The sequence below is a fragment of the Ensifer sp. Root142 genome, from assembly GCF_001426785.1.
Taxonomy (GTDB): Bacteria; Pseudomonadota; Alphaproteobacteria; order Rhizobiales; family Rhizobiaceae; genus Ensifer; species Ensifer canadensis.
Window position 1 is genome coordinate 110547 of record NZ_LMFK01000003.1, and the last position, 85593, is coordinate 196139.

Genomic DNA, 85593 nt, shown 5'->3' on the forward strand with positions numbered 1-85593 from the left:
GGCGAGCGCCGTTTCAGGATCCGTCAGAATGTTGGCTGCACCAGCCTTGCCGCGGCCGAGAATACGTCCATCCCCCGCAGCCACAGCCGCCCGGCAGCTTGTTCCGCCGCCATCGATTCCTATTAGGTAGTTTGGCATGAGCACCTCCGCCCATAGAGGATACCAAAAAAATACCAATAACCAAGTCCGAATTGGTCTCGATATCCAATTTTGAAATAATGCATTGAATAACAACGGATAATTTCAGAGATTGGTTTTTTTTGACGCCAAAATGTAATTTCTCCTAGACAATTGGTATTTTTTTGGCATTAATTCACCCAGAGGAGACACAACCTATGCCTTCAGTGAAGACCGAAGAGCGTCACGACAACGCCAAAGGCCTGGATGTCATGCATCCGGCGCTGGCGCTTCGGCTGCTCGCATCCGGACAACAGGCGGCAGCAAAGGTCGTGGACGCCGCGATTGAGCAGATTTCCGCTGCTGCGTCCCTGGCTGCAGAAACGCTCGCCTCCGGCAAGCGTCTCGCCTATGCCGGCGCCGGCAGCTCAGGCCTGATGGCCATGGCCGATGCGCTGGAACTTCCCGGCACCTACGGCATCCCCCAGGACCAGATCGTCATTCTGCTTGCAGGCGGCGCCGCCAGTCTCAATGACCTCGCCGGCGGCTACGAAGACGACATGGATCTGGCGCGCGAAGACGTCCGCAAGGCCGGCATCACCGCGGGCGACTGTCTGGTTTCAGTGTCGGCCAGCGGCTCGACACCCTATGCGCTGGCCGCAGCCGACGAGGCGCGCAAGCTCGGCGCAAAAGTCATCGCCGTTGCCAACAATCCGGGCGCAGCTCTTTTCAACGACGCGGATGTCGCCATTCTGCTGCAGACGCCGCCGGAAGTCGTTTCCGGCTCGACGCGCATGGGTGCCGGCACGGCACAGAAGATCGCCTTCAACATGTTCTCGACGCTGGTCGGCATCCATCTCGGCCACGTGCTCGACGGCCACATGGTCAATCTGCGCGCCGACAACATCAAGCTGCACGGCCGCGCCGTTCGCATCGTCACCGACATTACCGGTGTTGGCGCATCCGAGGCCGGCCGGCTGATCAATGCCGCATCCGGCTCGGTCAAGATCGCCATCCTGCTGGCATCGGGCGCGAAGGACGTGGCGGCAGCCGAAGCGGCGCTCAACCAGACCAAGCAGAACCTGCGCCGGGCGATCGATATCGTTTCGGCCTGAGATAAACCTGGGATTCAAACCGCGCCAAAACGGCGCATATAAGAGGGAGAAGCTAAATGACCCGTACGACACTCAAGGGCCTGCTGCTTGCGTCGAGCATTCTCGGCTCGGCCGGCCTGGCCCACGCGGAGGACGTCACGCTGACGATCGAAAGCTGGCGCAACGACGACCTGGCGATCTGGCAGGAAAAGCTGATCCCGGCTTTCGAAGCCAAGAACCCCGGCATCAAGGTCAAGTTCGCCCCGATGGCGCCGACCGAGTACAACGCGGCGCTGAACGCCAAACTCGACGCCGGCTCCGCGGGCGACCTCATCACCTGCCGTCCGTTCGATGTCTCGCTCGAACTCTACAACAAGAAGCACCTTGCCGACCTGACGGCGCTGCCGGGTATGGAAAATTTCTCCCCGGTCGCCAAGTCCGCCTGGACGACAGACGATGGCTCGGCCACCTTCTGCGTGCCGATGGCTTCGGTCATCCACGGCTTCATCTACAACAAGGACGCCTTCGACCAGCTCGGCATCCAGATCCCGACGACGGAAGCCGAATTCTTCGCAGCTCTCGACAAGATCAAGGCCGACGGCAACTACATCCCGATGGCGATGGGCACCAAGGATCTCTGGGAAGCCGCGACCATGGGCTACCAGAACATCGGCCCGACCTACTGGAAGGGTGAAGAAGGCCGCGCTGCGCTGATCAAGGGCGAGCAGAAGCTGACCGATGAACCGTGGGTCGAGCCCTATCGCGTTCTCGCCAAGTGGAAGGACTATCTCGGCGACGGCTTCGAGGCCCAGACCTATCCGGACAGCCAGAACCTGTTCACGCTCGGCCGCGCCGCGATCTATCCGGCCGGCTCGTGGGAAATCGGCCTGTTCAACACCCAGGCCCAGTTCAAGATGGGCGCCTTCCCGCCTCCGGTTAAGAACGCCGGCGACGCTTGCTACATCTCCGACCACAACGACATCGGCGTCGGTCTGAACGCCAAGAGTGCGCACGCCGAGCAAGCCAAGACCTTCCTTACCTGGGTCGCTTCGCCGGAATTCGCCGAGATTTACGCCAATTCGCTGCCGGGCTTCTTCAGCCTCAATTCGACCCCGGTGAAGATGACCGATCCGCTCGCTCAGGAATTCGTTTCCTGGCGCGAAAAGTGCAAGCCGACGATCCGCTCGACCTACCAGATCCTGGCGCGCGGTACGCCGAGCCTCGAGAACGAAACCTGGGTTGAATCGGCCAACGTCATCAACGGCACGGATACGCCTGAGGTTGCGGCCGAAAAGCTGCAGAAGGGTCTCGACGGCTGGTACAAGCCGGCGAAGTAAGCGCAACTGGTTCCCTCCCCTTCGGGGGAGGGTCGGCCCTACAGCGCCGCGCGTCTTGTCGGACGCACAAAGGTCGCTGTAGCACTTTGAATTGCTGAATGTTTTTGTCCTCAAATCGGATAGGATTGAGGAAACATGCAGCAAGGGCCGGGCGGGAGGACATTGCCCAAGGAGGCACTCCCCCAGCCGCAGCGTCCTCGACCTCCCCTTGATGGGGAGGTCCCCGACGCAGTCGTTTGCAAAAGAACGCGATAGCCTTAACCTTCGTCATGAGCCCGGATCGGGGCAGGCGTTATGCGGCAAGACCGGCCGTGTGGCGTCGACGTGCATCATGACGCCCTGGGGAACCGGTCGAACAAGCGGGTACGATCAATGAGCAACGTCACTTCACTGCAAGAGGGACAGCCGACCGTGAGACGGCCGAAACGCTGGCACATCCTCATCTTTCTGCTGCCGGCCCTTCTGGTCTACACGGCGGTGATGATCCTGCCGTTGATCGAGACGCTGCGTCTCTCGCTATACAACACGGTCGACGGCCAGCCGACCTTCGTTGGTCTCGCAAACTTCCAGGTCCTGTTCGGCGAGGAGCGCTGGGCGCACGACTTCTGGAACGCGCTGAAGAACAACGTCATCTTCTTCATCATTCACATGTGCGTGCAGAATCCGATCGGCGTTGCGCTGGCGGCCATGCTGTCCATTCCGAAGCTGCGTTTCGTCACGTTCTACCGCACGGCGATCTTCCTGCCGACGCTGCTTTCCTTCGTTATCGTCGGCTTCATCTGGAAGCTGATCCTGTCGCCGATCTGGGGTGTCGCGCCCTGGATGCTCGATCTCGTCGGCCTCAAGTCGATGTTTGCGCCCTGGCTCGGCAGGCCAGGCTCGGCCCTGATCGCCGTGTCGTTGATCTCGGTCTGGCAATATGTCGGCATCCCGATGATGCTGATCTACGCCGCCCTGCTCAACATTCCCGATGAAGTGATCGAAGCCGCCGAATGCGACGGCGTCACCGGCTGGAGCCAGTTCTGGAAGATCAAGCTGCCGCTGATCCTGCCCGCGATCGGCATCATCTCGATCCTGACCTTCGTCGGCAACTTCAACGCCTTCGACCTGGTCTACACCGTGCAGGGCGCGCTTGCCGGTCCTGATGGCTCGACCGACATTCTCGGCACGCTGCTCTACCGCACCTTCTTCGGCTTCCAGCTGCAGCTGGGCGACCGCTCGATGGGCGCGACGATCGCAACGGTGATGTTCCTGATCATCCTCGCCGGCGTCTCGCTCTACCTCTTCGTCATCCAGCGCCGCATGCGCCGCTATCAGTTCTAAGGGAGGCCGAGATGTCGCAAGCACGCCACTCCATTTTCCGCACCGGCTTCGTCCACATCGCGCTGATCGCCTATACGCTCATCTCGCTGTTTCCGGTGTTCCTGACGATCATCAACTCGTTCAAGGATCGCAACGCGATCTTCCGGGCGCCGTTGACGGTCCCGACGCCCGAGACCTTCAGCCTGATCGGCTACCAGACGGTGCTCGGCCAGGGCGATTTCGCGACCTACTTCCAGAACAGCTTCATCGTCACGGTCGTCGCGATCGCGCTGGTGCTGTTGTTCGGCGCCATGGCCGCGTTCGCGCTGTCGGAATACCGCTTCCGCGGCAATACGCTGATGGGGCTCTATCTCGCGATCGGCATCATGATCCCGATCCGGCTCGGCACCGTCGCCATCCTTCAGGGCATGGTCGCTGCCAACCTCGTCAACACGCTGACGGCGCTGATCCTCGTCTATACCGCACAGGGGCTACCGCTCGCGGTGTTCATCCTGTCGGAGTTCATGCGCACGGTTTCGGATGACCTGAAGAATGCCGGCCGCATCGACGGGCTGTCGGAATACTCGATCTTCTTCCGCCTCGTGCTGCCGCTGATCCGGCCGGCGATGGCAACGGTTGCCGTGTTCACGATGATCCCGATCTGGAACGATCTGTGGTTCCCATTGATCCTGGCGCCGGCAGAAGCAACCAAGACGGTCACGCTCGGCTCGCAGATCTTCATCGGCCAGTTCGTCACCAACTGGAACGCCGTGCTTGCGGCCCTGTCGCTCGCCATCCTTCCGGTTCTCGTCCTCTATGTCATTTTCTCGCGGCAGCTGATCCGCGGCATCACCGCAGGAGCAGTCAAGTGAGTTCAAACAGCAAACCGGTCCGGGTCCTCGTCGCGGGTCTCGGCAATATGGGCCGCAGCCATGCGCTGGCCTATCACAACAATCCCGGCTTCGAGATCGTCGGGCTGGTCAACCGCTCCAAGGTGGAGCTTCCGGAGGAACTGCGCGGCTACGAGATCCATCCTGACTTCAAGACGGCGCTTGAGGAACTGAAACCCGAACTCTGCTCGGTCTGTACCTATTCCGACAGCCATGCCGACTATGCGGTTGCCGCCTTCGAAGCCGGCTGCGACGTGTTCGTGGAGAAGCCGCTGGCAACGACGGTCGCAGACGCCGAACGGGTCGTTGCTGCCGCCAGGAAGCATGGCCGCAAGCTGATCATCGGCTACATCCTGCGCCACCACCCCTCGTGGATCCGGCTGATCGCCGAAGCCCGCAAACTCGGCGGTCCTTACGTCTTCCGCATGAACTTGAACCAGCAGTCGAGCGGTCCGACCTGGGAGACCCACAAGTCGCTGATGCAGACGACCCCGCCGATCGTCGACTGCGGCGTGCATTATGTCGACGTCATGTGCCAGATCACCGACGCCAAGCCGGTGGAGGTGCGCGGCATGGGCCTGCGTCTTTCCGACGAAATCGCTTCGGACATGTACAATTACGGCCACCTGCAGGTGATCTTCGAAGACGGGTCGGCCGGCTGGTACGAGGCCGGCTGGGGTCCGATGATTTCGGAGACCGCCTTCTTCGTGAAGGACGTCATGTCGCCAAAGGGCTCCGTGTCGATCGTCATGGATCCGAATGCCAAGTCGGACGATATCGACACACACACCAAGACCTCGGTCATTCGCGTGCACAATGCGGAAACTGGTCCCAATGGTCGCTTTCTCAAGCCGGACGAGGACCTGACAATGGACGGAGAGCCCGGCCATCAGGAACTCTGCGATCGTGAGCAGGCCTATGTGCTGAAGGCCATTCGCGAAGATATCAATCTCGACCGCCACATGAACGACGCCGTCCAGTCGCTGCGCATCTGCCTTGCGGCTGATGAAAGCGTCCGCACCGGTCAGCCGGTCAAACTTTAAGAGGGGCAATTAGGTGGGATCACTTCAACTCAAATCCATCCGCAAGGCCTACGGAAACCATGAGGTTCTCAAGGGCATCGACCTGGAAGTGAAGGACGGCGAGTTCGTCATCTTCGTGGGTCCTTCCGGCTGCGGCAAGTCGACATTGCTGCGCACCATTGCCGGCCTTGAGGACGCGACCTCCGGCAGCGTCCAGATCGACGGCGTCGAAGTCGGACACGTGGCCCCCGCCAAGCGCGGCATCGCCATGGTATTCCAGTCCTATGCGCTCTATCCGCACCTGACGGTGAAGGACAATATGGGCCTGGGCCTGAAGCAGGCCGGCAAGCCGAAAGCTGAAATCGAGGACAAGGTCGGCAAGGCCGCCAGCATGCTGTCGCTCGACCCCTATCTCGCCCGGCGCCCGGCGGAACTTTCCGGCGGCCAGCGCCAGCGTGTCGCCATCGGCCGCGCCATCGTGCGCGAACCGAAGCTGTTCCTGTTCGACGAGCCCTTGTCGAACCTCGATGCGGCCTTGCGCGTCAACACCCGGCTCGAGATCGCCCGGCTGCATCGCAGCCTGAAGGCCACGATGATCTACGTGACCCATGATCAGGTCGAAGCGATGACGCTGGCCGACAAGATCGTGGTGCTGAACGCCGGCCAGATCGAGCAGATCGGCTCGCCGATGGATCTCTACAACCGGCCGGCCAATGTCTTCGTCGGTGGCTTCATCGGCTCGCCGCAGATGAACTTCGTCGACGGCGCCCGCCTCGGCGATCCCGGCGCCAAGACGATCGGCATCCGGCCGGAACATATCGGTCTGTCGCGCGAGAGTGGCGACTGGAAGGGCAAGGTCATCCACGTCGAGCATCTGGGCGCCGACACGATTGTCTATATCGAGTCCGACCAGGTCGGTCTGATCACCGTTCGGCTGTTTGGCGAACACCGCTACGCGCCTGATGACATTGTCTTTGCGACGCCGATGGTCGGCAGCATGCACCGCTTCGGTGCCGACGACCGCGTCCTCGCCTGAGACGATAATCCGGCGACAAACCCGGATCACACCTTAGTGATATCAAGCCGCCGTGGTGCCGAAAGCACTGCGGCGGCTGATTTTTTTGATCGATTCAACGCGCTGCATCACGGTGTTGCACTGCGGCGCAAATTAACATACATTTGTGTTTGTATATTAGCGTTCCGGTATTTTCCCATCCCGATACTGGTAATTGCTTCCCTTCACTTCCGGACCGCGCAGCCCTGCGATACGCACTGGCTGCGCACGGTCACCGAATATGGACATCGCTATGCGCATGAACCGACCGACACTGGCCGCCGCCTTGGCAACCGTGATTCTCCTTTCCGGCTGCCAGAAAGACGAAGAACAGGCCGCTCCCGCCTTCCCGCCATCGGCCGTCGCTGTCTTCACGACCGCATCCGAGACGCTGCCGATCACCAATGAACTGCCGGGCCGCATCACCGCGACGCGCGTCGCCGAAGTTCGTCCGCGCGTTTCCGGCATCGTCGTCGAACGCGTCTTCCAGCAGGGCTCGAAGGTCAAGGAAGGTGACGTGCTCTACCGCATCGACCCTGCTCCCTTCCAGGTCCAGGTCGAAAAGGCCGAAGCGACCCTGCGCCGCGCCCAGGCCGTGCATCTCCAGGCCGAACAGAAGGCTGCCCGACAGGAAGCTCTGAAGAAGGCAAACGTCGTCGCCGCCCAGCAGTTCGACGATGCAAACGGCCTGCTGGCTGCAGCAAACGCCGACGTCGCCATCGCCCAGGCGGGCTTGGCCGCTGCCAAGCTCGACCTGCAATACGCCAACGTGACCGCCCCGATCAGCGGCCAGATCGGACGCGCTCTCATCACCGAGGGTGCGCTCGTCAGCGCCAACAGCTCGGAAAACCTCGCCACGATCCAGCAACTCGATCCGCTCTATGCCGACTTTACCCAGTCGGCGACCGATCTCATCCGCCTGCGCAAGGCGCTTGAAGCCGGCCAGATGATGAGCGGTGACCAGGAGGCCGAGGTTCAACTGATCCTCGACGACGGCACGCCTTATGAACACAAGGGCAAGCTCCTGTTCTCGGAAGCGGCCGTTGACGCGACGACCGGCCAGGTAACGCTGCGCGGCGAGTTCCCCAATCCCGACGGCGACCTATTGCCGGGCATGTATGTCCGCGTGCTGGTCCAGCAGGGTGTCGAGAAGGACGCGATCACCGTGCCGCAGCAGGCTGTCCAGCGCAACAATGCCGGCCAGTCGCAGGTCTATGTCGTGGCCGCCGACAAGAAGGTCGAGTTCCGCAACGTCACACTTGGACGCACGGTCGGAACCCGCTGGCAGGTGGCCTCGGGGCTGAAGCCCGGCGAAAAGGTCATCGTCGAAGGCTTCCAGAAGATCGGCCCCGGCGCGCCGGTGGAGCCGACCGACTGGGATCCGAATGCAAAGCCGGCGGCCGAAGCAGCCCAGACGACCGCGGCGACCGACGCAAAGCCCGCTGAAGCCACAGAGTGAGTGCTGATTAATGCCTAGTTTTTTCATCGACAGGCCTATTTTTGCCTGGGTGGTGGCGATCTTCATCATGCTCGCCGGCATCATCGCGATACCGCTGTTGCCGGTATCGCAATATCCTGATGTTGCGCCGCCGCAGATCTCCATCAACACGAGCTACCCCGGCGCTTCGTCGCAGGACACCTATCAGAGCGTCACCCGGCTGATCGAAAACGAGCTGAACGGCGTCGAAGGCCTGCTCTATTTCGAATCGACCTCCAGCGCTGCCGGCTCGGTCGACATCAGCGCCACCTTTGCACCCGGTACAGATCCGGGACAGGCGGCCGTCGACATTCAGAACCGCGTTCGCCGCGTCGAACCGCGCCTGCCCGATTCGGTCAAGCGCCAGGGCGTACAGGTCGACGAAGCCGGTTCCGGCTTCCTGATGATCGTCGCGCTCACCTCGACCGACGGCTCTATGGACGCCATCGGTCTCGGCGACTATCTCAGCCGCAACGTGCTGAACGAAGTCCAGCGCGTGCCCGGCGTCGGCCGTGCGCAGCTGTTTGCGACCGAACGCTCGATGCGCATCTGGCTCGATCCGGACAAGATGCTCGGCCTCAACCTGACCGCCGGCGACGTGACGAATGCCATCCAGGCCCAGAACGCCCAGATCGCATCCGGCTCGATCGGCGCACAGCCGAACCCGATCACGCAGCAGATCAGTGCTCCTGTTGTCGTCAAGGGTCAGCTGTCGAGCGCCGAGGAATTCGGAGCGATCGTGCTTCGCGCCAATCCGGACGGCTCCTCCGTTCGTCTGCGCGACGTTGCCCGCGTCGAGATCGGCGGCGAAAGCTACGCGTTTTCGACCCGCCTGAACGGCAAGCCGTCCGCGGCTATCGCCATACAGCTGTCGCCAAGCGGCAACGCGATGTCGACCTCGACGGCGATCAAGGAGCGCATGGACGAACTGTCGAAGTTCTTCCCGGAGGGCCTGGAATATTCGGTTCCCTACGACACCTCGCCGTTCGTTGCCGTTTCCATCGAGAAGGTGCTTTCGACGCTGGTCGAAGCGGTCGCGCTCGTCTTCATCGTGATGTTCCTGTTCCTGCAGAACATCCGCTACACCATCATCCCGACACTCGTCGTGCCGGTCGCTCTTCTGGGCACCTGCGCGGTGATGCTGGCGATGGGCTTCTCGATCAACGTTCTGACCATGTTCGGCATGGTGCTGGCGATCGGCATCCTGGTCGACGATGCGATCATCGTCGTCGAGAACGTCGAACGCATCATGTCCGAAGAGGGGCTGACACCGAAGGACGCCACCCGCAAGGCAATGAAGCAGATCACCGGCGCCGTCATCGGCATCACGCTGGTGCTGGCTTCGGTGTTCATTCCGATGGCCTTCTTCCCGGGCGCCGTCGGCGTGATCTATCGCCAGTTCTCGCTGACCATGGTCGTGTCGATCCTGTTCTCGGCACTGCTCGCGCTGTCGCTGACGCCGGCGCTGTGCGCCAGCTTCCTGAAGCAGGTTCCGAAGGGCCACCACCACGCCAAGCGCGGCTTCTTCGGCTGGTTCAACCGCAGCTTCGACAAGACCTCGCACGGCTATAGCGGCATCGTGAAGCGCCTGGTCCACCGCACCGGTCGCTACATGATCGTCTACATCGCCGTCTTGGCCGGCCTCGGCTGGCTGTTCATGAAGCTGCCGTCGTCGTTCCTTCCGGACGAAGACCAGGGCTTCGTGATCGTCATGATGCAGCTCCCCTCCGAAGCGACGGGCAACCGTACGACCGAGGTGGTGGAACAGGCGGAGAAGATCTTCGGCCAGGAGCCGGCTGTCGAACGCATCATCGCGATCAACGGCTTCTCCTTCTTCGGCACCGGACAGAACGCAGCGCTCGCCTTCGTGACGCTGAAGGACTGGAAGGAACGCGACGCCGACAACGCCGCTCAATCGATCGCCATGCGGGCCACCATGGCCATGAGCCAGATCAAGGATGCGATCAGCTTCGCGCTGTCGCCGCCGGCGATCCAGGGCCTCGGCACCACCGGGGGCTTCTCCTTCCGCCTGCAGGATCGTGGCGGTCTCGGCGAAGCGGCTTTGTCCCAGGCACGCGACCAGCTTCTCGGCCTTGCGGCTCAGAGCAAGATCGTGACCGGGGTTCGCTTCGAAGGCATGCCCGATGCGGCTCAGGTCAGCGTGGCCATCGACCGCGAAAAGGCCAATACCTTCGGCGTGACCTTTGCGGACATCAACTCGACGATCTCGACCAACCTTGGCTCGTCTTATGTCAACGACTTCCCGAATGCCGGCCGCATGCAGCGCGTGACGGTGCAGGCGGACGAGGGTCAGCGCATGCAGACGGCGGATCTGTTGAACCTCAACGTCCGCAACGCCAATGGCGGCATGGTCCCGCTCTCCGCCTTCGCGACGGTGGAGTGGGTCAAGGCCTCGACCCAGACGATCGGCTACAACGGCTACCCGTCGGTACGCATCAGCGGCGAAGCGGCTCCGGGTTACTCCTCCGGTGACGCGATCAACGAAATGCAGCGGCTTGCGGGCGAACTGTCGGCAGGCTTCGGTTACGAATGGACCGGCCAGTCCCTGCAGGAAATCCAGTCGGGTACCCAGGCGCCTCTCTTGATCGCGCTGTCGTGCCTGCTCGTCTTCCTGTGCCTGGCTGCGCTCTATGAGAGCTGGTCGATCCCGGTGGCGGTCATCATGGTGGTTCCGCTCGGCGTCATCGGTTCGGTGCTTGCCGTGACCATGCGCGAGATGCCGAACGACGTGTACTTCAAGGTCGGCCTGATCGCGATCATCGGCCTGTCGGCGAAGAACGCCATCCTGATCATCGAGTTCGCCAAGGAACTGCGTGAACAGGGCAAATCGCTGATCGATGCGACGCTGGAGGCAGCACACTTACGCTTCCGCCCGATCCTGATGACGTCGCTCGCCTTCACGCTCGGCGTTCTGCCGCTGGCGATTGCCACCGGCGCAAGCTCTGGCAGCCAGCGCGCCATCGGTACCGGCGTGATGGGTGGTATGATCTCGGCAACGGTGCTGGCGATCTTCTTCGTTCCGGTGTTCTTCGTGTTCGTCACGAAGCTGTTCGGACGCAAGAAGGTAGAAGCCACACCGGCTGCAGCCGAGACCCCAACACCCGCCGAATAACACTGCTATCGACGGCCCGCCCTCTCGGCGGGCCGTTCTGCAAGGAGGAATGAATGCGCAGAACGAAAGCCGATGCGGAGGCAACCCGGCAGAAGATCCTGAGCGCCGCTGAACGTGTGTTCTACGAAAAGGGTGTTTCAAACACCACGCTTGAGGAAGTGGCCAAGGAAGCGGGCGTGACCCGCGGCGCCATCTACTGGCACTTCGCCAACAAGACCGATCTTTTCCTGGCCCTGCACGATGCCGTGCCGCTGCCCCAGGAAGACATGATCGCCCAGGAAATCGAGGCCGAGGCCGCCGATACGCTGGCAATCGTCGAGGACGCCATGGGCGCCTGGATCGATATCCTGGCCGCCGACGAGCAGCGCCAGCGCATTCTCACCATCATGCTGCGCACCAACTACGACGGCGACATGAGCGAGGTCCTGACCCGCCACAAGGAACTCGACGAACATCATAATGCCCTGCTCGAACTGGCCTTTTCCCGCGCCCTTGCCAAGGGCTACATGCAGGACAGCTGGACGCCCACGTCGGCGACCCGCACGCTTCACTGGATGATGCTTGGGCTTTGCACCCAGTGGCTGCTCTTTGGTCGCCCGTTCGACATCGTCGCCGAAGGGCGTGACGGGCTGAGGCGGCTGTTTTCGAGCTTCCGCACGCCCTCCGCCGCCCGTTCTGCACTATCCACCGTCAGCTGAAGACGACGGTCTTATGGCCGTTGAGCATCACCCGCCGTTCCAGGTGCAGCTTGACGGCACGGGCCAGCACGCGGCTTTCGATGTCACGGCCGCTGGCGACGAAGTCCTCCGCCGTCAGCGCGTGGCTGACACGTTCGGTTTCCTGCTCGATGATCGGCCCCTCGTCGAGATCCGGGGTGACGTAGTGGGCCGTGGCGCCAATCAGCTTGACGCCGCGTTCGTGGGCCTGGTGGTAGGGCCTGGCCCCCTTGAACGACGGCAGGAACGAGTGATGGATGTTGATCGCCTTGCCGTAGAGGCGCTTTGACAGATTGTCCGAAAACACCTGCATGTACCGCGCCAGGATCACCAGATCGGCGCCGGTCTCCTGCGTCAGGCGCAACAGCTTTTCCTCCTGCTCTTCCCTGTTGGTCTTCGATCCCGTCCAATGATGAAACGGGATCGCCTCGAGTTCCGCCGTGCGCCGGCTGTCCTCGTGATTGGAAACGATGGCGGCGACCTCGGCGTTCAGCCAGCCGACGCGGATCTGGTAGAGCAGACGCAGGAGCGCATGGTCGAACTTCGACACCAGGATGACGATCTTCGGCTTGCGTGCGGCTTCCGTCAGCGCGGTGCGCATCTGGAACCGGTCGACCGCCGGCCGCAACGCCCGCTCGACGTCGTCCCGCGTCATGCCATCGGGCGCCTGGAAGGCGATGCGCATGAAGAAGCTGTTGGTGTGCCGATCCCAGAACTGGCTGCTCTCGGCGATATTCGCGCCAAGGCCGGCCAGCTCCGTCGTCACTGCGGCAACGATGCCCGGCTTGTCGTCACAGGACAGCACAAGGATGAATGTGTTGGTGGCCATGGTCTCCTCCGATCGGCGGCTCTGCCGGGCGCGCTAGCGCCCTCCCCGATCGCTGCCTAGGGGGAGACGAGGACGACCGCAACCGCTGAGACGGCGGCGGCATGCGCTTTCTATCATCGTGATACGCCGACAGGCAGAAGGCGGCCGTCGTGGCCGCCTTCTGCAAGAATAACCGCAGCTGTCGATGCAAGGTCGCTGATGGAATCCCTCAGGGAAACCTCAGTGCGCCTCGTCCCAGTTCATCGCGGCGCGGGCATCGACCTTGAGCGGTACCCGCATGTCGAGCGCCGGCATCGCGGCATTTTCCATCACCGACACGACGATCGGGATGGTCCGCTCGACGTCGGCATCCTCGACCTCGAAGATCAGTTCGTCGTGCACCTGCAGCAGCATGCGGGCGGAAAGCTTCGCCTCACTCAGCGCCGGCTCGATTTTCACCATGGCACGACGGATGATATCAGCTGCGGACCCCTGGATCGGCGCGTTGATCGAAGCGCGCTCGTTGAAGGCGCGATGCGAGGGGATCGACGAGCGAATGTCGGGGTAATGTGCACGCCGCCCGAAGATCGTTTCGACATAGCCGTGCTCGCGGGCAAAGGCCTTGGTGTTTTCCATGTAGTCGCGAATGCCGGGGAAACGCTCGAAATACTTCTTGATGTAGTCGCTGGCTTCCGAGCGCTCGATCGACAACTGGTTGGCAAGGCCGAAAGCGGAGATACCGTAGATGATGCCGAAGTTGATGGCCTTCGCCCGCCGGCGGATTTCGCTCGGCATGCCCGCGACAGGAACGCCGAACATCTCCGAAGCCGTCATCGCGTGAATGTCGACGCCATCGGCAAAGGCCTGGCGAAGCTGCGGGATGTCGGCGACATGGGCAAGCACGCGCAGTTCGATCTGGCTGTAGTCGGCCGAAACCAGCTTGTGACCTGATGTGGCAATGAAGGCCGTGCGGATCTTGCGGCCTTCGGCGGTGCGCACCGGGATGTTCTGCAGGTTCGGGTCGGACGAGGACAGGCGTCCCGTCGTCGTCGCCGCCAGCGCATAGGAGGTGTGGACGCGTTTGGTTTCCGGATGGACGAAACCCGGCAAGGCGTCCGTATAGGTCGACTTCAACTTGGTCATCTGGCGCCAGTCGACGATCTTGCGCGGCAGTTCGTGGCCCTCCGCCGCGAGATCCTCGAGCACCTGCGCCGAGGTCGACCATTGGCCGGTCTTGGTCTTCGAACCGCCGGGCAGCCCCATCTTGCCGAAGAGGATATCGCCGAGCTGCTTGGGCGAGCCGACGGTAAATGTTTCGCCGGCTAACTTGTAGATCTCGTCTTCGAGCGCCGCTGCCCCTTGCGCCAGTTCGCCGGAGAGGCGCGACAGGATCTGGCGATCGATGGTGATACCGCGCTCTTCCATGTGGGCCAGCACCGGCACGAGCGGGCGCTCCAGCCGCTCATAGACGCGCACCAGCCCCTTGGCCACCAGCCGCGGCTTCAGCACGTGCCAGAGGCGCAGGGTGACTTCGGCATCCTCGGCGGCATAGGCGGTGGCGCGGTCGATATCGACATAATCGAAGGTCACCGACGATTTGCCGCTGCCGGTCATGTCCTTGTAGGCGAGCGGCTTGTGACCGAGCCAGCGCTCCGACAGCGCATCCATCCCGTGCGTGCCGTTGCCGGCATCAACGACGTAGGACATCAGCATGGTGTCGTCGAAGCCCTGGACGGTGATGCCGTGTCGCTTCATGAGGAGGTAGTCGTATTTGAGGTTCTGTGCGACTTTCAACACCGAAGGATCTTCAAGCAGCACCTTCAGCCGGCTGAGCGCCTCGCGCACCGGAATCTGGTTTTCAGCATGGCCGCCGCCGAGAAGATCGCCCACTCCTGTTTTATGGATCAGCGGCACATAGGCGGCGCGGATCACCGTTCCCGAAGGGTCCTTGCCATAGTCAGCAAGCGCCAGCGAGAAGCCGACGAGCTCGGCCTGCATGGCATCGAGCGACGTCGTTTCGGTGTCGAAGGCGACGAGGCCCGCGTCCTTGGCGTCGGCAATCCAGGCGTCGAGCGTCGGCAGATCGCGGATCGCGACATACCGCGAGTGGTCGATGGTAGCGCTGGCGAAAAGGGCTGCGCGCGATTGTGCGAGCGCCTCTGGTGTGGCGTCAGTGGCCTCGCCCGTGGAGGCTACCTGGCTCACGGCCGCAGGCGCGGCCTCGCCGGCACTCGACGACGCCGGGGCAGCCGCAGCCTTGTCGAGATCCGGTCCGCGCGCATCCGCGCCCCACTCGACCGGCACCGCGGCCGGTTCGACCACATCGGCGTCCGTATCGGTGGCGGCGGCCACGCGACGGGTGAGCGTGGTGAATTCCATCGCCTTCAGGAAGGCGACGAGGCGCGGCCCATCCTGCGGTTCGAGATGCAGCTCCTCGAGAGGGACGTCGAGCGGCGTGTCGGTGCGCAGCGTCACCAACTGGCGTGACAGGCGGGCAAGGTCGGCATTGGCGATGATGTTTTCGCGGCGCTTGGCCTGCTTGATTTCGCCCGCACGCGCCAGCAGCGTATCGAGATCGCCGTATTCCTCCAGCAATTGCGCCGCGGTCTTGGGGCCGATGCCGGGGATGCCAGGCACGTTGTCGGTCGAGTCGCCGGTCATCGCCTGAAGATCGATCATCTTTTCCGGCGGCACACCCCATTTCTCGATCACTTCCGGGATCGAGATCTGCTTGTCCTTCATGCTGTCGTACATCGAGACGTTCGGCGTCACGAGTTGCATCAGGTCCTTGTCGGAGGAGATGATGGTGACGCTGGCGCCCGCCTTTTCGGCAAGGCGCGTATAGGTGGCGATCAGGTCATCGGCCTCAAACCCTTCCTTCTCGATGCAAGGCAGGTTGAAGGCGCGCGTGGCGTGGCGGATCAGCCCGAACTGCGGGATCAGATCCTCAGGCGGCGCCGAGCGATTGGCCTTGTAGAGATCGTAGAGTTCGTTTCGGAACGTTTTCGAGGAATAGTCGAAAATGACGGCGAAATGCGTCGGCGTCACGCCGACGGAGGTGTCGCGCGCATCGGTGAGCAACTTCCACAACATGTTGCAGAAACCGGACACCGCATTGACCGGAAGGCCATCGGATTTGCGGTTGAGCGGCGGGATGGCGTGGAACGCCCGGAAGATGAATCCGGAGCCGTCGACGAGGAAGAGGTGATCACCGTTTTTCATGGGCAATGGATAGCGCGGGGTGAGCCAAACGTCCATTGCGGTTTTCTCGTCGAACACTACAATGTCCAGCTGTCACAGAGGAGCAAGCGATGCCGCATGACGTGCAATATGCACTGAGACAGTACCTTGTTCTTTCAGGGTTTGCCGGAGTCTGTTTCGTCATTTCCTGGCTGTTGAGCGATCCGGCATTCCTTGTCGTCATCAAGACCGTCTTTGCGCCGATCTATCTGCTTGCGACGACGGGGCTCGATGCCCATTTCAGACGGGCGGACGCCGCGCCGTGGCCACTGTGGCAGAAGGTCGAATACGCGATCGCTCGGGCCGCACTTTTCGTCGCCTTCATTATCGTCATGTGCATCAGGCCGGATCAATCGGCCCGCGATGTGGCGAAATCAGCGTTGGCGACTGCAATCGCGATCGGCGCCGTGGAGGTCATTTTTGCCTTGCGGAACCGGCGCTCGAAGGGCGCTTGAGCAATGTCCGGCTTTCACAGAAACGTTACGCATTTGTAATGTGCGATTCATTGGCCCAATCCTTGAAAAGCCACATTTGAATCCTCAAATCTTAGTCAACGGCACCGAGTGATGCCGTCTTCTGGTGATTGGCCTGTCCCCCGCCCGCACCAGATGAGGACAAAGGCCTTATCCCCCTCTCCGGGCCTTTGTCCCGTTTTCAGAGAACCGCCACGGCGCCGCCTCCGCGCCGTGGCGGTTTCTCGTTGGTTGGGTCAAGTCCTTGTCAAATCCTTGTGAGATAAGGCTTTCTCAAGTCCATCGCCTGCTTTGTAACTTGTCTTCGCGCCGCTTCGAGCGTACCCACTGGAGCATGGCCTTCAACCGTATGGAATCTGCGACTTACCTGGCCAGCCTGCTGGCCAAAAGCTTCTCGCGTGCACTTCAGGAGCGCGGTCAGAAGCTCGGCTTCGCGCCCGGGCAGTTTCCCGTCCTGTTGGAACTATGGGCCGAGGAGGGTCTGACCCAGAAACAGCTTCTCGACAGGCTCGACATCGAACAGGCGACCATGGCCAACACGCTGGCGAGAATGGAACGCGACGGGCTCATCGTCAGGCGCAAACATCCGCAGGACAAGCGTTCGCAGCAAATCTTCCTGACCGAGAGGGCGAGGGAAATCGAGGCGGCGGCCAAGGAGGCAGCGCTTGCCGCCGATCAGTCGCTGTTATCAGGCCTCAGGCAATTCGAGCGCGAACTCATGCTCGAATACATGCGCATGGCGCTTGCCCATGCCGCGCGTGACGGCGGTGCCGCGTGACAGGCAACACGTCTCCCTAATCGTTCCATCAAAAAATTTGGCTTAAATCCACCCGCATGAGGTTCTAAACAACCTGAGCGGGTTCGTTCGGACACGCCAAAATCGCTGCCGCCCGTCGAACGGCCGCATGATTTCGCTGCTGAAATCGATTCCGATTTGCGGCGTCATGCAGTAGGTTCCGGCAAAACTTGAAGCAAGGATATGCATGATGGCAGATATCACCCCCATTCTCGAGCGCGCAGACGCAAACCTGCCGAAGAGCCTGGACAGGCTTTTCGACCTCGTGCGCATCAAGTCGATCTCGACCGATCCGGCCTTCAAGGCCGATTGCCGCAAGGCCGCCGAATGGCTGGTCGCGGAACTGAACGGCCTCGGCTTCGACGCCTCGATCCGCGACACTCCCGGACATCCGATGGTAGTTGCCCATCACGCCGGCGCCACCGCCGATGCCCCGCATGTGCTGTTCTACGGGCATTACGACGTCCAGCCGGTCGATCCCCTGAACCTGTGGGACACCGATCCGTTCGAACCCGGCGTCAAGGAGCTGGAGCCCGGCCGCAAGGTCATCACCGGCCGAGGCACCGCCGACGACAAGGGCCAGCTCTTGACCTTCGTCGAAGCCGCCCGCGCCTACAAGGAAGTCCACGGTTCGCTGCCCTGCCGCGTCACGATCCTGTTCGAAGGTGAGGAAGAGTCCGGCTCGCCGTCGCTAAAACCTTTCCTCGAAGCCAATGCGGCCGAACTCAAAGCCGACTATGCACTTGTCTGCGATACCAGCATGTGGGACCGGGACACGCCTGCGATCTCGGCGGGCTTGCGCGGGCTCGTCGGCGAGGAAGTCATCATCAAGGCGGCCGACCGCGACCTGCATTCGGGCTATTTCGGTGGTGCTGCCGCCAACCCGATCCGCATCCTGACCGGCATCCTCGCCGGGCTTCATGACGAAAACAGCCGCGTGACGCTCGAAGGCTTCTACGAAGGCGTCGAGGAAACCCCGGCCCAGATCAAGGCTGCATGGGAGACGCTTGGCCAGACCGCGGAAAAATTCCTCGGCGAAATCGGCCTGTCGATCCCGTCTGGTGAAAAGAACCGTTCGGTCCTCGAACTCACCTGGGCCCGCCCGACCGCCGAGATCAACGGCATCACCGGCGGCTACACCGGCGAAGGCTTCAAGACGGTGATTGCCGCGCAGGCTTCCGCCAAGGTCTCCTTCCGCCTGGTCGGCAACCAGAACCCGGAGAAGATCCGCGAAGCTTTCCGCGCCTATGTGCGCTCGAAGGTGCCGGCGGACTGCACGGTCGAATTTCACGCCCATGGCGGTTCGCCGGCAATCCAGCTGCCCTACGATTCGAACCTGCTCAACACGGCAAAGCTCGCCCTTTCCGACGAATGGCCGAAGCCGGCCGTGGTCATCGGCATGGGCGGCTCGATCCCGATCGTCGGCGACTTCCAGAAGATGCTCGGCATGGAATCGCTGCTCGTCGGCTTCGGCCTTTCGGACGACCGCATCCATTCGCCGAACGAGAAATACGAGCTGCAATCCTATCACAAGGGCATTCGTTCCTGGATCCGCATCCTGAACGCGCTTGCCGCCTGATATCGAACGACGTCGTGGCGGGTCAGCCCGCCACGACCATCACCCCGCTTTCGAGATCATCACGACAAAGTCGGCGACAAGCGCTGCAAACACGCCGCTGCCGGTAACCACTACGCCGATGAAGAAGATGCGCGTCGCCTGACCGTAGACCTTTGGCTGCAGCGACCGCAGCTGCAGAAAGTCCCAGAGCGCATGCATCTGCAAAAGGATGCCGATCGCCAACAGGATGACGGCGGGAAGATCGCCCATATTCCATGGCACCGGATTGGCTGCCCACTGGGTGAGAAAGCCCAGCGAAAACGACAGCACCACGCCGACGACCGTCACCGTTCCATTGCGAAAAACCGGCTCGATCGGCTTTTCCTCATCGTTCTGCATCCGCCCGCCTCCGCTTTACCGTGTCGTGTTCGCGATTTCTTGACCAAACACCGGCTCCTGCCGGGGCATCGATCCTTGACCTGCTCGACCTCAGATGCTTCCCTTTTGCAAAACAAATCAGAATGGGAAATTGGATCGTTGGCAAGTGTGAGGACCGAGACGTCGCGTTCCGGACGCGAAACTGTGACGGGCTGGAGCCGCGATCGCGGCTGCTTTCATGAACAGATGCGTCCCGAGATAAAGGCGACGCCGTCGAAAGGGCCTTCGGCCAAGATTGTTGCAGCGATCGCGACACCGGTATGAGCAGGCTGCGCGCGTATTTCTGGCCCGTCGTCGGGCTGGCGGCGATCATCTTTTCGGTGCATGCGCTCTATCACGAGCTGAGCGGTCTCTCGCTGGACGAATTCATCGCCAGCTTCAAGGCGATTTCCCTGAGAAGCTGGCTGCTGGCGATCGGCGCAACGCTGGTCGCCTATGCAGCACTTGCCGGCTACGACAAGCTGGCGCTCGATCACCTCGGCCATCGTATCTCGCTGTGGTTCATCACCGTCTGCTCGTTCACCACCTATGCGCTCTCGCACAATCTTGGCGCCTCCGTCTTTTCGGGCGCTGTCGTGCGCTACCGGGCCTACCGATCGAAAGGGCTGACGCCGGGCGAAGTCGGCGTGCTCGTCGCCTTCTGCTCGTTCACCTTTACGCTCGGCACCCTGATGCTCTCGGCGATCGTGCTTCTGGTCAAACCGGAGATCATCGAGCGGTTCGCCGAGTTCCTGCCGGTCGAAATGTCGCTGACGACGGGCGTGCTGATCCTGGTCGTGATCGCGCTCTATGTGATCGGCAGCCTCGTCGGCCTGCCGTCGATCCGCACACGCTGGTTCCAGCTGCATTATCCCAAGCCCTCGATCGTGCTGCGGCAGCTGGTGATCGCGCCGGTCGAGCTGATCGGTGCCGCCGGGATCATCTATTTCGCCCTGCCGGAAGCCGGCAATCCGGGTTTCATCGTCATTCTCGGGATCTTTCTGGCGTCGTTTTCGGCAGCACTCTTGTCGCACGCGCCGGGCGGACTTGGCGTTCTTGAGCTCGTCTTCATCGCCGCCCTGCCGGAAATGGATCCGGCCGACGTGCTGGCGGCGCTGGCGATCTTCCGGATCCTCTATCTCGTCATCCCGTTCATCATGGCGCTCGCCGTAATCCTGGTGTTCGAACGGTCAAGATTCCTTGCGGAGCGGCGCGGACCTATTCAGTAGAGGTCGTCGTCACGGGGCGTTGCAGACGGTCGGAAGGGCCGCCTCCAGCGGTCCCTTCACTTCCTTGAGGCGCGCCGCTTCGATCTGATAGGGCGTGAACGGCGGCACCTGCAGCGAAGGATTGATGATCCGCGTCACGTAGCAGCCGGCGAAGAAGCGTACCCGCGAACGTTTTTCGATCGACTTCACCGCCACCGGAACAGCCGAATAGATGCTGCCGGCGCCGGCCTCGGTCTTCACCTTGCCGAGCTTTATTTCGACCGAAACGGTGCGGTCGTAACCGCGCGTGAAAGTCCTGTAACCGCCAACCGGTTTCGATTCGCCGAAATAACCGTAGGCGCGCGCATATTCCTTGCGATTGATGGCGTTGTAGAGCGAGCGAACGACTGCTGCACCATCCGATCGGTCGTCGATATAGGCGACGTTGTCCTGCGCCAGAGCTTCGGAATTCACGGCAGCGAGCGTCGAAAACACCAGCACGGCGGCGGACGGAAACGTCATGGCACTCCTCCTGATCGGCTTTTGGGGCAGCCAACCGAGCACAACATCAAGGCGAAGCCATAGCAAGATTCGCCAAAATATCGATATCGCGTCAGGTCGACGGCAGGCCCGCCTTGCGGCGGGCAACGACGCGCTCGCGCCAGACGGTGAAGATGCCGGCCGCAACCACGAGCACCGAGCCGGCAACCATGTTGGTGGTCAGCGTCTCACCGAAGAGGCTGACGCCCATGATCGACGCGAAGACCAGCTGCAGATAGGTCAGAGGCTGGACGGCGACCGCGTCCAGCACGTCATAGGCACGGATGAGGAAATAATGGCTCGTGGTTCCCGTGAGGCACAAGAGCAGCATCCAACCCCAATCGGGTGGCGACAGCGTCGTCCAGAAGAATGGGCCGACAAGGCTGATCGCCACGGCGCCGACGATGCCGGTGTAGAAGAAGCTCGTCATCGCCGGATCGTCGCGGCTGACCAGCCGCGTGACGATGACATAGAGGGCAAAGACAAGTGCTGCGGCCAAGGGCAACAGGAATGTGAGTTCGAACGCGCCTTCGGCCGGTTTCAGGATCAGAAGTACGCCGATGAGCCCAACCGAGATTGCCAGCCATCGGCGCCAGCCGACACGCTCGCCCAGAAGCGGCATCGACAGAAGCGCTACGAACAGCGGTGTCGCTGAAAGGATCGCCTGCGAATGCGCCAGCCCAACCATCGTGAAAGAGGTAATGATCATGACGATCTGCAGCGGCAGCAGCAGCCCGCGCAGTACCTGAAGCAATGGCTGTTTCGTCGTCGCCGTCAGCTTGAGCCCTCCCGTTGCGCGGGCGGCCAGCGCCACGGCGAACAGGGCAAAGGCCCAATAGCGGATCATCGCCACGAAGACCGGCGGATAGACACTGCCCAGATGTTTGGAGATGCCGTCCTGGATCGCAAAGATAACGATGGCGAGGAGCGCGTAGATATAGCCGTTTGCCTTGGAGCCCATGAACCGCGCCGATACACCCGCAACACCGACAGGACCAGCAAAATCTGCGTCGCCGTTCAGGTGCTTTCGTTACGAGCGCGGGGGTCCAGACATGAAAAGAGCCCCGCGCGGGAGGAGGTGCACGAGGCTCTCAAACTTGACCGGTGACTGGGAGGAGGAGTGCCACCGATCCGCATCGGGCGCCGCGGGAGGAGGTGCAGCGCTTCGATAAGTGTTACAATAATCATGCGTCGCAATATTTTCAAGGGCGGATTTGTTGCATCGCACAATTTTCACCCAAAATCATGTCCGCAATCTATTACCGGTTGCGTATATGAGTGGCGATTGGCGTTAAAGGTTGCAAACCACAACTGAAGATAGCCGATATGACGGCGCACATCTTCCTAGACATGCGGGCGTTTTTGGTTCCTTAGATGCCATTGCACCTAGGAATTGCAGGCTCTTTCTTGAAGTTATTGCTCCAGGTCCCGACCGCGATCATCGTTCTCCTGATTCTGACGACCTGGCTTGCCAGCCTGCGCCTCGTTGTTGTGCCGCCCGGTTCGTACCGGTTGACCGCGATGACCACACTGGTCTTTCAAGGTCACGGCTACCGCCTGGTCGACAGTCCGCAAGCGATGTGTACCCGCCAGGCCTACCCGGCGCGCGACTGCGATGCGATGGCTACCAACAAGCTGGCAAAGACCGTCCTGCTGCGACTGCCTTTCAGCCAATGGCTTTACGAGTACACCGAACCAGACCGCAGCAAGCAGGCGAAGCTCGTCGGCGAAACACCGCTCAGGAGTTCGATCGAGTAGAGCAACGACGTTCGATCTACCTCCATAACCCTGGCGCAGCCTCCGCCGGAACAAAATCGTGATTTCGAGCGGCTCGCGTTGCAGGTTAGGATTTCACGCGTGGGCGAGAAGGAGAAGATCATGAAGATCATTCTGGTGACTGTGGCCACCGTCGGCCTGTCCGCCTCCGCGGCATTTGCCGAATGCGCCTATCACGCCAAGACCAATGCAGCGGTCGATACGACAACAACCACCGCCAGCATCACGACGGAAAGCCAGCCGACGTCCGAAGAAATTGTGCTCCTGAAAAAGACCGATCGCGTGGTTCAGGACGAAAAGGCCGCCGAATAGGGCCGGCATCGACACAGACACAATGCCGGATCGTGCACGTCGGCGGCAACTGCGGCCAATTCCTCCGCTGTTGATGATGGCGCGTGCGCGTGGCTCCGCGCGATTGATGCTGGCAGGCGTGCGCGAACGAAGCGGCAAAGCCTGGGGCTTCAAATCCGGCAAGCTGTTGAAGACCATGCATATTTTACAATTCGGTTTTTAACCCCCCCTTAAATTGCCGCATTTAAAGTTCACCGCATCGCCATGGCGGGTCGAGCGATCAATTTTTCCCCGCCTTTAGGATTGCGTTCGCTGCTGGGGCGGACGACTGGGCGCCCGCAATGCGGCATGAGGGGTAAATCCAAACGGCATGGCAGCAAGCGGCAAGTCAGGACAACGGATCGAGCCCTCGTTCGGCGGCAACGCCGAAGACGATGACGATTTTCGCATCGAGGCCAGCGATCGCGTGACCGGCGGCAGCCGCAAACCTGCGCGTGGCAAATCGGCTCCTGCGCCCAAGAAGAAGGCTCAGCGCAGCAAGCGCGGCGGAACGCGCCGCGGCTCGGGCGGAGGCGGCGGTTTCATCGGTCTCGTGCGCACGCTGTTTTACTGGTGCATTGTGCTCGGCATCTGGGGCGCGATGGGCGTCGGCGGCCTGGTGCTCTATTACGGCGCGCGCATGCCGAGTGCTGAAAGCTGGTCGATCCCCGAGCGTCCGCCCAACGTCAAGATTCTCTCCGTCAATGGCGACATCATCGCCAATCGCGGCACGACCGGCGGCGAAGCGCTGTCGCTCGAAAACATGTCACCCTATATCCCGCAGGCGGTGATCGCCATCGAAGATCGCCGGTTCTATTCGCATTTCGGCGTCGACCCTCTGGGCCTGGCGCGCGCCATGCTGACGAACGTCACCACCGGCCGAATGGTCCAGGGCGGCTCGACACTGACCCAGCAGCTTGCCAAGAACCTGTTCCTGTCGCCGGAGCGGACCCTGGAACGAAAGGTTCAGGAGGTGCTACTCGCCTTCTGGCTGGAGCAGAAATATTCCAAGGACCAGATCCTGGCGATGTACCTCAATCGGGTGTTCTACGGCTCGAACGCCTACGGCGTTGAGGCGGCGTCGAGGCGCTACTTCAACAAATCGGCGCGCGACGTGAACCTCGGCGAGGCGGCGCTGCTGGCCGGCCTGTTGAAGGCGCCTTCCCGCCTGTCGCCCGCCCGTGACCCGAAGGCCGCGGAAGAGCGCGCCCAGGTCGTGCTCGGCGCCATGCGCGAGGAAGGCTTCGTTACCGACAGCGAGATCAAGACGGCGATGTCGCAGACGCCGACCAAGGCCAAGAGCTATTGGTCGGGTGCCGAACACTATGTCGCCGACATGGTGATGGACCAGCTTCCCGGCATGATCGGCGACGTCAAGGAAGACCTGATCGTCGACACCACCATCGACCTCAATCTGGAAAAGCAGGCGGAGGAGGCGATCAGCGCCACGCTTGCGGGCGACGGCGCCAAGCTCGACGCCTCGCAGGCAGCCCTCGTTTCGATCGACGGCACCGGCGCCATCCGCGCGCTGGTCGGTGGCAAGGACTACGCCGAGAGCCAGTTCGACCGCGCCTCCAAGGCCAAGCGCCAGCCGGGCTCGGCCTTCAAGCCCTTCGTCTACGCGGCAGCGCTTGAGATCGGCCGCACGCCGATGTCGATCCGCAACGACGGCCCGGTCAGAATCGGCAACTGGACGCCCGAGAATTACGACCAGAAATACCGCGGCGAAGTTACGCTCGCCGACGCGCTCGCCAACTCGCTAAACACCATCGCCGCGCAGCTGGTGATGGAGGTCGGCCCACAGAACGTGGTGAAGGTGGCGCATCGCCTGGGGATCGATTCCGAGATGCAAGCCAACGCCTCGATCGCGCTCGGCACCTCGGAAGTGAGCCTGGTCGAACTGACCTCGGCCTATGCCCCGTTCATGAACGGTGGCTTCAAGGCGACGCCGCATGTCATTCGCCGGATTTCGAAGGCCGATGGCACGGTGCTTTACGAAAACACCTACGACAACCCGCCGCGCGTGCTCGATCCGGCCATCGTCAGCGAAATGAACCAGATGATGGTGCGGGTGCTGACCAACGGCACCGGCAAGAAGGCGCGTCTGAAGGGCTGGGAGGCGGCCGGCAAGACCGGTACCACTCAATCCTTCCGCGATGCGCTTTTTGTCGGCTACACCTCGAACCTCACCACCGGCGTCTGGTTCGGCAATGACGACGGCAAGTCGATGAAGAAGGTCACCGGCGGCGGCCTTCCGGCCAAGGCCTGGCACGACTTCATGGTGGCCGCACATGATGGCCTTTCGCCCTCGCCGCTGTTCGGCACAACCGGGGTGCAGCCGGTCTTCGATGACGGAGGTGCGCCTGCCGCGGCGGGCGACATGCTTTCCGGCGACCCGAACGCGTTTCCTGAGCCGCCTGTAGGCGTCGACGGCTCGGCCGCCGTGCAGCAGACCCGGCCTTTGCCTGAGGGCAGTGGCGGCATGGTGCCGCCGGCAGACGTCGGCGAGACCACCGGCGCCACCAAGCGCACGACGCTTTTCGATATCCTGACGGGCGGCTGAGGCGGCGCAAACGGCGCCGTCCTGGCAGTTTGCAGCCGCCCCTGCCGCGGGTCGAGCATCTATTGTAGGCCGCACGCCAATCGCAGGCTTGCTTTTGCCCCCAATCGCCCCGCAGAATGCCTTGCAGTCCGAAACGCCGGTCCTTATATACGCCGCATCGGCGCAGCCACCGCTGCGAAGAAATCCAAAGACCATCCCGTTAGGGACTGTCTCACGAATGCCTGACCGGGTTCCGACAGTCCGCTGCAAGGAGAGAACGACATGGCTAAAGTTATTGGTATTGACTTGGGAACGACCAACTCCTGCGTCGCCGTCATGGACGGAAAAGATGCGAAGGTCATCGAAAATGCCGAGGGTGCGCGCACGACCCCCTCGATGGTGGCGTTCAGCGAAGACGGCGAACGTCTCGTTGGCCAGCCGGCAAAGCGCCAGGCCGTCACCAACCCGGAAAACACGCTTTTTGCGATCAAGCGCCTGATCGGCCGGACCTTCCAGGATCCGACCACGCAAAAAGACAAGGACATGGTTCCTTACAAGATCACCAAGGCTGACAATGGCGACGCCTGGGTCGAAGCGCATGGCAAGGATTACTCGCCGTCGCAGATCTCCGCCATGATCCTTCAGAAAATGAAGGAAACCGCCGAATCCTACCTCGGTGAAAAGGTCGAAAAGGCCGTCATCACCGTTCCGGCCTACTTCAACGACGCCCAGCGCCAGGCAACCAAGGATGCCGGCAAGATCGCGGGCCTCGAAGTGCTGCGCATCATTAACGAGCCGACCGCTGCCGCGCTCGCCTATGGCCTCGACAAGAAGGACGGCAAGACGATCGCCGTCTACGACCTTGGCGGCGGCACCTTCGATATCTCGGTTCTCGAAATCGGCGATGGCGTCTTCGAAGTGAAGTCGACAAACGGCGACACCTTCCTCGGCGGCGAAGACTTCGACATGCGTCTCGTCCAGTATCTCGCCGGCGAGTTCAAGAAGGAACAGGGCATCGACCTGAAGAACGACAAGCTCGCTCTTCAGCGCCTCAAGGAAGCGGCCGAAAAGGCCAAGATCGAGCTGTCTTCGTCGCAGCAGACCGAAATCAACCTGCCGTTCATCACGGCGGATGCCTCCGGTCCGAAGCACCTGACCATGAAGCTGACCCGCGCCAAGTTCGAAGCGCTTGTCGACGACCTGATCCAGCGCACCGTTGCTCCGTGCAAGGCCGCGCTGAAGGATGCCGGCGTTTCGGCTGCCGAGATCGACGAAGTCGTTCTCGTCGGTGGCATGAGCCGCATGCCGAAGGTCCAGGAAACCGTAAAGCAGCTGTTCGGCAAGGAGCCGCACAAGGGCGTGAACCCGGATGAAGTCGTGGCCATGGGTGCTGCGATCCAGGCCGGCGTTCTGCAGGGCGACGTCAAGGACGTTCTGCTGCTCGACGTGACCCCGCTGTCGCTCGGCATCGAAACGCTCGGTGGCGTCTTCACCCGCCTGATCGAACGCAACACGACGATCCCGACCAAGAAGTCGCAGACCTTCTCGACCGCCGACGACAACCAGTCGGCCGTGACGATCCGCGTCTCCCAGGGCGAACGTGAAATGGCAGCCGACAACAAGCTGCTCGGCCAGTTCGACCTCGTCGGCATTCCGCCGGCACCGCGCGGCATGCCGCAGATCGAAGTGACCTTCGACATCGACGCCAACGGCATCGTGCAGGTATCGGCCAAGGACAAGGGTACGGGCAAGGAACACCAGATCCGCATCCAGGCATCCGGTGGCCTGTCCGACGCAGACATCGAGAAGATGGTCAAGGACGCCGAAGCCAATGCCGAAACCGACAAGAAGCGCCGCGAAGGCGTGGAAGCGAAGAACCAGGCAGAAAGCCTGATCCATTCTTCGGAAAAGTCGCTGAAGGACTACGGCGACAAGGTTTCGGAAACCGACCGCAACGCGATCTCCGACGCCATTGCCGCGCTGAAGACCGCCGTCGAGGCTTCCGAGCCGGACGCCGAAGACATCAAGGCCAAGACCAACACGCTGATGGAAGTCTCCATGAAGCTTGGTCAGGCGATCTACGAGGCCCAGCAGACGGACGCCGCCCATGCGGATGCCGCCGCTGACGCCGCGCGCGACGGCGATGTCGTCGACGCGGACTATGAAGAAGTCAACGACGAAGACGATCGCAAGCGGTCGGCCTAAGTCGCCCTCTCCTAGAGACGGAAAAGCCCGGGGCGACCCGGGCTTTTTTGTTGCCTTTTTACCCCTCAGGCGCCTGCGCCAGACAGCCTCTGAAGGACGTCGGCCCCGTGAGGCCCGCGCCGCTGAAACCGCCGCTACAGAGCATCCCTGGGGGCAGGAGTGCCACCCAAAGCGGGTCTACCGGGCGCGAGACCGGCAGAAACGTCATTTTTCCGACAAAAAACCGCATCCGCGGCCCGATGGGCTATGGTATCGCGCTTCAAGGTTTACTAAATCCTGTGGCAAGGTAACCAGGCAGCCGCCGGGCCCCCGCGCTGGCACGCCTTGTCAACAGGACAATCTTTGAAGAATGAAACGTGATCTTTACGAAACGCTTGGCGTTGCCAAGAACGCGGATGAGAAGGAGCTGAAGAGCGCCTTCCGCAAACTGGCGATGCAGTATCATCCGGACAAGAACCCCGGCGACGCCGCCTCGGAAAAGACCTTCAAGGAAATCAACCAAGCCTACGAGACGCTCAAGGACCCGCAGAAGCGCGCGGCCTATGATCGTTACGGCCACGCAGCCTTCGAGCAGGGCGGCATGGGCAACGGCTTTGGCGGTAGCGCCGGTGGCGCAGGCGGTTTCTCCGACATCTTCGAAGACATCTTCGGCGAGATGATGGGTGGCGGGCGCCAGCGGCGTTCATCGGGTGGCCGCGAGCGCGGCGCCGATCTGCGCTACAACATGGAAATCTCGCTGGAAGAGGCCTATTCCGGCAAGACCGCGCAGATCCGGGTGCCGACCTCGATCACCTGCGACGTCTGCACCGGGTCCGGTGCCAAGCCTGGCACCAGCCCGAAGACCTGCGGAACCTGTCAAGGCTCGGGCCGCGTACGCGCCGCCCAGGGATTCTTCTCGATCGAGCGCACTTGCCCGACCTGCGGCGGCCGCGGCCAGACGATCACCGATCCCTGCACCAAGTGCCACGGCCAGGGCCGCGTCACCGAGGAGCGCACGCTCTCCGTCAACATTCCGGCCGGCATCGAAGACGGCACTCGCATTCGCCTCTCCGGCGAAGGGGAAGCGGGCCTGCGCGGTGGACCAGCGGGCGATCTCTACATCTTCCTCTCGGTCAAGCCGCACGAGTTCTACCAGCGCGATGGCGCCGATCTCTATTGCAGCGTGCCGATCTCGATGACGACGGCGGCGCTTGGCGGCAAGTTCGACGTCACCACGCTCGACGGCACCAAGTCGCGCGTGACCGTGCCGGAAGGCACCCAGGCCGGCAAGCAGTTCCGCCTGAAGGGCAAGGGCATGCCGGTGCTACGTTCCAGCCAGACCGGCGATCTCTACATCCAGATGCAGATCGAGACGCCGCAGAAGCTGACCAAGCGTCAGCGCGAGCTGCTACAGGAATTCGAGCAGATCTCGTCGAAGGACAACAATCCGGAATCCGCCGGCTTCTTCGCCCGGATGAAGGATTTCTTCGACACGCTGAGCGACTGACGCTCAGCGGTTGCCCCTACTGCATGTTTCCTTAGATCCTATCCGATCTAAGGATAAAAACATGCAGCAATTCAAAGTGCTACAGCGACCTTTGCGCGTCCAATAAGACGCGCGGCGCTGTAGGATCACGTCATGGCCGCAAGCTGCCACAGCCCGGCCATGACGACCGCGGCTCCCGCGACGCGGGACAGCATCCGGCCGCCGGGCACCACCTTTTCGGCGAGCACGAAAATCGCGATCACCGCGATCCACAGGACGTTCATCACGCCGCCGATGAACAGGAGCGCCATCAGCGCCCAGCAGCAGCCGACACAATAAAGGCCGTGAAGAAGACCGAGCTGGTAGGCGCCGCCGGCATCGCGGCGAAAGCCGCCATGGCTCTGGATGAACATGAGCGGCGCCTGGCACTGCCTTAGGCAGGCGTCCTTCAACGCCGTCCATTGAAACAGTCCGACCGAAATCAGGATGATGCCGCTGAGAATACGGCTGCCGCTCGCCAGCATCGGCGTCAGCAGCAGAGCAGACTCCAGCAGCCATTGCCCGAGCGTCGCCAGAGCCGCAAACAGGACCCAGGCGGTGAGATAGCCGCCGGCAAAAAAGCCGGTCGCGGCAAACGGCCTGTCGTCGAGCGCCGCCTGCCGCCCGACACGGGCAAAGAGCAGGATCATCGGCGTTGCCGAAGGCGTCATCATGCCGACCATCATCACCGCCCACATGACAAAGGCATAGGCGAAGGTCGACACACTCCAGGGACGGAAGGCGACGTCGGCCATCGACGCCATGGCACCCGGCGACATGTCCATGGCCATGCCCTCGTCTGTGCCCATCGCCATGTCGCCGCTCATGCCATCGCCAGAGGCCGGCACGTGCGCCATGGCCTCCATGCCGACTGCCAGCCAGAGAATATAGAGCCAGGTAATTCCGGTCAGCGCCAACAGCGAGACCACGACGATGAGCCGGTCGCGCCTTAAAAGCGTTTCGAGCGCAGTGTCGGCCATGGGCGTCAGTGAACCACGCCGCTTTCAGACAGATGCATGCTGGCGAAATGGGCGTGCGAATCCGGAATGGACAGCGTCAGCGGCCCCTTCGTGTCGGCCCACCCGCGTCCAACCTCGCAGACGTCGTATTCGAAGCCCTGCGGCAGGTTGATGCGTGCCTGATGCGGGTTTCCGGTCACGGGGTTCAAGATCGGCTCGCCACGCGCCACGATCCACCCGGGCACATTCAGCCGTGCTGTCCGCGCGCCGACATCGACGTCGAAGTCGATCTCGGCAAAGACCGGGTCGTGAAAGGTTTCGAAGGTGGTGGCGAACACCTGGAAGAAGGTTGCTCCCGGCTCGGTATCCTGGCCGCTCATGATGCGCAGCAGCGACTCGCGCTGGGCCGGCGTGGCACGGATGTCGACGATCGGCACGACCTCACCCCTGCCCTCATGAATTGCACCGGGCCAAGCCGCAATGATCCCGCATCTCAAGCCGTCGAGGCGCGTGTCGCCGTGATGGCCCGTCTCGATCTCAAATCCACCGACGGCGCAGCAATTGCCGTGGGTCGGCAGCGCATTGAACTGGCAGGGGCAGCCATAGGCGCAATTGCAATGAATGAATTCTCGACCCTTGATCGTCCAATTGACACTCGTCATCGTCTCCTCCCGGATCTGATCGGTGTGGGATCTGCTTCATTCCGCTCGACTGTTCGACGACTTATTAGGTTTCAAGAATATACTCTCCTCCGGGCGCCCTGCCAACGCCGCCCGCGGCGTGCCGTCGATGACGAACAGGACTTTGCCGCCACGCGCGATCGAACGCGCGCGGCGGCAACAGACAGGTGAGTATCAGAGCGTGGCCATGCCACCATCGATGATCAGTTCGGCGCCCACCGTGAAGGCGGCCTCGTCTGAGGCGAGGAAGACAATTGCCTTGGCAATCTCGCTTGCATCGCCGAAGCGGCCGAGCGGGATCTGCGCGGCGATCGATGCGACGATCTCCTTGTTTTCGGCAGGCGTGGCACCGTGTCCGTCATGCAGTGGCGTCTTGATCGGGCCGGGGCTGACCGCATTGACGCGAATGCCGCGGCCGATCAGTTCGCCCGAAAGCGTCTTGGCAAGCGACAGGAGCGCCGCCTTGCTGAGCGCGTAGACGCTGGAGGTCGGCATGCCGATATGGGCGTTGATCGAGGTGTTGAGCACGATCGAGGCGGGGTTGGAGAAGATCGGCAGCAGCGCCTGGATCAGGAAGAACGGGCCCTTGACGTTGATCGCGAGCGACTGGTCGAAGCTGGCTTCGTCCCATTTTTCGATCGGCTGAAGCTTGGCGATGCCGGCGTTGACGAAGAGGATGTCAAGATGGCCGAAGGCGGCCTTGACTTGCTCGGCAACCGCCGCCTGTCCGGCGGCGTTGCCGGCATCGGCCTGGATGATGACGGCGCCTTCGCCGAGTATCTTGCGTGCTTCGGCAATGTTCTTCGGATTGGTGCCGGTAACGGCGACCCGGGCACCCTCGGCGATGAACTGGCGCGCCGTTTCGAGGCCGATGCCGCTGGTGCCGCCGGTGATGAGCGCGGTCTTGTTGTGCAAACGTGGCATGATGGAATTCCTTCTTTTGGGTTGGCCTGGCTGTTGGGTTGGCTTGGGACCGGTCTTCTTTCCATCGACCGCCGTCCTTCGTTGCCAATAGATATGGCCGAAGATTGCCGTTCGGATTAGTCTGCCAATGATGGAACTCGAATTCGGAAATGCCGAACGATGCTGAAGATCGAAGGAATTGCTGCCTTTGTCGCAGTTGCGGAAGCCGGCTCGATCAGCGAGGCGGCGCGCCGGCTGCGGCTGTCGAAATCCGTGATCAGCGAACGGGTCTCGGACCTGGAACGCCACCTGAACGCAACGCTGTTGCATCGCACGACGCGCAAGCTGACTCTCACCGAAGATGGCATCGCCTTTCGCGAGCGCGCGGTGCGGATCGTCAGCGAGGTGCAGGCCGCCGCCAGCGATCTGGCGGAGCGCCGCGGGACGCTGACCGGACCATTGCGGATCGCCGCCCCGGTCAGTTTCGGGCATCTGCATCTCGGGCCTGCCCTTTACCCCTTTCTGGCGGCACATCCCGAGGTCGAATTGACGCTCGATCTCGACGATCGCCGGGTCGATGTCGCCTCGGAGGGTTATGACGCCATCGTGCGCCACGGGATCATCGCCGATTCACGGCTGGTCGTGTGGAAGCTTGCCAAAAGCAGGCGCCTGCTGGTCGCCTCGCCCGACTATCTCGATCGCAACGGCACGCCGGCCTCGCTTGCGGAACTCAACGATCACCGCGGTATCTTCTACACCAATCGCGGCGCTTCCGACTGGCGGTTCGAGGGGCCGACCGGTTCGACCGTTATCCGCGCCCGCATGGCGCTGCGCATCAACAACGGCGACATGATCCACGATGCTGCCGTCGCCGGGCTCGGCATCGCGCTGCTGCCGACATTCATCTGCGGTCCTGCGGTGCGCGACGGTCGGCTTCGCGAGATCGATGTCGGTTTTCGCCCAGAGCCGGAATTCATCTACATGGCCCATCCGGAGGGCCGACGGCCGTCGGCCAAGCTCCGGGCAATTACCGATCATCTGAAGAAGACCTTTGGCGATCCTCCGCACTGGGACCCGTGAACCGCTGCGCGGCTGTGGGCGCGACCGTTCATGCGCAACCCCCATTCGCTACATCTTGATGGGCGCCGCCCAAGTCGCGATCACGACCGGGCCGGATATCCCGGACGAGCCTTGCAACCGAAAGTCGGACGCCTGTTCCCTGAACTGGATCGTCTCATGACGCTCAGTCCCACCGCCAATGCGGAGGCTCTCTCCCCAACCGCGAGCCCCGCCCCCGGCATTGCAGCCGGAGGCGGACAGGGTCACAGGAACAGATCGACTGCGAAGTAGGTGAGCGCCGAAATCGCAGCAGCGGCCGGCATCGTCACGAACCAGGCGATGACAATGTTGCCGGCAAGGCCCCAGCGCACCGCCGAGACACGCTTGGCGGCACCCACGCCGATGATCGCGCCGGTGATCGTGTGGGTGGTCGACACCGGAATGCCGAGCCAGGTGGCGGCAAACAGCGTGATGGCGCCGCCGGTTTCCGCGCAGAAGCCCTGCATCGGATTGAGCTTGGTGATCTTCGAGCCCATGGTGTGCACGATGCGCCAACCGCCCAACAGCGTGCCGAGCGCGATCGCCGCCTGGCAGGTGATCACCACCCAGAACGGCACATAGAACTCGGAGCCGAGATAGCCCTGCGAGAACAAGAGCACGGCGATGATGCCCATGGTCTTTTGCGCATCGTTGCCGCCGTGGCCGAGCGAATAGAGCGACGCCGAGACGAACTGCATCACCCGAAAGGTACGGTCGACAGCAAAAGGCGTCCGGCGCACGAACAGCCAGGAAACGATGAGGATCAGGAGCAGCGCCAGGAAGAAGCCGATCATCGGCGACATCACGATGGCGCCGACCGTCTTCAAGAGACCGGTCCAGACGATGGCATCGCCGCCAGTGCGGGCTAGGCCGGCACCGACGAGGCCGCCGATCAGCGCATGCGACGAACTCGACGGAATGCCGAAGATCCAGGTCGCGATGTTCCAGACGATCGCCCCCATCAGGGCCGAGAAGATCACCAGCGGCGTAACGATGCCGGGATCGATGATGCCGCGTCCGAGCGTCTCGGCCACATGCAGGCCGAAAAACAGGAAGGCGATGAAATTGAAGAACGCCGCCCACATGACCGCATATTGCGGCCGGAGCACCCGGGTCGAAACGATGGTTGCGATCGAGTTGGCGGCGTCATGCAGCCCGTTGAGAAAGTCGAAGAACAGGGCGATTGCAATGAGGGCGACGAGCAACGGCAGGGCGAGCGTCGCGTCCATCAGACGTTCTCGATCACGATGCCGCTGATCTCGTTGGCGACGTCCTCGAAGCGGTCGACGACCTTCTCGAGCTCGCCGTAGATCTCGCTACCGATAATGTAGGCCATGGCATTGTTGGCACCGTAGCGGCGGAAAAGATCCTTCAGGCCCTGGTCGTGCAGCTCGTCGGACCGGCCTTCGATGCGCGTGACCTCTTCGGCGATGGCGATGAGCCGGCCGTGGTTGACGCCGATGCGATTGAGCAGCGGAATGGCCTCGGCGATCAGGTGCGCCGCCTGGACGACGATGACGCCCATTTCCTTCATGCCCGGATCGAAGGTCTTCTGCTCGTAGAGCCGGATGGTCTTGACCGTCTTGTGCATCATGTCGATGGCATCGTCCATCGACTGGATGAGATCCTTGATGTCGCCACGATCGAACGGCGTGATGAAGGAGCGACGAACGGCCAGAAGCACTTCGCGGGTGACACCGTCTGCCTCGTCTTCAAGCGCGACGATCCGGTCGCAGTGCTTTTCGAGATCGTCGCCGCCGGCGAGGAGCTTGTCGAGCGCTTCGGCGGCACCGACGACGGTACGCGAATGTTGCGCGAAGAGATCGAAAAAGCTGTCTTCGCGGGGAAGGAGTTTGCGGAACCAAGCCAGCATCACAAATATATCCGTTCGTGGATTGTCATGCGGCTGTCATATTGTACGCAAGCGATCAAGAAAAGCGCTGAACGACTGGGATTATAAGGCTTTCCCCGCCGTTATCGCGCAATTTTGCCTGGAAATGACTCAGGTCACCTTTCGTCTTGCCTTAAAGCCCGCTTTCGTCCTACTGCATAGCTCCTTAAATCGGCATCGATTTATGGAGCTATGCAGCAAGTGTTGCAGCGTCCTTTGCACGTCCTGTTCGACGCGTGGCGCTGCGACTGGCGCCGACGTCGAATCCGGACCCGAAATGCCACAAAAGGTCTTTCTCAATCGCCTGAAGCTGAGCGAGTTCCGCAATTATGCGGCGCTGTCGCTGGCGCTCGACCAGAGGCACGTCGTGCTGACCGGCGAGAACGGCGCCGGCAAGACCAATCTGATGGAAGCGGTGTCGTTTCTGTCGCCAGGCCGTGGCCTCAGGCGTGCGGCCTATGCCGATGTCGCTCGCGTCGGCGCAAGCGACGGCTTCTCGGTCTTTGCCGAAGTCGTGGGCATGGAAGGCCCGGTCGAGATCGGTACCGGCACGGCCGGCACCAGTGAGGGGCAATCACGACGCCTGCGGCTGAACGGCACGACAGCGAGTACGGTCGATGAGCTGACCGACCATCTGCGCGTGCTGTGGCTGACGCCGGCCATGGACGGGCTCTTCACCGGCCCGTCGGCCGATCGCCGCCGTTTCCTCGATCGGCTGGTGCTTTCGCTCGATCCGGAGCATGGGAAGCGCGCCAGCGAATTCGACCGTGCCATGCGTAGCCGCAATCGGCTCCTCAGCGACTTTCGTCCCGACCCGGCCTGGTTGACTGCCATCGAGCGGGAAATGGCGGGGCTCGGCGTGTCGATGGCGCTCGCACGGCAGGAGATGCTGGGTCTGCTGACGGCGCTCGTCGAGAGAAACACCGGCGACAGCGTCTTTCCATCTGCGCGCCTGGCGCTGGCGGGCTTCCTCGACGACGAGAGCCACAAGCCAGCCTTCGACCTCGAAGAACAATATCTCACCATGCTGCGCGAGGGCCGGGCGCGCGACGCGGCCGCCGGCCGGACACTGGACGGACCGCACCGCACCGACCTCCTGATTCGCCACCGCGAAAAGGACATGGAAGCCGAGCGCTGCTCGACCGGCGAGCAAAAGGCGCTGCTCGTCGGCCTGGTTCTTGCCCATGCGCGCCTCGTCGGCGACATGACCGGTCACGCTCCTATCCTGCTGCTCGACGAGATCGCCGCGCATCTCGACATGGGCCGCCGCGCCGCCCTATTCGATCTCGTCGACGGACTTGGCGGCCAGGCCTTCATGACCGGGACGGACCGTGCGATGTTCGACGCGCTCGGCGATCGCGGCCGGTTCCTGACGGTGGAGCACGGAAGCGTATCGGGATGATGGAGCCGATCATGGAAAGTGTCCGCTCATGACTAGTACAAGCCTCGAATCATCGGAAATTGCCCGCTACGCGCGCCACATCATGCTGCCCGAACTCGGCGGTGGGGGGCAACAGAAACTCAAGGCGGCGCGCGTTCTCGTCATTGGCGCCGGCGGCCTCGGCGCTCCTGTTCTTCAATATCTCGCCGCCGCCGGCATCGGCACGCTGGGCATCGTCGACGATGACGTGGTGTCGCTGTCGAACCTGCAGCGGCAGGTGATCCACCGCACGGCCGATATTGGCCAGACAAAGGTCGAGAGCGCCTCGGCAGCGATCGGCGCGCTCAATCCGCATGTGGTGGTCGAGAGGCATCCCCTTCGTCTGGCAGCCGACAACGCCGAGGCGCTGTTGCGCCAATATGATCTGGTGATCGACGGCTCGGACAATTTCGACACGCGCTATCTCGCCGCCGATACGGCAGCAGCCGTCGGCATACCGCTCGTCACCGGTGCAGTCGGCCGCTTCGACGGTTCGCTTACAGTGCTGATGCCTTATCGCTCGGGCGCGGATGGCGAACCGAACCCGTCCTACCGCGATCTCTTTCCCGAAGCGCCGCCGCCGGGCGTCGTGCCCTCCTGTGCCGAGGCCGGCATCATCGGCGCGCTCACCGGCGTCATCGGAACATTGCAGGCTATGGAAGCCATCAAGGTGATCGCCGGGATCGGCGAGCCACTCGTCGGTCGGCTGTTGATGTATGACGCTCTCTCGGCGCAATTCAGCACCATCCGCTATCGCCGGCGCAAGGACAGGAGCGCAGACTGATGCAGATCATCAGGATCGACGCTGCCTTCGATCGCTACAAGGAATTGCTGGCCCTGATCCTTGACGCCTTTGCCTATATGGACGGGCGGATTGATCCGCCATCCTCGGCCCATGCGCTAACGATTGAGGGGCTGAGCGAGAAGGCTTCGGCAGAAATTGGCTTCGTCGCCGTCGACGGCTCAGTGCTTGCCGGCTGCATCTTCTGCAAGCCGGAGACCGACTGCCTCTATATCGGCAAGCTTGCGGTTTCCGCGACCTGCCGGGGAAAAGGCGTCGGCCGACTGTTGCTTGCAAGCGCCGAAGCAGCGGCACGCGACCGCCACTTGGCCGCTCTGAGGCTGCTGACACGGATCGAACTCACCGAAAACCACAGGACGTTTTCGGCCTGGGGCTTCGTCGAAACCGACAGAACCGCTCACCCGGGCTTTACCCGGCCTACCTCGATCGAGATGCGCAAGACGCTTTGATCAGTCGCGAATCAATCGCGACCCGGCAGCACCCGATCCGGCGGCCGGTGACCGTCGAAGAAGGTGCGGATATTGATCACCACCTTGTCGCCCATGTCGATGCGACCCTCGAGCGTCGCCGAACTCATATGCGGCAACAGCACGACCTTGCCCTCGCCGGCGAGCTTGATGAGCTTGGGGTTGACCACGGGTTCATTCTCGAAAACGTCGAGCCCCGCACCGGCGATCTTGCCTTCGCGCAGGCACTTGATCAGCGCCGTCTCGTCGATGATGCCGCCGCGGGCGGTGTTGACGATATAGCTTTCCGGGCGCATCAGCGCGAGCCGACGGGCCGAAAGCAGGTGATAGGTCGCCGGCGTCGAGGGGCAATTGACCGAGACGATATCGACGCGGGCAAGCATCTGGTCGAGGCTGTCCCAATAGGTCGCCTCCAGCATCTCCTCGGTCTCGGCCTTGACCCTGTGACGGTTGTGATAGTGGATCGACAGGCCAAAGGCCTTGGCACGGCGCGCGACCGCGGTGCCGATGCGGCCCATGCCGACGATGCCGATGCGCTTGCCGGCAATGCGCCGGCCGAGCATCCAGGTCGGAGACCAGCCGGCCCATTCGCCCTTGCGATCGGTCAGGATCTGCGCACCCTCGGCGAGCCGGCGCGGCACGGCGAGAATGAGCGCCATCGCCATGTCGGCGGTGTCCTCGGTCAAAACGTTCGGGGTGTTGGTGACGGTAATGCCCTTGCGTGCGGCCGCGTCGACATCGATGTTGTCGACGCCGTTGGAGAAACTGGCGATCAGTTTCAGTTGCGGGCCGGCCTGCTCGATCAACGCCGCATCGATGCGGTCGGTCACCGTCGGCACGAGCACGTCGGCGCGCTTCACCGCCGCCACAAGCTCTGGTTGGCTGCGCGGCGTATCATCGATGTTCAGTTCGGCGTCGAAGAGCTCACGCATTCTGGTTTCGACGATGTCCGGCAGTTTCCGGGTGATGTAGACCTTGGGCTTCTTCTTGCTTGTCATTGCTGCGATGGGCCTTGTTGACGGGTCCTTAACCAAGTTGGGCGATACTTTCTCCCTGTAGCCGCAATTTCTACCAGACCCGGTCGGGAAGACAAACAAAACTCGCTGCGTCGTCCCCGCGATTTACGCCCCGGCCAAGAGCCCTGGGTGAACTGCGCCTGCAAGTTGCCACGGAAAATGAGCTTCGTCATGCGTCACGTCATTTCCAAACTCTCGTTAGCGTTGATCGCCGCCTGCATCGGCGCGGTCATCACGACGTCGGGTGCCCATGCCCAGGCCGCAAAGGGGGCCAGCGGATTGCCGCTGCCGCGTTTCGTCAGCCTGAAGGCCAAGAGCGTCAACCTGCGCATCGGCCCGAGCGTCGACTACGCGGTGGCGTTCCGCTACCTCAGGCCCGGCGTACCGGTGGAAATCATCCAGGAATACGATAACTGGCGCCGTATCCGCGACGCCGACGGCACGGAAGGCTGGGTGAACCAGGCCCTTCTGTCGGGCGACCGCACGGCCGTCACCGCGCCATGGATGCGCGGCAAGGGCGAAGGCGTCTTCGTCAACCTGCGCCGCGAGCCGCAGAGCACGGCAGGGATCGTTGCGCGCATGGAGCCCGGCGTGGTCATCCGTGTGGGTGAATGCAATGGCGACTGGTGCCACATCGAAACCCAGGGCGTCGAAGGCTGGATCGTCCAGAGCGAGATCTGGGGCGCCTATCCGGGCGAAGCCTTCAAATAAAGGCTACGCCCGCTCTGACATAGGTCATATTTGGTGCGCGGCGCTGCAGCTCGCCTCAGGCGAGCTCGGCCTGCTTGGCGGCAGCGGCAAGCGATACCATCGGCCTCGGGCCGATCTGGCCGATGACGATACCGGCTGCGAGATTGCCGAGCTTGCTGCAATCCTCGAGCGACCGACCGGTCGTATATCCGTGGAGAAAGCCCGCAGCATAGAGATCACCGGCGCCTGTCGTATCGACCACCTGCGCGAGCGGCGTCGCGCCGACGCGGACACGTTCGGTGCCGCGCACGACGACGGAGCCTTCTTCACTCAGCGTGACGGCCGCAAGCTTGCAGTCCTTCGAGAGCTTTTCCAGCGCCAGATCGAAGTCCTCGGTCTCGTAGAGTGCGAGCGCTTCCTGTTTGTTGGCAAAGACGATGTCGACGGTGCCGGAGCGCATCAGCTCCAGAAACTCGTCGCGATAGCGGTGGACGCAGAAACTGTCCGACAGGGTCATTGCGGTTTCGCGGCCGTTTTCATGGGCGATCTTGGCGGCCTCGCGGATTGCATCCTTGGCACGCGGCGGATCCCACAGGTAGCCCTCGAAATAGGTGACCTTGGCCTCAGCGACGACATCGGCCTCCACGTCCTCCGGACCGAGCTCGACGCAGGCGCCGAGATAGGTGTTCATCGAGCGCTCGCCGTCCTCGGTCACGAAGATCATCGAGCGGGCGGTCGGCGGCACCGTTTCGAGCGGCTTGGTCTGGAAATAGACGCCCTGGGCGCGAATGTCGTGCGCAAAGATCTCGCCAAGCTGGTCGTTGGTCGTCTTGCCAAAATAGGCGGCACGTCCGCCAAGGCTGGCAACGCCGGCCGCCGTGTTGCCGGCGCTGCCGCCGGAAGCTTCGACGGCGGGGCCCATGCGCGAGTACAACAGCTCCGCGCGGTCGGCATCGATGAGGTTCATTGCGCCCTTGATGATGCCGTTTTCACTCAGAAAGCCGTCATCGCAGCGCGCAATGATATCCACGATCGCATTGCCGATCGTCAGCACGTCGTATTTTGTCATGAACTCCGTCCAGTTTCCCTAATGGCCGGTGTTCGTTAATAGCGGTTTTCCAGCCATTTGGAAGACAAAACACGCGTGGCTGCGATCATTCCGCTGGTAATGCGCTTGCCTCATAGGCGGCGGCGAACTCGGCGCTCGGCGGGATCGGCTTGATGACGTCGATCAGAACGCCATTGGGATCGGCGGTGATGAAGTGGCGCTGGCCGAAATCTTCGTCGCAGATCGCCTTCAGGATCGGCAGACCTGCTGCCTGGCAATCGGCATAGACTGCGTCGGGATCCTCGACTTCGAAGTTGAGGAGCAGGCCACTGACCGGCGCGCGGGCACGCTCCGGGATGGTTTCATGGCGATAGTCGAGGACGGCGAGCGTCACCGTCTCGGATTCCGTCGACTGCAGATGCATGTACCAATCGCTGGTGAACAGCGCCTGGAAGCGAAAGTTGTCGATGTAGAATGCCGCGGTTGCTGCAACGTCTGATGTCATGATCACAGGATAGTAGCTCGTCGATTTCATGGGGCTTTCCCTCGCGCTCGCATCATCATACAGTCTGCATGTATTTTTGAATTAACATACAGGCTGAATGTATGCAAATAAAATCCTCGCGCCGCTCCAATCGCGAGCGCTCCGACACGACGCGCGCCGCGATCCTCGATGCTGCCCACGGTCTCTTCGTCGCGAGGGGATATGCAGAAACGTCGACGCCGGACATCGTGGCTGCCGCCGGCATGACGCGCGGTGCGCTCTACCACCACTTCGAAGACAAGAGGGCACTGTTTCGCGCCGTCGCCGAGCGGGAATCCAGTGCCGTGGCGGCGAGGATCGAGGAAGCGACATTCGACCGCCTGACGCCGCGCGAGGCGCTGATAACAGGCGCGCGCGCCTTCTTCGACGCCATGGCGGAGCCGGGCAGAATCCGCATTCTACTGCTCGACGGCCCGGCCGTGCTCGGCACACGGGAAATGGCGACGATCGACGCGGCCAACGCCCAGAGAACGCTGGAAGAGGGCCTGGCGGAGGCGATGGCGCCGCAGGTCCACGATCAGGCCGCCTTGACGGCAATGGCGACGCTGCTGTCAGCCGCCTTCGACCGCGCCGTGCTGGAGATTGCCGAAGGCGCGCCGACAGAGGTCTACGTCGACGCCATCGGCCATCTGATCGACCGACTGATCTCCGCATGAGTCAGTCTCGGGCCGACAGCGCAGACAGATATAAGACGCGCGTCAGCCGGCGACCGGAAGAACTTGTTGCGGCAACTCGACCAGCGGCGCCGGGATATCGCAGGTCTTTTCCGGTGCCTTGCAGATATCGGCAATGACGCAGCGCTCGCATTCCGGCTTGCGCGCCTTGCAGCAATAGCGGCCATGCAGGATCAGCCAGTGATGCGCATGGTAGAGATATTCGTTGGGAATGATGCGCGAGAGCTTCGCCTCGACCTCATCAGGGGTCTTGCCCGGTGCCAGACAGAGGCGGTTGGCGATGCGAAGGATATGGGTGTCGACGGCGATCGTCGCTTGGCCGAAGGCCATCGACAGCACGACGTTGGCGGTCTTTCGCCCGACGCCCGGCAGCGTTACCAGCTCCTCCCGCGTGCGCGGGACTTCGCCGCCGAAATCGGTGATCAGCTTTTCGCTGAGCGCGATGACGTTCCTGGCCTTATTGCGGAAAAGGCCGATGGTCTTGATGTAGTCGCGGACCTTCTCCTCGCCGAGGGCCAGCATTTTTTTCGGCGTGTCGGCAACGGCGAAAAGTGCCCGGGTTGCCCGGTTGACGCCGGCATCAGTCGCCTGCGCCGACAGGGCGACGGCAACCACCAGGGTAAAGGGATTGACGTGCTCCAGTTCCCCCTTCGGCTCCGGCCGCTGGATCGAGAAGCGTCGGAAGATCTCGGAGATTTCCTCGCGACTGTAGACGCCTGAGGTACGCGGGGCGCGGCGGCCCGTCGCTGGCTTCGTTTTCGCGGGCTCGCCCGGCAATTTCGGCTTCACGTTTTTCATGATGCATCTATAGTCAATGGTCATGACTGATGGCAACGATCAGACGCTTGACGGCGAAGAGCCGGTGTTCAGCGCCGAACTGACCCCCTATCGCTCCCTGGGCTTTAAGGGGTTCAAGGTGTTTTTCCTGATCGCCGGGCTGCTCAGCCTGGTACATGCGGTCGTGTTCATGGTGATCGGCGCCTGGCCGATCGTGTTCTTCTTCGGGCTGGATTTCGCGCTGCTGTTCGGTGCTTTCTGGCTGAACTACCGCTCGGCGCGTAGCCGTGAAGAAGTCAGCGTCTCGCGAACCGACGTGTCGGTGCGCAAGTTCACGCCGTCGGGCCGGATGATCGAACACCGCTTCAATCCGTTCTGGGCGCGCTTCAACATCGCACGGCATCAGGAGATCGGCATCGTCTCGATGAGCATCAGCGGCGGCGGCCACAGGACCGATGTCGGTTCCTTCCTCAACCGCGACGACCGCGAAACCTTCGCCACGGCGTTTTCCGGGGCGCTTGCCACCGTGCGCCGCCGCTGACGCTAGGGCCAATCAAGTTTCGGGTGGCAACGACGCTGGCGGCATGGTTACCTGTGTCACGACAGGAGATGACCGATGAACATTGCGACAACCCTCCCCACCGACATCACGCCTGATGGCACCGATTACGACACGGTGAGAAATGTGATCGAGATGCTCACCGAAGAGTATCGCGAGCAGCCTTCGCTTGAAGCGATCGCGAAGCGTCTGAAGCAGTCGCCGACGCAACTGCAGAAGGTCTTTACCCGCTGGGCCGGGCTGTCGCCGAAGGCGTTCCTGCAGGCGGTCACGCTCGACCATGCCAAGCGCTTGCTGCGCCAGGAAGACATGCCACTCTTGGAGACCAGCATCGAGATCGGGCTTTCCGGCCCGAGCCGGCTGCACGACCTCTTCGTCACCCATGAGGCGATGTCGCCGGGCGAATGGAAGGCGCGCGGCGCGGGCCTCACCATCCGCTACGGCTACCACCCCTCCCCCTTCGGCACGGCGCTGGTGATGATCACCGATCGAGGTCTTGCCGGCCTTGCCTTCGCCGATGGCGGCGGCGAGCACGAGAGTTTCGAGGATATGGCGCATCGCTGGCCGAACGCCACCTATGTCGAGGACAGCGCGGCCACGGCGCGTTATGCGGCGCGCATTTTCGATCCTGAACGCTGGTGCGCCGGAGAGCCCTTGCGCATCTTCCTGATCGGCTCCGATTTTCAGATCCGGGTCTGGCAGGCGCTCTTGAAGATCCCGCTCGGCCGCGCCACGACCTATTCGACCATCGCCGGCGAGATCGGCCAGCCGACCGCCTCACGCGCCGTCGGGGCAGCCGTCGGCCGTAACCCGATCTCGTTCGTCGTTCCCTGTCACCGGGCGCTCGGCAAGAGCGGCGATCTCACGGGCTATCACTGGGGGCTGACGCGCAAGCGCGCAATCCTCGGATGGGAAGCCGGCAAGGCCTGAGAACGAAAAAAGGGGCGACCGGCGCCCCTTTTGTTTGCTCTGCAGTTTGCCTTAATGGGCAGCCGACATATCGCCGAGCACTTCCTTGGAAGCGACCGTCGAATTGGCGTTGAGCTTGTAGACCATCGGCACACCGGTCGCGAGATTGAGCTTCAGGATCTCTTCCTTCGTCAACCGGTCGAGAACCATGACGAGCGAGCGCAGCGAGTTGCCATGCGCGGCAACGAGAACCTTCTCGCCGGCCAGCACGCGCGGCAGGATATCCGTCAGGTAGTAGGGCCATACGCGGGCGCCGGTGTCGCGCAGGCTTTCGCCGCCCGGCGGCGAAATGTCGTAGGAACGGCGCCAGATATGCACCTGCTCTTCGCCCCACTTCTCGCGGGCATCATCCTTGTTGAGGCCGGAGAGGTCACCATAGTCGCGCTCATTCAGCGCCTGATCGCGGATGGTTTCGAGTGACGGCTGGCCGACGGCGTCGAGCACGAACTGGCAGGTGCGCTGGGCGCGGATCAGCGACGAGGTGAAGGCGATGTCGAACTTGATGCCGTAGTCGGCGAGCGCCTTGCCGCCAGCCTTGGCTTCTTCGACGCCAAGCTCGGTCAGGTCAGGATCGCGCCAGCCGGTGAACAGGTTCTTCAGGTTCCAGTCGCTCTGGCCATGCCGGACAAGGACGAGGGTGCCGCTCATATGATTTCCCCTTGAGACGATAGAGATGGTGTCAGTTGAGCCCGAGAACATCGAGCATGGAGTAGAAGCCGGGTTTCTGGTCGCGTGCCCAGAGTGCTGCGGTAATGGCGCCCCGCGCGAAGATGGAACGGTCGGTGGCGCTGTGGGACAGCGTCACCTGTTCGCCTTCTCCGGCGAGAATGACCGAGTGTTCGCCGATCACCGAGCCGCCGCGCAGCGTCGCAAAACCGATCGTGCCTTGCGGGCGGGCGCCGGTGTGGCCGTCACGGACGCGCACGGAATTTTCAGACAGCGCAATGCTGCGCCCCCTCGCCGCCGCTTCGCCAAGGAGCAGTGCCGTGCCGGAGGGGGCATCCACCTTGTGCTTATGGTGCATTTCGAGGATTTCGATGTCCCAGGCAGCAGGCCCGAGAGCACGCGCCGCCTTCTCCGTCAGCACGCCGAGAAGATTGACGCCGAGACTCATATTGCCCGACTTGACGATGCGGGCATGACGCGCGGCAGCGCGGATCTTCGCGTCGTCATCCGCCCCGCAGCCGGTGGTGCCGATCACATGCACGATGCGTGCCTGTGCGGCGAGGCCGGCAAATTCGACGGTGCCGGCCGGCGACGTGAAATCGAGCACGCCTTCGGCTTCGACAAAAGCTTCGAGCGGCTTGTCGGTGATCGCGATGCCGATCGGTCCGAGCCCGGCGAGTTCGCCCGCGTCACGGCCGACGAAGGGTGAGCCTGGACGTTCGACGGCCGCATGCAGGCGGACGCCGTCCATGCCGTGAACCATACGGATCAGCGTCTGGCCCATGCGACCGGCCGCGCCGACGACCACAAGCTTCATGTCCGTCGTGCTCATCGGCGATATTCCTTCCAGCTCATGTTTAGATTTCGGCGTCGGCCGACGCCTCTGGGGCCTTGCCCTGGAGATTGTGCAGGCGAGCGTAGAGACCGTCCTGGCGGCGCGCAAGATCCTCGTGCGTGCCTTCCTCGACGACGAGACCGTCCTTCATGACGATGATCTTGTCGGCATTGACGACCGTGGACAGACGGTGGGCGATGACGATGACCGTGCGTCCGTGCATCGCCTCGTCGAGCGCCTTCTGCACCGCGGCCTCCGACTCGGTGTCGAGCGCCGAGGTTGCCTCGTCGAGCAGCAGGATCGGTGCATTGCGCACCAACGCGCGGGCGATCGACAGACGCTGCCTCTGGCCACCGGACATCGTGACCCCGTTTTCGCCAACCGGGGTGTCGTAACCCTGCGGCTGGGTGAGGATGAAGTCATGCGCATAGGCCAGACGCGCGGCTTCCTCGATTTCCGCATCGGTCGCGTCCGGGCGGCCATAGCGGATGTTGTCGCGGATAGAGCCTTCGAAAAGATAGGGCTGCTGCGAGACATAGGCGATGCCATTGCGCAGCGACTGCTTGGTGACGTCGGCGATGTCCTGCCCGTCGATCAGAATCTGGCCGGAGGCCGGATCGTAGAACCGCGGAACAAGGCTGATGACCGTCGACTTTCCGGCCCCGGACGGGCCGACAAGCGCAGTGGTCTTGCCGCCTTCGGCGACAAAGCTGACGCCCTTCAGAATCTCGTCGCCATTGGCGTAGCGGAAGCGCACATCGCGCAGCTCGACGTTTGCACCGTGGAACTCGAGCTGCTTTGCATCCGGCTTGTCACGCTGATGCGGCACCGTGTCGAGGATTTCGTAGACCATGCGGGCGTTGACCGCGGCACGTTCCAGCGAAACCTGCAGGCGCGCCAGGCGTCGGGCCGGGTCATAGGCCATCAACAGAGCGACGACGAAGGCGAAGAAGGCTCCCGGCGGTACGCCGGCATAAATCGCGCGGAACGCGGAATAGGCAAGCACGCAGGAAATCGCGAGACCCGCAAAGGTTTCGGTCATCGGCGCGGTGCGTTCGCTCAAGCGCGCAATCCGGTTGGCCCGGTTTTCGGCCCGCTCGATGATCGCTTCGACCTTGCCGCGCAGTTCGCGCTCCATCGTGAATGCCTTGACGATGGAAATGCCCTGGATCGTCTCCTGCATGGCACCGAGGACACGGCTGTTGACCTCGATGGATTCACGCGTCGCCGAGCGCAAGCGCCTGGAAACGTAGCGCAGGCCCAGCAGCAACGGCGGCGCTGCCACGAAGACGATGATCGACAGCAGCCAATCCTTGGCGAACATCACGCCGACGAGCCCGATCAGGGTCAGGAGATCACGGGCGATCGAAGTGACGGTCAGATTGAGCACGTCCCGAATGCCGCTGACATTCTGGCTGATCTGGGCAGCGAGCTGCGCCGAGCGTGTCTCGTTGAAGTAACCGACGCTCAGTGCCATCAGATGCGCATAGAGCCGGCGCTGGTAGCGCGCGACGATATTGTTGCCGATCTTCGACAAGGCGACCGCCTGGCCGTAGGTGGCAAAGCCGCGCAACACGAACGCGCCAAAGATCGAACCGCACACCAGCAGCACGATACCCGCATTTCTGTTGGCAAAAGCCTCGTTGATCACGGTCTCCATGATCGAGGCGGTAAAGCCGGTCGTCACGGCGACGACAGCCAGGCACGCAATGGCAAAGACGTAGCCGCGGATATGATCGCGACCGTTTTCTGCGATGACCCGCTTCAAGATTCCGCTGATCGTGTCAGAATCGACAGCGTGCTGTTTTCTATCTCTGGCGCTCAAAAAGCCTGTCTTCCCTGAGCCTGCGCGGTAAGTCGGACGCCGACACTACCTTTCTCGGGCTCTATAGTGCTTTGATGTCGCTTTGGCGAGTCTTTGCGCACGCCGCCGCCATCAGCTTCGCCAGCGGCGTCCCTCCGTTGCAACACCGAAGTCTCTCGGCGTGCGCGCGAAAGCTGCCAAACCCGACAGTGCCGCCATCGGATGAATGACCGCGAAGGTCGGGATGGTCTTCATCAGCGCGGAATGCGGCGCCTTGTCTTCGAAGGCGGCCCGGAATTCCGGTTTTTGCAGCGCCGGCAGGATCTTTTGCGAAATGCCACCGGCCAGAAACACACCGCCGCGCGCCATGAAAATCAGCGCCATGTCGCCGGCCACGCGACCGAGATAGGTCGAAAACAGCGATATACTCTCGACCGCGGCGGGGTTGTTGTCGGCAAGTGCTGCTGTGGTGACCTCGGCCGGATCGTTCAGGACCGGTTCTTCGCCATTGGCGGCGCAAACGGCCCGATAAAGATTCATGATGCCGCGACCGCAGAGGATCTGCTCGCCGGCCATGCGCCCCTCGATCGGCTCCAGGAAAGGCCAGATCTGGAAGTCGCGCTCGGTTCGCGGGCCGATATCGACATGACCGCCTTCGCCGGGCACCGGAAACCAGGTGTGCTGCGCGAAGACCAGGCCGCCGACACCGAGTCCGGTACCCGGACCGAGAACGACGCGGGAGGTCAGCGGGCGAACGCTGCCGCCACCGATCTTCACCAGATCTTCGGCAGCCGGGGCGGCGACGGCCAGCGCCTGCGCCTCGAAATCGTTGATGATCAGGACGTCCTCAAGGCCGAGGCCCGACAGCATGTCCTTGGGGCGTAACACCCAGCCGGCATTGGTCAGCGGAATCTCGTCGCCCTTGATCGGGCCGGCGACGGCGAGGATCGCCGACCGCGGCTGGACCGAGGTCTTGTCGAGGATGCTCTTCTGCAACGCTTCCTCGATCGTCTCGAAATCGCCGGTCTTGATCGGCGGCAGCTGCTTCGGCTCGGCAAAGGCATCGAGCAGCAAAGCGAAGCGGGCATTGGTGCCGCCGATGTCGCCGATCAGGATCGGAAAGGAAAAACTGTTGTCACTCGCACCGGGCATCACACTGTCCATCCTGATCGTCGCCGTGAGGTTTCGAATTCTCTACAGCGCCGCGCGTCAAATATGACGCGCAAAGGACGCTGTAGCACTTAAACTTGCTGCATGAATCCTTAGATCGAATCCGATTTAAGGATTCATGCAGTATCAGTTGTGGTTGAAGTCGATCAACTGCTCCGCCGTTGCGCGATTGAGCGCCATCGGAATATCGTAGACGATCGCAAGCCGCATCAACGCCTTGACGTCAACATCGTGCGGCATCGCCGTCAGCGGATCGACGAAGAAGATCAGAAGCTGGATATCGCCGGTGGCGATCATCGCGCCGATCTGCTGGTCGCCGCCGAGCGGACCGCTTTTCAGGCGCGTGATATCGAGGCTGGGACAAACATCGAGAACGCGGCCGCCAGTCGTGCCCGTGGCAACGATCTTCCATTGCGCGAAGACCGCTTCGTTTGCCTTGGTAAACGCGGCGAGATCATCCTTCTTCTGATCGTGAGCGATCAGGGCAACGCATTTCCGATCCGCCATGCCGTATCCCCGCCAGCAAATTTAAATCGATTTGATGGCCGTATACATGAGCCCGGCAAGATTGAAAAGGCGCAAGCCGAGACGGCTACTGCAGCGTCGGGCGCGCCAGGGGAACGGGAATGTCGGCTGGCGGCAAATCGGCTGCGGCATTGCCGATCACCTGCTCGATGCCCTGTTCGGCAGGCACTGGCGACGCAGCGCGATAGGCCATGCCGAAGGTCGCATCCTGCTCGGTGGCCGGGGCCGGTCCGTTCAGCACCAGGGTGCAGGCCTTCGGCAGATCGGCCATGGTCGTCAACCGGGGCTTCACCGGCTTTTCGCCCGGCTTCTTCTTCGGCTTTGCCCATGGTTCATCTGTAAACCACCAGGCCAGCGATTTGTCGCAGCCATCGCCGGCCGGGACGGCCGCCTGGTCCTTGCAGGTCTTCGAGCCTGCCGGGCATTTGATGCGGATGTGGAAATGGTAGTCGTGGCCATAGATCGGCCGGACCTTGCCGAGCGCAGAACGGTCACCGTTCCAGGTGTCGCAGAGCTTCTTCTTGATCGCCGGATTGACGAAGACCCGTTCGACCTGCGGGTAACTGGCGGCCAGCATGATCAGCCGGGCATGCGCCGGCGTCCAGATCGATGGGTCGACGGTCAGAAACTTGTTCTTCTGCAGCATCGACGTTGCGGAGATGTCTTCCCGCTCCCGGCCCGTCAGCGTCCTCTGCGGCATCGGCGTCAGCCAGATATCGGCATCGAGACCGATCTGGTGCGAGGCGTGGCCGGAGATCATCGGTCCGCCACGCGGCTGCGAGATATCGCCGAGAAGCAGACCCGGCCAGCCGACCTTTTCGGCGGCATCATGGGAGAATTGTTCGATCAGTGCGATCATCTGGGGATGGCCCCAGCGCCGGTTGCGCGACAGCCGCATCGCCTGCCAGGTGGGACCATCCGTCGGGATCGCGACGCCGCCGGCAAGGCAGCCCTTCGCATAGAAGCCATAGGACGAAGGCGCCATCTGAGCCGGCAGCGTCTTGGCGCCGAAAAGCGTCTTTGCCGGCGTGTCGTCGGCCCTGGCAGCATCGGCGATCAAGAAACTCGTTCCGAGCAACAGCGCCAGAAGCGCCGAGCCGCAACGTTGAAGTGGAGCAACCATGTCATTTCGTCCCGTTCATGTCCCGCAGACCCCGACGCCGACGCGCCGTGTCCGATGAACCCCCATCCTAAGGCGCGGTCTTTGCCTCAGCCTTGTGAATCACCGGGATGTGACGCAAAAATTTCGCCTGATTTGCGGCGGTGCCTGTCAATTGCCCCGATTTCGCCTATGCTTTCAAAAAAGAACATTGGAATATAGGGGTACCGGCTGGATGCCAAACTTCTGCAGGACCGTGAAACCTGGCCTCGCGGCCTCGCTTCTGACAGCAGCGCTTCTTCTCCTTCCCCCTGCATCGAATGCCGAAGAACAGCCCGTCTGGCGCAATGGTACGTCGTCGATCGGTGAGCCAAAACATAAGGATGGCTTCGCCCGCTTCGACTACGTCAATCCGGACGCACCGAAAGGCGGCGAGCTGCGGCTCTCGGAAAACGGCACGTTTGACACGTTCAACCCCATCCTCGCCAAGGGCGAAGCGGCGACCGGCGTTTCGTCCCTGGTCTTCGATACGCTGTTGAAAACCGCCGAGGATGAAATCACCACCGCATACGGCCTGCTTGCCGAGGGCGTCTCCTATCCCGACGATATCTCGTCTGCCACTTTTCGCCTGCGTGCGGAGGCCAAGTGGGCCGACGGAACGCCGGTGACCCCGGAGGATGTCATCTTCTCCCTCAACATGGCGAAGGAGCACAATCCACTCCAGTCCAACTATTACCGCCACGTGGTTTCAGCGGAAAAGACCGGCGAGCGCGATATCACCTTCCGCTTTGACGAGAAGAACAACCACGAACTGCCGAACATTCTCGGCCAGTTCCCGATCGTTCCGAAGCACTGGTGGGAGGGGCAGGACGCCAAGGGCAACAAGCGCGATATCTCCCGCACAACGCTGGAACCGGTGATGGGCTCCGGCCCCTACAAGATCGCCTCTTTCCAGGCGGGTGGCTCGATCCGCTTCGAGCTCAGGGACGACTATTGGGGCAAGAACCTCAACGTCAATGTCGGACAATACAATTTCAGCACGATCACCTATGCCTTCTTTAGCGACAGAAACGTGGAATTCGAGGCTTTTCGCGCCGGCAACGTCGATTTCTACCGAGACAGCAGCGCGAGCCATTGGGCGACCGCCTACGACTTTCCGGCCATGAAGGACGGCCGTGTGATCCGCGAGGAGATCGAGAATCCGCTGCGCGCAACCGGGGTCATGCAGGCGCTGGTGCCGAACATGCGCCGCGAGAAGTTTAGGGATCAGCGGGTGCGCGAGGCGCTGAACTACGCCTTCGACTTCGAGGATCTCAACCGCAATCTCGCCTACAACGCCTATCAGCGTGTCGACAGCTATTTCTGGGGCACCGAGCTTGCCTCCTCCAAGCTTCCCGAGGGCCGCGAAAAGGCAATCCTGGAGGAGCTGAAGGACAAGGTTCCGGCCGAAGTCTTCACCACGCCCTATGTGAACCCCATCAACGGCGACCCGCAGAAGGTGCGCGGCAACTTGCGCAAGGCGCTCGACCTGTTCAAGGAGGCGGGCTACGAGCTCAAGGGCAACCGGTTGGTCAACGTCAAGACCGGCGAACCCTTCGGCTTCGAGCTGCTTCTGTCCAACCCGTCCTTCGAGCGCACGGTCACGCCATTCATTAACAGCGTCAAGAAAATCGGCATCGATGCCCGCATCCGCACCGTCGACGATTCGCAATACACCAATCGCGTCAGACGCTTCGACTATGACATGATCTATGGCATCTGGGCGCAGTCCCTGGTGCCAGGAAACGAACAGATCGACATTTGGGGCTCGAGCTCGGTCAACCAGCCGGGATCGAGAAACTATGCCGGCATTGCCGATCCAGCGATCGACGAGCTGATCCGAAGGATCATCTTCGCGCCGAACCGCGAGGAACTGGTTGCGACGACACGGGCGCTCGACCGCGTTCTCCTCTCCCATAACTATGTCGTGCCGCTCTTCTATTCCAAGGCGGTCCGCGTGGCCTATTGGAACCACCTCGCCCATCCGCAGGAGCTGCCCTATTACGGCACCGGCTTCCCGGATGTCTGGTGGTCGAAAAACGCCACGGCCAAATGAAGCCCTTGCACTTGGATGCCGTCTCGATTCCAAATGCAGAAAAACGAATCACTGAAAACGAATATAGGCCCGGCTTGGGCCTGAAAGCCGCAAGGAGACGTGAGGATTGAGACACCATAGGGCGCACGCCGACGCTTCGCGGGTCCGGGCCACCGGCAACACGTCGATCGAAAGGCTGGCCTGATGGGTGCCTATATCCTGCGACGCCTGCTGCTGATGATCCCGACGATCATCGGGATCATGGCGATTTCTTTCACAGTCATTCAGTTTGCGCCCGGCGGACCGGTCGAACAGGTGATTTCGGACCTGACGAACGCCGGCGGCTCCGACCGGCTGAGCGGCAGCAGCGGCGACCTGATGCAGACCGGTGGCGATCAAGGCGGCCAGTACCGAGGCGCCCAGGGGCTCGACCCGGAATTCATCGCCAAGCTCGAAAAACAGTTCGGCTTCGACAAGCCGCCGCTCGAACGCTTCGGCACGATGATGTGGGACTATATCCGCTTCGACTTCGGCGAGAGCTTCTTCCGCAACACGTCGGTCATCGATCTGATCAAGGAGAAGATGCCGGTCTCGATCTCGCTGGGGCTCTGGATCCTGCTGTTTTCCTACGCGATCTCGATCCCGCTCGGCATCAAGAAGGCGGTGTCTGATGGATCGACCTTCGACATCTGGACCTCGGGCATCATCATCGTCGGCTATGCCGTTCCGAGCTTCCTTTTCGGCATCCTGCTGATCGTCGTCTTTGCCGGCGGCTCGTTCCTCGACTGGTTTCCGCTGCGCGGCATCGTTTCCGACAATTTCTGGCAACTGCCCTGGTGGCAGAAGATCCTCGACTACTTCTGGCACATGACGCTGCCGCTGATCACGCTTTTGCTTTCGGCCTTCGCGACAACGACGCTCTTGACCAAGAATTCGTTCATCGACGAGATCAAGAAGCAGTATGTGACGACGGCGCGCGCCAAGGGCCTGAATGACCGTCAGGTGCTCTACGGCCACGTCTTCCGCAACGCTATGCTGATCATCATCGCCGGTTTCCCGAGCGCCTTCATCTCGGCCTTCTTCACCGGTTCGCTGTTGATCGAATATATCTTCTCGCTCGATGGCCTTGGGCGGCTCGGCTATGATTCCGTCGTCAAGCGCGACTATCCGATCGTCTTTGCGACGCTGTTCATCTTCTCGCTGATGGGGCTGCTCGTCAGCCTGCTCTCCGACCTCATCTACACCTGGGTCGATCCGCGCATCGATTTCGAGCGGAGGGACGTGTGATGAGCACCGTAACCACTGCCCCCACCCAGGTTGCCGCCCCGCCGCGTGGCTGGCTGTCGCCGGTCAACAAGCGGCGCTGGCAGAACTTCAAGGCGAACCGGCGCGGCTACTGGTCGCTCTGGCTGTTCCTTCTGCTGTTCGTGCTCAGCCTGTTTGCCGAATTCATCGCCAACGACAAGCCGATCATCGCCTCCTACAAGGGCGAGATCCTGTTTCCTGCGGTGGTCAACTATCCGGAGGAGAAGTTCGGCGGCTTCCTTGCCGAGACCGACTATCGCTCCGACTACATTCGCGACGAGATCGAGGGCAACGGCTGGATGATCTGGCCGCCGATCCGCTACTCCTACCAGACGGTCAACTCGAACATTCCGCATTCGGCGCCGACAAAGCCCTTCTGGCTGATGAGCACGGAGGAACGCTGCTCGGCCTATCCGGAAGGCACCGCCGACCGCAACTGCATTGCCGGCAACCTCAACTGGCTCGGCACCGACGACCAGGCGCGCGACGTGACGGCGCGCATGATCTACGGCTTCCGCATCTCGGTGCTCTTCGGGCTGGTACTCACCATCGCCTCCGCGATCATCGGCGTGACGGCCGGCGCAGTGCAGGGCTATTTCGGCGGCTGGACCGACCTCTTGATGCAGCGCTTCATCGAGATCTGGTCGTCGATGCCGGTGCTCTACATTCTCTTGATCATCGCCGCGATCCTGCCGCCGGGCTTCTTCATCCTGCTCGGCATCATGCTCTTGTTTTCCTGGGTCGGCTTTGTCGGCGTCGTGCGCGCCGAGTTCCTGCGGGCACGCAACTTCGAATATGTGAATGCAGCGCGCGCGCTTGGCGTCGGCAACGGCACGATCATGTACCGTCACCTGCTGCCGAACGCGATGGTGGCGACCCTGACCTTCCTGCCGTTCATCCTTTCTGGCTCGATCACCACGCTGACCTCGCTCGACTTCCTCGGCTTCGGCATGCCGCCGGGCTCGCCTTCCCTTGGCGAGATGATCGCGCAGGGCAAATCCAATCTGCAGGCGCCCTGGCTCGGGCTGACGGCCTTCTGCGTCATGTCGGTGATGCTGTCGCTGCTGATCTTCGTCGGCGAAGCGACCCGCGATGCCTTCGACCCGAGAAAGACATTCCGGTGAGCGCGACGATGACCGATCCCATTCTCTCCGTCCGCGATCTGTCGGTCGCTTTCCATCAGGGCGGTAACACCTCGCTTGCGGTCGATAGCATTTCCTTCGACATCAAGCGCGGCGAAACGGTTGCGCTTGTCGGTGAGTCCGGCTCCGGCAAGTCCGTGTCCGCCAACTCGATTCTGAAGCTCCTGCCCTACCCTTCGGCAAGCCATCCGAGCGGCGAAATCCACTTCAACGGCAAGGACCTGCTGAAGGCCAGCGATGCGGAGCTGCGCCATGTGCGCGGCAACGACATCACGATGATCTTCCAGGAGCCGATGACATCGCTCAATCCGCTGCATCCGATCGAACGGCAGATCGGCGAGATCCTGGAGCTGCATCAGGGACTGGAAGGAGCCGCGGCGCGCACGAGAATTCTCGAGCTCTTGAACCAGGTCGGCATCCGCGAGCCGGAGAAGCGGCTTGGCGCCTATCCTCACGAGCTTTCCGGTGGCCAGCGCCAGCGCGTGATGATCGCCATGGCGCTCGCCAACCGGCCGGAGCTTTTGATCGCCGACGAGCCGACGACGGCGCTCGACGTCACGGTGCAGGCCCAGATCCTCGAACTCTTGAAAACGCTGAAAGACGAGCACGGCATGTCGATGCTGTTCATCACCCATGACCTCGGCATCGTGCGAAAAATCGCCGACAGGGTCTGCGTGATGACCAAGGGCAAGATCGTCGAGACCGGGCCGACCGCCGAGATCTTTGCCAATCCACAGCATGCCTATACCCGCCACCTGCTCGCATCCGAGCCAAGGGGTAACCCGCCGCTTTCGGACGCCTCGAAGCCAGTCGTCATGGAAGCGGCTGATGTGAAGGTTTGGTTTCCGATCAAGGCCGGCTTCCTGCGCAAGGTCGTCGACCACGTGAAGGCGGTCGACGGCATCGACCTTAAGCTGCGCGCCGGCCAGACGCTCGGCGTCGTCGGCGAATCGGGTTCCGGCAAGACGACGCTCGGTCTGGCGCTGACGCGGCTGATATCGTCCAAGGGACGGATCGCCTTCGTCGGCAAGGACATCGCCGCCTACAGCTTCCGCGAAATGCGGCCGCTTCGAAACCGGATGCAGGTCGTCTTCCAGGACCCTTACGGTTCTCTGAGCCCGCGCATGTCGATTTCCGACATCATCGCCGAAGGGCTGAAAATCCACGAGAGCGCGCTGTCGGACAACGAGCGCGATCAACGCGTCGCCGCAGCGCTCGAGGAAGTGGGGCTCGACCCCGCCACCCGCTGGCGCTATCCGCACGAATTCTCCGGCGGCCAACGGCAGCGCATCGCGATTGCGCGTGCGATGGTACTGAAGCCGAAATTCGTGATGCTGGATGAGCCGACCTCGGCGCTCGACATGAGCGTCCAGGCGCAGGTGGTCGACCTGCTGCGCGACCTGCAGCACAAGCACGACCTCGCCTATCTCTTCATCAGCCACGACCTCAAGGTTGTGCGGGCGCTTGCCAACGAGATGATCGTGATGCGCATGGGCAAGGTCGTCGAGCAGGGCCCGGCGGAGCGCATCTTCAATGCGCCGCAGGAGGATTATACCAAGGCCCTGATGGCGGCAGCCTTCAACCTCGAAGCCGTCAACCTGTCCGCCATCCGCCAGTAGAGTCCTAACAATGCCCTCGAAAAGCTCCGTCATCATCGATCTGAAGTTCATTCCCGAGGAGGTTGCGGCAGCCCTGAAGGGCGCCTTCCCGGACCGGGAGGTGATCAACCGAGCCGATGCCATCCACGACAATCGCGATCTCTCTGATATCGACTATGCCGTCGTGTGGAAATCGGCACCGGACCTTTTCGAGAGAGCGCCGGATCTCAAGGTGGTGTTCTCCGGCGGCGCCGGCGTCGACCATGTCCTGACGCTGCCGGGATTGCCGGATGTGCCGCTTGTGCGCTTCGTCGATCGCAGCCTGACGACACGCATGAGCGAATGGGTGGTGATGCAATGCCTCATGCATCTGCGCCAGCACAGCACCTATGAGGCGCTGGCGGCAAAGCGGGAGTGGCGCGACCTTTCCCAACCCGAGGCGGCGGACATTACCGTCGGCATCATGGGCATGGGCGTGCTTGGACAGGATGCGGCCCGTAAGCTTTCGGCCTTGGGCTTCAAGGTCGTCGGCTGGTCGCGCAGCACGAAGGCGATCGACGGCATCGAGACCTATGGCGGTGACGAGCTGGACGCCTTCCTGGCGCGCACGGACTTCCTGGTTGGCCTGTTGCCGCTGACGCCGGAGACCCGCGGCATCTTCAATGCCGGACTTTTTGCCAAGCTGAGCCGCAACGGCCCCTTTGGCGCCCCGGTCTTCATCAATGGCGGCCGCGGCGGCAGCCAGGTCGAAACCGATATCTTGAGCTCACTCGATTCGGGCCTTCTCGGCGCAGCGTCCCTTGACGTTTTCGAGCAGGAGCCGCTTTCGCCAGAAAGCCGCTTCTGGCAGATGCCGAATGTCTATGTAACGCCGCATGTCGCAGCTTCGTCCGACGTCAAGGCGCTGTTCCGCCACGTCGAACAGCAGATCGCCCGCCTCGAAAGCGGGCAACCTTTGCAGCACGTCGTCGATAAATTAGCCGGCTACTGAGCGCTTAGAACGCTTCCGGCCTCGAGAGAGCCGCCCAAACCCTCTATCTCTTTGTTTTTGCGCATTACCTGACGGAAAACCGCTTCGCACTTTTCCTGGAAATGCTTAAGGGCGGCGATAGCCCGTCGGCTGGTCGTAGAGCCAACCGATGCGTTCGATCGACGCTTCCAGTCCCTCGCGGGCAACGGTCATCGTATGGCCGTTGGCATGGATCAGCGTTTCGTCGTCTTCCATCAGCGCAACGTGGCCCTTCCAGAAGACGAGGTCGCCGCGCCTAAGCTCCTCACGGGCGATCGGCGTTCCCAAGCCTGCAGCCTGCATGTCGGAGTCGCGCGGGGCGAGCTTGCCGACCATCATCATCGACAGCTGCACAAGGCCGGAACAATCAATGCCGAAACCGGAACGACCGCCCCAGAGATAGGGAGTTTCGACGAAGCGGGCGGCAACCGAGACATAGTCTCCGGGCACGACGCTGCCGACCTCGATGCAATGGTTGGCGATCACCGCCTGGCCGCCGTCGAGCAGGAAGTAGCGCGTGCCACGGGTCTCGCGCTCGTCGACAACGCTGAGACGGCTGCCCATCGACAACGGATAAACAGTCGGAAAACGCAAGTCATGACCGGAATAGACGAAGGTGCGCGGGGCCGAGACGATGTGCGTCGGGCTCTTGACCACCGGCGCAAGGCAATATTCCGGAAGGTAGCCGACATAGCCGTCGAGATCCGCCTTCACCCAGCACCAGCTCTCGTTGGTATCGAGCACCCGAACCGATTCGCCGAGCAGCAGTTCGGTATCGGTACCGCAGGCAAGATCGGGCTTTGCCCTGAGCGGCGTTACCGGCACGGAGACGCGGGCAACGCTTCCCTCGACATAGCGCTCGGCCTCCACGACACCGCGAAGGCGGCTTTCGGCGAGGTCGGCTCGATAGGCATTCAGGCGGCGATCGGGAAGTGTCGACATGTCAACTCACTTAGGCTGTTTGCGGCCCTGATCAATGATCAGATCGCCGAATTTTTCAAGATAGAGAGCACCGTCGACTGTCCTTTTGATGACCACGTTGCGCCGATCGCGGTCGTCGCGGGCGCGGTCGACAAGGCCGAGGGCGCCCATGGTATCGAGTGCTCGCGTGATCACCGGCTTGGTGACGCCAAGGGTTGCGGCAAGGCCACGAACGGTGTGGGGCGGCGGCACGAGATAGATCTGCAAGAGGATCGCCATCTGGCGCAGCGTCAGATCGCGACCGTCCACCCGCACCTGTTCCAACGATACCATGTGCCAGAGCCCGAGGGCCTGGGAGGGCGTAAGCTCGACCGGCAATGGCAACTCCTGCGCAACCGCATGAATCCCTCGATCGCTCTCCGGTTCGAGGATTCAAACAGACAGTCAACGAACGACAGCGACCAATACACTTCCAAGGGAAGCGCGGCGCTGCGGTAGTCCGCCACCATAGCGGCGGACCGTTACGCAAGCGTTGCTTTTTCGGACGACCGGCGCAGGGTCAGCGCCGGTCGTCTTCATCAGAGACTTACTTGGCGATCCGCCCGATATGCTGATAGAGCGCGCGAATAGCCTGAGCCTCACCGCCAACAGGCGAATGCGGCCGCTCGGACTGGGCCCACCCGAAGATATCGAAATGCACCCAGCTTTTGGTGTTGGTGACGAAGCGCTTGAGGAAGAGCGCGGCGGTGATCGAACCTGCCATGCCGCCCGAAGGCGCGTTCGTCAGGTCGGCAATGCGCGCGGAGACGTCCTTGTCGTAGCCCATGTGCAGAGGCATGCGCCACATCGGATCGTCGACGCTGAGGCTCGCCTCAGAGAGATCCTGCGCCAGCTCGGCGTCGTCGGTGAAGAACGGCGGCAGGTCGGGACCGAGTGCAACGCGGGCGGCACCGGTCAGCGTTGCCATATCGACAAGCAGCTCGTTCTTTTCCTCGTCGGCATAGGCGAGCGCATCGGCAAGAATGAGACGGCCTTCGGCATCGGTGTTGTCGATCTGCACCGTCAGGCCCTTGCGGCTGCGATAGATGTCGCCCGGCCGGAAGGCATTGGCGGAGATCGAGTTCTCGACGACGGGGATGATGACGCGCAGATCGACCTTGAGCTTTGCATCCATGATCATCAGCGCGAGGCCCATGACGTTGGCGGCACCGCCCATGTCCTTCTTCATTAGCAGCATTGAGGAAGCGGGCTTGATGTCGAGGCCGCCGGTGTCGAAGCAGACGCCCTTGCCGACCAGCGTCACTTTCTTGTGGCCCTTCTTGCCCCAGCGCAGTTCAAGAAGACGCGGCGCTTCTGCGCTCGCACGGCCGACCGTGTGAACAAGCGGGAAGTTCTGCGTCAGAAGAGCCTCGCCCGATATCACCGAGACATCCGCCTTGTAGTGCGTCGCAAGTGCGCGGAATGCTGCTTCCAGCGCCTCAGGGCCCATGTCGTTGGTCGGCGTGTTGATGAGGTCGCGGGCAAGGAAGACGCCGGCGAGCTGACGCTTGATATCGGCAGCATCGGCATCGGTCGGGATGAGCAAGGTCGGCGGCTCGCCCTTTGCCGACTTGTAACGCTCGAAGCGATAGGAGCCGAGACCATAGCCGAGTGCCAGCCGGTTGGCTGTGAGCGGCGCCGTTTCGATATGCCACTTGCCGGGTGGCAGGGCGCGCGCGAGCTTGCCGGTCAGGAACGGCGCCTCGGATGGGTTGCCGCCCAGGCCGAAGAGCGCGCCGCCGAGATGGCCATCGGCGGATGGGATCAGAAGGACCGCGCCCGATTCGGCCTTGAAGCCGGCCTTTCGGGCCCAATCAAGCGCGATCGGATCGATGGCTCCCGTTTCGATATGCGCCGGCGTGACCGCGAAGATCGGCAGAGTCTTGCCTGCGCTGGTGTTGAACGGCGACGGCCGCTCGATGAACTGATAGGGGGCCATGGAAGTCCTCGGCTGACAGAGATGGATTCGCGCAATTAACGCTCTGTTAGGGTTAACAGATTATTGCTGGAGTGAAAGTTGCGCCGATGTTGTTTGGAGTTCTGGTGCGCGAATGCATGCTGGGGACACCGCCGATGGCCAAACGCACGATCTCATCCCTAAACGCCAACCGTCTGCTGCAAGGCGCCGCGATCGCGATCGTCGCCCTGTCTGTCGCCGGCTGTGCCAACCAGCCGAAGAAGGAGCTGACGACCGGTTCCATTTCGGGCACGTCGAAGTCGGTTCAATCGATGACCGCATCGGAACTGTCCCAGGCAGCCGAAGGCATCGGCCAGGCCTATGAGAAGAACCCGCGGGATCGCGAGGCGGGGCTCAACTACGCCAATCTTCTGCGCATGACCGGGCGCAACGAACAGGCGCTTGCCGTCATGCAGCAGGTCGCCATCAACCATCCGCGGGACCGCGAGGTCCTCGGCGCCTACGGCAAGGCGCAGGCAGCGGCCGGACAACTGGATCAGGCACTGAACACGATCAGTCGCGCGCAGACGCCGGATCGGCCGGACTGGAAGCTGAAATCGGCCGAGGGCGCGATCCTTGACCAACTCGGACGTGCCCAGGAGGCGCGCCTGCGCTATCGCGAAGCGCTCGAGCTCAAGCCGAACGAGCCTTCGGTGCTCTCCAACCTCGGCATGTCCTATCTTCTGACCAAGGACCTGCGCACGGCGGAGACCTATCTCAAGTCCGCCGCGAGCCAACCCGGCGCCGACAGCAGCGTACGGCAGAACCTCGCACTCGCCGTCGGGCTGCAGGGACGCTTTCAAGAGGCCGAAACGATCGCCCGCCAGGAGCTTTCCGGGGAGCAGGCAGAAGCCAACGTGAAATATCTGCGCTCGATGCTGTCGCAGCAAGGTGCGTGGACGCAGCTGGCCAAGGCGGACGAAACCAACACCAACTGAGATCACGGAACGGAACCGGTGTCTGTCGCACGCCCCAAGCCCGCTACAGCGACCTTTGCGCGTCTAATAAGACGTGCTGCGCTGTAGGAATCGCTGACTGCGCTTTAAGCCTTTGTTTTTGCGCATGTCGCGCAAAAGTGCGTAGCGGTTTTGCGATAGTGACATGCGCTAGGCTGATCTCAAGCCGCCTCTGATTTGCAAGCCTCCACAGCCTCGCGCGTTCAATGGAATACGCGACGAGCGCCATGGGCGGCCCGACTTTTCGGCACAATTTCCCAAATTGCATCCGCTCTGAAGAATTGTGCAGCAGCGGGATCAGAAACGATCGGCGACCTGGATGCCGGCCGGACCGAGGATGACGGCGACGAGAACCGGCAGGAAGAACAGGATCATCGGCACTGTGAGCTTGGGCGGCAGCGCCGCCGCCTTCTTTTCAGCGGCATTCATGCGCTGATCGCGGCTTTCCTGCGCCAGAACGCGCAGCGCCTGGGCAATCGGGGTGCCGTAGCGGTCGGCCTGGATCAGCGCCTGAACCACCGATTTCACATCATCGAGGCCCGTCCGGTGGCCGAGGTTTTCGAGCGCGATCCGGCGTTCGGGCAGGAAGGAAAGCTCGGCCGTCGTCAACACCAATTCCTCCGCCAGAGCCGGCGACTGGGAGGCAATTTCATCGGCAACGCGCCGCATGCCAAGCTCCATCGAGACGCCGGATTCAACGCAGATCAGCAGGAGATCGAGCGCATCCGGCCAGGCGCGACGAATGGAATGCTGTCGCTTCGAGATGGCGTTGGCGACAAAGATGTTCGGCGCATAGAAGCCGACATAGGCAAAACCGACGGCAAATGCGAACCGCATCATGAACGGCTTTTCGGCAAAATTGCCGAGCACGAAAACATAGATGATCGCGATGACCAGGAACAGGAACGGAAGGCAGAAGCGCGCGAAGAGGAAGGTGTTGAGCGCGTTCTGGGACCGATAGCCCGCCGTCTTGAGACGGTTGACCGTGTTGTCGTCAACGAGGGCTTTGCGCAGATTCAGCCGCTCGACCACCTGGCGAACGGACGTATTGTTCTGACCGCGCAAATTGGCCTTGCCGCTCGAGACTTCGGCCGCCAGGCGCGCGCGTTCCCGTGCGCGGATCTGTTCGCGCTCGGTCGCCACCGATTTCATCCGCTTGCCGAGGTCTCCGCGCTCCAAGAGCGGCACCACGAGAGAATAGAAGGTCGCCAGCACTGCAAATGAGACAAGAACGGCAAAGACGACATTGGGATCCGTCAGTGTCTTGATCAATCCTTCGCTCATAATCGTCCCTCAGATATCGAAATTGATCATGTTGCGCATCACCAGAATGCCGATACTCATCCAGACCAAGCCAGCGCCAATGATGAGATGGCCGCGCGGGTCAGTGAACAGGACCATCATGTAGTCGGGTGAGGTAACGTAAACGAGGAACGACACGATGAATGGCAGGGCGCCAATAATGCAAGCCGAAGCCTTTGCCTCCATCGACAGAGCGCTGACCTTGGCCTTCATCTTCTTTCGTTCACGCAACACCTTCGACAGGTTGCCGAGCGCTTCGGACAGGTTGCCACCCGCCTGCGCCTGAATACCAATAACAATGGCGAAGAAATTCACCTCTGCCAGTGGAATGCTATTGATCATGCGGGCGCATGCCTCGGTGACGCTGAGGCCGACCTGCTGAGAATCGACGACGCGGCGAAATTCGGTTTTGACCGGCTCCTGGCCGTCACCGGCGATGAGGCGCAGGGCATCATTCAACGGAAGACCCGATTTGATCGAGCGAACCATGATGTCGAGCGCGTTCGGAAACTCCTCAAGGAATTTCTTGCAGCGACGCTTGATCAGGAAGCCGATGAACCAGCGTGGCAGGCCAGCGGCGGCGATCAGGCTGATGCCAGCCGAGATCGCGAGACCGGCGCCAGCCATGAGCGTTATGATGAAGGCGACGAAGCCGAAAGCCGCACTGAAAAGATAAAACTGCGTCAGGGAAATGGACAGGTTTGCCTGTGCCAGGCGGGCCTTCATCGATGGCGCCGTCTTGCTCGATTTTTCCTGTTGCTTCTTCTCGAGTTCCTTCAACGAGTCCTGAACGGACTTGCGTCGCTTCGACATTTCGCTGACACGATCGCGAGCTGCCTTGACCTTGACCCGATCTGTTTCGGCGGCGCCGACTTTGCGAATTCGACCTTCCGCCTTCTTCTCGGTTTCTATCCGCGAATACAGGACAACATAGGCAAGGGCCGCCGCTGAAATTGCGACGAGGAAGGCCAGCGCCAGGACGGGGATGCCTATGCCGAACATCGCGGCTCCTAGCCCTTGTCCATAGCGTCGAGTGTCGCCGCCAGGCGTTTGTCTTCGTTGAAGTACCGGGCGCGATCCCAAAAGTGCGGGCGACCGATGCCGGTCGATACGTGGCGGCCGACAATACGGCCGTTGGCATCTTCCCCTTCGATCTCGTAGCGCATCAGATCCTGCGTGATGATGACGTCGCCTTCCATACCGACCACTTCGGTGATGTGGGTGATGCGGCGCGAACCGTCGCGCAGACGCGCGGCCTGGATGATGACGTCGATGGATCCGGAGATGATCTCGCGCACAGTCTTGGCCGGCAGGGTGTAGCCGCCCATGGCGATCATCGATTCCATACGCGCCAGGCATTCGCGCGGCGTATTGGCGTGGATCGTCCCCATGGAACCGTCATGGCCGGTGTTCATCGCCTGCAGCAGGTCGAACACCTCAGGTCCGCGCACTTCGCCGACGATGATGCGCTCGGGCCGCATACGCAGGCAGTTCTTGATGAGATCCCGCATGGTGATCTCACCCTCGCCTTCGATATTCGGCGGTCGGGTTTCGAGGCGAACCACGTGCGGCTGCTGCAATTGCAGTTCGGCGGTGTCTTCGCAGGTAATCACTCGCTCGTCGAGGTCGATGAAGCCGGTCAGGCAGTTCAGAAGCGTCGTCTTGCCCGAGCCGGTACCGCCGGAGATGACGATGTTGCAGCGGACGCGGCCGATGATCTGGAGAAGGACTGCCCCCTCGGGCGTGATTGCGCCGAATTTCACCAGCTGATCGAGCTTCAGCTTGTCCTTCTTGAATTTGCGGATCGTCAGAGCGGTGCCGTCGATGGCAAGCGGCGGCGCAATGACGTTGACGCGCGAGCCGTCGGGAAGACGCGCGTCGCAGATAGGGCTGGATTCGTCGACGCGCCGCCCCACCTGTCCGACGATCCGCTGGCAAATCGACAGGAGCTGGGCATTGTCACGGAATCGGACTTCGGATTCGATCGTCTTGCCGCCCACTTCGATGAAGGTCTGACCGGCACCATTGACCATGATATCGGCAATATCATCGCGCGCGAGCAACGGCTCCAACGGTCCATAGCCAAGGACGTCATTGCAGATATCGTCGAGCAGTTCCTCCTGCTCGGAGATCGACATCGCGAAGTTCTTGATCGTGATGATGTCATTGACGATATCGCGAATTTCTTCGCGAGCGCTTTCCGTGTCGAGTTTCGCCAGCTGCGAAAGATCGATCGTATCGATCAGCGCGGAGAAAACCTGCGACTTCGTATCGTAGTAGTCCTCGTTGCGGGCGGGTCGCTTTCTTTGTGCCGGAGCTGGCGATTGCGGACGCGACGCCGGTGCTTGAGCATCGCCAAGCACCGGCACGTGGGCGCGCTCGATGACGGCCGCTTGCGTGGCAGGGACGATCGGCGGCAGAGCAGCACCTGTCGTGCCGCTCTTGCCGAAGCCTTCGTTTCCGCGTTTGCCGAACATGTTCCTGATCCGTCCGTTGTACAGCGCCGCGTGTCAAGCATGACGCGCTAAGGACGCTGTAACGCTTTAGATTTGCTGCATAATTTTTTTCTTAAATCGAATCCGACTTAAGGAATTATGCAGTATGCGTCGTCTATTTCTTGCCGAGTGCGGCCAGCACCTTGCCGAGACCGCCGCGTCGCGCCTTCTTCATCGACGCACGGCCGGTCAGCAGGTGCGCGAGCTGGGAGAAGGTTTCGGCAGCGGCCGACTTCTTGTCGATCTCCGCAATCATGCGGCCGCTGTTCGACGCGTTGCCGAAGAGAACGGCGTCGAACGGGATGATGGCGGCCGCTTCGATTTCCAGCGACTCGCAGAATTCGCTCACCGCAATCTCCGGACGCTTCGGCATGCCCACCTGATTCAAGATGAGATGAGGTTGCTTGTCGTTCGGCCGAAGCTTCCTCAAGGCATCGAGCAGGTTCTTCGTGTTGCGAAGACTTGCGAGATCAGGCACGGCTGTGATCACGATCTCATCGGCTTCGCCGAGAACCGCGCGCGTCCATTCCGTCCACATATGCGGGATGTCGAGCACCGAAACGGGTGCACTGCGTTGCAAGATCTCGAGGATCGGATGAAAGGCGCCACCCTCGAAGTCATAGGCGCGATCCAGCATCGACGGCGCCGCCAGCAGCGAAAGATGCTCGGAGCATTTGGTCAGAAGACGATCGAGAAAGACCTCGTCGAGCCTCTCCGGTGCGAAAACCGCTTCCGAGATGCCCGTTGGCGGGTCCTGATCGAAATCGATATTGGCCGTGCCGTAGGGCAGGTCGAGATCGGCAAGAATGGTTTCGGTCGAAAAAAGGTTAGAAATGCCCCAGGCGCAATTGTGCGCGATAGCCGAGGAACCGCTGCCGCCCTTGGCGCCGATAAAGGCCAGGCTGCGCCCCAGCGGCTCGGCGTCGGGATCGACGAAAATCGATGAAACCGCCGACAGAATATCCGGCATCGCCACCGGCGCGACCATATACTCGGAAATGCCGTTGCGGATGAGATCGCGATAAAGGGCGATATCGTTGTGTTTGCCGACGAGAACGACCTTGGTGCTTGGGTCGCAGACCGCAGCCAAAGGTGCTAGCTCCGTCAAAAGCGACCGCGGCTCTGTTGCCGTTTCCAGAATGATCAGATTCGGCGTCGACACCGTCGCAAACATGTTTGCCGCAGCATCAATGCCGCCACTGTTGATGCGCAGGCTAACCTTCGCCATGCGGCGGTCCTGGCCGCAACGCTCCATCAGCCGCTGCATCGCCTCGCTTTCGCAAAAGGCATGGATAGAAATGCGCGGCAGCGGACGGACCTGCTCAAGGTCGCCCGGTTGCACCGTATCGAAAACGGAATCGCCCGCCCCGGCCCCCGTTTCGATCCTGTACTCAATGGTGCTCATCTGCTGATCCCAACGATATCAATTGACGATGATGACGGGTCCGTCACTCTTTTCGGTTCCGCGCCAGTCCGTGATGACCTGGCCGCGCTGCTCCGCATCGATCGGCGACATCTGGCGCGGGCCGAGCAGATCGGTCGGATTGGAGATCTGGGCCGCCAGATTGGATTGCGACGCGCAGCCGAAATTATAGTAGTTGCGGTTCTGGATCGTGTTGAGTGCAACGTCCTCCGGCCACTCACCACAGGGACCGGTCTGGGCGGTGATCGCCACATAGCTCAAGCGAACCGGAGCGGCATCACCCATGGGACCGGCCTCGTAGCCGGCCTCGATCAGCCGCTTCGCGGGGACGCCAGCCGCGACGAGAACGCTGCGGATCTCCTTGCGCATGGCCTGCACGGCATGGCTGTTTGCCGAGCCGCGCGGCAGCATGATCTGGACGACGCCAGTCGATGAATTGCGATAATCGGCAGCAAAGCCGCTGATGACGTCGCGCGTGCCTTGCGTCAGCCGACGGTCACCGGAGGCAATGGGGATATCGATCGTACGCTCGCCCTCGGCAAGCACGATCGGATGCCGTGTCCGGTAATCATCGGGGATGGAGCCCGTCGAAAGATTATCCTTGGTGCCGCAGCCGACAAGCAGCCCGGCAGCCACGAGGAGGATTGCAGCACGCCGCAAATGACGGACGGGAACTCCGGATCTGTTGAGGGACATGGCACTCGGCCTTTCAGAATTCTCGTGGAAGCTGCTTCGCGTTTGCATGACCCAGCCCTATTTGTAGATGAAGCCAACATTGCCATGGTACTGACCCGCCGGTGCGGATGCTTCCGGGCGCCCGTAGATGCGGTTCACGCGACCAAGGAAGAAGCTGTCGAGATCATTGGCAGGGTTGAAATTGTCGTCGGGCCTGGCGATCGCGCTTCTGGCAACCGGGCGCACGAGGTAGGGCGTCGCAATGATGACAAGTTCGGTTTCGTTGCGCACGAAATCCTTGCTGCGGAAGAGCGTTCCGAGGACCGGGATCTTCGACGCTCCCGGCAGGCCGGACATCGCCTGACGGATATTGTCCTGCACGAGGCCGGCGATGACGATAGAGCCGCCCGAGGGAAGCTCGACACTGGTCGACGCCTCGCGCCTGCGGATGCCGAGGAAGGTGTTGCCAGGGACAGAGGTGACGCCGTTGCCGGTGACGATCGAGCCCTCATAGGTCGGCTCGGAAACGTTGGTTTCGATCTGCAGACTGATACGGCCCGGTCCCAGGACGACCGGCTTGAAGTTCAGGCGAATTCCATATTCGACGTCGTTGATCTCACGCGTAACCGTTGGGTCGCCGGTTTTGTCGTCGACCTTGACTTCCTGGGTGCCGCCGAGCCGAAATTCCCCACCGACATAGAAATTGGCCTCTTGTCCCGAAATTGCCGTCAAGGTGGGTTCTGCCAGTGTGCGCATGACACCGGCTTGCTCCATCGCATTGATGTAGCTCGAGATCGTCGTTCCGCCGATGGATCCCTTGATCAGCGCGTTTGCGCCGACACTGATCGCATCACCGAGGTTTGCAGGATTGCGGAAGCCGATACCGCTCTCGCCGTCTCCTACACGCCCGTTGAAGCCCAATTGCTTCAAGACCTGGCGGCTCACTTCGGCAACCGTCACCTTCAGCGTGACCTGATCGTCACCTTCGATGGTCAACAGGTTGACAATCTGCGAGACCTGCCGATCCTCGGCAAAGATATCGGCATCACCATTGTTTCCCTGCGCAGTGATGTTGCGTGTCGTCGCTTCACCGCCCTGCAGGAAGGCCTTGGCGAGATCGACGGCTCGCGTCGAATCGAGCGGTGTGCGCACGGTACCCGTCAGCACGATGTTGTCGGAGATGATCTCAACGTTGATTTCGGCATCGGGAATGAAACGACGCAGGTTTGACTGCAGATTGGCGATGTCGCGCTCAACCTCGACGTCAAGACTGACGATCTCTTCGCCATTCGGCCCGAAGACAAAAATGTTGGTCTGCCCAACGGATTTTCCAAAGAGATAGATACGCCTGGACGTGCGCGTGACGGCATCGGCGAGCGATGGGTCGGCGACGAGAATATCATGGGCATCGGCCGGTAGATCGACGACGACGGCCTTGTTCAGCCCCAGGCTGATCTTCTTCTTCACCCCGGGCCCGCTTTCAACGATCCTGACGACCGACGAGGCGGCCGCATGGGCGAACGGGAGCGTTGGCAGCGCCATGCCCGAGAATGTCAGGCAAAACGACAGACCGGCTGCAACAGACGTCCGAAATTTATTCCCGCTCCGCTTCACCTTGCGCTCCGCTCGATCGCTCATTGTTGCTGGCCTTGGCTGATGGCACCGTCGTTCTTGACGATCGAGCCCGACTTGATGACCTGGATGCTGGGCTGGCCATCGCCACTCAGAAGGTAATCCGCGGCGTTCGTATCCGGCTCTTGAGCATCCGCGACACTGCGAAGGGCAAGTGAGATGCGTTCAGCCATTTGCTGCGCGACGGTCATGACCTTTGATTGATCCGGCGTCAGTTCCAGCGTCGCCGTGGTACCGACAACGGATTTTGAGCCGTCATCCTTCTCCTCGACCTGCTGATCAATCGCCAGCACGCGAACATTGCTGAGCACGGTTTCCGTCAGGTAGAGATCGCCGTCCGATTTACGGACCATGATGACGTCGACGCGGTCATTGGGCAGGATGAAGCCGCCGGCGCCGGTCGCCACTGTGATCTCTGTGGCAACGGCGCGCTTGCCAGCAGGCAATAGCGACGACATGATTCGGCTGGAGGAGTCCGCGACCTTCTCGCTGCGCACGGGCTCGCCGTTAAAGATCGGCAGGCGAACGACTGCGCCGGTTAGGTCTTCAACGGCAGAAGGACGGTTTTCTTCGGTGATGAGCCCGTCGACGACACCGTCCTTGGGCCATGCCATCCAATGGACAGCATCACCACCCAACCGCGACCCGACGGGCAAGCTCTTGCTCGCAACAAGGACATTGACGGTCGGCGCTCGCTCGATCAGCGGCTCCGCCATTTGTGGCGAGGGACCACGGGTCAGCTTCATCGCCAACAACCCGGCCATCGCCGCCGAGGCGACGGCCACCGCCAGTATGATGATGCGAACCGGTTTCATGATCGTTTCTGAGCCCCGCAGATATGCCGGGGTCAGATTGATCAGGAATTGGTGTAATTATAGTTAACAAGCCTCTTACGGGCATGGTTAACAATTATTATACAACCTTCACTCATTGCCTTGATCAGCAAGACAAGCGGCTCGTGTCTAGCCCTTTAGCTGAGAAAATGCCTGCAACATGAGGGGCGACGCCGGATAGGCAACAAATCCTCCAAGTGCGATTGCAATGCCATAGGGAATCTTCTTGGCCGTAAACAGGAGGCGCGGAAGCGGAATCCCAGCCGCCAATATTCTGGTCTCCTGCGTCCTGAGCAACAGGATGGCTACAGTCAAAAGGCCGCCGAACAACGATACATAAATGAGAAACGCTACCAAGGCGTTGGTGAGGCCAAACCAGACTGCGCACGCGGTCAAAAGCTTGGCGTCACCGCCACCCATGACATTCAACGCAAAAAGAAGAAAACAAACCGCGAAGACAGCCGCCGCGGCAGCGACATGCAAACCGATCTGCCAAAAATCGAAGCCGGACATCAAGGCAACGACAAAAAATGTACCTAGGAGAACGGCTGACACACGATTCGGGATAGTCATCGTGAGCAAATCCGACATTGCAGCGAATGCCAAGCAAAGAGGGAATACAATAAAGACCGCAGCGCTACTCATAACACTTTCCTATTCGTGGAATGGATACATTGCAGTGAATTTATAAACGAAGAATAATCTCGCGGAGAGATCGAACGGCGCCATAAAGACCAAAGGCCGCTCCACACGGGAACGGCCTTCAGAAGAAAAGGACGATAGTCCGAATTATTACGGCATGCTCTTGACGGCGGTCGACATTTCAGTCGAGAGCCCGTTAAAGAGCAGATCAAGCTGGTTGCCCAGGGCGGTCGCGCCGCCGATGAGGGCAACGGAGATCAGAGCGGCGATCAGGCCGTATTCGATGGCGGTTGCGCCGGACTCGTCCTTCATCAGACGGGCAAAAATCTTCTTCATGATGATTCTCCTAACTTCACGTTTGTTGTTCAGCACGTCCGCCAACTGTTGCCGTTGATCGGATGAACTCAATCTAATCCTGGCGAATTGCTATCGGCTTAAGGAAGACAGCTACCAAAAGATTAACGGCCCACCGCTGATTTTTGGGTAAGCGAATAGGAAATGTGCCGGCTTAGGATGCGCCGACTCGGCTTAACGGTTCATTCACCAAGAGTGCCGATGATGGGGAGAACGCCATATCAGGGACCTACCATGATTTTGCCCCTCGCGGCCAACCGGACCGCCACGCTGACAGTTGCGATCTTCGGCATGCTTTCGCTCATGGCGGCGTCGGTCGCAAACGCGCAGGACGATATGATGCGCGTCTACATGGACCACGCACGGGTGCTCAAGCTCGACCGGCCGGTCGCCAAAGTTATCATCGGCAACGCGGAAGTTGCAGACGCAACTGTGGCCGACGCCCGCACGATCGTCATTACCGGCCGTAGTTTCGGCACGACAAATCTTGTCATTCTCGATCAGGACGGAAACGCCATCGTCGATGAGCAAATTCTCGTGTCGATCGACGAAGCAAACACTCTGCGCGTCTATCGACAGACGTCGCGCACAGTCCTTTCCTGTACGCCAAGTTGCGAGCGGCATGTCGAGCGCAAAACCGCAAGTGGTGGGAGCTGAACAAACTGCGAGAAACACTGGGAATTCACTAAAATACCCGCGATTATCGCAAACGAAATATCAATAGTTGCTCCCTATCTTCCCTTTCCGTCAGGCGTAACATGATGGGACGGCGCGATGAGCATCGAGCAGGAAACACTGCAGCCCCAAAAAGCCGCAAAGCCTCCAAGAGGCGTATTGAGGCGTTTCCGGCGCGACAGAAAGGGCACCGCGAGCATTGAGTTCGCGATACTGGCTCTTCCCTTCTTCATAGTGATTTTCGCCTCCATCGAAACATTCCTCGCCTTCTATGGCGACCAGCTCCTGGCCAACGCGACGGAGACGTTGGCACGCAAGATCCGCACCGGCGAAATCACCTTCAACCGCGGCAAGCCGGCGACTGATATGGACGAGGTCAAGTTTCGCCAGGCATTCTGCAACGAAATCTCGGTGTTGATGACATGCTCGGCGACGGAGGCTGCCCAAGCCTCGAAGCTCTATATCGACGTCAGAAGTGTCACCGATCTCACCAAATTCCCGGTGCTCGTCCCGCGAATGGACACCTCGTCGTCGTCGGATCTCAAGACAGCCGAACTGAAGTTTGCGCCGGGCGGCCCCGGATCCTTCAATGTCATGCGCGCGTATTATCGCTGGAGTGTGACGACCGATCTGATCAGGCCATTTGTGACCAACCTGCGCCCGGCCGGATCCAGCATGCCTAAAGACTATCTCATGGTTTCCACAACCACTTTCCGCACAGAAAACGAGTGAGGCGCGTCGTGAAGACTTTAGCGATGCACTGGATGACGACAATCCGCCTGACCTTCGCAAGCTTCCGCTCGCTGCTCAAAGACCGGGGCGGGCTTGGCGGTGTCGAATTTGCCATCGTCACGCCGCTGCTGATCATGATTTACGTCGGCGCATTCGAATTATCGCTCGGCTTTACCGTAGCGGGCAAGGCTGCGCGCGCCTCCAGCGCGGTTGCCGATCTGGTTTCCCAGCAAAGCGAGGTCAACAAGACCTATCTGGGAAACATGTCGAATGTGGTGAAAAGCATCCTCGCCCCGTACGAGGGTTCAAAATACACGCTCAAGATCACCGGCATCGAGGTCAGCGGAACGAACACGGGAACCGTCGTCTGGTCGCGCGACCAAAACGGCGCCGTGCCGTATGCTGTCAACTCAACCACCACCGTTCCGAGCCAGTTTACCGCAACCACGGCCTTCATCATCCGTACGGAGCTGGTCGTTCAGCATGAACTGTTGATGTTCGCGCCGAGCCTTGCATCCAGCACGAAGATCGTAAATCTGTCCAAAACCGCGTATTTCCGCTCACGCCAGGCCGAAACCATAAGGTGCCCGGATTGCTGACCGCCTACTGCATGTTTCCTTAAATCCTATTCGATTTAAGGATCAAAACATGCAGCCATTCAAAGTGCTACAGCGACCTTTGCGCGTCTAATAAGACGCGCCGGCGGTATTCCTTCGGGATTGCGCTGGCGGCATCTGCGTCCGCGCTCGTTGCAGCACCGGACCGCAGGCCCTGCCCCGCGCTTCGGCTTACCGGAACTTTCATGGCGCGCGCGTTTCTCTTTGTCCTCGATTCCTTCGGTATAGGCGGTGCGCCGGATGCCGAAACCTATGGCGACCTGGGTGCCGACACGCTTGGTCACATCGCCGAGTTTTGCGCGACGGGCGCCGCAGATCGCGCCGGTGTGCGCGAAGGCCCGCTGCACCTTCCCAACATGTCTGCGCTCGGGCTCGTGCATGCGGCGAAATTGGCCACGGGCCGCGTGCCGGCGGGCATGCCGGTTCCGGGCCGGGTCTACGGTGCCTATGGCGCTGCCAGCGAAGTCTCGCGCGGCAAAGACACGCCATCGGGCCATTGGGAAATCGCGGGAACGCCCGTCATGTTCGACTGGGGTTACTTCTCGGCCGAGGGCGACGCGTTTCCCGCCGAATTGATCGAAGCGATTTGCCGAGAGGGCGACATTCCCGGCATTCTCGGCAACTGCCATGCATCCGGTACTGATATCATCGCTCGCCTCGGCGAGGAGCATATGCGAACGGGAAAGCCGATCTGCTACACCTCCTCGGACAGCGTCTTTCAGATCGCCGCCCACGAGCACACCTTCGGCCTGGAGCGCCTGCTGGAATTCTGCCAGGTCGTCCGGCGCCTGCTCGACGACTACAATATCGGCCGCGTTATCGCCCGTCCTTTCATCGGCCACAACGCGCAGACCTTTGCCCGCACCGGCAACCGGCGCGACTACTCGGTGCTGCCGCCCGAGCCGACGGTCCTCGACCGGCTGGCGCAAGCGGGGCGCACCGTGCATGCGATCGGCAAGATCGGTGACATCTTCGCCCATCAGGGCGTGACGAAGCTGACCAAGGCGGACGGCAACATGGCGCTCTTCGACGCCAGCCTGGCGGCGATCGACGAGGCGGAGGATGGCGACCTCGTCTTCACCAACTTCGTCGACTTCGACATGCTCTTCGGCCACCGCCGCGATGTCGCCGGCTATGCCGCGGCGCTTGAAGCCTTCGACGCACGATTGCCCGATCTCGACCGGCGGCTGAAACCCGGCGATATCGTCATTCTCACGGCGGACCATGGCTGCGACCCGACCTGGCGCGGAACGGACCACACGCGCGAGCGCGTGCCGGTGCTGATGTTCGGCCCGGCTGTGCGCAGCCGTTCGCTCGGCGTTGCCAACACCTTTGCGCATATCGGCGAAACGGTCGCCAGACATCTCGGGATCGCACCCGGCCTACATGGGAGAAGCCTCATTTGACCGCACATCTGAAGAAGGCGGAACTGCACTGCCACATCGAGGGCGCGACACCGCCGGAATTGGCGCTGCTGCAGGCGGAGAAGTACGGGCTCGACACCAGCGAGATCATCGCCGACCGAGCCTATGTCTGGACAGACTTTACCAGCTTTGTGAAGTGCTACGACAGTGTCGCCTCGCTGTTTCGCACGCAGGAAGACTATGCACTTCTGGCCGAAGCCTATCTGACGGAACTGGCCGAGGTCGGAACGATCTACAGCGAGATCATCGTCTCGCCGGATCACGGCAACACGATCGGCCTCGGGGCCGACGCTTATCTTGAGGGGCTTGCCGCCGGCATGGAGGCCGCCAAGGCAAAGACCGGGATCGAATCGCGCATGCTGATAACCGGCATCCGTCATCTCGGGCCGGAATCGGTCGCCAAGACGGCCGAATTTGCCGCCAGGAGAGACCATGCGCTGGTCACCGGCTTCAATCTGGCGGGTGAGGAGCGCATGCACCGCGTCGCCGATTTTGCCCGGGCATTCGATATCGCCCGTGACGCCGGCCTGGGTTTGACCATTCACGCAGGCGAGCTTTCCGGCGCCTTCAGTGTGCGCGATGCGCTCGACCATATCAGGCCGTCGCGCATCAGCCACGGCGTGCGGGCGATCGAAGACGCCGATCTCGTCAAGCGGCTTGCCGACGACGGCGTCGTTCTGGAGGTCTGCCCCGGATCCAACATTTCCCTGCAGGTCTTCCCGGACTTCGCCGCGCACCCCTTGCGGAGCCTGCATGGCGCCGGGGTGCGGGTGACGCTCAATTCCGACGACCCGCCCTTCTTCCACACTTCGCTAGCCCAGGAATATGACATAGCTTCTTCGGTGATGGGGTTTGGCGACGACGACATCAATAGCATGACCAGGACGGCGATCCAGGCGGCTTTCGTCGACGAGGCGACCCGCCAGAAACTGCTTGCCCTAATCTGACCGAGCCTTGCGTTCACCTACAGCGCCGCGCGTCAAATTTGACGCGTTAAGGACGCGGTAGCGCTTTAAGCTTGCTGCATAATTTTCTCCTTAAATCGATTCCGATTTAAGGAATTATGCAGTAGCGCGGGTGGCCGCGGTTGGGGATGAACACAACGAGCCGCCCAACGCCCTTGCGGCCGCGGAGCATTCCATGGAAAAAGGGCGGATACATAAACTTCGGGGAAGGTGGCCATGGACGGCGTAACAGTGATCGATCATCCGCTTGTGCAACACAAGCTGACCATCATGCGCAAGAAAGAAACCTCGACCGCGGGTTTTCGGCGGCTGCTTCGGGAAATCTCGACGCTGCTCTGCTACGAGGTGACGCGCGATCTGGAACTGACGATGGAGCGCATCGAGACGCCGATGCAGGCGATCGACGCACCGGTGCTCGAAGGCAAGAAGCTCGTTTTCGCTTCGATCCTGCGCGCCGGCAACGGCCTGCTTGAAGGCATGCTCGAACTCGTGCCGTCGGCCCGCGTCTCCCATATCGGCGTCTACCGCGACCACGAGACGCTGAAGCCGGTGGAGTATTACTTCAAGGCGCCCGAGAACCTATCCGAGCGTCTGATCATCGTCGTCGATCCGATGCTTGCGACCGGCAACTCCTCGATCGCGGCCATCGACAAGCTGAAGGAACGTGGCGCGAAGAACTTGCGCTTCCTCTGCCTGCTCGCAGCGCCCGAGGGTATTCGCAACTTCCAGGCCGCCCACCCCGACGTGCCGATCTTCACGGCGTCGATCGATAGCCACCTGAACGAACTCGGCTACATCATGCCCGGGCTCGGCGATGCCGGCGACCGCATGTATGGAACCAAGTAATTTTCCGTTTCTTAACCAGAGCGCAAAATTGATGAAAAACCGCCGGCAAACCGGCGGTTTTTTTGTATCGCATTAGCCATCCCCTGCTCTACTGGACTTCATCGGCGCGGGCGTCTGCGGCCCGATGCGCGGGAGGTCAGGTCATGTTCGTCCGTCTGCTGACATTCGCCGGCGGTATCGCTATTGCGGCCCTGGTCATTCCTGACCTCGCGAGTTCCTATCTCTCGAGCGCTGAGACTGCCGCCACGGACAAACCGGCGGTGAACAACTCCCTTCCGGCAACGACGGCGAAATATGCTTCGGGAAAAGGCGTGGTGCTCGAAGCCGACCGCTCGGGCCATTTCTTCGGAGCGTTCCGCATCAACGGCCGCACCGAACGGGGCATGGTCGATACCGGCGCCAGCACCATCGCGATCAATGTCTCGACCGCGCGCAGGCTCGGCCTGTCTGCCGGAGCGCTTACTTTCAACGCACGCGTTCGAACGGCCAATGGCGATGTCGATGCAGCGCGGGCCAAGCTGACGAGGGTCGAAATCGGCGGCATATCGTTGCGCGACGTCGACGCCCTGGTGCTGCCCGACAAGGCGCTTGCCGGCATGCTCGTCGGCATGAGCTTCCTCGGCCGACTATCGTCCTACCGCGTCGAAAACGGCGCGCTGCATCTGGTCAGGTGATCCTTGAAAGGATTGGCGAGCGCACCTCAGGCTGAGCGTCGGCGATCGTATAGAGCGCCAGCAGCTCTTGCCGCGCATGTTCGGCCGCGGTCTCGTCCGCCGCATGGACGAAGGCGATCGGTTCGTCCTCGGCAACTCGCGTTCCCAACGGTTTCAGCTCGGCAAAGCCGACCCGATGATCGATCCTGTCGTTCGGATGTGTCCGACCGCCACCCAGAGCGATGACGGCCATGCCAAGGTCACGGGTCCGGCAGGATTGTAGATAGCCGTCTCTTTCTGCTTCCACCGGAAGGATAACTGGGGCAGGCGCCAAGTGCTGTTCGGGACGCTCGACGAAATCGGCGGGACCACCGAGCGCGTAAACCATCCTGGCGAAACGCTCAAGCGCTGCACCGTTTGCAAGCGCCGTGCGCGCCAATGCTTCGCCGGCTACCGGGTCGACTGCCACACCGGCCGCGACGAGCATCTCCGCGGCGAAAGCCATGACCACGGTTTCAAGGCGGGTGCCGCTTTTCTCGCCCTTGAGAAAGGCGACGCAGTTCCGGATTTCAAGCGCGTTTCCAGCCGCATCGGCCAAGGGCTCGTTCATATCCGTCAGCAATGCCGACGTGCGAACGCCGGCACCATTGGCGACATCAACTAGCGACCGGGCGAGTGCCTCGGCTTCGCCAGCATCGCCCATGAACGAGCCATTGCCGAGCTTGACGTCGAGCACCAGCGACTGCAGCCCGGCGGCAAGCTTCTTGGAAAGGATCGATGCGGTAATCAGCGGAACTGAATCGACGGTCGCCGTCACGTCACGGATGGCGTAGAGCCGCTTGTCGGCGGGCGCCAGATTGGCGGTCTGGCCGATGATGGCGCAGCCGACCTCGTCGACCGTCTTTCGGAATAGCGCAGCAGACGGCTGAATATCATAGCCGGGTATGGATTCGAGTTTGTCGAGCGTGCCGCCCGTGTGCCCCAATCCCCGTCCCGAGATCATCGGCACGGCCAAACCGCATGCTGCGACTATCGGGGCAAGCATCAGCGAGACGTTGTCGCCGACGCCTCCGGTGGAATGCTTGTCGACAATGGGTCGGCCGATGCTGCTCCAGTCGAGGGTTTCGCCGGAATCGCGCATGGCGAGCGTCAGCGCCACCGTCTCGTCCCGGCTCATGCCCGAAAACCAGATAGCCATAGCGAAGGCAGCGACCTGACCCTCCGAGATCGAACCATCGGAAAGGCCGCGGACGAAGCCCGTGATATCTGCCGCCTCGAGGCGCTCGCCGTTTCTCTTGCGGCGGATGATCTCCTGGGGAAGCATGGTCACTGAACCGCCGCGTCCGTGGAAATCATCTCCTTGAGAATGGCGGCCAGGCGTTTGCCGCCGACCGGCGCCATGTCCTTCGTCTCGTGATGGCTGAGTTCGCCGCCCGTCATGCCCGCGCCGAAATTGGTGATCACCGACGCTGCAGCAACCTTGAGGCCGAGGAAGCGCGCGAGAATGACTTCCGGCACGGTCGACATGCCGACCGCATCGGCGCCGAGCACGCGCGCCATGCGAATTTCCGCTGGCGTTTCAAAGCTCGGCCCGGAGAACCACATGTAAACGCCGTCCTGCAGCGGAATGCCCATCCGGTCGGCCGCGCGCCGCATGCGCGTCGCAAGCTCGGTGTCATAGGCGTTGGTCATGCCGACGAAGCGATCGTCGCTTTCGACGCCAATCAGTGGATTGAATCCGGAAAAGTTGATGTGATCCGAGATCCGCATGACCGAACCCGGCGGCAGATCATCACGCAGCGAGCCAGCGGAGTTTGTGAGCACGAGATTTTCGACGCCGAGTTTCTTCAGCGTCTGCAGCGGCACGCGCATCGCGTTGGCATCGCCGCTCTCGTAGTAATGCACCCGGCCGGACAGCATGACGACCGGGACGGCGCCGAGCAAACCTGCGACGAGTTCGCCGGCATGGCCAGAAACGCTGCTGACGGGAAAACCCGGGATGTCGGCATAGGAAATGCGTGTCGGGTTACTGACCGCTTCGACGAGCGTCCCAAGCCCTGAACCAAGGACAATACCATAGCGGGGAGCCAGGCCGCCGAGCCTGCCCCTCAGGAATTCAGCAGCGCTGCTCATCCGAGGATCTCGGTCTCGAAGCTGTGCGGTAGCAGATCGGACAGGGCGAGCGTCTTCTTCACGCCCGTCTCGTCGCAGAGGTAGATGCGCGTGCTGGCGCCGGAAAACTCCGCAAGCCGTTGCCGGCACCCGCCGCAAGGCGGGCAGAGCGCCAGCTTCTCGGCGATAACGGCGACTTCCATGATCTTGCGCTGGCCGGCCATGACCATGTGGCTGATGGCCGTGGTCTCGGCACACCAGCCTTCCGGGAAGGAGAGGTTTTCAATGTTGGCGCCGGTGTAGATATGGCCGTCTTCCGCACGGATCGCGGCGCCCACCGGAAACTTGGAATAGGGCGCATGCGCCTTGGCCATCGCTTCGCGTGCGGCTTCGAAGAGTTCGTTTTCCATAGCCTTACCGCTCCTTCACATAGGGGACACCGCCGGCCTTCGGCGGGATTGCCTTGCCGATGAAGCCGGCAAGCAAGATGACGGTGAGAATATAGGGCAATGCCTGCATCAGCTGCACCGGCACCTGGCCGATCAGCGGCAGGGGATTGCCCTGCAGGCGGATCGCAAACGCATCGAGGAAGCCGAACAGCAGGCAGGCAAGCATGATGTTGAATGGCCGCCATTTGGCAAAAATCAGCGCTGCAAGCGCGATGTAGCCCTTGCCGGCGGTCATGCCCTTGACGAAGCCGGCGGTCATCGCCAGCGACAGGTAGGCGCCGGCAAAGCCACACAGGATGCCGCAGCAGATGACGGCGCGGTACCGCATCCAGACCACCGAAATGCCGGCGGTGTCGACGGCACCCGGGTTCTCCCCGACCGCACGGAGCCGCAGGCCGAAGCGGGTGCGGTAGAGGATCCACCAGCTGAGCGGCACCATGGCGAAGGCCACATAGGTCAGGATGAAATGCCCGGAGAGCAGATCGGCATAGATCGGCCCGATGAAGGGAACATCGCGAATGGCGTCCGCGAAGGGAAAAGTGATCGTCTGGAACCTTGCACCTTCGGCCAGTGCCGGCGTGCGCCCGCCCTGACGGAACCAGGCCTCACCGAGGATGACGGTGGAACCCGCGACGATGAAGTTGATGGCAACGCCGGAGACGATCTGGTTGCCGCGCTGGGTGATCGACGCATAGCCGTGGACAAGGGACAGGGCGATCGAGATGAGGATGCCCGCAAGCAGTCCCAGCCAGACGGATTGGGTGATCGCTGCGACCGCGCCGGCGGCAAAGGCGGCGCCCAGCATTTTTCCTTCAAGGCCGATATCGAAGATACCGGCACGCTCGGTGAAGAGACCGGCGAGGGCTGCGAAGATCAGCGGAACGGAGACGCGGATGGTGGACTCGAGGAGCACCACGATGACGTGGAAGAAATCCATGGCTTCAAGCTCCCTTGGTCTGGGCAACGACCGCGGCGCGCCGGCTGGATGTGGAAAACAACCGGGTGATCGCCGGCCGGAACATGTTTTCAAGGGCGCCAGCAAACAGAATGACGAGGCCCTGGATGATGACGATCATGTCGCGCGAGATCGACGGCATTTCGAACGAGATCTCCGCCCCACCCTGGTAGAGCACGCCGAAGAGAACGGCCGCCGGGATGATGCCTGCCGGATGCGAGCGGCCCATGAGGGCGACGGCGATGCCGACGAAGCCTGCACCCTGGACAAAATCAAGCTGCATGCGGCCCTGCTCACCCATGATCGGGTTGAGCGCCATCATGCCGGCAAGCGCGCCGGAGATCATCATGGTGATGACGGTGATGCGGCTCTCGCTCATGCCGGCATATCGCGCGGCCGACGGACTGTGGCCCATGGTGCGCATCTCGTAACCGAGCTTGGTGCGCCAGATCAGGAGCCAGACGCCGAAGGCCGCGACAAGGGCCAGCAGGAACGAAACGTTGAATGGCGCCGTGCCGATATCGAGCCCGAAGATCCCCAGAAGCCAATCGAGCTTGGGCAACTGACCGCCTTCGGCGAAGGTGCGCGTCTGCGGCGACATCGAGCCGAGCGGCTTCAACACCCGCGTCAGCAGATAGACCATCAGGCTCGACGCGATGAAATTGAACATGATCGTGGTGATGACGATGTGGCTGCCGCGCTTGGCCTGCAGCCAGCCGGGCAGAAACGCCCAGGCAGCGCCGAAAGCGGCCGAACCGATGATCGCCAGCGGGAAGACCACAAACCACGGCATCGTCTGGTCGAGCCAGAGGCACGCGAGCGCGACCCCGATGCCGCCGACATAGGCCTGGCCCTCGCCGCCGATGTTGAAAAGCCCGGCATGGAATGCGACCGCGACCGCAAGGCCGGTGAAGATGAAGGTGGTGGCGTAGTAGAGCGTGAAGCCGATATATTCGCCGCGACCGAAGGCACCGTTGATCAGGTGATAGGCCGCCTCGAACGGATTTTCGCCGACGAGCAGAACCACGAGGCCGGCAACCAGAAACGCGACGGCGAGATTGACCAGCGGGACGAGGCCGTATTCGACCCAACCTGGAAGCTTTGCATAGGGATTGCTCATTCTGCGGCCTCCTTGCGGCCTTCGACGCCGGCCATCAGCAGGCCCAGCTCGCCCTCGGTCGCATCGGGATCGCGCTCGCCGACGACACGGCCGGCAAACATGACCAGGATACGGTCCGACAGGGCGCGGATCTCATCGAGTTCGACGGAAACAAGCAGGACAGCCTTGCCCTGGTCGCGCATCTCGATGATCCGTTTGTGGATGAATTCGATGGCGCCGACATCGACGCCGCGGGTGGGCTGGCCGATGATCAGCACGTCCGGCCCCCGCTCCATCTCGCGGGCGAGAACGATCTTCTGCTGATTGCCGCCGGAGAAATTCGCGGTCTTCAGCCGGGCGTTCGGCGGACGGATGTCGTATTCGGCGATCCGCTGCTCGGCATCCTTGCGGATGGCGTCGACATTCAGGAAGACGCCGTTGAGGTAGCGCTTGTCATGGTGATAGCCGAGGATGGCGTTTTCGCATTCCTCGAATTTCAGCACTAGGCCGACGTGGTGCCGGTCTTCCGGCACATGAGCGAGGCCACGATCGCGCAGCTCCTTGGGGTCGGCATGGCCGGTGACGTCGATCGGCTTGCCATTGAGGTGCACCTCGCCGGAAACGGCACGGCGGATACCGGAGATCGCCTCCAGGAGTTCCGACTGGCCATTGCCGGCGACGCCGGCAATGCCGACGATCTCGCCGGCCCTAAGGTTGAACGACACATTGTCGACCATGGTGACGCCGCGGCCGTCCTTGACGGTCAGACCGTTGACCGAAAGCTTGACATCGCCGGGCTTGGCCTCGCCCTTTTCGACGCGCAGCAGCACGCGGCGGCCGACCATCAGCTCGGCGAGTTCCTCGACCGAGGTTTCCGCCGTCGTGCGCGTTGCCACCATCTCGCCGCGGCGCATCACCGAAACCTCGTCGGTGATCGCCATGATTTCCCTGAGCTTATGGGTAATGAGAATGATGGTCTTTCCCTGGCTCTTCAGCTGTTCGAGAACGCGGAAGAGATGATCGGCCTCGGCCGGCGTCAACACGCCGGTGGGCTCATCGAGAATGAGGATATCGGCCCGGCGATAGAGCGCCTTGAGGATCTCGACGCGCTGCTGCAAGCCGACAGGCAATTCCTCGATCACGGCATCCGGATTGACCTCGAGCGCGTATTCGCGCTCCAGCCGCTTCAGCTCGATGCGCGCCTTGGCAATGCCCTTGTTGAGGATCTGGCTCTCTTCCGCGCCGAGCATGACGTTTTCGAGAACGGTGAAGTTCTCGACCAGCATGAAGTGCTGGTGCACCATGCCGATGCCGGCAGCGATCGCCGCATTCGGATCCCGGATCGAGACCTGCTTGCCATCGACGTGAATCTCGCCGCTATCGGCCTGGTAAAAGCCGTACAGGATCGACATCAGGGTCGATTTTCCCGCACCGTTTTCACCGATGACGCCGTGGATCGTACCCTTGCGGACTTTCAGATTGATATTCTTGTTGGCGTGAACCGGACCGAAGCTCTTGTCGATCCCACGCAGTTCGATGGCAATACTGTCCATATTGGCCTTACGATCCCCAAACTGGCCCGCTTCGGTCTTCTTCCCAGAAACCGTGCCGGCGATTTTTTTACCATTTGGTATAAGTTTATCATCGATTTCCCGGCACGGAAGCCCTCAATCGAGATCTCCTTATACTCTCACCGGATCGCTGATGAGAGTCCAGCGTGAATATACACAGGCAGATCGGCCGTAATCGCAACAAAAAACCGGCGGCATTCGATGCCGCCGGTTCAGTTTTATGCTTTTGCTTCAAGCGGTTTGGACGGGCCGCAGCAGGCGCAGCGCATTCATGGTCACAAGCACCGTGGCGCCGGTATCGGCGAGAATGGCCGGCCACAGACCGGTGATACCCGCAATCGTGGTGACGAGGAAAACAGCCTTCAGGCCAAGCGCAATAGTGATATTCTGGACAATGTTTCGCATTGTAGAGCGGGAAAGCCGGACCATCGCGGCGACATCGCTGACCCTGCCGTGCAACACCGCCGCGTCGGCGGTCTCCAACGCCACGTCCGTGCCGCCGCCCATGGCGATGCCGACGTCGGCTGCAGCGAGCGCCGGCGCATCATTGATGCCATCTCCGATCTTGGCAACATTGAAGCCGGATTTCTTCAATTCTCCAACGATGCGCTGCTTGTCCTGCGGCAGCAGTTCGGCGCGCACCTCCATGCCGAACTGACGGCCGATCGCCTCCGCCGTGCGGCGGTTGTCGCCAGTCAGCATGACCACATGAATGCCGGCGTCGGTCAACGCCTTGACGCCGACTGCCGCATCCGGGCGCGGCTCATCACGCATGGCGATGGCGCCGATAATCTCATTGCCGGAGATCAGCACCGAGACCGTCTTGCCCTCGTCGTTCAGAGCCGCAATGCGCGCCTTCTGATCAGGCGACATCGGCACGCGGTCATCGGCAGCGTGGGGCGAGCCGAGGAACAGGGTGGCGGCGCCAACGACGCCTTCAAGACCCTTGCCGCCGATAGCCTTGACCGTCGTGATGCCCGGGACCTGCAGTTTCAGCTCGTCGGCGCGCTGCAGGATTGCCCGTGCCAGAGGATGGCTCGATCCCTGCTCAAGAGCTGCGGCCAAGCCCAGCACCTCGTTCTCGGCGCGGGCGAAGCCGACGATATCAGTCACCCGCGGTTTGCCTTCGGTGAGCGTACCTGTCTTGTCGAATGCTGCGGCGGTGATCTTGCCGACATTTTCAAGCACGGCGCCGCCCTTCAGGAGCAGGCCGCGGCGGGCACCGGCCGAAAGGCTGGCGGCGATCGCAGCCGGAGTCGAGATCACCAAGGCGCAGGGGCAGCCGATCAGCAGGATCGCCAACCCCTTGTAGACCCACTCGCTCCAGACGCCGCTGCCCAGAAGTGGCGGAAGGATCGCGACCAGGGCGGCGACAACAACGACGGCCGGTGTATAGTAGCGCGAGAAGCGATCGATAAAGCGTTCGGTCGGCGCCTTGCTCTCCTGCGCCTCCTCGACGAGCCGCACGATTCGGGCAATGGTATTGTCCGAGGCCGCAGCCGTGACGTGTACGCGCAAGGCCCCGTCGCCATTCACCGTTCCGGCGACAAGCGCATCATCCACTGCCTTGTGCACCGGCGTGCTTTCACCAGTGACCGGTGCCTCGTCGACGGCGCTTTCGCCAGAGAGGATGATGCCATCGGCCGGAACGCGGTCGCCGGGTCGGACGAGAATGACGGCGCCGACCGCCAGGCTATCCGCCGGGACCTCATCGACCCGACCGCTGCGCTCGAGATAGGCCGACTTCGGCACGAGCGCCGTCAGCGATTGAATGCTGGCCCGCGCCTTGCCGGCGGCGACGCCTTCCAGCAGTTCGCCGACGAGGAAGAGCAGCACGACCATCGCCGCTTCCTCCGTCGCGCCGATAAAGACGGCACCCACCGCCGCAATGGTCATCAGCATCTCGATCGAGAACGGCGTGCCCGAGGTCGCCGCTGCGAAGGCGCGCCGCGCAATCGGCAGCAGGCCGACCAGCATGGCAAGCGTGAAGATCCAGGGCTCGGTGGCCGGAACAAGATGCCCAAGGCCATAGGCGGCGGCCAGAGCCAGACCACAGGCGATGGTCAGCCGGCCCTTGGCCGAGCGCCACCAGGGGCCGTTCGTTGGCCCGTGATCATGGGCATGGGAACTGGGCTGCTGCGATGAAGCTGCCCCGGCCGCGGTGTGGCTGTGCTGATGTTCGTGGTCGTTGGTATGCGCGTGCTTCTCATGCTTGTCGCCGTGCCCATGATCGTGATCGTGATCGTGATCGTGATCGTGAGGATGGTCATGGTCGTGATCGCCCGAGCAAGTGTGTATGGCGACAACCGCGGGCTTCTGGTGGGCGGCAATCGGATGCAGCCGGTAACCGAGCTTTCCGACCCGGCTGACGATATTCGCGGCAAGATCGCCGTCGTCGGCATGCTTGACCGACATCGTGCCCGCGGCAACGGAAACCGAGACATCTTCAACACCAGGCATGCGCCTGACGGCGGTGTCGATCTTCGATGCGCAGGAAGCACAATCCATGCCTTCGACCCGATATCGGTTTTCGCGAATATTTGCTGCCATGACCTGCTCCTTGCATATCTTGACGCAAGGCTACGACCTCTAGTGACTAGAGCTGCAAGGCCAAATTGCACGACCAAGCGAAGTTTTTCGCCGAATGCTGCCTTGCGGAGTCGTTTCCGCATGCTTGAAAAGGGCATGGCCTACCTCTGGCGGATGAGGGCAAACCAGAGATAGCGGACTGTAGGCCTTCGTTGCATATTGCAGGCTGCCGTGGGCCATCGTGGGCCATCGTCTTCTTAGACCGAAGGTCCTGGACTTTGTTCTGGGCGCGCTTGGCGGTTAGCCGGTTTTGTTTTCTTTGCCCCTGAACGCCAAAAAGCCCGCGGACCTTTCGGTCTCGCGGGCTTTTTTTTTGATTTGGTTGCGGGGGCAGGATTTGAACCTGCGGCCTTCAGGTTATGAGCCTGACGAGCTACCGGGCTGCTCCACCCCGCGCCATCTCGGTAAACCGCT

General features: G+C 61.8%; 79 protein-coding genes and 1 tRNA gene (1 of these 80 cut by a window edge). 39 read left to right on the forward strand and 41 right to left on the reverse strand.

The features are described from left to right. Window positions 1–138 carry the start of an N-acetylglucosamine kinase gene (locus ASD52_RS06970; protein WP_025425453.1) on the reverse strand. Its footprint begins 747 nt before the window's first position, so 138 of the gene's 885 nt are visible here — the first part of the coding sequence; its start codon is at window positions 136–138; the stop codon falls past the left edge of the window. Window positions 139–335: 197 nt separating this feature from the next. Between ASD52_RS06970 and ASD52_RS06975 the strand changes: the two genes are divergently transcribed. From ASD52_RS06975 to ASD52_RS07015, 9 genes are all read left to right on the forward strand, one after another. Then, the gene (locus tag ASD52_RS06975; protein ID WP_025425452.1) at window positions 336–1232 is read left to right on the forward strand and encodes an N-acetylmuramic acid 6-phosphate etherase; all 897 of its coding nucleotides are present in this window, start codon (window positions 336–338) and stop codon (window positions 1230–1232) included. A gap of 56 nt (window positions 1233–1288) precedes the next feature. After that, a complete protein-coding gene (locus ASD52_RS06980) occupies window positions 1289–2548 on the forward strand; it encodes an ABC transporter substrate-binding protein (RefSeq protein ID WP_025425451.1) in 1260 nt (419 codons plus the stop codon). A gap of 372 nt (window positions 2549–2920) precedes the next feature. Next, on the forward strand, window positions 2921–3871 hold the full coding sequence (locus ASD52_RS06985) for a sugar ABC transporter permease (RefSeq protein ID WP_025425450.1): 951 nt from the start codon (window positions 2921–2923) through the stop codon (window positions 3869–3871). A gap of 11 nt (window positions 3872–3882) precedes the next feature. Then, entirely contained in the window at window positions 3883–4722 is an 840-nt protein-coding gene (locus tag ASD52_RS06990) for a carbohydrate ABC transporter permease (RefSeq protein WP_025425449.1), read from the forward strand. Continuing rightward, on the forward strand, window positions 4719–5783 hold the full coding sequence (locus tag ASD52_RS06995) for a Gfo/Idh/MocA family oxidoreductase (RefSeq protein WP_057204378.1): 1065 nt from the start codon (window positions 4719–4721) through the stop codon (window positions 5781–5783). Before ASD52_RS06990 ends, ASD52_RS06995 begins: the two co-directional genes overlap by 4 nt. Window positions 5784–5796: 13 nt before the next feature. Next, window positions 5797–6798: an ATP-binding cassette domain-containing protein gene (locus ASD52_RS07000; protein ID WP_025425447.1), complete on the forward strand. Its 1002-nt coding sequence runs from the start codon at window positions 5797–5799 to the stop codon at window positions 6796–6798. 259 nt (window positions 6799–7057) lie between these two features. After that, window positions 7058–8275: an efflux RND transporter periplasmic adaptor subunit gene (locus ASD52_RS07005; protein WP_025425446.1), complete on the forward strand. Its 1218-nt coding sequence runs from the start codon at window positions 7058–7060 to the stop codon at window positions 8273–8275. Between the two features lie 10 nt (window positions 8276–8285). Continuing rightward, the gene (locus ASD52_RS07010) at window positions 8286–11426 is read left to right on the forward strand and encodes an efflux RND transporter permease subunit (RefSeq protein ID WP_025425445.1); all 3141 of its coding nucleotides are present in this window, start codon (window positions 8286–8288) and stop codon (window positions 11424–11426) included. Between the two features lie 53 nt (window positions 11427–11479). Beyond that, the gene (locus ASD52_RS07015) at window positions 11480–12124 is read left to right on the forward strand and encodes a TetR family transcriptional regulator (protein WP_025425444.1); all 645 of its coding nucleotides are present in this window, start codon (window positions 11480–11482) and stop codon (window positions 12122–12124) included. On the opposite strand, the gene purU is transcribed toward ASD52_RS07015, so the two are convergent. Together purU and polA are read right to left on the reverse strand one after the other, a co-directional pair. Continuing rightward, window positions 12117–12971, reverse strand: a complete 855-nt coding sequence (gene purU, locus ASD52_RS07020) for a formyltetrahydrofolate deformylase (protein WP_057204380.1) — start codon at window positions 12969–12971, stop codon at window positions 12117–12119. The two genes, ASD52_RS07015 and purU, sit on opposite strands and share 8 nt — an antisense overlap. 219 nt (window positions 12972–13190) lie before the next feature. Then, a complete protein-coding gene (gene polA / locus ASD52_RS07025; RefSeq protein WP_025425442.1) occupies window positions 13191–16172 on the reverse strand; it encodes a DNA polymerase I in 2982 nt (993 codons plus the stop codon). 89 nt (window positions 16173–16261) lie between these two features. Here polA and ASD52_RS07030 point away from each other — a divergent pair, with 89 nt between their 5' ends. From ASD52_RS07030 to ASD52_RS07040, 3 genes are all read left to right on the forward strand, one after another. Continuing rightward, window positions 16262–16645, forward strand: coding sequence for a hypothetical protein (locus ASD52_RS07030; RefSeq protein ID WP_025425441.1), 384 nt, complete (start codon window positions 16262–16264; stop codon window positions 16643–16645). 352 nt (window positions 16646–16997) lie between these two features. After that, window positions 16998–17441: a MarR family transcriptional regulator gene (locus ASD52_RS07035; protein WP_025425440.1), complete on the forward strand. Its 444-nt coding sequence runs from the start codon at window positions 16998–17000 to the stop codon at window positions 17439–17441. Window positions 17442–17646: 205 nt separating this feature from the next. Beyond that, entirely contained in the window at window positions 17647–19038 is a 1392-nt protein-coding gene (locus ASD52_RS07040) for a M20/M25/M40 family metallo-hydrolase (RefSeq protein ID WP_025425439.1), read from the forward strand. Between the two features lie 39 nt (window positions 19039–19077). Here the strand turns inward: ASD52_RS07040 and ASD52_RS07045 are convergent, their stop codons facing one another. Further along, window positions 19078–19416: a hypothetical protein gene (locus ASD52_RS07045; RefSeq protein ID WP_025425438.1), complete on the reverse strand. Its 339-nt coding sequence runs from the start codon at window positions 19414–19416 to the stop codon at window positions 19078–19080. A gap of 299 nt (window positions 19417–19715) precedes the next feature. Here ASD52_RS07045 and ASD52_RS07050 point away from each other — a divergent pair, with 299 nt between their 5' ends. After that, window positions 19716–20663, forward strand: coding sequence for a YbhN family protein (locus ASD52_RS07050; RefSeq protein ID WP_025425437.1), 948 nt, complete (start codon window positions 19716–19718; stop codon window positions 20661–20663). Window positions 20664–20672: 9 nt separating this feature from the next. Here the strand turns inward: ASD52_RS07050 and ASD52_RS07055 are convergent, their stop codons facing one another. Both ASD52_RS07055 and ASD52_RS07060 read right to left on the reverse strand, forming a co-directional pair. Beyond that, window positions 20673–21164, reverse strand: coding sequence for a hypothetical protein (locus ASD52_RS07055; RefSeq protein WP_025425436.1), 492 nt, complete (start codon window positions 21162–21164; stop codon window positions 20673–20675). Window positions 21165–21255: 91 nt separating this feature from the next. Next, window positions 21256–22143, reverse strand: a complete 888-nt coding sequence (locus ASD52_RS07060) for a DMT family transporter (RefSeq protein WP_025425435.1) — start codon at window positions 22141–22143, stop codon at window positions 21256–21258. A 446-nt stretch (window positions 22144–22589) separates the two neighbouring features. Between ASD52_RS07060 and ASD52_RS07065 the strand changes: the two genes are divergently transcribed. The 5 genes from ASD52_RS07065 (at window position 22590) to dnaJ (ending at window position 29521) form a co-directional block, all read left to right on the forward strand. Further along, window positions 22590–22940 carry a hypothetical protein gene (locus ASD52_RS07065; protein ID WP_144239129.1) on the forward strand — a complete coding sequence of 117 codons (351 nt, stop codon included), beginning with the start codon at window positions 22590–22592 and terminating at the stop codon, window positions 22938–22940. Window positions 22941–23060: 120 nt separating this feature from the next. Further along, on the forward strand, window positions 23061–23270 hold the full coding sequence (locus ASD52_RS07070; protein ID WP_025425433.1) for a hypothetical protein: 210 nt from the start codon (window positions 23061–23063) through the stop codon (window positions 23268–23270). A 349-nt stretch (window positions 23271–23619) separates the two neighbouring features. Continuing rightward, on the forward strand, window positions 23620–25851 hold the full coding sequence (locus ASD52_RS07075) for a transglycosylase domain-containing protein (protein WP_025425432.1): 2232 nt from the start codon (window positions 23620–23622) through the stop codon (window positions 25849–25851). Between the two features lie 261 nt (window positions 25852–26112). Beyond that, window positions 26113–28035: a molecular chaperone DnaK gene (gene dnaK, locus ASD52_RS07080; protein ID WP_025425431.1), complete on the forward strand. Its 1923-nt coding sequence runs from the start codon at window positions 26113–26115 to the stop codon at window positions 28033–28035. 349 nt (window positions 28036–28384) lie between these two features. Continuing rightward, entirely contained in the window at window positions 28385–29521 is a 1137-nt protein-coding gene (gene dnaJ / locus ASD52_RS07085; RefSeq protein WP_025425430.1) for a molecular chaperone DnaJ, read from the forward strand. Between the two features lie 125 nt (window positions 29522–29646). On the opposite strand, the gene ASD52_RS07090 is transcribed toward dnaJ, so the two are convergent. From ASD52_RS07090 to ASD52_RS07100, 3 genes are all read right to left on the reverse strand, one after another. Continuing rightward, window positions 29647–30519, reverse strand: a complete 873-nt coding sequence (locus ASD52_RS07090) for a DUF2182 domain-containing protein (RefSeq protein WP_113568355.1) — start codon at window positions 30517–30519, stop codon at window positions 29647–29649. A 5-nt stretch (window positions 30520–30524) separates the two neighbouring features. Then, window positions 30525–31160, reverse strand: a complete 636-nt coding sequence (locus tag ASD52_RS07095; protein WP_025425428.1) for a DUF1326 domain-containing protein — start codon at window positions 31158–31160, stop codon at window positions 30525–30527. 192 nt (window positions 31161–31352) lie between these two features. Further along, a complete protein-coding gene (locus ASD52_RS07100; RefSeq protein WP_025425427.1) occupies window positions 31353–32102 on the reverse strand; it encodes an SDR family oxidoreductase in 750 nt (249 codons plus the stop codon). 159 nt (window positions 32103–32261) lie between these two features. Between ASD52_RS07100 and ASD52_RS07105 the strand changes: the two genes are divergently transcribed. Continuing rightward, a complete protein-coding gene (locus ASD52_RS07105; protein ID WP_025425426.1) occupies window positions 32262–33161 on the forward strand; it encodes a LysR family transcriptional regulator in 900 nt (299 codons plus the stop codon). A 242-nt stretch (window positions 33162–33403) separates the two neighbouring features. Here ASD52_RS07105 and ASD52_RS07110 read toward each other — a convergent pair whose 3' ends face one another. Together ASD52_RS07110 and ASD52_RS07115 are read right to left on the reverse strand one after the other, a co-directional pair. Next, window positions 33404–34408, reverse strand: coding sequence for an inorganic phosphate transporter (locus ASD52_RS07110; RefSeq protein WP_025425425.1), 1005 nt, complete (start codon window positions 34406–34408; stop codon window positions 33404–33406). Continuing rightward, a complete protein-coding gene (locus ASD52_RS07115) occupies window positions 34408–35052 on the reverse strand; it encodes a DUF47 family protein (protein WP_025425424.1) in 645 nt (214 codons plus the stop codon). Before ASD52_RS07115 ends, ASD52_RS07110 begins: the two co-directional genes overlap by 1 nt. Before the next feature lie 295 nt (window positions 35053–35347). Between ASD52_RS07115 and recF the strand changes: the two genes are divergently transcribed. The 3 genes from recF to ASD52_RS07130 are packed head-to-tail and all read left to right on the forward strand — an operon-like array spanning window position 35348 to window position 37741. Then, complete coding sequence (gene recF / locus ASD52_RS07120; protein WP_025425423.1) at window positions 35348–36472, forward strand: DNA replication/repair protein RecF; 1125 nt, start codon at window positions 35348–35350, stop codon at window positions 36470–36472. Between the two features lie 28 nt (window positions 36473–36500). Then, window positions 36501–37274, forward strand: coding sequence for a molybdopterin-synthase adenylyltransferase MoeB (locus ASD52_RS07125; protein WP_057204384.1), 774 nt, complete (start codon window positions 36501–36503; stop codon window positions 37272–37274). Further along, the gene (locus tag ASD52_RS07130) at window positions 37274–37741 is read left to right on the forward strand and encodes a GNAT family N-acetyltransferase (RefSeq protein WP_025425421.1); all 468 of its coding nucleotides are present in this window, start codon (window positions 37274–37276) and stop codon (window positions 37739–37741) included. Before ASD52_RS07125 ends, ASD52_RS07130 begins: the two co-directional genes overlap by 1 nt. Window positions 37742–37752: 11 nt before the next feature. Here the strand turns inward: ASD52_RS07130 and ASD52_RS07135 are convergent, their stop codons facing one another. Continuing rightward, window positions 37753–38757 carry a D-glycerate dehydrogenase gene (locus ASD52_RS07135; RefSeq protein ID WP_025425420.1) on the reverse strand — a complete coding sequence of 335 codons (1005 nt, stop codon included), beginning with the start codon at window positions 38755–38757 and terminating at the stop codon, window positions 37753–37755. A 189-nt stretch (window positions 38758–38946) separates the two neighbouring features. Here ASD52_RS07135 and ASD52_RS07140 point away from each other — a divergent pair, with 189 nt between their 5' ends. Then, window positions 38947–39486, forward strand: a complete 540-nt coding sequence (locus ASD52_RS07140) for an SH3 domain-containing protein (RefSeq protein WP_025425419.1) — start codon at window positions 38947–38949, stop codon at window positions 39484–39486. 55 nt (window positions 39487–39541) lie between these two features. On the opposite strand, the gene ASD52_RS07145 is transcribed toward ASD52_RS07140, so the two are convergent. Together ASD52_RS07145 and ASD52_RS07150 are read right to left on the reverse strand one after the other, a co-directional pair. Next, a complete protein-coding gene (locus ASD52_RS07145) occupies window positions 39542–40534 on the reverse strand; it encodes an adenosine kinase (RefSeq protein ID WP_025425418.1) in 993 nt (330 codons plus the stop codon). 85 nt (window positions 40535–40619) lie between these two features. Continuing rightward, window positions 40620–41048, reverse strand: coding sequence for a VOC family protein (locus ASD52_RS07150; protein WP_025425417.1), 429 nt, complete (start codon window positions 41046–41048; stop codon window positions 40620–40622). A 71-nt stretch (window positions 41049–41119) separates the two neighbouring features. Between ASD52_RS07150 and ASD52_RS07155 the strand changes: the two genes are divergently transcribed. After that, entirely contained in the window at window positions 41120–41713 is a 594-nt protein-coding gene (locus ASD52_RS07155; RefSeq protein WP_025425416.1) for a TetR/AcrR family transcriptional regulator, read from the forward strand. Between the two features lie 42 nt (window positions 41714–41755). Here the strand turns inward: ASD52_RS07155 and nth are convergent, their stop codons facing one another. Next, window positions 41756–42529 (reverse strand): endonuclease III, encoded by a 774-nt coding sequence (gene nth / locus ASD52_RS07160; protein WP_025425415.1) that lies wholly within the window; start codon window positions 42527–42529, stop codon window positions 41756–41758. Between the two features lie 22 nt (window positions 42530–42551). Here nth and ASD52_RS07165 point away from each other — a divergent pair, with 22 nt between their 5' ends. Together ASD52_RS07165 and ASD52_RS07170 are read left to right on the forward strand one after the other, a co-directional pair. After that, window positions 42552–43049: a DUF2244 domain-containing protein gene (locus ASD52_RS07165; RefSeq protein ID WP_025425414.1), complete on the forward strand. Its 498-nt coding sequence runs from the start codon at window positions 42552–42554 to the stop codon at window positions 43047–43049. 75 nt (window positions 43050–43124) lie between these two features. Next, complete coding sequence (locus ASD52_RS07170; RefSeq protein WP_025425413.1) at window positions 43125–43997, forward strand: bifunctional helix-turn-helix domain-containing protein/methylated-DNA--[protein]-cysteine S-methyltransferase; 873 nt, start codon at window positions 43125–43127, stop codon at window positions 43995–43997. Between the two features lie 51 nt (window positions 43998–44048). Here the strand turns inward: ASD52_RS07170 and ASD52_RS07175 are convergent, their stop codons facing one another. The 6 genes from ASD52_RS07175 to mepA form a co-directional block, all read right to left on the reverse strand. Next, window positions 44049–44684 carry a 2,3-bisphosphoglycerate-dependent phosphoglycerate mutase gene (locus tag ASD52_RS07175; protein ID WP_025425412.1) on the reverse strand — a complete coding sequence of 212 codons (636 nt, stop codon included), beginning with the start codon at window positions 44682–44684 and terminating at the stop codon, window positions 44049–44051. Window positions 44685–44715: 31 nt separating this feature from the next. After that, window positions 44716–45534 carry a 4-hydroxy-tetrahydrodipicolinate reductase gene (gene dapB, locus ASD52_RS07180; RefSeq protein WP_025425411.1) on the reverse strand — a complete coding sequence of 273 codons (819 nt, stop codon included), beginning with the start codon at window positions 45532–45534 and terminating at the stop codon, window positions 44716–44718. Window positions 45535–45559: 25 nt separating this feature from the next. After that, window positions 45560–47362 carry an ABC transporter ATP-binding protein gene (locus ASD52_RS07185; RefSeq protein WP_057204388.1) on the reverse strand — a complete coding sequence of 601 codons (1803 nt, stop codon included), beginning with the start codon at window positions 47360–47362 and terminating at the stop codon, window positions 45560–45562. 111 nt (window positions 47363–47473) lie between these two features. After that, window positions 47474–48493 (reverse strand): glucokinase, encoded by a 1020-nt coding sequence (locus ASD52_RS07190; protein WP_025425409.1) that lies wholly within the window; start codon window positions 48491–48493, stop codon window positions 47474–47476. A gap of 144 nt (window positions 48494–48637) precedes the next feature. Further along, the gene (locus tag ASD52_RS07195; protein ID WP_025425408.1) at window positions 48638–49018 is read right to left on the reverse strand and encodes a methylglyoxal synthase; all 381 of its coding nucleotides are present in this window, start codon (window positions 49016–49018) and stop codon (window positions 48638–48640) included. Between the two features lie 85 nt (window positions 49019–49103). Further along, window positions 49104–50159: a penicillin-insensitive murein endopeptidase gene (gene mepA, locus ASD52_RS07200; RefSeq protein ID WP_025425407.1), complete on the reverse strand. Its 1056-nt coding sequence runs from the start codon at window positions 50157–50159 to the stop codon at window positions 49104–49106. A gap of 211 nt (window positions 50160–50370) precedes the next feature. Here mepA and ASD52_RS07205 point away from each other — a divergent pair, with 211 nt between their 5' ends. The 5 genes from ASD52_RS07205 to ASD52_RS07225 all read left to right on the forward strand — a co-directional run bounded on the left by ASD52_RS07205 (window position 50371) and on the right by ASD52_RS07225 (window position 57245). Then, complete coding sequence (locus ASD52_RS07205; protein ID WP_057223713.1) at window positions 50371–52230, forward strand: extracellular solute-binding protein; 1860 nt, start codon at window positions 50371–50373, stop codon at window positions 52228–52230. A gap of 183 nt (window positions 52231–52413) precedes the next feature. Beyond that, complete coding sequence (locus ASD52_RS07210; RefSeq protein ID WP_025425405.1) at window positions 52414–53496, forward strand: microcin C ABC transporter permease YejB; 1083 nt, start codon at window positions 52414–52416, stop codon at window positions 53494–53496. Continuing rightward, window positions 53496–54638: an ABC transporter permease gene (locus ASD52_RS07215; protein ID WP_025425404.1), complete on the forward strand. Its 1143-nt coding sequence runs from the start codon at window positions 53496–53498 to the stop codon at window positions 54636–54638. Before ASD52_RS07210 ends, ASD52_RS07215 begins: the two co-directional genes overlap by 1 nt. Before the next feature lie 8 nt (window positions 54639–54646). Further along, window positions 54647–56275, forward strand: coding sequence for an ABC transporter ATP-binding protein (locus ASD52_RS07220; protein WP_025425403.1), 1629 nt, complete (start codon window positions 54647–54649; stop codon window positions 56273–56275). A 10-nt stretch (window positions 56276–56285) separates the two neighbouring features. Further along, window positions 56286–57245: a glyoxylate/hydroxypyruvate reductase A gene (locus ASD52_RS07225; RefSeq protein ID WP_025425402.1), complete on the forward strand. Its 960-nt coding sequence runs from the start codon at window positions 56286–56288 to the stop codon at window positions 57243–57245. A gap of 105 nt (window positions 57246–57350) precedes the next feature. Here ASD52_RS07225 and ASD52_RS07230 read toward each other — a convergent pair whose 3' ends face one another. From ASD52_RS07230 to ASD52_RS07240, 3 genes are all read right to left on the reverse strand, one after another. Continuing rightward, window positions 57351–58205, reverse strand: coding sequence for an NlpC/P60 family protein (locus ASD52_RS07230; RefSeq protein ID WP_025425401.1), 855 nt, complete (start codon window positions 58203–58205; stop codon window positions 57351–57353). A 6-nt stretch (window positions 58206–58211) separates the two neighbouring features. Next, window positions 58212–58562 carry a MarR family winged helix-turn-helix transcriptional regulator gene (locus ASD52_RS07235; RefSeq protein WP_025425400.1) on the reverse strand — a complete coding sequence of 117 codons (351 nt, stop codon included), beginning with the start codon at window positions 58560–58562 and terminating at the stop codon, window positions 58212–58214. 208 nt (window positions 58563–58770) lie between these two features. Continuing rightward, window positions 58771–60162: a M17 family metallopeptidase gene (locus tag ASD52_RS07240; protein WP_025425399.1), complete on the reverse strand. Its 1392-nt coding sequence runs from the start codon at window positions 60160–60162 to the stop codon at window positions 58771–58773. A gap of 134 nt (window positions 60163–60296) precedes the next feature. On the opposite strand from ASD52_RS07240, the gene ASD52_RS07245 reads away from it, so the two are divergent. Next, on the forward strand, window positions 60297–61118 hold the full coding sequence (locus tag ASD52_RS07245; protein ID WP_057204444.1) for a tetratricopeptide repeat protein: 822 nt from the start codon (window positions 60297–60299) through the stop codon (window positions 61116–61118). Window positions 61119–61433: 315 nt separating this feature from the next. On the opposite strand, the gene ASD52_RS07255 is transcribed toward ASD52_RS07245, so the two are convergent. The 9 genes from ASD52_RS07255 to ASD52_RS07295 form a co-directional block, all read right to left on the reverse strand. Next, the gene (locus ASD52_RS07255; RefSeq protein WP_057204392.1) at window positions 61434–62420 is read right to left on the reverse strand and encodes a type II secretion system F family protein; all 987 of its coding nucleotides are present in this window, start codon (window positions 62418–62420) and stop codon (window positions 61434–61436) included. A gap of 9 nt (window positions 62421–62429) precedes the next feature. After that, complete coding sequence (locus ASD52_RS07260; RefSeq protein ID WP_025425396.1) at window positions 62430–63440, reverse strand: type II secretion system F family protein; 1011 nt, start codon at window positions 63438–63440, stop codon at window positions 62430–62432. Between the two features lie 8 nt (window positions 63441–63448). Then, the gene (locus ASD52_RS07265) at window positions 63449–64915 is read right to left on the reverse strand and encodes a CpaF family protein (protein WP_057204396.1); all 1467 of its coding nucleotides are present in this window, start codon (window positions 64913–64915) and stop codon (window positions 63449–63451) included. A 133-nt stretch (window positions 64916–65048) separates the two neighbouring features. Then, window positions 65049–66338: a CpaE family protein gene (locus tag ASD52_RS07270; RefSeq protein WP_057204398.1), complete on the reverse strand. Its 1290-nt coding sequence runs from the start codon at window positions 66336–66338 to the stop codon at window positions 65049–65051. Between the two features lie 18 nt (window positions 66339–66356). Then, a complete protein-coding gene (locus ASD52_RS07275) occupies window positions 66357–67052 on the reverse strand; it encodes a CpaD family pilus assembly protein (RefSeq protein WP_057204400.1) in 696 nt (231 codons plus the stop codon). Between the two features lie 57 nt (window positions 67053–67109). Beyond that, on the reverse strand, window positions 67110–68669 hold the full coding sequence (locus ASD52_RS07280; protein ID WP_057204402.1) for a type II and III secretion system protein family protein: 1560 nt from the start codon (window positions 68667–68669) through the stop codon (window positions 67110–67112). After that, window positions 68666–69478: a Flp pilus assembly protein CpaB gene (cpaB, locus tag ASD52_RS07285; RefSeq protein WP_057204404.1), complete on the reverse strand. Its 813-nt coding sequence runs from the start codon at window positions 69476–69478 to the stop codon at window positions 68666–68668. The genes ASD52_RS07280 and cpaB overlap by 4 nt, the downstream gene beginning before the upstream one ends. Window positions 69479–69625: 147 nt before the next feature. Then, window positions 69626–70141 carry a prepilin peptidase gene (locus ASD52_RS07290; protein ID WP_057204406.1) on the reverse strand — a complete coding sequence of 172 codons (516 nt, stop codon included), beginning with the start codon at window positions 70139–70141 and terminating at the stop codon, window positions 69626–69628. A 147-nt stretch (window positions 70142–70288) separates the two neighbouring features. Further along, window positions 70289–70474: a Flp family type IVb pilin gene (locus ASD52_RS07295; protein WP_057204409.1), complete on the reverse strand. Its 186-nt coding sequence runs from the start codon at window positions 70472–70474 to the stop codon at window positions 70289–70291. Window positions 70475–70726: 252 nt separating this feature from the next. Here ASD52_RS07295 and ASD52_RS07300 point away from each other — a divergent pair, with 252 nt between their 5' ends. The 7 genes from ASD52_RS07300 (at window position 70727) to ASD52_RS07330 (ending at window position 76425) form a co-directional block, all read left to right on the forward strand. Further along, window positions 70727–71149 carry a pilus assembly protein N-terminal domain-containing protein gene (locus ASD52_RS07300; protein ID WP_057204411.1) on the forward strand — a complete coding sequence of 141 codons (423 nt, stop codon included), beginning with the start codon at window positions 70727–70729 and terminating at the stop codon, window positions 71147–71149. A gap of 117 nt (window positions 71150–71266) precedes the next feature. Then, the gene (locus ASD52_RS07305; RefSeq protein ID WP_057204413.1) at window positions 71267–71899 is read left to right on the forward strand and encodes a TadE/TadG family type IV pilus assembly protein; all 633 of its coding nucleotides are present in this window, start codon (window positions 71267–71269) and stop codon (window positions 71897–71899) included. A 23-nt stretch (window positions 71900–71922) separates the two neighbouring features. Next, window positions 71923–72498, forward strand: a complete 576-nt coding sequence (locus ASD52_RS07310; protein WP_057223716.1) for a TadE/TadG family type IV pilus assembly protein — start codon at window positions 71923–71925, stop codon at window positions 72496–72498. Between the two features lie 203 nt (window positions 72499–72701). Then, a complete protein-coding gene (locus ASD52_RS07315; RefSeq protein ID WP_057204417.1) occupies window positions 72702–73922 on the forward strand; it encodes a phosphopentomutase in 1221 nt (406 codons plus the stop codon). Next, window positions 73919–74887, forward strand: coding sequence for an adenosine deaminase (locus ASD52_RS07320; protein ID WP_057204419.1), 969 nt, complete (start codon window positions 73919–73921; stop codon window positions 74885–74887). The genes ASD52_RS07315 and ASD52_RS07320 overlap by 4 nt, the downstream gene beginning before the upstream one ends. Window positions 74888–75121: 234 nt before the next feature. Next, window positions 75122–75751, forward strand: a complete 630-nt coding sequence (gene upp, locus ASD52_RS07325; RefSeq protein ID WP_057204421.1) for a uracil phosphoribosyltransferase — start codon at window positions 75122–75124, stop codon at window positions 75749–75751. Between the two features lie 143 nt (window positions 75752–75894). Then, a complete protein-coding gene (locus tag ASD52_RS07330; RefSeq protein ID WP_057204423.1) occupies window positions 75895–76425 on the forward strand; it encodes a TIGR02281 family clan AA aspartic protease in 531 nt (176 codons plus the stop codon). On the opposite strand, the gene deoA is transcribed toward ASD52_RS07330, so the two are convergent. The 8 genes from deoA to ASD52_RS07370 all read right to left on the reverse strand — a co-directional run bounded on the left by deoA (window position 76418) and on the right by ASD52_RS07370 (window position 85575). Then, complete coding sequence (gene deoA, locus ASD52_RS07335) at window positions 76418–77734, reverse strand: thymidine phosphorylase (protein ID WP_025425381.1); 1317 nt, start codon at window positions 77732–77734, stop codon at window positions 76418–76420. The two genes, ASD52_RS07330 and deoA, sit on opposite strands and share 8 nt — an antisense overlap. Next, window positions 77731–78537, reverse strand: a complete 807-nt coding sequence (locus ASD52_RS07340) for a purine-nucleoside phosphorylase (protein WP_025425380.1) — start codon at window positions 78535–78537, stop codon at window positions 77731–77733. The genes deoA and ASD52_RS07340 overlap by 4 nt, the downstream gene beginning before the upstream one ends. Beyond that, on the reverse strand, window positions 78534–78926 hold the full coding sequence (locus tag ASD52_RS07345) for a cytidine deaminase (protein ID WP_025425379.1): 393 nt from the start codon (window positions 78924–78926) through the stop codon (window positions 78534–78536). The genes ASD52_RS07340 and ASD52_RS07345 overlap by 4 nt, the downstream gene beginning before the upstream one ends. A gap of 4 nt (window positions 78927–78930) precedes the next feature. After that, the gene (locus tag ASD52_RS07350) at window positions 78931–79902 is read right to left on the reverse strand and encodes an ABC transporter permease (RefSeq protein WP_057204426.1); all 972 of its coding nucleotides are present in this window, start codon (window positions 79900–79902) and stop codon (window positions 78931–78933) included. Between the two features lie 4 nt (window positions 79903–79906). Next, complete coding sequence (locus tag ASD52_RS07355) at window positions 79907–81040, reverse strand: ABC transporter permease (protein WP_025425377.1); 1134 nt, start codon at window positions 81038–81040, stop codon at window positions 79907–79909. Further along, window positions 81037–82572: an ABC transporter ATP-binding protein gene (locus tag ASD52_RS07360; RefSeq protein ID WP_025425376.1), complete on the reverse strand. Its 1536-nt coding sequence runs from the start codon at window positions 82570–82572 to the stop codon at window positions 81037–81039. The genes ASD52_RS07355 and ASD52_RS07360 overlap by 4 nt, the downstream gene beginning before the upstream one ends. Window positions 82573–82821: 249 nt before the next feature. After that, a complete protein-coding gene (locus tag ASD52_RS07365) occupies window positions 82822–85140 on the reverse strand; it encodes a heavy metal translocating P-type ATPase (RefSeq protein WP_057223718.1) in 2319 nt (772 codons plus the stop codon). A 358-nt stretch (window positions 85141–85498) separates the two neighbouring features. Beyond that, window positions 85499–85575 (reverse strand) — tRNA-Met (locus ASD52_RS07370). Between the last annotated feature and the right edge of the window lie 18 nt (window positions 85576–85593).

What these genes read in the sequence shown, in the direction of transcription:
- ASD52_RS07060 (WP_025425435.1), bottom strand. Translation starts at nt 22,143, where the DNA reads ATGGGCTCCAAGGCAAACGGCTATATCTACGCGCTCCTCGCCATCGTT.
- cpaB (WP_057204404.1), bottom strand. Translation starts at nt 69,478, where the DNA reads ATGAAACCGGTTCGCATCATCATACTGGCGGTGGCCGTCGCCTCGGCG.
- polA (WP_025425442.1), bottom strand. Translation starts at nt 16,172, where the DNA reads ATGAAAAACGGTGATCACCTCTTCCTCGTCGACGGCTCCGGATTCATC.
- ASD52_RS07360 (WP_025425376.1), bottom strand. Translation starts at nt 82,572, where the DNA reads ATGGACAGTATTGCCATCGAACTGCGTGGGATCGACAAGAGCTTCGGT.
- ASD52_RS07095 (WP_025425428.1), bottom strand. Translation starts at nt 31,160, where the DNA reads ATGACGAGTGTCAATTGGACGATCAAGGGTCGAGAATTCATTCATTGC.
- ASD52_RS07350 (WP_057204426.1), bottom strand. Translation starts at nt 79,902, where the DNA reads ATGGATTTCTTCCACGTCATCGTGGTGCTCCTCGAGTCCACCATCCGC.
- nth (WP_025425415.1), bottom strand. Translation starts at nt 42,529, where the DNA reads ATGAAAAACGTGAAGCCGAAATTGCCGGGCGAGCCCGCGAAAACGAAG.
- ASD52_RS07105 (WP_025425426.1), top strand. Translation starts at nt 32,262, where the DNA reads ATGCTGAAGATCGAAGGAATTGCTGCCTTTGTCGCAGTTGCGGAAGCC.
- ASD52_RS07030 (WP_025425441.1), top strand. Translation starts at nt 16,262, where the DNA reads ATGCCGCATGACGTGCAATATGCACTGAGACAGTACCTTGTTCTTTCA.
- ASD52_RS07015 (WP_025425444.1), top strand. Translation starts at nt 11,480, where the DNA reads ATGCGCAGAACGAAAGCCGATGCGGAGGCAACCCGGCAGAAGATCCTG.
- ASD52_RS07115 (WP_025425424.1), bottom strand. Translation starts at nt 35,052, where the DNA reads ATGCTGGCTTGGTTCCGCAAACTCCTTCCCCGCGAAGACAGCTTTTTC.
- ASD52_RS07100 (WP_025425427.1), bottom strand. Translation starts at nt 32,102, where the DNA reads ATGCCACGTTTGCACAACAAGACCGCGCTCATCACCGGCGGCACCAGC.
- ASD52_RS07210 (WP_025425405.1), top strand. Translation starts at nt 52,414, where the DNA reads ATGGGTGCCTATATCCTGCGACGCCTGCTGCTGATGATCCCGACGATC.
- ASD52_RS07345 (WP_025425379.1), bottom strand. Translation starts at nt 78,926, where the DNA reads ATGGAAAACGAACTCTTCGAAGCCGCACGCGAAGCGATGGCCAAGGCG.
- ASD52_RS07135 (WP_025425420.1), bottom strand. Translation starts at nt 38,757, where the DNA reads ATGACAAGCAAGAAGAAGCCCAAGGTCTACATCACCCGGAAACTGCCG.
- ASD52_RS07310 (WP_057223716.1), top strand. Translation starts at nt 71,923, where the DNA reads ATGCACTGGATGACGACAATCCGCCTGACCTTCGCAAGCTTCCGCTCG.
- ASD52_RS07035 (WP_025425440.1), top strand. Translation starts at nt 16,998, where the DNA reads ATGGCCTTCAACCGTATGGAATCTGCGACTTACCTGGCCAGCCTGCTG.
- ASD52_RS07260 (WP_025425396.1), bottom strand. Translation starts at nt 63,440, where the DNA reads ATGTTCGGCATAGGCATCCCCGTCCTGGCGCTGGCCTTCCTCGTCGCA.
- ASD52_RS07050 (WP_025425437.1), top strand. Translation starts at nt 19,716, where the DNA reads ATGAGCAGGCTGCGCGCGTATTTCTGGCCCGTCGTCGGGCTGGCGGCG.
- ASD52_RS07245 (WP_057204444.1), top strand. Translation starts at nt 60,297, where the DNA reads ATGGCCAAACGCACGATCTCATCCCTAAACGCCAACCGTCTGCTGCAA.
- ASD52_RS07255 (WP_057204392.1), bottom strand. Translation starts at nt 62,420, where the DNA reads ATGAGCGAAGGATTGATCAAGACACTGACGGATCCCAATGTCGTCTTT.
- ASD52_RS07280 (WP_057204402.1), bottom strand. Translation starts at nt 68,669, where the DNA reads ATGAGCGATCGAGCGGAGCGCAAGGTGAAGCGGAGCGGGAATAAATTT.
- ASD52_RS07305 (WP_057204413.1), top strand. Translation starts at nt 71,267, where the DNA reads ATGAGCATCGAGCAGGAAACACTGCAGCCCCAAAAAGCCGCAAAGCCT.
- ASD52_RS07340 (WP_025425380.1), bottom strand. Translation starts at nt 78,537, where the DNA reads ATGAGCAGCGCTGCTGAATTCCTGAGGGGCAGGCTCGGCGGCCTGGCT.
- ASD52_RS07195 (WP_025425408.1), bottom strand. Translation starts at nt 49,018, where the DNA reads ATGGCGGATCGGAAATGCGTTGCCCTGATCGCTCACGATCAGAAGAAG.
- ASD52_RS07365 (WP_057223718.1), bottom strand. Translation starts at nt 85,140, where the DNA reads ATGGCAGCAAATATTCGCGAAAACCGATATCGGGTCGAAGGCATGGAT.
- ASD52_RS07270 (WP_057204398.1), bottom strand. Translation starts at nt 66,338, where the DNA reads ATGAGCACCATTGAGTACAGGATCGAAACGGGGGCCGGGGCGGGCGAT.
- ASD52_RS07175 (WP_025425412.1), bottom strand. Translation starts at nt 44,684, where the DNA reads ATGAGCGGCACCCTCGTCCTTGTCCGGCATGGCCAGAGCGACTGGAAC.
- ASD52_RS07040 (WP_025425439.1), top strand. Translation starts at nt 17,647, where the DNA reads ATGATGGCAGATATCACCCCCATTCTCGAGCGCGCAGACGCAAACCTG.
- ASD52_RS07165 (WP_025425414.1), top strand. Translation starts at nt 42,552, where the DNA reads ATGACTGATGGCAACGATCAGACGCTTGACGGCGAAGAGCCGGTGTTC.
- ASD52_RS07190 (WP_025425409.1), bottom strand. Translation starts at nt 48,493, where the DNA reads ATGCCCGGTGCGAGTGACAACAGTTTTTCCTTTCCGATCCTGATCGGC.
- ASD52_RS07300 (WP_057204411.1), top strand. Translation starts at nt 70,727, where the DNA reads ATGATTTTGCCCCTCGCGGCCAACCGGACCGCCACGCTGACAGTTGCG.
- ASD52_RS07140 (WP_025425419.1), top strand. Translation starts at nt 38,947, where the DNA reads ATGCGTCACGTCATTTCCAAACTCTCGTTAGCGTTGATCGCCGCCTGC.
- ASD52_RS07225 (WP_025425402.1), top strand. Translation starts at nt 56,286, where the DNA reads ATGCCCTCGAAAAGCTCCGTCATCATCGATCTGAAGTTCATTCCCGAG.
- ASD52_RS07155 (WP_025425416.1), top strand. Translation starts at nt 41,120, where the DNA reads ATGCAAATAAAATCCTCGCGCCGCTCCAATCGCGAGCGCTCCGACACG.
- dapB (WP_025425411.1), bottom strand. Translation starts at nt 45,534, where the DNA reads ATGAGCACGACGGACATGAAGCTTGTGGTCGTCGGCGCGGCCGGTCGC.
- ASD52_RS07240 (WP_025425399.1), bottom strand. Translation starts at nt 60,162, where the DNA reads ATGGCCCCCTATCAGTTCATCGAGCGGCCGTCGCCGTTCAACACCAGC.
- ASD52_RS07110 (WP_025425425.1), bottom strand. Translation starts at nt 34,408, where the DNA reads ATGGACGCGACGCTCGCCCTGCCGTTGCTCGTCGCCCTCATTGCAATC.
- ASD52_RS06980 (WP_025425451.1), top strand. Translation starts at nt 1,289, where the DNA reads ATGACCCGTACGACACTCAAGGGCCTGCTGCTTGCGTCGAGCATTCTC.
- ASD52_RS07145 (WP_025425418.1), bottom strand. Translation starts at nt 40,534, where the DNA reads ATGACAAAATACGACGTGCTGACGATCGGCAATGCGATCGTGGATATC.
- recF (WP_025425423.1), top strand. Translation starts at nt 35,348, where the DNA reads ATGCCACAAAAGGTCTTTCTCAATCGCCTGAAGCTGAGCGAGTTCCGC.
- upp (WP_057204421.1), top strand. Translation starts at nt 75,122, where the DNA reads ATGGACGGCGTAACAGTGATCGATCATCCGCTTGTGCAACACAAGCTG.
- ASD52_RS07055 (WP_025425436.1), bottom strand. Translation starts at nt 21,164, where the DNA reads ATGACGTTTCCGTCCGCCGCCGTGCTGGTGTTTTCGACGCTCGCTGCC.
- ASD52_RS07170 (WP_025425413.1), top strand. Translation starts at nt 43,125, where the DNA reads ATGAACATTGCGACAACCCTCCCCACCGACATCACGCCTGATGGCACC.
- ASD52_RS06975 (WP_025425452.1), top strand. Translation starts at nt 336, where the DNA reads ATGCCTTCAGTGAAGACCGAAGAGCGTCACGACAACGCCAAAGGCCTG.
- dnaK (WP_025425431.1), top strand. Translation starts at nt 26,113, where the DNA reads ATGGCTAAAGTTATTGGTATTGACTTGGGAACGACCAACTCCTGCGTC.
- ASD52_RS07005 (WP_025425446.1), top strand. Translation starts at nt 7,058, where the DNA reads ATGGACATCGCTATGCGCATGAACCGACCGACACTGGCCGCCGCCTTG.
- ASD52_RS07090 (WP_113568355.1), bottom strand. Translation starts at nt 30,519, where the DNA reads ATGGCCGACACTGCGCTCGAAACGCTTTTAAGGCGCGACCGGCTCATC.
- ASD52_RS07070 (WP_025425433.1), top strand. Translation starts at nt 23,061, where the DNA reads ATGAAGATCATTCTGGTGACTGTGGCCACCGTCGGCCTGTCCGCCTCC.
- ASD52_RS07075 (WP_025425432.1), top strand. Translation starts at nt 23,620, where the DNA reads ATGGCAGCAAGCGGCAAGTCAGGACAACGGATCGAGCCCTCGTTCGGC.
- ASD52_RS06990 (WP_025425449.1), top strand. Translation starts at nt 3,883, where the DNA reads ATGTCGCAAGCACGCCACTCCATTTTCCGCACCGGCTTCGTCCACATC.
- ASD52_RS07315 (WP_057204417.1), top strand. Translation starts at nt 72,702, where the DNA reads ATGGCGCGCGCGTTTCTCTTTGTCCTCGATTCCTTCGGTATAGGCGGT.
- ASD52_RS07010 (WP_025425445.1), top strand. Translation starts at nt 8,286, where the DNA reads ATGCCTAGTTTTTTCATCGACAGGCCTATTTTTGCCTGGGTGGTGGCG.
- ASD52_RS07215 (WP_025425404.1), top strand. Translation starts at nt 53,496, where the DNA reads ATGAGCACCGTAACCACTGCCCCCACCCAGGTTGCCGCCCCGCCGCGT.
- ASD52_RS07045 (WP_025425438.1), bottom strand. Translation starts at nt 19,416, where the DNA reads ATGCAGAACGATGAGGAAAAGCCGATCGAGCCGGTTTTTCGCAATGGA.
- purU (WP_057204380.1), bottom strand. Translation starts at nt 12,971, where the DNA reads ATGGCCACCAACACATTCATCCTTGTGCTGTCCTGTGACGACAAGCCG.
- ASD52_RS07330 (WP_057204423.1), top strand. Translation starts at nt 75,895, where the DNA reads ATGTTCGTCCGTCTGCTGACATTCGCCGGCGGTATCGCTATTGCGGCC.
- ASD52_RS07125 (WP_057204384.1), top strand. Translation starts at nt 36,501, where the DNA reads ATGACTAGTACAAGCCTCGAATCATCGGAAATTGCCCGCTACGCGCGC.
- ASD52_RS06985 (WP_025425450.1), top strand. Translation starts at nt 2,921, where the DNA reads ATGAGCAACGTCACTTCACTGCAAGAGGGACAGCCGACCGTGAGACGG.
- mepA (WP_025425407.1), bottom strand. Translation starts at nt 50,159, where the DNA reads ATGGTTGCTCCACTTCAACGTTGCGGCTCGGCGCTTCTGGCGCTGTTG.
- ASD52_RS07150 (WP_025425417.1), bottom strand. Translation starts at nt 41,048, where the DNA reads ATGAAATCGACGAGCTACTATCCTGTGATCATGACATCAGACGTTGCA.
- ASD52_RS07205 (WP_057223713.1), top strand. Translation starts at nt 50,371, where the DNA reads ATGCCAAACTTCTGCAGGACCGTGAAACCTGGCCTCGCGGCCTCGCTT.
- ASD52_RS07275 (WP_057204400.1), bottom strand. Translation starts at nt 67,052, where the DNA reads ATGTCCCTCAACAGATCCGGAGTTCCCGTCCGTCATTTGCGGCGTGCT.
- dnaJ (WP_025425430.1), top strand. Translation starts at nt 28,385, where the DNA reads ATGAAACGTGATCTTTACGAAACGCTTGGCGTTGCCAAGAACGCGGAT.
- ASD52_RS07355 (WP_025425377.1), bottom strand. Translation starts at nt 81,040, where the DNA reads ATGAGCAATCCCTATGCAAAGCTTCCAGGTTGGGTCGAATACGGCCTC.
- ASD52_RS07220 (WP_025425403.1), top strand. Translation starts at nt 54,647, where the DNA reads ATGACCGATCCCATTCTCTCCGTCCGCGATCTGTCGGTCGCTTTCCAT.
- ASD52_RS07290 (WP_057204406.1), bottom strand. Translation starts at nt 70,141, where the DNA reads ATGAGTAGCGCTGCGGTCTTTATTGTATTCCCTCTTTGCTTGGCATTC.
- ASD52_RS07295 (WP_057204409.1), bottom strand. Translation starts at nt 70,474, where the DNA reads ATGAAGAAGATTTTTGCCCGTCTGATGAAGGACGAGTCCGGCGCAACC.
- ASD52_RS07230 (WP_025425401.1), bottom strand. Translation starts at nt 58,205, where the DNA reads ATGTCGACACTTCCCGATCGCCGCCTGAATGCCTATCGAGCCGACCTC.
- ASD52_RS07130 (WP_025425421.1), top strand. Translation starts at nt 37,274, where the DNA reads ATGCAGATCATCAGGATCGACGCTGCCTTCGATCGCTACAAGGAATTG.
- ASD52_RS07265 (WP_057204396.1), bottom strand. Translation starts at nt 64,915, where the DNA reads ATGTTCGGCAAACGCGGAAACGAAGGCTTCGGCAAGAGCGGCACGACA.